This is a genomic window from Sporosarcina sp. ACRSL, assembly GCF_022346605.1.
Taxonomy (GTDB): domain Bacteria; phylum Bacillota; class Bacilli; order Bacillales_A; family Planococcaceae; genus Sporosarcina.
In genome coordinates, this window is record NZ_JAKRNT010000006.1 from 115,343 (window position 1) to 229,177 (window position 113,835).

Sequence of the window (113,835 nt, forward strand, 5' to 3'; positions counted from 1 at the left end):
TAGAGGACTTACGCAAAAGAAAGGACGCGGCCGACATGAATCTTCCGGTTACCATATTGACGAAGAAGCTTCCTCACGAATCGCCTAATATCAATGTCTATTACCCAGTCGTCACTCAAATGAACAATGCAATGATTCAACGGAAAATAAACAGCGCTATCATCCAGACACTGAATGCACTCCTTGTCGAACAAAATTTTTACGCTAAGGAGCTCGTTGAACTGCTAGCCAACTTTGAAATTAAAAACAATCAACGAGGTATTCTAAGTTTAACTCTAATCGTCTATTCTTTCACGGGCGGTGCCCATGGTTTGACGGTGATCAAGTCGCTTACGTTTGACGTGCATACCGGCAAGCAGTATGAATTGAAGGATTTATTCAAACCGGGAAGTGATTATGTAACTGTATTGTCCGATATTATCCGAAGAGATATTGAAAAGTGGAACGTACAATTATTGGACACGCCCTTCAAAGGAATCCGAAGCGACCAAGGCTTCTATATTGCGGACACGTCTATTGTCATCTACTTCCAGCTATATGAAATCACTCCTTACGCATGGGGATTCCCTTACTTCCCAATACCGATATTGGATTTGGCCGACATGATCGCTCCTAAAGGACCACTAGAACGAATGATGTCATTTTACATAAACAAAAGCGCAAGGCGCTCGTGACTGGTGCTCGTAACGCTGCGCTTTTACTCGCAAAAGCCGTTCTACGTGACGGCAAGTGCAAAGATGTGCTCGTAACGCTGCGCTTTTACTCGCAAAAGCCGTTCTACGTGACGGCAAGTGCAAAGATGTGCTCGTAACGCTGCGCTTTTACTCGCAAAAGCCGTTCTACGTGACAGCAAGTGCAAAGATGTGCTCGTAACGCTGCGCTTTTACTCGCAAAAGCCGTTCTACGTGACGGCTTTCGCTGCGACAGGCATAAGACAAAGATACGAAGTGACGGTGTTTGCCACGCAGTAGCTTTGCCTTATGTCCCGAGCAAATCGAACTGCGAAGGGTTCGATTTGCCGTATTTCTGCGGTTTTTGCAGAAATTAAGGCATCCTTTAGACGAACAAAGCGCACAGTGCAAATCAACCGCGCGCTTTGTTTTTGTTATTTTTAACTTTGAACAAAATGAAGATGGCGACTAAACCAAGTATGAAAACAACAAATGCCCACCAAGGGAAACTTTGGTCAACTTCATCAGCGCTATCTTGCTGCCCACTTACTTCCTGCCCTTCCCCAATTGCATTCAAATCTTCTGTCGCATAGGCAATTTCGGTCGTCCGGTGGCAGATCGTCGTCGATAATGTATTGCTCACATACATATCGCTCGTTGAGGCATAGACAAGGTATTTTTGCCCTTTCTCGAAAGGAATTCCGCAATCGCCACCGCCGAATCCTGTTGTGATGACCATTTCGGAATCATCCGTACCTTTCCATGCCTTATCCACTTTGAAATGAACCGTTTTGCCTGAACCTCGAATTAGTTTGCCGTTCTCGATAACTTCCACAACTTCACCCGTGAATACTGCATCCGCCTCATTCATTGCATCTTCCGGAGGCGGTGGCATCATGCATGAACAGGCAGATGCGTCTAACGGTTTCCATAGTAGAAATATGACCATCATTATTCCAAAAGGAATAAATAGCTTCATTCTCATCCGAATCCCTACCCTTCTTCTACTCTATCAAGTAGACGTAGAGAAAGGGAATTCGTTTCAACTTTCAGTCAACAAACCGGAACAATGAGCTGAGCTTCGTTATTCTTCGGTGAATTTACAGCGGATGAGACACTATATGCATCCATTTGCCTCTCGTCGAACGGCTGAAGCATATTCCCCAGGAAATCAATATCATTATTCGAAGGATCAAGCCAAGCAGCTTCATCTTCCCTCTTCAAGATGACCGGCATACGATCATGAATCGGCTTCATTAAATCATTCGGTTGGGTTGTGATTGCGGTGCATGTGTGAATAACCTTGCCGTCAGGAGACTTCCAAGATTCCCAAAGCGCCGCGATGCCAAACAGTTCATCAGACTTCAGCCTAATGCGCATCGGAATTTTCTCTCCACCTTTCCGTTGCCATTCGTAAAAGGAATCTGCTGGAAGAATGCAGCGCTGTTTTTGGAAGGCTTTTCTGAAACTTGGCTTTTCCGCCACTGTTTCTGCACGTGCATTGATCATTTTATAACCAATTTTCTCATCCTTCGCCCACGGGGGAATCAACCCCCAGCGAAGATGCCCCATCCGATTTTTCTTGCCGTCGTTAATGATGGCGACAACTTGTTGGGACGGGGCGATGTTGTAACTTGGAATATAATCGCTTTCAGCAAAAGCCGATTCGACATCAAACCGCTCGAGTATTTCATAATAGGGTGCAAATAAAGTAAAACGGCCACACATAGACATCGTCCTTTCATGACTATTTAGATAATGGTACCATTACTACAGAATACATTCATGAAAAGTGTTACGGAAGGATGAGGGAAATGAAACGAACATTAGTCATTAGTGACATCCACGGAGAACTTGACCTCTTCGAAGAGCTTCTGCAAACCGCAAATTATGATCCTACTAACGACCAGCTCATTCTGTTAGGCGATTATATCGACCGGGGGCCCGATTCGAAACGAGTCATTGACAAGGTGATGCAGTTAAAGGATGAAGGGGCTATCGTTTTGAAAGGGAACCATGAAGATATGATGGTGAGAGCATTGACGACAGACGAAGAACGCGTTTGGAAGAATTGGACGAATCGCAATGGCGGAGACGCAACATTGAAAAGCTACGGTTTTTCAGAAGAAGAATTCAAAGTGGAAGAGGATGCGCCGTTTGTCAAACCTAACATCCATTCCGAAACATTGGAGAAACATTTGAACTTCATCCAACACCTCGATTATTATGTAGAAACAGATGATACGATATTCGTCCATGCAGGTGTCCATCCTGAGAAATCAATTGCAGAAACAGACCCATATGAGCTCATCTGGATCCGGGACATTTTCCATAATGGATATGCAGGCGAGAAAACGGTTATTTTTGGCCATACACCGACGAAGATGTTACATGAGGACAAGCAATCATGTTCTGTCTTTTATGGCAAAAACCGAATTATTGGTATTGACGGAGGAGCTGTATATGGCGGTCAATTAAACTGTCTTCAACTCCCTGAAAAGATCGTTTATTCAATTAACGCTGACGACAAAAATAAATCGAAAGAAGGCGAACCACATGACAAGCAAACCGTATAAAGCTTTGGTGACCGACCGCATCTTCTTCGGAGGAGTGGATGCCATCGATGAGTTGCTAGCGAATGAAAAGATCGATATCATCTATGATTTGCGTGCAAAAGTTGACGGGCCATTACCGAGTGAGATAAGCGTTCATCAGCCTCTGCTGGATGATGCTGATGCCCAAGACGAATCTATCCGCGAAGCGGTAACCAAAGTTGTAGAAGCATACAAATCCGGGAAAAACATTTATTTCCATTGCAACACCGGAAGAGGACGCGGTGGCACATTGGCTGCGGCCACATTGCTCGAATTGGGCAAGACGGAGACAGTGGAGGAAGCCGAACTGATGACCGAAGCTATTCGACCCGAAACAAACATAAAACCTCCCTTCAAAGCCGCGTTAAATCGACTGTACTCTAAATAAATAATGTTTTTTAAGGGAAATAATAATAAAGAAGAGTTACCCTCAGCCTGATTGAAAACGCTTGTCAGCCTAGGCGCGAAGTGGAGCGAAGACGCGAATAGAACTAAAGTTCATGAGCGGACGAGCGACACGAGCAACAACGGATGCGAGCGTTTGTCAACAGGCTGAGAGGGCTGGGAAAATCCCACCCTCTGTCATATATTCATTTATCTTTCCTTTTCCTTCTACTCGCCTTCTTCTTCACTTCCTGCTCAATCTTCTCAAACTGCCTGATGTCTGCAGGCCTCACGGTGATCGGTTCCTTCCTCAACAACTTTCCTAAAGAGAAAATAAGCAAAATTAGGAATAGCGTAAACGGCAAGGCTGATACTAGGGAAGCCGACTGCAGCGCCTCTAAACCGCCTGCGAATAGCAACACTGCTGCAATCGCAGACATGAGAAACCCCCAAATCATCTTGACAAGAAGGGGTGGGAATAAGCTCCCTTTCGTTGTCATACTCGCCAAAATATAGGTCGCAGAATCTGCGGAAGTAATTAAGAAAGTAAAAATAAGAACGATAAACAGAAAAGAAACAACACCGGTGAACGGCAATTGCTTAAGCGTCTCGAAAATGGCCGAAGTTACATCCGCATCTACCGATTCCGCAATCTTTGCCCCATTATTCAAGTCGCTATACAGCGCTGTTCCCCCTAAAGTGGCGATCCACATACAGGCGAACAAAGGCGGAATGACCATGACTCCTGCAATGAACTCGCGGATTGTACGCCCTTTTGATACTCGTGCTACGAAAGCTCCGACGAAAGGCGACCACGCAATCGTCCATGCCCAGTAGAAAACCGTCCACTCTCTCACCCATGTTCCGCCCTGATATGGCTGAAGACGCAAACTATATCGAATGAAATTATTTATGTAGTCCCCAATCGCCAATGTGAAGCTTTCCAAAATGAAAACTTTCGGACCGACGACAAAGAAGAAGACGAGCATGGCGAGTGCCATTGCTAAATTGAAATTGCCCAAATACGCAATTCCTTTATTCAAGCCAGAGGATGCCGACAGCATATACGCTATGAAAACTAAAAAAATGATTATGAACTGAATCAAAAACGAGCTTTTTATATTAAAAACATATTCAAGACCGCCACTCATTTGCAATACGCCCATGCCAAGTGACGTCGCAATCCCCATTACCGTTGCAATGACAGCAAATGAATCGATTCCCGTCTTAAGATGCCGATTCGATCCAACCAACGGCTCGAGGGCAGTTGAAATAAGACCGTCCTTCTTTTTGCGGAATTGCAAAAATCCGATGACGAGACCGACGATGCCAAAAATGCCCCATTGTGAGATTCCCCAGTGGAAGAATGAGTAGCCCATTGCAACCCGGGCGGCTTCGTCGGATTGCGGCTCAATTCCATTTAGCGGTGCCGAAAAGAAATGACTCATCGGCTCCGCAACTCCCCAGAATACGAGACCTACACCGAAACCGGTGGAAAACAGCATCCCAATCCATGTGAAGAATGGATAATCAGGGCGCTCGTCATCTCCTCCTAAACGGATTGCCCCAAACTTGCTAATTGCCAAACCGGCCAAGAAAATTACGACGATAAAAACTGCCAACAAATAAAACCAACCAAACTTCTCCGTCGTAAAGCTATATAATCTGTCAGCCACATTCCCGAACGGTCCGGGAATAACCGCTCCGATAATGACTAGCAATAAAATAACGACGGATGAAATCGTGAAAACTGGGTTCTTCCAAAACTTTCTGTCCAAAACAAAATCGACTCCTATAATAAAGTTATAGAGTCTCTATACCCTAAACTATCAAAAGGTAACGCGAAATTTTAATAACACTAGCTTGCTATCTTTTTATTACGACGTTTACCTATAGTTGCTACATATAATACGAGCACTGCAAGTACAAGAAGACTCGACAGCAAATAGACACTCTGATATCCGAGTTGTACCGCAATAATGCCTAAAACATACGACCCTATAGCTATTCCAGTGTCGAACAAAGTGAAAAATGTGGCGGTCGCGTACCCACTTCGTTGATGGGTTGTCGATTGGATAGCAAGCGTCTGCATACTAGGAACAAGCGCTCCATATCCAAGCCCGACAAACGCCCCTGCAATGAGGAATAATCCCGCGGAATTCATGAAAGCTAGGATGAAAAGACCGAGGAAAAACATAAGGAAGCCTGGAATCAAGATGTACGAAGGCCCTTTTTCGTCAAAGATTCTCCCTGTAAATGGCCTTGAAATAAGCATGACTGCTGCAAATACCGCAAAAAAGAAGCTAGCGTATGCAAGTAAGCCTTTTTCTTGGGCATATATCGATAAGTAAGAAAGAACACTTCCATACGAAAAGGCGATCAAACTCGCTAGTATTGCAATTGGCATCGCTTTTTTCTCAAACAGGTCGTTCCACGTAAAACGCTTTGATGATTTCGTTGGTTGCACTTTTTCCATTTTGGGAATAAGCAATGAAACGAGCGCACCAATAATCATTAAAATACTCATCAAGATGAATAAAGCGTCGTATGAAAATGATTGAATGATAAATAGGGCAATGAATGGACCGACGACTACCGCCAAGTTTGTTGACATAACAAAGTAGCCAAGCCCCGCCCCTCGCCTGCGCTCCGGGACAATGTCAGCTGCGAGCGACCCAGCCGCTGTCGTTACAATACTGAACCAAATACCTTGGAAGAATCGTAAAGCAAGCAAGCCCCCGAACGGTGTAATGAAATAATATAGAATGGTACAAATGAGATAGAAAAACAAGCTGAGCAACAACATTTTTCGTTTCCCCGCAATATCAAGCAGCTTGCCAGAAAACGGTCTTACAATAATTGCGGATAGTAGAAAGATCGTCATTAATAGACCTGCTTCTTCGTCCGTCCGGTTCAATGCATCTTTTGCATAGAGCGGCAATGTTGATACAAGGCCGTAAAAAACAATGAAAACAGATAAGTTCGTAAAAAATAAACTAATAAATGACTTCGTCCATATCGGTTCTTTTTGATTCATTCAATCAGCCTCACTAATTTTGTATTTTCACCAATAATGTTAGAAGGAGCTCTTCCTCCTCTTTGGTTAGACCTTTTAAACTCTCCTCTTCAAATTCAATAATCGTCTTTAGAACTTCAGAAAGCTGCTCATTCGCATATCCTGTTAATTTGACATATTTCTCTCTTCGATCTTTTCCTTCGCGCGTTTCAAGCCACCCCATCTGTTCCAATCGATTGACGGTCCTCGTGATTGTCGGTGCTTCTACATTCAAGTATTTCCAAATTTGCGTCAAAGTCATCTCTCCATGTCGATGAATGCAGTGAATAACCGTCCATTGAGCGGCAAATAAGCCATGCTTTTTCAATGCTACGTTCAATTCTTTAATTAATAAACGCGTACTTTGAAACAGCTCATGAAATATTGGATTCAACCTTAACACCTCATTGTTTACTTAGGTAACTATTAAAGTATACGCTCCTTTTCACGATGTGTAAAGGAATGCGAAAGTATAGACAACAAAAAACGCCCACCGTCGTTTCATTCAACGGTGAAGCGTTTATCGTCACGGAGCTGTTGGTGCCGTGATTTTCCGATCTTTCGGTAATGCGAGACCCACAAGTCCGATGAACGGCAGGAAGGAAGCGATAACCATCGTCGGGAAGATGCCGATCGTGTCCATCAGCCTTCCAAGGACGACTGCCCCAATTGCACCCATCCCGAATGCCAAACCTACAGTTAGACCAGCCATCGTTCCGATTTTGCTCGGCACAAGCTCTTGCGAATAGATGACTGTCACTGAGAAGCTCAGCATGATGAAAAATCCGATTAAGAACAACAGGATACCTACCGCCCATAATGGCGCATGTGGAAGCAGTAGACAGAGCGGCAACGGAACTAACAACGATAAGACAATGACATTTTTCCTACCGATTCGATCAGCCATCGGCCCTCCGAAAAATGTGCCTGCTGCCCCGAGCGCCATGAAAAGGAATATGTATAGTTGACCTTGTTCAATTTTTAATCCATAGTCCTCCATCAAGTAAAAGATATAGAAGCTCGTGACATTCGTTACGTAGAAAGAACGGGCAAAAATGATAATCAGCAATAAAGTGAGTGCAATTCCAACTTGTTTTTTAGTCAAATTACCAATTGAAGATAGCAGCACTTTTTTACGATTATTCTCCTTCTCCATCTCCAGCTGTTTTTTATACCATGCGGATATTTTGGATAAAATAAATATCCCGAGCGCCGCCACAGCAATGAAAACAGCTGCCCCCTTTTGACCGAGCGGCACTAATACAAATGCGCTAATTAAAGGCGCCAACGCTTGTCCTGAGTTCCCCCCGACTTGGTAGATCGATTGGGACAACCCTCTTTTCGTCCCCGCCGCCAAGAAGGAAACACGGGATCCTTCCGGATGAAAGACCGCGGATCCAAACCCTAAAATAATGACGGAAATGAGGATCAGCCAATAATTTGGCGCGATTGCTAAACCCGCCATCCCGACAAGCGAAAACGTCATGCCAATCGGAAGTGCATAAGGTCTCGGCTTCCTGTCACTAAAATAGCCGACGACCGGCTGTAGGACGGAAGCGACCATGTTCAATGCAAAATAGATGTAACCAAGCTGAGTAAAACTTAATCCTCTTTCCTTTGCCAACACCGGAAACATCGCTGGTATGACCGCTTGAAGCGTATCGTTCAATAAATGGCAAGCTCCGATGGCAAACATGATCGGATATACCGGGTTAGCTAGATGCTCTGTCTGTTTAACAGATGTCAACGGAATCCCCACGCTTTTTTATAATTTTAAACAATAAGTTTAGTATACAGCAATCTATTGAATGATTGTACGAAACGCGTAAAATCATTCCTTTAAGAAGAGGCCGTTTTAAACCGAAGGAATTCCGGGTAGATTATGTAGAACAAGCAAGTGAAAGGAGCAGCATTTGACAATATGTCTGTAATGACTTTGTTTCCGATAACTCTTCTGTTGCTTACGATGGAATTTGTACTGGCTATCTACAAAACGTCTTCTCCGAAATGGACGGCTGGGCTAGCGTACAGCAACTTAATACTTAACATCGCTTGGACAATCCTTGTCATTGTTTTACTTCTTAATCCGTCACTCATTTTGCCTCACGTAGCCGATGTCCTTGCAGAAGTGTTCCAACGTTCTCCGGATGATATTATTACACAAGTGTATTTTATTGTCATGGGGCTTGGTCTCGCGTCAATTGTCACGACAATCATCGACGGAATTACTGGCTTACGAAAACTGAAGAATGACAAAGACACTGTGAGTGAAACATCACAGGAGTGAAATAATCTACTGCGGAGTAAACGGGCCTTCATTCGAATCGAATGGGCCTTTTCAGCATAGAGCAATGAAAACAATGCTAGCTGCGGCACTTTCCTTTGACGATGAGTTTACTAGAATCAATTCCGGGAAAACAAAGACTGGAAGCACATTAGGATTCGGAGGTGATCTACATGGCAAAGATAGCCGTTGAAAACCCTTTTGACGATGTGAAAATGGCATTGGAGGAACAAGGGCATGAAGTAAAGATGTTTGAAAACGATGAGAATCTGAATGGCTATGATATGGGCGTCGTACGTGCAATCAGCGATGTGAATGTCGATCAATTCGATTTTCCTGTCGTTGGTATTCACGGTATGTCCGTTCAAGATGTCGTAAATGAAGTTGAAAAGCGCTTACAACGTTAAAAAGAGCCCGGAATCCTATGTGGATTCCGGGCTTCTATCCATTTTTAAATCAGAACCATCTGCCGACAATTGGGTAATTGTAAAATTCGCCTTGCAATGATTTCACAATGCCCATAATTGGAACGATGATTGTCATCAGTCCGAAAACGATGATCATCGGAATGCCGATCAAGAAAATGATTAAGATTGCCGAGATAAAAATCAGTGCGCCCATCACTAATTGGAACAATAACGCCTGGATGGACAATCTCTTCACCTCTGCATCATCCACGACTAAATAAATGATGAACGGAACAAGAAACGGTGCAAAAAATGCACTCGCGTGAACAAGTACTTTTAAACCGGTATTTTCCATATCGTGTACCTCCCTTACTTCAATTCTATTGTACTATCTTTTACGGTCATCTACGAAAGAAGTTTCATGTTTCATCCAAGTAATTCAATAAATTTCCGATTAATGCTATCCAAATCAATTTCTTCAATCAACTCATCATTCAGCCTATAGCGTTCCTTCAGCTTCAAAATCCTCTTGACACTCTCATCAATCCGTTCCTCAGAAATGATTCCTGCTTGTACAGCATCTAGCAACGCATTAATTGTTCCGACCTGATTTTCATAATCCCCAGCGATCAACAATAGATCGCTGCCCGCGATAAACGACTGCACCGCAGCATTAGGCACCGTATATTCATTGACAATCGCACCCATTGTCATATCATCTGTAATGACGACACCCTCAAAACCCATTTCCTCGCGCAACAGATCTGTAATGATCTTTTTCGATAATGAAGAGGGATATGCATCATCAAGCTTGGGGAACATAATATGTCCCACCATAATTACATCAGCCTGTTCGTCAATTGCCCGTTGGAAAGGAATTAACTCGGTTTCATGCAGCTCCTCAATCGTCTTTTCAATGACTGGCAACGACAAATGGGAATCTACATGCGTGTCCCCGTGTCCAGGAAAATGTTTAACGACTGAAATGATGCCATGATCTGTCATTCCTTTCATGACAGCAATGCCCAAATCAGCGACAACCTCGGGATTAGACGAAAAAGCACGGTCTCCGATAACAGGATTTTTTGGATTGCTATGGACATCCAAAACGGGCGCATAGTTCATGTTATATCCGAAGGCGTGCAACAGATCCGCAAGATACTCACCTGTTTTATAAGCAAATGTTTCATCACCCGCTAGTCCGACATATTCTGCTGCAGGTAGTTTTTTCATGCTGGAAGGCAGGCGGGAAACCCGGCCCCCTTCTTCATCAACTGACATGAACAATGGAATCTCATAATCTGCATTCGCTTTCTTGCTTTCATTCAATAATTTCAACATTCCTGCTGGATAAGATATATTTTTCCCTAATAAAATGATTCCACCAATGTGATATTGACGAATGAGGCGGTCCAGCTCGTCACCATACGTCTTCCCTTCGAACCCGACGACGAGCAATTGGCCGATCTTTTCTTCTAAAGTCATATTTTCCAACAATTCATCAACACGGGAGAAAGTGATTTCTGGGGTCTCTGTCACATGTGTCCTTTTGCTAAAGGGAGGAGGTTCATTTCCAGTTTCATGTGTAACTGAATTGCAGCCAACCAATAGAAGAAGGGGGCAAATCACGTACCATACGATACGGTGTAGAGCCCGTCTATTTCGAACTAACTCCAAATCCCTTTAGCCTTCTCGATGGAGTCAAGTGAAATACGGCCTTTCAACATCGGAGGGGGACAATGCCTATTATGCTCGGCGATTTTCTCGTTCACTTCATCAACTCGTTTTTGCAATTCGCTTTGTTCGACGCTTGACATAAGCGAATCAATGTCATGAATCATTCCGCTAATTTCATGCTGCAATTTCAGCCAATGCGGTTTATAGCCAGCATCTTTTGCAATGCGCTGAAAATGCTGGAAGGTGTCACCTGAAAAATAATCTTTGGGCAATGGTTTTCCGAAGCCCTTCAAATTCTCCATGCTGCCGCCTTCTTTTTCACGATCTTTTAACATATCGCCGATTAAATCGTTGTATGGAGGTCTTGTATTATCGGACATCATCTTCCCACCCTTTCATCAATCTTCAGCAGATCATTCTTTCCCGACGAATAGTCTAGTTTCATTTGTTCCAATTCCAACTTCATCTTTTCAGTCTCAATGATGAAGTTCTGCTGTTTCAGCTTTTCCAATTCAATTTCTTCCCGTACCATATCCGCTTTGAATTTCATCGTCTTGCGTTTGTAATCAGTAATGATTGCCGTAATTGGCACACACATGACGATTGCGACGATCCCCATTACATATAACATTTGCTCTCACTTATCCTTTCTTTTTTTGCCCGTTGTATTGAAAACTAAGAACATGGCAATTCCGAGTCCTATTCCAACTCCCCAATTATCCAATGCCATCCCGATTCCAATTCCGAACATCATCCCAACGACTATGCTAAACCAGGTACCGCTGAATGCGTCTTTCCTGTTCTTATTCATCATCAGACCGCCTTCCTTTTCCTACTATTACGGTAGAACGGTCGAAAGGTTTCGTCTATTTCAACTTAGTTTGCTGTAAATGTCGCCGGCATGACAACTCCAACGACTTCTCCAGTTGCACAAAGGACATCATCCGCATACACTTCTACATTCACTTTCCATTTCTTCGGGTGGATTTCTTCAATCGTTCCGACCGCCTTCAACAGTTTTCCTTGTGGTGTCGGCTTCAAATAATTCACGTTCAACGAAGCGGTGACGAAACGCGGAACGTCGGCATCATCTCCTGGCTCATGACCATTTTTCCGATACAGAGCAAGTGCACATGATCCTGTTCCATGGCAATCAATAAACGAAGCAATCAACCCACCATATACAAATCCTGGAATCGCCATATGCTTTTCCGATGGTTTATAATATGTAACCGTTTTTTCTCCATCCCAGCCTGTCCTGAAATGATACCCTTCCTCATTCAGTCGACCACATCCGAAACACCAAGCGAAATCATCAGCATAGAAGTCCTGTATCGCATTTTCAATTTCCACCATTCCACACCCCTGTATTTTCTTTATAGTTTGAATACTATTGTAACATTAATCTTCCATCTCTCTTTGAGGAATTTTTCATTTTTCTCGCATTGCCATTAATTAATCTTCCTCAGGAAACATAGCATGAGTACTATTCCACATAAACAAACGCTGCGTATACTATAGAAACGAATAAAGGAGGAATTGAACATGAAAATACGAGCCGTCCTGCTCCTTGCACTCATTATCGGAGGATTTTACGTAATGCTTGAGACAATTAACGACTTCAATGAAAAAAGCTTCAATGAATTTTTAGAAACGATGAATGCCGATTTCAATTCTCTCACTTTCAATACACCACCCATGAACGGAACGCCAGCTGCAACATGGAATGTAAACGATGATCAACGAGTAGAAGAACTGCTTCAATTTCTGCAAAACTACCATGTAAAGAAATTGAAGCCTGAAGAAGTCGACCCGGATGACAATATAGACGAATTCACGATTCGCTTGACAGATCCGAACGGCAATAGCATGACAATTATTGTTGCGGAAAATCTTATCATCCAAAACGAGCTCCTCTATTATGAAATCGTCGATGGGCCACTCGATGTCGACTGGATGGTCCGCTTTTTCGTCAGTACTAAATTTTAACGCTTTCAAATACGCATAAATCTATTGAATTAAGCATAACTACGATAACTAGAGCATAACTGCGATAACTCGCGCATAACTGGAATTACTCACGCATAAACCGTTCCAGAAACGCAATAATCGTCATAATTGCGCATAACTCACTTCATTTGCGATGCATATTGGTGAATCATCGATCGTATGAGTGGGTTCAAGTTTTCTGGCAGCTGTTGCAATTGGAAGAACCCGACCTCGGATGTTTCAACCCCATCTGCTTTCAGGTCTCCGCCACGAATATCATCCGTTGCATAAACGATTGTCACCGAATAATATTCGTGGCCATTGTTCAAAACGGTATGTGTTTGTGCGCCGGAGACAACAGTGACAAGTGCGAGCTTTCCGATTTCTATCCCTGTCTCCTCAAACACTTCCCTTCTGCCAGCTTCTTCGGCAGATTCCCCTAGCTCCATGAAACCGCCTGGAATTCCCCAACGTCCATCCACTTTCTTTTGCAGCAGTATCTCATTTTTCTCATTGAAAACGCCTACCCCTACACCTGTCAGTAACAATGGACGGTTTCCTACTACTTCTCTAAGCTCCTCGATATATCCCATGACCCAATCCCCTTTTCTACTCTGTTTATAATGAAGCGCAAATTGTAAATGTCCCTGGAAGCCTTTCAGCAATTCCTTCCGGTGCATCTGTTGGAAAAGCCCAATGGACTCCTTTATCTTCTTTCATTTTCCTTATCTTGAAATCAGAATTGACAAGGGCATTGACCACATCGGCAAGCATCCATTGCCTAATTACGTTTTTCTCTAAATTTTGTTGAATTTGGATTGGCAATAGACTTGAATACGCCACGTCAACTTCCGAATACTCTTCTTTAAAATAGTCACCATCCAGAACGGCTACACCGTCTACAATCCGAAGAGTCTTTGAAACAATTGGATGATAGTCTCTTACTATAAAAATTCCGTTCTCTTTTAAGAGACGAGATACCAAGTGAAATAAAGGGTGCAGATCTATGAAATAATGGAGTACTCCCATTTCAAGGATGACAATGTCGAATGGTGAAATGTCATCAACTTGTAGTTCAAGCACATCTTTAACAATATACGTAATGGAAACACCTGCGGCATCCGCCAATTCCATAGCATATCTTTTATTTTCGGATGAAATATCCACCACTGTGACATCCGCTCCAAGAAGCGCAAAACAAACAGCTTTATTTCCTTTTGAGCCGAGTAAATTAAGAACCCTTTTTCCTTTTACCTCTCCGATTTCATCCAAGTAATAGCTGACTTTTTTCAATGGATCCGCTTTTAATTGTTCCGCGTACTCTTGAGGTGAACCATGTCGTAACACCCATGCTTGATATGCATTTTGATTCCACCCTATCTTATTTCTCTCACTCATTTGCTGTTGGTTCATGGGCTTCTCCTTTCAAGCTTTTAACTAATCCATCAGGGTATAAAACTTTTTCCCCTGTTATAAAGTCTTTTCGATCAACCCACTTCGCAAATGACAATTGTCCACCTTCTTGAATTTCGAACCACTCACGGAAGTAATTTTCCTTATTTACAAAGGCGACCTTATACACTTGAATGATCTCATGTCCCGTTTGCCCTTTAATATGAAAGATATTTTCAATACACCCTACATATTTTTCAATTTCTACTGATGCTCGTATTTCTTCGTTAAATTCTCGGATGAGCGCCTCATTCGATTTCTCTCCAAATTCGATTGATCCGCCTATCAGCCGGTAATACGTTCCGTTCCCTTTAGAATGCTCACCTGTAAATTCTTCGACTAATAACTTGCTCCCGGATTGTAAAATACCGCATACTTTTGCTCTCGGAAGTGCCCTCTCCCCATTATTCACGCCTGCACGCCTTGGTAATGATACGGGATCGATGTTTCGATCAATTTCCTCACACCGCCATCATAATAAGGAAGCTCTCGATCCGCTTCGTCCAACTCCTTCCATTGGACATCCAAAATTCCGTCCCTGTCCTGGATTTCCACTTCTCCATCAATTACTTCCGCCAAAAACGTAAAAAACAGCACGTGATTATTTTCCTTTTGCCGAAATGCTTCGTTCACCGCAAGCAAACTACCGATTTTAACAGTCAGGCCGGTTTCCTCCCAAACTTCACGCTGCGCTGCCTGTTCCAACGTCTCTCCTTTTTCCACTCCCCCACCTGGCAACGTCCAATTATTATATTTCTTATTCTTCACCATAAGAACTTTTCCCTTTTTTAGGATTGCTGCGTATACAACATCGACACGATTCATTTATTGAGTACCCCCATTTCATATATACTTAGAATCATAGCTTAAGACGGGAGGGATGGACAATGGAATTCAGAAATATCGATGAACAAATCATCCAACAATACAAGGAGGATGAAACGCTGATGGTTCGCCTATTTGTACAATGGTGCTCAAATCACCGGCTGGATCCTCATGCACTTTATAAAAAAGCATATCCTGAACAATTAGCAAACGCTGTTTTGCAGGAAGTTATCGATAATGATGAAGGCATAGACGATCTTCATATCGATCACGAAACAATGCTCGACGTCCTTCAGCTTTTTGGCAATGAAGACCTCGCTTTTGTTATTGCAGATGAAATAGAAAAGATGCCTAAAAAATAAGATTGCAAAAATGCCTATTCATTTTTACTTTTCTATAAGTTTGCTATATACTATAATTTAGTTCGATATCCGTAATAAAAGGGAGAGATGAGAATGGTGAAAAGTTTACCACCACGTTCGGAAGTGAACGTTGAAGAAACATGGAATTTGGAAGACCTTTTCAAAACCGAAGATGATTACAATGCAGCAATTGAACAGCTTGTAAGCGAAGTCGCTTCCTTCGAAGAGCGCTTCAAAGGGAACATCACTGATGAAAAAGCAATCATCGAAGCTTTGGATGGATATGCTTCCATCATGGCCAAAATGGTACCGGTTGGAACGTATACAAGTCTATCGCACAGCGTGGACCAAACGAATGATGAAGCACAAATGCGCGCAAGCAAATATGGCTCGATTGCTGCCAAGCTCGGAAGCCAGCTTTCGTTCTTCACTAGCGAACTTTCCGAAGTATCAAGCGAGCTATTGGAAAGCGCAATGAACCAATCCGAGGAGTATAAAAACTATTTGGAAGAATTGATTCGTCAAAAGCCGTATAAGCTTCATCCTGAAGTGGAAAAGACATTGGCCGCATTCTCATCTGTCTTGAACGCGCCGTACGGTTTGTATAATACAACAAAATTAGTCGATATGAATTTCGGTGATTTTGAAGTTGACGGCGAAAACTATCCGTTAAGCTATACGACATTCGAAGGCGGATGGGAATCCGAAACAGATACGAAAAAGAGAAGAGCCGCATATGATGCTTTCCATGCTAAGTTAAGGGAGTATCAGCATACGACTGCAAAAACATACGATATGCATTTGCAAAAGGAAAAAACAACTTCTGACTTGAGAGGACATAAATCAGTATTTGATTACTTGCTTTTCAACCAGGAAGTCGACCGTTCCATGTATGACCGCCAAATCGATTTAATTATGAAACATCTTGCACCGCATATGCGCAAATATGCTAAACTTCTTCAAAAGGTTCACGGACTCGATGAGATGACATTCTCTGACTTGAAAATATCATTAGATCCGAACTACGAGCCAAAAATTACAATTGAAGAATCGAAGAAATATATTGAGGATGCGCTTTCCATCATGGGTGACGATTACATGAATATGATCGGTCGTTCCTATAAAGAACGATGGACGGATTTTGCACAAAACGCAGGTAAATCAACAGGAGCTTTCTGTTCGAGCCCTTATGGCGTCCATCCTTATATTTTGATTTCCTGGACAGGCAGTATGGAAGATGTCTTCGTATTGGCGCATGAGCTTGGTCATGCTGGGCACTTCTACAATGCTCATCAGCATCAGAACATCTTCAACTCAAGACCTTCTATGTACTTCATCGAAGCACCTTCAACGATGAATGAAATGTTGATGGCGAACCATTTGCTTTCTAACTCGGATGATCCGAAGTTCAAACGTTGGGTCATCTCCTCCATCGTAGCACGTACGTACTACCATAACTTCGTCACGCACTTATTGGAAGCTGCGTATCAACGAAAAGTGTACGAGCGCATCGATGCAGGCGGCAGTGTGAATGCGAACGTGTTGAACAGCTTGAAGCGCGGCGTTCTTGAAGAGTTCTGGGGAGACGACGTGAAGATCAATGAAGGTGCTGAATTGACATGGATGCGTCAGCCGCATTACTATATGGGCTTGTATCCGTACACATACAGTGCTGGATTGACAATTTCCACACAAGTTTCGAAACGGATTTTGGAAGAAGGGCAACCCGCTGTTGAGGATTGGCTGAAAGTGTTGCAAGCAGGAGGAACGAAGTCCCCTGCAGAGCTTTCCAAAATGGCGGGAGTCGATATTACAACGGAACAGCCATTACTTGATACGATTGCGTATATCGGCGAATTGATCGATCAGCTTGTTGCGTTGACGGAAGAAATTGAAGCTGCACAAGTGAACTAACGTTTATAATAGCTGTCCCCACGAAACGAGGGGACAGCTTTTTTAGTGAAACATTGTCATTCACCTTCCCATCCGATATGATAATTACAACTATCAAACCTGTACTAGTTTCCATACTTTTTTTGAAATGAGGGATTTTTTTGGTTTCCACACAATCCAATTGGTATGTACGATTCGGATGCCTTGCTCCGATTATCGGGATCTTTTCGCTGTTTTACTTTATTAATCGGGATGCATTCCTGCCAGGCTTTGTTTTCTTCGGTCTTTTCTTCGGGTTTGCTGTCATATTCTTAATTTTATCGACCCGTGCAGAGGAAAAAGTGAAAGCAAAGCAACTTGAACATCTAGAAACGTATAAACCTACAAATTCAAGATTTGAAGAATCACATTCATTTGTTTCGGACGATCTTATGTCGAAAATCGCAATTGATGAAAAAAATAGACGACTCTATTTTTGGGAACCCACACCACTCGTTGATGGGACGCGTGTTAAAAAAGCATTTCTTAAAATGCCATATGTGCTATCCGATTATTCTTACGATCAATTATTAGCTTACGAAATTTACGAAAACGGCATTCGTAAACAAACCTTTGTAAAAGTGGCGGAAGGAACAGAGGATCGGATTGAAGCCCTTGGACAATCCGTTGAACCGATTATTGATAAAAAAATGTCACTCACAAGAAAGACGATACTCCGAAAAATTGCTACGATTGAAATGAAAATTATCTTGGACAATGAGGAAAAGCCTGTACAAATTATCCGTTTTTATTCCAGCCTCGATAAACGACTGAAAAAGGACTCCCCAGACTATATTGCAATACAACGAAAAGTGGACCAGTGGGTTTCCCTATTGACGTTCATACTAGAACTAGATAATAAGCGGATTTATTGAAGCTGCTGCCCGTTTTTTGTGGGCGGCAGCTTTTTCCTTTTCAATCAAAAATCATGTTGTGATTCCTCTTAAACATATAGTAGAATGAAAGTAATATGTAGTCAGACGAGTCTAAAAACTATGAAAACGAGGTCATTCCATGCTGATTTCAAATCGTGTACGAAACATGCCACCCCATTTCTTTTCTACGTTAGTCAAAAAAGCGGACGCAGCCAAAGCTGCCGGGAAGGATATTATCAATTTGGGAAGAGGCAACCCAGACCAACCTACGCCCGCTCATATTATTAAAGCTTTACAGCAGGCTGCGGAGCGTCCAGAAACACATGGGTACTCACCATTCAACGGAATTCCTGAATTTCGGAAAGCCATTTCAGAATTTTATAAGCGGGAATATGACGTTGATGTGGACCCTGAAACGGAAGTCGCCATTTTAGGTGGCTCGAAAACCGGACTTGTAGAGGTGCCGCTCGCGATGATGAATGAAGGCGATCTGCTCTTGCTGCCAGACCCCGGGTATCCCGATTATTTATCAGGAGTGAGTCTCGCCAATATCGCTTATGAAACGATGCCGCTCCTAAAGGAAAATGAGTTTTTGCCCGATTTCAATGCTTTGTCTGATGAAGTAAAACAGAAGGCGAAAATCATGTATTTGAACTACCCGAACAATCCGACAAGCGCCGTTGCGTCCGTTCCATTTTTTGAAGAAGCAATTTCGTTTGCCAAGGAGAATGATATTTTCATCTTACATGATATGGCATATGGAGGAATCGGTTTCGAAGGCGAAAAGCCGGTCAGCTTCTTGCAAGCAGATGGCGCCAAAGAGATTGGAATTGAGATGTACACGTTATCGAAAACATACAATATGGCCGGCTGGAGGGTCGCCTTTGCCGTCGGAAATCGCCATATGATCGAAGCAATTAATAAGCTTCAACACTACCTATTCATCAGTCTATTTCCGGCAGTCCAACACGCCGCCATTGCAGCATTGACGGAAGATCAAGCATGCGTGCGCAATTTGACGGCATTATATGAAGGGCGCAGAAATGCCCTCATTGCAGAATGTAAACGAATCGGTTGGGACGTTGAAGCCCCGAAAGCATCTTTCTTCGCCTGGTTGCCAGTTCCGGAAGGTTATACGAGTGAATCGTTTGCGGATATCCTGCTTGAACAAAGTGGCGTCGTCGTCGCACCAGGCCACGGCTTTGGCACGTACGGAGAAGGTTATGTGCGAGTCGGTCTGCTTGCCAGCGAAGAACGAATCGTCGAGGCTGTTCAGAGAATTGAAAAGTTGGGGATCTTTTCAGTGAGTAAGGTTTAAATAGAAAGGGCCGCCAGTTGATACTAACGGGTTCGGTTGATGGGGAAAAAATGACTATCCACAAAGGAATTGCATAGTTAATCGTCAATATTTAGAGATAGAATTAAAGATAGAAAAGGCAACTGATTTTGTACCAGTTGCCTTTTTGTTAATTCCATATTTCGGATGCACTATTGATTAATTACTTAATAATATTTGTGTAATACCACCAACTACAGTAAATCATAGTGCCCACAACTACTGCACTAATCATAAATACCAATCCAATAAACAATCTTTCTTTCCATCTTCTGTCCACAGTTATCCACCAATCCTCCTATGGTGTATTTCTTGTACTTCTGCGAACTCAGTATGCTAATTCATACTAAAATGGGGGCGATTTGACATTTGCTTTTATCAGTCGAACCCGTTATAAAAATATGAGTGTTTTCTTGCTGTATTTTATTACTTAAACTGAATTTCGTCTACCAGATGAGAAGTGCTGAATTCTCTGGCGGCAGTTAGTCCGAAAATAAACTAGTTGAATATTCAATCCCGTCTTCACCTATAAATTTTCTTGGTGCAACCTTATTCAGAGTATAAGTGAATTCTGTCTCTCCTGTTACTTTAATCGTATAAGCATCCTTGTTCTTTAATACACTGTATTTTTTATACTCTCCGGGAATTAGTTTCGTATCAGTGATTGTAATATACTTTTTTAAATCTTCTTCGGAAAAATTATTACCAAATGTAGAATGCGTAAATAAATCTTCGATTAGCAGCGTTCCTCTATTGAAAATAATCGTGTATTGTGTATTGCTATTTGTGCTTGTTTGTTGTACGTAAAATTCATCCCAGTCAGATGTAACGTTATTTTTGTTACTTTGTAAAAAGATAAATACCAAAATTAAAATCAGTATTATACCACCAAGCAACATAAGCAACGTTTTTTTCGACATTTTTATCCACCCCCATTTTAATATTTTGACTTATCTGTTATACGCACTTCAAAGCAAATAGATTCATACATGCCGAATTTTCAAAGATTTTTTAACATGAATCACTAATTCCCTGAAAAAAGATTAAGTTATTTCCAAAACAAGCGATATCACATCAGCAACTGTTTTAACAAGTGAATTAACAACGGCCAGTAAATTTATGGGCTCTTGTTAATTCTTGTAATAATTTATTCGTCTGTGTAAATCATCCAAGTGTTGATTAAACAACAAAAACGGAGACACCAATTCATATGCGAATTGTGTCCCCGAGTGCTATGTTTGTTTATGTTTTCTTTCCATCATCTAATTCGTTAAGTGGATGAGACGGCCTTTTTTTGTGAGAGGTACGTACTTTGAGCGCCGATCCAACTTGAGCGCGAGGCTCGCTTCTTTGAGTGCGGGACTCAAAACTTTGAGGCCGATCTACCTTCTTTGAGAGCGGGACTCGAGGCTTTGGATGTGGAACTAGCTTCTTTGGACGCGCAACCACTCACTTTGGACGCGCCATCTTTGTCTTATTTCTCAAAACCGATATGGATTGAATCGGCGATATGTTTATAGCCAATTTCCTGATAGATTTTATTCGACGTCGGGTTCATCATATCTGTATAGAGCACGCAAAATTTATAGTCCTTCAAAAGCTCCTTCGAACCATGGGCAACCATCGTCCGAGCATACCCCTTCTTCCTCTCCTCTTTCGGCGTAAAGACGAAGGAGACAGTGACGCCATTTTCAGTAGGTCTCGCCTTCTTCATCATCGATACGACTTTCCCTTCGTTTTCCCATAGGAATATTTCCTGTGCTTCAATGAATGACGCTACCTTTTCTTTTATCAATTCCGGTGCTGTCTTGCCGATATTCGTGTCTTCCTCGAACAATGCAAACCAATTTTCAATGAGGGGAGCATCTGCTTTGGTTGCGAAGCGCCAGTTTCCTGGGCTCATTTCAAGACTCTCTTCTATTTTATCCAATCGATAAAGTCCTTGATCCATTAGCAATTTTTGTGTCTCTCCTGTTATTTGCTCCCAAGCTTTCGCAAAAGAAAGCGCCCATTTCTTCACACTGATGACAGACGGAACGGCAATCAAATTTCCACGTAATTCCCGTATGATGAAATCAATCAGTTCTTCTGCCCTGCTTTCATCTACAATAATTAGATTCAATGGATGCGGTGGTGTCATTTGCAAAAGTACGAGGACTTCTTCTCCTTCCATCACGGCAGCCATGAAAGGATTTTCATATTTTTTCGCTTTGATCGCTTGCAGTACACCATAGAAAAGACTATATACATCCTCTTTTTTTGCGATAATCGGTTCAGCCACCTTAGCAAATCGCTCGGCATCCTCGAATTGAACAAACTTCATTCTTATCTCCCCATTTCTTTTCAGAGCATTATATATGTAAATAAATGAATTGTCACGTTTTTTCGAAAGAAACGAAAAGGATATGCATCCAACCTGCATATCCTTGTACTATGTAATCTACTATTTTATTTCACCAAAGCATTGGTTTTTGCACCATGAGCCAAAGCATGATGAGCATTAACCCAATATAGATCCATGATGTCCTCGTCAAGATGGTCAAGATTTCCGCTTTATTACTATCGGGCAGATGGTACCTTCTAAGCACTCTCGTAAACCCGGTTGAAAGAAATACACCGGAAAGCAGCAAGATTGCAAGTGTTGCAATCACCCACGAAGTGAACCAAGGCCAAGGCCCAATGAGCAACAGCAATGCCCCCGAGATGACAAGCAGATGACCGGCATGCATGACCAGTCGGATAATAACATTGATAACCGTTAAATATGCTTTCTCGGTTAGAGGATCGGCGTTCCGCAGCCTTTTGATTGTCGGCATCAATAAAAATAATGGGCCGATGGAAAGGACTGCGGAGACGACGTGGACAAAAACGAATGTCCCATACATATATTTCATGCCATCTTACTTTTCAACGGAGCTGAATTCGTGAACCCACACGCTCATTGTCGGAAGCCAAGGCATTTTCGGATGCAGTGCAAGAATTGATTGCTTGTACTCTTCCAAGTTTGCATATCCTTCCTGTTTTGCATGTGCGTCAGTCATTTCACCGAGTGTTTGCTTATAAAGCTTATCTATTTTGAACTCTTTCCCGTTCAATACCATGATCTCATCCGGGTATGCGTAAACGCCATTTCGTCTCGTCGCTGTTTTTTCACCTTTTAATACTTTCTCGACATCTGCTGGAATGGTGACGAGCCGTTCAATCGAACAAGACTTCTCTGGTAATTCATTCATCTTTCATCGCTCCTCTTCTGAAGTTACTTCCATCATAACGATTCTCTATCCATTATTCTAGATTTTCACTAGTAATTTCACGTTTCAGCCACAACTGTCCTTATTTCACATCAAACGTAAATTCTTCGTGCTCATGCAGCCCGTCTGCATTTTCCACATGGACTTTGACAAGATACGTACCTGCCTTTTCAAATGGATAAACAGCGATATATTCGGCTTGCTCAATTTCTTCAGCATCAATCCAAAGATGTTTTTCTCCAAGGACTTCGCTTGAAACTTCATAACGGATCTTCGCTTCTACGAGAGGCTCACCGTCGATTTCCAAATGGGTCATCATTTCTGTTTCTTCACCTGTCGTTGCATTTTCCGGTTTCACGAAATGGAGCGCAAAACCGTCAACATGTCCGTGGTCGTGACCGTTGCTCTGTTCCGCTTCTTCTACTTGTGCACCTTCGCCGATCGTCACTTGTTTCACTGGCATCGTATGTAAGTTTTTCGCGTCGACATGAACTTGGATATTGAAAATGCCGTCGTGATCAAATGTTGTTTCCGCTGTATACGTGCCATCCTTTTCATTGACAGAGTCAATCATGACCGAATCGTCCTTCTTTCCTTCCTCCCACACTTCATAGACGACTTTATCCGCGTCCGTCACTTTTTCATCCCCGTAGGTGACAAGAGCTTCCATTTTTACGGTTTCGCCGACTTCGGCCTGTTCAGTAACGGTCAATTCAACTTCCAAAGGGAGCACTTCGACCGTCGAGCCATCGTCAACCTTCTTTCCGCAAGCAGCTAACAATAATAAACCAATCATAAGACCAAGCATTCTATATCTTTTTTTCATCATTAAACCTCCAAACTTTCTTCGTTAGACTTCCAGGAATTCCACAATATGATATTATCGAGTAAATACGAACTAACGGTGAAGTGAACAGTTTCATAAGTATTTCACAACAACCAAGTATATTATAAGTGATAACATCTGCGAAATGAGGATTTTACATGAAGCCATTTTCGATATTAATTATAGATGATGAACCGCAAATGAGAAAATTAGTGCGCACCTTTCTTGAGAAGGATGGATATACCGTCGAAGAGGCGACGGATGGCATGGATGCTTTGTCCAAAGTGTACAAGCTCCAGCCCCATCTATGTATTGTTGATGTCATGATGCCTTATATGAATGGATTCGAATTTGCGAAGGAATTGAAACGGACGACCAACATTCCACTCATCTTTTTATCCGCAAGAGGCGAGGAATGGGATAAAGTCGAAGGACTTAAAATTGGTGGCGACGATTATATCGTAAAGCCATTCATGCCTGGTGAACTGCTTGCAAGGGTGGAATCGGTTCTTAGAAGATCGTACCAATACCAACTGACTTCCCAAGTGTTGACAGTCGGCCCTCTCGTCATCGATCATTTTGCACATACTGTCACATTGAGTAACAAACCGCTATCTTTGACGTTGAAAGAATTCGGAATCCTTGAAACGCTTGCAAAAAACCGGGGCCGCGTTTACACGAGGGAACAACTATTAAATATCGTATGGGGGGAAAACCACCAAAGCACCGACAGAACAGTCGATACGCATATTAAAACATTGCGTTTGAAAATGGGGGAAGCGGGCAGCATGATCGAAACGGTTTGGGGCATCGGTTATAAGCTTGAGGTGAAATGATGAGGAAGCTCACATTGAGCAAAAAGATTTTAGTCGTCCTCTTATCAAGTCTCGCTTTCACAATCCTTTTTTCGTTTTTCTTCATTCATTTCCTTTATTCAAAGCTGTACCTTGCGAGCATTGAGGAGTCAATTGTCTATCAAGGGAAGCGGACGGCATCCCATTATCATTATGGCGAATTGAGCGATGAAATTATTGAAAAGATCCAATGGTATAACGTCGTATCCGAATATGAAGTGATCGTTGTCGATCAATTGGATGACCTGTCGTCATATTTCCCTTATAAGATCAATTATGAAAACCTTGTGGACAATGAAGATCGGGAAAGCTTGGACAAAGGTGCTTACATTATGAAAAAGGGATATGTCGAGGAGCTCGACCGAGAAATTATAGGTGCCATTTTCCCAATAAAAGGCGAAACAGGACTTATCGGTTTCATATACATATACGTCCCTCTTGCAGCGATACAAGACGTTTTCCGAGAGAGTATTCCCATTTTGCTCATCGTAGGAATCTTATTCTTTTTCATCCTGTTTCTCCTTCTCAATCGTACCTGGCAATCACTGTTTGGGCCGATGCAGGAACTCCAACGGCTTTCAACAGAAGTATCAAAAGGAAACTACGGAACACGGATTGAAACTGATCGGGAAGATGAAATTGGCCAATTGGCGAAGGCTTTCAATTCGATGAGTCTTTCTTTAGAAGAACAGGAAAAAAGGAAGAAGGAATTCACATCCAATCTCGTTCACGAACTGAGGACACCTTTGACGTATATCGGAGGGTATACGCATGCATTGAAGGAAAAGATCTATTCATCCCCTGAAGAAGCGAGAGGCTATTTGACAACAATCGAGAAAGAAACTGTGCGTTTGAATAAGCTGATCAATGATCTCGTCGAACTGAATCATCTTCAGGAGGATTTGTATGTGCTTGTCGAAGAACCGATTGTCATTGCACAAATCATATGGGACACGCTTGATTTATTCCACATCCACATGTCTGAAAAAGAATTGGAACTAAAGACGGATATTGAGGAAGACCTTATTTTGATCGGCGATTCGAAACGGATTCAACAAGTCTTCTACAACATTATCGACAACGCCGTCAAATATTCTGTCGACAAAGGGAAGTTACACATACAATTGAAATCCACCGGAGATTATATTGAATTTAAAGTGACAAATGAAGGGATCGTCATTCCAGAGAATGATCTTGACAGGATTGGAGAACGGTTTTTCCGAGCTGATAAAGCAAGGAACCGGACGACAGGAGGAACAGGACTCGGTCTCTCGATCGTCAAAGAGATCATCCGCCTGCATGAAGGCGTGTTTTCCATTCAAAGCGACACTACCGGAACGACTGTGACAATCCGATTCGTGAATAAAATGAAAGAAGGGATGAATAATGAAAACGAGTAAACTGTTAGCTGTGCTGATCATTGCTTCGCTTTTATTGTTCGCTTGCGGCCAAACGAAGCCAACTGACCGCCAAGTCACCTCTTTCTCCTTCACCGACCAGGACGGAAAAACGTTCGGTACCGATCAGTTAGCCGGAAAGGTATGGATTGCAGATTTTATTTTCACGAATTGCCTTACAGTATGTACGCCGATGTCCAATAAAATGGCAGAACTGCAGACGACATTCAAGGAACATGGGATTGAAGTTGAATTCGTGACGTTCACCGTCGATCCGGAAACCGACACGCCCGAAGTTTTAAAAGACTACATTGGACAATTTACAGATGATGAATCAAACTGGCATTTATTGACGGGCTATTCACAAGATACAATCGAAGAATTAGCCATCAATCAGTTTCGTACGATTGTCCAAAAACCGGATTCCTCCGGTCAGGTTATTCACGGAACGATTTTCTTTGTCATAGACCAACAAGGCTATATCGTAGATGAATTTAATTATATGGAGGAGTCAGTTGAAGAGCAGATCCTCGATGAAGTCGCCCGCCTTGTAAAATGATAGCGGATTGTTTGGCGATGAAGCGTAAAACTGGTAGCATGTAGGCAACAAGTTTTTCACGGGAGGAATCCGCTTGAAAGAATCGATCTCATCTTTAACCTACTACACAATCGAGCGGTCAATCGATTGGTTCGAACAGAAGCATCATCAAACATTTCGCACCCTTCTGTTATACGAGGAATCGATTGCCTCGTCAGACCAAACTTTTTCATTGAACGATGTACATGACGTATCCTATCGCCCATTTTCAAATGGCACCGGACTTTTTTATCTTCATACGAACCGTGGGGTTTTTACTTTCGGTGTGAATGAAAATCCGAATGAATTCATCAATTCCTATAAGCGTTTAAAAGGGGATCCTTTCGCTTTTTGATACGTTTGATGCATAGGCTCCTTAGTTTAATTTGTCCTTTTAGAGGTATAGATAAGACAAATACAACTAGGAGGTAATGTCAAATGGTCTTGAAAAAAATCGTTGAAAATGCCGTGCAGGCTAAAAAAGAAATCGATGAATTGACAGCACAAGGATATACGCATGACGATATCTATATATTCGCCCATGATAAAAAAAGGGCTGAGAATATAACGGATGCGCTTGACACAGAAACCGTCGGCATGAAGGAGCAAGGATTCCTTGACAGCATGAAAAACATGTTTACGTCACGTGGCGACGAGCTCCGCAGCAAAATGGAAGCGGCGGGATTAACAGCAGAAGATGCTGCTGACGCAGAAAAAGAGCTCGATCATGGAAAACTTGTGTTAATTGTAAAGAAATAATAATAATGAATTGTGGCTGATCCCTTCCTACAGGGACAGCCCTTTTTCATCCTTTTGCACCTACATTCAACACTTCCCCCTCTTTTTCCGTTATGATATGTACTGAAAGTGGGTGCAATTCGATGGATAATAAATTATGGAAAATAGGTTTTTTCACCGGCCTGACTTCCTTCGTACTTCTCATTTTAGGAATTCGGACCATCTTAGGGACTGAATTGGTATTTAAAAATTACTTGGCATTCGGCGTATTCGGCTTGATTGTCGGCATCCTTGCATCTTCTATGCTTTTTTATAATTTGAAGATTGCCTTTAGGATTTTCATGACAGCTCTCGTTTTAGGGTTTGCCGAGTTTTTTAGAAGTTTTCTCATGGACAAGGATGGATTTGGAGACTTAGCGGGCATTTTGTCGTTATTCATCATTACGACTTTCGGGTTTGGCATCGCAATCATCGTCCAATTTATCGTCATCGGCGTTCGGAAAATAAAAGAAAAAGACTGATGGAAAGGCCGTCTCTCTTCAATGGAGGGCGGTCTTTTTAAGATTCATTGAATATTAACATTCTAACTTGCTATAGTGAAAAGGGGAGAAACTTTTCGAAAGGGGATGGATGAAGTGAAAAGAAGAACTGCAGAACCTTATAAGATTAAAAGTGTTGAGACACTTTCAATGCTTACTTATGTGGAACGCAAACAGTCTCTTGAACGCGCCGGATACAATACGTTTTTAATTGACTCCGATGACGTGTACATTGATTTGTTAACGGATAGCGGGACGACAGCAATGAGTGATGCGCAATGGGGAGCGCTCATGACCGGTGACGAAGCCTATGCAGGAAGCAAGAGCTGGAAGCGATTGGAGCAAGCTGTACGGGATGTATACGGCTATCGCTACGTATTGCCGACGCATCAAGGTCGGGGTGCCGAAAATATTTTATCGCAGTTGAAAATTAAAGAAGGCGATTATGTACCAGGCAATATGTACTTCACGACGACGCGTGCACATCAAGAAATGAATGGTGCTACATTTGTCGACATCATCATCGACGAAGCGCATGACCCGACGATCGACCTCCCATTTAAAGGGAATGTAGACTTGGATAAGGTGCGTGAGTTGATTGAACGAGTCGGTGCTGAAAAGATCCCTTACGTCTGTCTTGCGGTCACGGTGAATCTTGCAGGCGGTCAGCCTGTCAGCATGCAAAATATGAAAGAAGTCTATGAACTGTGCAAGTCACATAATATCGACGTCATGCTCGATGCGACGCGTTGTGTTGAAAACGCTTACTTTATTAAAGAGCGTGAGGAAGGTTATGCCGACCGCACTGTTGCGGACATATTGAAGGAAATGATGTCCTATTCCGACGGTTGTACGATGAGCGGCAAGAAGGATTGCCTTGTCAATATCGGCGGGTTTCTCGCAATGAATGACGAAGACCTTTATATACGGTCTCGCGAGCTCGTGGTCGTGTACGAAGGAATGCCTTCCTATGGCGGAATGGCTGGCCGGGATATGGAAGCGATGGCGATTGGTATTCGCGAGGCGGTCGATGACCATTATATCGAGCACCGGATCGGTCAAGTGAGGTATCTCGGACAACAGCTGATTGATGCAGGAATTCCGATTGTCCAACCGATCGGTGGCCATGCAGTATTCTTGGACGCCCGGGCTTTCTTGCCCCATTTGAGGCAGGAGGAATTTCCGGCACAGGCGCTTGCTGCTGCTCTTTATTTGGATTCCGGCGTTCGGAGCATGGAACGTGGCATCGTATCGGCAGGACGGAATAATAAGACGGGCGAGCACAATCGCCCTAATCTTGAATTAGTGCGTCTGACGATTCCACGTCGGGTATATACGAATAATCATATGGATGTCGTCGTCGATTCAATTTTGGCGTTATATGAGAAAAGGGATGCCATTTGCGGATTGCGCATGGTTTACGAGCCGCCGACACTCCGCTTCTTCAACGCCCGCTTCGCACCACTCTCGGAAAACGGAGAGTTGATTGGTGAAGAGAATAGGAAGTTTAACGTGTGAAATAAAGGAGCCCTTGTATGGTCATCGAGAAAAAAACGCTCAGTTTGAGCGTTTTTTTGATTTATATTTACTATAATTCTATTAATTATTAATTGGTAATTCTACTTTCTCTAGGAGTATTACCGCAGCTTTGTTTTCCTCGAATCCAATCTCTAGGTTGATCATATTTTCTTTATCAAAATAGCCAATTATGTCTAATCCACTTTCAACTCTTTCATAAAAGTCCTCACCATATGCTTGAATAACATCTTCTTTTGTATCGCTCACTGTAATTCCTTTTGCCGTTTGATAATTATTGTTGAAATAATAGCGAAACACTTTATCCTCCATAATCCCAAACTCGATTCCTTCATAAATTAGATATTTTGAGGTTGGATTGGTTTCAATATTAACTTTTACTGGTTTGCCAAAAGTCCCTGTAACATCATTTGTAGTTGAGTTTATTTTGATTGAGCTTACATTTTCCTCTGAGAGATTAATGCTCTCCGTACTATTATAGAAATCCGTTTTACTCTTAGCGAAGGGATCACATCCTATTACAAATAAAAGCATAAATAGACTAAAAATTAGTGTTCCAAATTTCGTTTTACTCTTCAATTTAAAACTCCACCTTAATACTTATTACTATATTATTTAACGAAAATGGTTTGTAAAGGTTCGAAATTACACTTAACAACTAAACCACCCTCAGTATTAGCACGTAAATTGATGTAGAAACAAAAAAGGAGACATAAATTCATATGTGAATTATGTCTCCTTACTGGCATGCGTTTTTCGTATTTATTTCGCTGTTTTTTCTTTCTTGATTTGCTTGCTTCGTAATTGTCCGCAAGCTGCGTCAATGTCTGACCCTTGTTCCCAGCGGACGCCACAGTTAATGCCGCGTTTCTTCAATGCTTCATAAAACGACTTGATCGCTTCAGGTTTGCTTCGTTGGTATTGTCCATGCTCATCAACTGGGTTGTACGGAATGAGGTTCACGTAAGACAAATGCCGTTTGTTATGAAGCAGCTTTGCCAATTGCTCGGCTTCTGCGATGTGATCGTTTACGTCATCCAATAGGATGTATTCGAAAGTGATCCGACGGTTTGTCGTTTCCAAATAGTAATCGATTGCATCCATCAGCTTTTCGATCGGGTACGCTTTGTTAATTTTCATAATGCTCGTCCGAAGATCATTGTTCGGTGCATGAAGGGATACCGCCAAGTTGATTTGGATATTTTCTTCAGCAAACTCACGGATTTTCGGTGTCAAGCCACTTGTAGACACAGTGATGTGTCGAGCGCCGATCGATAAGCCTTTCTGGTCATTGACGACACGCAGGAAGTTCATCAAATTCGTATAGTTGTCGAACGGTTCCCCAATACCCATGACGACGATATGGCTAACACGTTCCCCTGCGCCGACTTCGTCTAGATGCTCTTGCACTTTCATAATTTGTCCAACGATTTCTCCGGCATCCAAATCCCTGTTTTTCCGCAATAAACCGCTGGCGCAGAAACTGCATCCAATATTGCACCCGACTTGTGTCGTTACACATACCGAGTAGCCATAAGGAAATTTCATCAAAACAGTTTCAATCAAGTTGCCGTCTTGCATCTTAAACAGGAATTTAATCGTTCCATCATTCGAAACTTGCTTCACCGACTGTTCAAGCGTCTGTATTACAAAATTCTCCTCCAATAATTGAAGGCATTCTTTATTTATATTCGACATATCTGCAAAGTTGTTGACGCGCTTTTTGTAAAGCCAGTCCCAAACTTGTGCAGCACGGAATTTCTTTTGTCCATTATCGACTAGCCAATTTGTCAATTGATCCAATGTTAAGCCGTAAATTGATTTTTTCATGTCAATTCCTCACTTCTAACTTTTGCATTCAGTCAGTATACCATAAAAACAGCAAAAAAAGAAGAAAAAAGCTGTATCAAATAAGTACAGCTTTCATTATTTTGGCTCGTTTGCACGATTTTTATCCTGTTTTATTTTCATGACAAGAACGAAAGTATTCAATACTGCTAATACAGTGAACAAAATGGCAACAGCTGTTCGCCCTTTTGTGAAAAAGTCAATTGCAAAATAGCCCAATAAGATGATCAATGCGATATCGATAAATTTCGGGGTAGTCATCTGGATGCCTTCCTCCTTAACGTTAAACGTCCATTTGACACCAGTATAGCAGTTCCGTACCCAGCATTGCCATTGAATATTCAAATTCAGTTTTCGCCAGCTAGTATCCATTCTAGTTTCTTTAATAGACTGTCCATCTGTTCATCCGTACCAATTGTAATACGGAAATAGTTATCGATGCCGGATTGATTGAAATGGCGTACAAGAATGCCTTCGTCCTTCAATTTCGTATATAAATCTACAGCTCGCATGTTTGAATGGGAAGCAAAGACAAAATTCGTTTGAGACGGCAAAACATTAAATCCTAATTCTTTCAACGCTTCTGTGAGACGTTCTCGGGTTTCCTTAATTTTCAAGACTGTTTCGTCAAAGTATTTTTGATCCTTGAAAGCCGCAGTCGCCCCGGCAATTGCAAGCCTGTCAATCGTATAGGAGTTGAATGAATCTTTAATTCTTATAAGCGCTTCGATCAATGCAGGGTGACCAATCGCATAGCCAACACGCATACCCGCAAGTGATCTGGATTTTGATGTCGTTTGGACGACAAGAAGATTTTCATGCGACTTGACCAATTGAACTGCGGACTCAGGTGCAAAATCGATATAGGCTTCATCGATGATGACGACAGTATCTGGGTTGTTCACGACGACGGACTCGACCCATGATAGGTCCATATATAGGCTTGTCGGTGCATTTGGATTTGGCAAGATGACGCCTCCATCAGCTCCGAAGAAAGGCTTTGCGGGCAATGTAAAGTCTTCATTCACTTCAATCGTCTCATATGGAATGTTAAACAGTTTAGCATACACTGGGTAGAAGCTATATGTAATCGCCGGGAAGCGGATCGGTTTACCAGGATTGAAAAAGGCCATGAATGAAAATGCGAGGACTTCATCCGACCCGTTTCCGACGAAGACCTGTTCCGCAGAGATGCCATTCGTTTCCGCGATGACACGCCGCAATTCGTCCACTGTAGGAGAAGGATACAACCGGAGCTGCCCTTCCAGTTGCTTCAATATGGCTTCCTTCACTAGTGGACTTGGGGGGTACGGATTTTCATTCGTATTCAATTTGATAATATCCCGATCATTTAATTGTTCACCTGGCACATACGGTTCCGTCCGCTTCACCATTTCACTCCAAAATTTACTCATTCCGCAACACTTCCTTCTTCGGCCTTCTTTCCCGAAGGATGGACTTCACGTCATCGACCGACACGTCGAGCAGTTCCATGAGGACAAGCGTATGATACGTCAAGTCGGCAATTTCATTCGTCAGTTCATCCTTATCCCGGTTTTTAGCGCCGATGACAACCTCTGTCGATTCTTCTCCAATCTTTTTCAACACTTTGTCGACCCCTTCACGAAAGAGGTACGAAGTATAAGAGCCTTCAACCGGATTTGCACGGCGCTCCTTTATTTCATCGACGACTTCATGCACGACTGAGCGTACTGAACTCTCTTTTTCGAATTGGGTCGAATAAAAGCATGTCGTTTCTCCCGTATGGCACGCGGGGCCAAGCGGCGTTACTTGAAGGAGTATTGTATCTTGATCGCAATCGATGGAGAGCCGTTTAACAATTTGACGATTGCCGGAAGTTGCGCCTTTATTCCACAGTTCCTGCCTGGAACGACTATAAAACCAAGCCTCTTCCGTTTCAATCGTCTTTTGGATCGCCTCGCGATTCATATAGGCGAGCATGAGAACTTCACCTGTCCGCTCATCTTGGACGATGGCGGGAATTAAACCGTTTTGATCAAATAAAAGTGCTTCAATTTCCATTTGCATTACGCATCATTCCTCACAACTTGTTTTTCCAGATACGTCTTCAATTCCGCAATATCGATTTCTTCGAAATGGAATACCGAAGCGGCAAGGGCGGCACTTGCCTTCCCTGCTGTCAATACTTCCACGAAATGCTCGGGCTTGCCTGCTCCCCCGCTTGCAATGATCGGAATACTGACTGCCTCCGCAATCGCTTTGTTGAGGTCGATATCATAACCATCCTTTACGCCGTCTTCGTCAATGCTGTTGACGACAAGTTCACCTGCGCCTAATCGCTCACCTTGTTTAGCCCATTCGATCGCATCTAGTCCAGTTTCTTCCATGCCGCCTTTTGCGAAGACAGACCATTTATCAGGACCCGTTTTCTTAACGTCCATTGAAAGGATGATCCGCTCGGAGCCAAATTTCTCGGCCGCTTCTTTGATCAAATCAGGATTTTTTAAAGCAGCGCTGTTAATGGAAACTTTATCCCCACCGATGCTGAAAATTTTCTCAATGTCATCAGTTGTCCGAATGCCTCCCCCGACGATGAAAGGAATCGGAACTTCCTTTGCAATTTCTTCTATTAAATCAAGGAACATATCCCTGTTTTTCGTAGAGGCGGATATATCATAAAAGACGAGTTCGTCCGCACCGTCTGCTACATATTTTTTTGCAAGCGTAAGCGGATCCGCAATTTCAGCGACATCCAAAAACTTCTTCCCTTTTACAACTTTCCGGTTATCGACGTCCATGCAAGGAATGATTCGGTTTTTCATCGTTTAGCCTCCAATACAGTTTCCAAAGTGAGAGTCCCTTCATACAACGCTTTTCCGATGATGGCTCCGTATAGCCCCATCTCTCTCAGTTTTCGAACATCCTCTTCGGTCGAGACACCGCCGGAAGCGATAATGTCCATATCGGCTGCACGATTCATCACATATAATTCATCAAAATTCGGCCCTTGCATCATGCCATCTTTTTGAATATCGGTGTAGACGACCGTTTGAACTCCTATTTCCTCAAGCTTACGTAACAATTTGACCGCTTTGACATCTGACGTTTCCGTCCAACCGTCCGTTGCGACAAATCCATTGCGTGCATCGATTGATACTGCAATTTTTTCACCGTATTTGGCGACAGCATCCTTTAGAAAATCCGGATCTTGAACGGCGGCTGTCCCGATAATGACTCTGCTAACGCCATTTGCAATATGCGAATCAATCGTTTCCATCGATCGTATCCCCCCGCCGACTTGCACAGGGACATTGACTGCCTTCGCAATTTCAGCGATCGCTTCCTTGTTTAATGAATCACCGGTTTTCGCGCCATCCAAATCGACGACATGTATATACTCGGCACCTTGCCTTTCCCATTCCACTGCCACGTCCGAAGGCGAGTCATTGTAAACCGTTTCCTGATCATAATCGCCTTGGATTAGACGGACGCATTTGCCTCCCCGGATATCAATTGCTGGAAATAAAATCATTGTGGACTCCCCCTTATAAAATACCCTTCGTTGAGGGAACCCCCTCAATTTCCGGATTTATCGTACTCGCAATACGCAATGCCCTGCCAAAGCTTTTAAAAATGGATTCGATAATATGATGACTGTTTTTACCGTATTGCAAATTGATATGCAACGTCACATTGGCATGTCTCGTAAAAGCGTGGAAAAACTCCTCTACCAATTCGGTATCGAAATCTCCTACTTTATCTTTCAATCCTTCAACATTATAGACTAGAAAGGAGCGTCCACTAATATCGAGTGATACGGTGGACAACGCTTCATCCATCGGCGTCGAAACAAGCGAATACCGTTCAATGCCTTCCTTGTTCCCGATAGCAGTATTAAAAGCCTGACCAAGCACAATTCCGATATCCTCGACGGTATGATGCTGATCGACAGCTAGATCGCCATCGCAAGCCACCTTTAAGTCAAATCTTCCGTGATTCGCGAACAACGTCAACATATGATCGAGAAAACCGACACCCGTCCGTATGTCCGTTTTGCCTGTTCCATCGATTGAAAACTCCAAGTCGATCGATGTTTCTGCAGTGCTCCTCGAAATTCTTTCACTTCTCACTCCGCTTCCTCCTTCCGAAGCCGGATCGATTCAGCATGACCCGTCAATCGCTCCGCTTCCGCCAGTACAATAATGTCATCCGCGACATCTTTTAATGCTTCCTCTGTATATTGAATGATGCTCGATCTTTTCAAAAAATCGTAAACACCTAATGGAGACGAAAATGCAGCTGTTCCGCTTGTTGGCAACGTATGATTCGGTCCCGCCATATAATCGCCCAATGCTTCTGGAGAATACGGGCCAATAAAAATGGCGCCTGCATTCCGGATGAACGGCAATTGAGCCATCGGATTTTCCACCATAATTTGCAAATGCTCAGGTGCAATTCCGTTTACGACATCAAGTGCGTCGGTTAGTGATCCAACTACGACAATCCTACCGAAATCGTTGATGGAACGGCTTGCAACATCCTTTCGTTCCATTTCGGACAACCTTTTTTCAACTTCCGCCACAAGCTGTCCAGCAAACAGCTCGCTTGTCGTCACACAGATGGCTGCCGCCCTCTCGTCATGCTCCGCTTGGGATAATAAATCGACTGCAACATAGGCAGGGTTTGCGGTTTCATCCGCCAATACACAAATTTCACTTGGACCCGCAATCATATCGATGGCCACGTCACCGAATACCCATTTCTTCGCCCTTGCAACGTATGCATTGCCTGGACCTGTTATTTTCATCACTTTACGAATTGTTTCCGTCCCGTAAGCCATCGCCGCGATCGCCTGTGCGCCGCCCATTTTATAGACGACGTCTACGCCTGTTTCTTTAGCAGCCACCAATACGTACGGGTTCACTTTCCCGTCTTGCTGAGGCGGAGTTGAGATTGCAATATGTCCGACACCGGCAATTTTTGCAGGAATGACATTCATCAAAACCGTCGACGGATACGCAGCCTTGCCTCCCGGTACGTAGATGCCGACCTTTTCAATCGGGGTCACTTGTTGTCCAAGCAATATGCCTTTCTCTTGTCGTATAAACCAAGAACGTTCCTTCTGTTCATTGTGGAAGTCTGTAATTCTTTGTTTCGCCTTCAGAAGAGACGCTATAAAAGACTGTGAAACGAGCGAATACGCTTCATCAAATTCATCATCCGTGACGATAAGGTTTTCCAACTTCGCGCCATCGAACCGCTCGGTATACGTATGTATGGCAGCATCTCCGTTCAAACGAACATCGTTGATGATCGACAACACTTTTCGATCAAACTCTAGGTCTCCGTTCTGCTCTTCCCGCTTCTGATTTTCTTTCGCGAATTCCGCTGCAGTGACGATTTTCATGAATACACCTCCAACCCTTTTTTGACATCGGAAATGAAATCTTGGATCCGCTCTGTTTTAATGGCATAACTTGCTTTATTTACAATCAATCTTGCACTTACTTCCGTGATTGTCTCAAGAACAACTAAACCATTCTCTTTCAGTGTTGTGCCCGTCTCAACGATATCGACAATGCAATCTGCTAAACCGATGAGCGGCGCAAGTTCAACCGACCCGTTCAGTTTGATGATGTCAGTACGAATCCCCTTTTGATCAAAATGAGATTTTGCGATGTTCGGATATTTGGAGGCAACTTTTAACTGGGTTCGTGCACCAAGCTCGGTGTCAGGAAATCCTGCTATGGCCACTTTGCATTTTCCGATGCCAAGATCCAATAACTCATAAACGTCCTTAGGATCCTCGAGCAGCACATCTTTGCCGATCACCCCGATATCAGCTGCCCCTTGTTCCACGTATGTTGGCACATCGACTGCCTTCACGAAAATGAGCTTAATCGATTTCGTTTCATCCATGAAAATCAGTTTTCTGCTCTTGTGGTCATAATCGGAAAAAAGGATCCCCGCTTCCGTCAGTAACGTAATTGCCTGATTTGCAATTCTTCCTTTAGCCATCGCGACAGTCAAAATCTCCATTCGGCATCCTCCTTTTATTCCTTAATTGGCCCCTTGATTTAACGCTCAAACAATCTCTGATTATCTGAAGCCTTCAATAATGTTTCAATTTCACACGCGAATCCGACTGCAGGAAGATCGGCTCCGAATTCATGACCTAATCGATCATAGCGTCCGCCCATTAATACCGGCTTGCCGAAACGTCCTACATACCCTTGAAACAGGATGCCCGAGTAATAATCCATCCGGTTGATCAATCCAAAATCGAGGACGATATCGTCTTCAAATCCATACGACGCTAACCCTCGGCAAACTTCTGCGATATAAGAAAGGGTTTCTTGCATGCGGGGCGTTGAAGAAACCTGCTCTGCCCGCTTTAACACCTCTCTCGGTTTTCCGTACAAATTAGGAATTTGCGAAATCGCATGTTTCATGTCCGAAGGGGCTTCTACATTTTCGAGGAAAAGGGCAATTTCCACACTGTTCTTTGCCTGTATTAATGCTTTCAGCTGATCGAGCTCGTTTTCGGTTAGTGGAAGTTGACCAATCATTTCATCAAAAAAGGCTGAATGTCCAATTTCAATTTTGATGTTATCGAACTCCAAGTCCTTCATCGTCTGTAGTGCCAAACTAATCGTTTCCGCATCAGCTTCAGGTGATTTTTCGGTAAAATATTCGATGCCCGCTTGTGTCCGTTCTATTTTTTCCGAAGGATCGGATGACCGGCGAAACACTTCCTGTATATAATAAAAGCGGTGTTCACTTGTCAGTTTGCGGTGTGCGTGAGACAATTCCTGTGTGATGGGAATGGTTACATCGGGTCTCAGGACGAAAACCTCTCCCGACGGATCAATCACTTTCACCATTTCCTTACGGTTAACAGAGCTCGTCACTTTCGAATAGAGGTCATACCGTTCGAAAGCCGGTGTTTTTATCCGTTGGAATCCATATGTAGAGAATCGTTTGCTTAATGAACGAACCGTTTGTTCAAATTGTTCAACTTCTTTCAAATCGAGATTCATGCCACACCACCTCTTTTTCACTTCATCACTTTACTATGTTAAAGTTATAACGTACTATATATCTATATTTATTGTTTGTCAACTGATAGGAGGAATTTTTTAAATGTTTGATTACCATATGCATAGTTCGTTTTCGGGAGATTGCACCGTCGATATGGAGGAAATGGTGAAAGGAGCGATTGCTAAAGGCGTATCAGAAATTTGTTTTACAGAACATATTGATTATGATTATCCGGATGATTCGATAGAATTTGATTTTGATAAACAGAAATATGACGAGCGAATTATAGAGTTGAGAAGGAAATACGAAGGGCAGATCCGAATCAAAAAAGGCGTAGAAATCGGTGTGCAGCCGCATTTATTGGAAAGATATGATGGGATGCTTAAAGAGGAGTCATTTGATTTTATTATTTGTTCGATGCATACCGTCGACCGGAAAGGGTTGCATTACGGAGACCTGTTCAAGGGGAGTACAGTCGAGGAAGCGTCTTTGAAGTATTACAATGAATTGCTTCATTGCGTGAAAAACTTTACGAACTATTCCATTTTAGGACATGTTGATTTGATCAAACGGTATGCGCCTGAAGTGCTCGAGAATGATTTCCATGATGTATTACGTGAAATCTTTAACGTGATCATTCCCGCTGGAAAGGGGATCGAGTTGAATACGTCAGGAGTTCGTTATGGGCTGCCGAACGGGTTGCCGAGTGATGATGTATTGAAGTTGTATAAGGAATGTGGCGGGGAGATTATTACGTTAGGATCTGATGCGCATAAACCGGAACAGATCGCTTTTGATTTCAAGGAATCGCTTGAGCTGTTGCAGTCCATCGGCTTTCGATACATTGCAACGTTTGAAGGACTGAAACCGACTTTCCATTCGATTGATAGACTTTGATTTGAGGAGGAAGAGGCTTGCTTTGAGCGCGGGATGGGTCGCTTTGGGCGCGGAAACCCTCGCATTGGACGCGAGACCGCTTGCTTTGGACGCGGGACCACTCGCTTTGGACGCGGAACAACTCGCTTTGGACGCGGAACAACTCGGTTTGGGCGTGGAACCACTCACTTCGAGCGCGAGACCGCTCACTTCGAGCGCGAGACCGCTCACTTCGGGCGCGGGACCTCTCACTTCGGGCGCGGGACCTCTCACTTCGGGCGCGGGACCTCTCACTTCGAGCGCGGGACCTCTCACTTCGAGCGCGAGACCGCTCACTTCGGGCGCGGGGCCACTCACTTCGAGCGCGGGACCGCTCACTTCGGGCGCGGGACCACTTGCTTTGGACGCTTAAGAAATCAATTCAAACAAAAAAGGGATTGCTCCAGAGTTTCTGGACATCCCTTTTTGCATTCGTATCACTTTCCAACAACTACAGTCTTAATCAAAGCGAGTCTTTCCCTTACGTTGTGTTTCCCTTCCACTGACTTTGGTGTCTTAGCTGGCAATGCGTCTGTCTTAAGGTCGAAACTGTCTACAATCATCCTTGCTCGTGCCAGATGGAAATCACTCGTGATGATTGTGACGGCATTGACATCCTCTGGCAGTAACTTCTTCGAATACAGGAGATTCTCGTATGTCGATGTCGACTCGGTTTCGAGCAGCAGTCGATCCTCATCGACACCGTGCTCCGCTAAATATCGTCGCATCGCCTCACCTTCTGCAATGTCTTCGTCTGGGCCTTGACCACCTGATAGAATGAATTTCACGTGAGGGTGTGCTTCCGCATAGGAGAGTGCCTCTTCCAATCGATAACGCAAAGTTAGTGACGGTGTCTCCCCGTTCACTTTTGCCCCGAGGATAATGGCATATTCATTCGTGCCATCCGCTACAGGTTTTTGTCCATCCGCCATCCATTTACCTAACAACAGCCACGTTCCGATTCCGAATAAAATCGCTGCAATCCCGATTGTTATCCCCAACTTCTTAGTTTTCTTCACTTGATCACCTATTCAAGTTCGTATTAGTATATGAGGGGTCTGTTGTAAAAATGGCTGATTCTTTCAAGATAACCGTTCCACAACAATTCCTCGTTCTTTCAACAAGGACGTGTAAAATGGATCGTCGCCAATTGAATAGACGCGGTCGCATACATTCGTAATTTCATCCATGTCATGCGATGTATATAAAATCATTTTTCCTTCCTTTTTGGCCAAGTCACGCAAATAATTGCCGATTTCCGTTTTTGATTTCAAATCGATGCCGACCGTAGGCTCATCCAATAAAAGAAAAATTGGGTCATGCAATAGGCTGATCGCTATATTAAGTTTGCGCTTCATCCCGCCGGATAGTGAATGGACAGGTTCCTTCCACTGTGTCAACTGCATCTCGAGACAAAGGTTTCTACACTCTTCCAGCGATCGTCTTTTCCAAGAAAGCCTTTCGAAAAAACGCATATTCTCCTCAACTGTGTACTCATCCCAAATTGCAATGTCTTGGGGGACGTAACCGATTTTCTGTCGAATCTGCTTAAGATCATCCTCATATCGCTTACCATGTAAACGCAATTCGCCTGCGGAAGGTTGCAAGACAGTTGCCAATATTTGCAGTAATGTTGATTTTCCTGCACCGTTTTCTCCGACGAGTCCGACAATTTCTCCTTCTTTCATTTGAAATGAAACATGATGCAACACCATTTTTCGTCTATATCGTTTTTGAACTTCTTTTACTTCAAGCAAATTGCTTTCCCCCCTTCACTCTCCATATAACGAGCACGACTAGTAATGCGAATAACCAAACGATTGGAATTGTCATGGTCAATAACGAACGGACTGGACTGATGAATTCAATCCACTGTAGTTGTCTCGACAAAGCATCCAACGGCACGACAGCCCCTCCAGTCACGGTTAATAAAAGTGAAACGGCTATTCCCGTTATGTAGTACATGAATAGATGACGATAGACAATCGCGAGTAAAAATGCGAATAGATTCAACGTCATCCTAAAGACAAGCATCGGGAGTATGAAAGACAAGGAAATCGAATCGTGTAAAACAAAGTGGAAGACAAACAAGGCAATCCCGTCCGACAAGATTGTCAGTAATGAGTACAATGCTAACATCCGAAGTGCGTAGCTTTTAAACGAAGTTGACGTATATAGCCATCTCACTTTCATCGATGGACGGCTTTCCTTAATCATCCAGTCGAAAATGAAAAAGGCTGCAATCATTGTAAAAAACGCCCAAACCGCTCTACTATTCAATAATTCCATCGGTTTCTCATCTGACTGCGCTGTTTGTTTTCCGTATGAAAAACTTGTGTGGAGTAGGCTCTCATTCCTTTGCTTCTCCTCGCTTCTTTGGATGATCTCATCATAGTTCCATTCATCTTCCATGCCGTATTCTTGATAAAGATGCCGGATGACCATTGCCGCTTTCGCTCTTGAAATATCTTGCTGGGCTAGTGACATGACGGTTTCAGAAATGGCAGGATAGGCAAAGGAGCGATTGGAGGAGTAAGCTTCAATCAAGCCATTCCTTCTATTTGCCAAAACAGATTCTTCGTACCCTTCCCGTATGACGAACACACTGTCTAGCTCGTGTTGTTTTAACTTATGAAGTGCATCATCCAGTTCCAAGTAATGGACTGCCAACATGTCGTTTTTCTCTATCTCTTCCGCCAATTTTGCTGCCAGGGCAGATTGCTCTTCTACAATAAGTGCAATCGGCACTTTCGACTCCTCCTGCAATAAGCCGAATGTCTTCATGACGACAACGGTTAAGAAAATCGGAGCGAGAAGCCAGCAAATGACACTTTTCCATTCCTTTTTCAACCGGAATAATTGAGCAGGCATTCGAATCATCTGTTCCACCTCGCTTTCCAACCGAGCGACATCGATAATGCAAGGATTAGGGCGAACGCATAGATCGCTAGCGACGTGTAATTCGCATAATTACGACCTTCCAGCACAAGGTCCATCATCCACCCGAGAGCAATCAGTGAAAATAAATAAGAAAAGAAAATTTGCATTTCTTGTGGAAAATAAAACGTCGGAATCAAAGCACCACTCACGAGGATCGTGACGAAGACAAATAGGCATTGCAATAACAACCCGATCTTCTTTGACTGTATCCAGACGTCAATTAATGCAATAGAACAAAGTAGAATGAAAGCGTAAAGGAAGGCGAACAATCCAAAACGGATGAAGTCCACCGTGTAAAATTCGATTCCCAGTAATTTTATGAGTAAGATAAAAGGTACCCCGGCGAGAATCGAACTGACTAATAGTGAGACGAGTATCCTTGCCGCTACTCTCTGTCCAATTGTTACGCCGAACAGCATCATCCGGGCACCCATTGATTTCGATTCATCATTATGTAGGACGATGTAAAAGGACAGCAGCCAAACGGAAAGGACGATGAACCATGCCGAGACAACAAAGTAGTTCAGTGGTGAAGAGGTAGCCGAATTGTTCAATAGCTCTTCATCTAGCAGCCTATCTTTTCCTAGCGTATAAAGTGTAAAATCGATAAATTGGTCAAACATCATTTCCATCCGCTCATCGCGAGTCATCGGCGTCTCTTTTGCATAATCATTGATGACTAAAATATTTGCTTGGGCAGCCGCAATGTATCTAGCTAAACTATCCACAAGTTGTTTCGCGATGAAGCTGTCAATTGGTCTCGATGGATTTCCAATCATCGGAATGGTCACCGATTCCCCTTCGTAAAGGTCATCCGTGAACTTTTCCGGCAATGAAAACGACGTGCTAATTTCATTCCGTTCCATGAGTCGTTCTGCTTCTTCTTTTGTCGCTGGAATGATTTGTATAAATTGTTGCCCATTTGCTGTTTCCGTCAACAATTTGCTGATCAGCTTTGACTCGGTTGTTTGGTCTTCATCGACTAATGCGACACGGATCGGGGCGTTTTCGTCTGGCACGATTAAACCTGCCGCAAGTCCAACTAACAATCCGATGAGAACAAGCGGGAATAGAAAAAGAAGAAGAAGGGTCGCCCGCTTCTTCTTCAGCTGTTTCAAGTGTTCAATCGTAAAAAATAGTATCTTTCGTATTGACTGCAAACAGTCCACTTCCAATCATCAGAAGTTCTCAAGCTCTCTTTGGAGATCGCCCATTAGTTCAGTGACCCATTTCTCGAACTCCTCGGCCAATTCATTTCCAAGGTCATCTAATTCCCGACTGCTCATATTTCCGACATCGACGAGCTTTTCGGACTCACTTGGCATTTCCACTTTTTTCACGATTTTCCCTTCCTTTTTCAAGCGAAGATATATATCGGATGAAGATATAGCACCTGAAGGATCAATAATTGTAAAATCATTGTCCGATTTCATTGAATCTTTTTCATGTGTCGCTTTTCCACTCCAAACGAGTCTTGGAGAAAAATCATCGTCTGATACGGAGAATTCCCGATTAAATGTACGTTCTTTCCCATCAAGTTCTTCTTTCCCTTTATAGGTAATGACCGTATCTTCCGCGGAGATTGTAATCGTATCATCCGACTTCCCGTCTTTCCACGTCAAGTCTCCTTTGAAATTCAAGACAGCATCTTCTCCACTATGAGGGTCCATCCCTGTGAATGAATAATCCCATTTCTGTCCAGATTTCTCTAATAACTGCACGCCTTCAAATGTAAATGTTGCGATGCTTTCTTCGAATTCACCCATCGACATTGTGAATTCTCGCTTCACAATGCTGTTCGACTTATGCCAGATTGTTGATTTGATTCCATCCGGTATATGCAGACTTTCGATCCCATCAATTGCTTCGTCCAACGAGTCTTCAAAATCCCGTATCATCTCGGTAAGTTGCCGAGCTGAAATATCATCTGTCATAGTCGAAAAAGCAATTTGCTCTTTTAGCAATGCCTTCAACTTTTCATCTGTCCGTGCTTTTTTGAATAAATTCACTAGTAATGTCTTCACTTGTTCTTCCGACAGGTTCATTTCGACTTTTTCAGTGTTGATTTTCTCGCCAAATAGATCAATTTCTTCCTTTTCACTTGTAAACGCTTCTTCAGGCAACTCGTGATAGAGGTACTCCATATATTCTTCTTTCACGTATGTTTGGAATTCTCCAGTCATCGCAAATTGCTCTTCGAATAGATGCGAAAGGCCGAGTTTATCAGGACCTTCATAAAAACTGTCCGTTTCCCTCATCAATTTACCGTAATCCTCATCCATGAAATAGAGCAGTTTATCGGTAAACGGCAATGCGGCCATAAATCTTTCAGGGGTTATATAAAATGTAACGAAGTCCGATGAAATACTTCCGAATGCTCCGCTAAAATTTATTTCCCATTCCTTCTCAACAGGATCTTTCACTTGCTTCATAGAAAGAGTCGTGTTGTTTACAATTCTTTGCAATTCAACCATATCGTAACTAGCGCTAGGGTCATTCCATTCCGCCGAAAGGTCAAAGCTTGTTTCAACCGGCTTCGTTTTTTGTACATCCATCCAGTCTACTTCATTTTTATAACGCTCTTCGAATAGGTCTCCTATTTGTGCAAATGTCTTCGTTTCTGCTAACAAGTACTTCACTTTTGGTGACTTGTTCAATAAAAAGAAGGCAGAAACCGATCCGGCACCTATCAATACGACAACTGTCAACAGAGCAATCAATAGTGCGGGCGATTTTCGTTTCCCTATTGTTTCTTGAACACCATCCACTACATTTCCTCCCTACCTAATCCTTTATAGATTGCTAATCTTATGCATCATACAAAATTTTACTACAAAAAAAGGATAATTGTTCCTTATTTCGTAAATTGAATAGTAATAGCTAGTTAGCAAGTTAGGATTTCAGTCCCATAAACAGGAAAAAGACCTACTGCTTTTTTGCAGAAGGTCTGGATGATCAATTTTTCACTGTTTGTTTTTTATTCACCGTGCTATGCACTTCTGTCGGTAGACCCCATAGTTGGATGAAGCCAACTGCCGCTGATTGATCGAATTCATCATCAGACGTATATGTTGCCAACTTCTCATCATATAACGAGTTGGACGATTTTCTGCCTTCGACGATTGCGTGCCCTTTGAACAATTTGACACGGACGACACCATTGACGTATTGCTGCGTCTCTTTCACAAAAGCTTCCAACGCATTTCGTAAAGGCGAGAACCATAAGCCATTATAGATGAGCTCACTTAGCTTCTGAGAAACGATTGGCTTGAAGTGGGCGACGTCTTTGACGAGTGTGATATCTTCCAATTCTTTATGTGCCTTCAACAATGTAATCGCGCCTGGACATTCGTACACTTCACGGGATTTAATGCCGACGAGACGGTTTTCGACGTGATCAATTCTACCGACGCCATGTTTTCCGGCGATTTCGTTCAATTTCAAAATCAGTTCGCTCAGTGGGTATTTTTTGCCGTCAATGCTCACTGGCACCCCTTTATCAAATTCAATTTCAATAATATCCGGCTGATCCGGAGCTTCTTCAATCGAAACTGTCAATCCGAACGCATCTTCAGGCGGTGCAGCCCAAGGATCTTCAAGGATGCCACATTCATTGCTTCGGCCCCATAAATTTTGGTCGATGGAATAAGGGCTGTCAAGGTCGATCGGAATCGGGATATTCTTCTTTTTCGCATAAGCGATTTCTTCTTCACGCGACCAGCTCCATTCACGGACGGGCGCAATTACTTCAAGCGACGGATCAAGTGCTTTGATGGCCACTTCAAAACGAACTTGGTCATTGCCTTTCCCTGTGCAACCATGCGCAACAGCCGTTGCATTTTCCTTATGCGCCACTTCTACAAGCTTTTTGGAAATCAATGGACGCGACAAAGCGGAGACGAGCGGATATTTATCTTCATAATACGTGCGAGCCTGCAATGCGAGCAATGCATATTCTTGTGCAAACTCTTCTTTTGCATCGATTACATAGCTGTTCACCGCACCGACTTGCAAAGCTTTTTGCTGAATGAACTGCAAGTCTTTCCCTTCACCGACGTCCAGGCAACAAGCGACGACATCGTACCCTTTATCCGTTAACCATTGAACTGCCACTGAGGTATCAAGACCACCTGAATATGCTAAAACGACTTTTTTATTTCCCATTCTTTTCATCCTCCCTTATCTATCGGTATGCATCTTTATTCATTGTAATGTATATTTATAATAACACACATATTTTGAATATCAATAGTTTTGGTTGTAGAAATTTAAAAAGGCATAATAAAACTACCTTACCGATGTATGTAAGGTAGTTTCAGCCTGTTGACAAACGCTCGCATCCGTTGTTGGGGCCTACAGGAAGTAGGTCATGCATCCGTCGCCGCAGGACGCGGCGCCTTTAGGATGCCTTCCTCCGCTCGTCCGCTCATGAACTTTAGTTTATTCGCGTCTTCGCTCCACTTCGCGCGGGCTCGCAGGAGGCGAGTCATGCAACCGTCGCCACAGGACGTGGCGCTCTTAGGTTGCCTTCCTTGACAAGCGTTTTCAATCAGGCTGAGGAGATCCTAATTATCTAGTAATTCCCTAAAATTGAGTGTAGACAAAGTCAAAATTCGACTTTGTCTACACTCTGGTTGTTTTTGTAATTATCGAATACCGTGAGCAACCATTGCATTGGCGACTTTTAGGAATCCTGCGATATTGGCGCCCATGACAAGGTTTCCTGGTTTGCCGAATTGTTCGGCCGCTTCTTTACAGCTTTCATAAATGTTTTTCATCACCGTTTTTAGGCGCATGTCCACTTCTTCTTCCGTCCATGCTAATCTCATGCTGTTTTGCGACATTTCCATTGCGGATACAGCGACTCCTCCTGCATTTGCGGCTTTTGCTGGGGCAAAGAGAATGTTGTTTTCGAGGAAAATATTGATAGCTTCGATATTGCATGGCATATTGGCACCTTCCCCAAGTGCTTTTAATCCATTTGCAATGAGCATATGTGCAGAAACTTCGTCGATTTCATTTTGCGTTGCACATGGAAGAGCGATGTCACAAGGGATGGACCAAATCTTTGTACAATCTTCATGGTATTCGGCGTCGAGATGTTCTTTCGTATATTCCCAAATCCGTTTATTCTCTACTTCCTTCAATCGTTTTACGGTGTTAAGATCGATGCCATTCTTATCGTAAATATATCCTGAGGAATCACTGCAAGCAACGACTTTTGCTCCGAGTTGCTGAGCTTTCTCCATCGCATACGTCGAGACGTTTCCCGATCCAGATACAACGACCGTACTATCTTTGAATGACAGTCCGTTCTCATTCAACATTTCCTCAACAAAATAGACTGTACCGTATCCTGTCGCTTCCTTCCGTCCTAAAGAGCCTCCATGATTCGGATCCTTGCCTGTCAGGACGCCCGCCTCGTAGCCGCCTTTTAAACGGTTATAATGGCCGAACATATAGCCGATTTCCCGTTTTCCGACACCGATATCACCGGCAGGAACGTCAATATCCGGACCGATATATTTGCTTAACTCCGTCATAAAGCTTTGAGTGAAGCGCATGATTTCCCGCTCTGACTTCCCTTTCGGATCAAAGTCGGAGCCACCTTTTCCCGCTCCGATCGGCTGCCCTGTCAGCGCATTTTTAAAAATCTGCTCAAAAGCAAGAAACTTCATGATGCTATTATTCACAGAAGGATGAAAACGGATTCCGCCTTTGTACGGACCTAGATCGCTATTGAATTGTACACGGAACCCTCGATTGACATGGACTTTCCCTTTATCATCCTCCCAAGCGACCCGAAATGAAATGATCCGCTCAGGCTCCGTAATACGCTCAAGGATTCCGTTTCGAATGTATTCAGGATGCTTGGCAAAGACCGGACGTAGCGAATCGAAAATTTCTCTCGTAGCTTGCAAAAATTCCTTTTCATCCGGATTTCTTTTTTTCACAAGCTCATACACTTCATGCACATAATCATTCGCACGGCTTCGGTTGTCTCGGGTATTATCCACTTTTGTCATTTCCCTCATCCTTTCTTGAAACTAGCGAAGAAAACATTGGATGGTGTTAATACTGTAAATGTAAATTAATATTTCAAAATCGTTTCTTCGTTTTATTAAGTATTACTGAAAATATGAATATATACAACTACTTTTTCAGATTACGAAAATTTCATATGCTATAATATGACGGTTTGAGTAATTTTGTCGAATTTAGGAGTACGAAAATAAAATCATTTACACATTTCTGAACATAGATTATTATTAGATATATCCAAATTCTAGTTTTCACGATTTGGAAATCGACTATAAAGAGAAAGAGGAGATGCTTTTTGAAATTCAGCAAAATGTTGCGCGCTGTCATAGGAGCCAATTTAGTAATATTAATGGCTTTCGCATTCCTACCTGCTCTGTTAATCAACCCTGAGATGGACGTTTTCCAAAGCGTAATCAAGTATATTTCAAAGGAATAAGTACAGATTCATCAAAGGAACCATATGTGCTTAGCACATATGGTTCCTTTTTCGTCATCGCTTTCGGATGATGAAATTGTCATGGAGTAGCAGCCAGTTTTGCGGGAATGCTAATCCTAGCTTCCAGTACATGATTCCACGTAAGTTGAATTCCTTTATCAAGTTAAATTTGGCTTGGATGCTCCGTGCATCTTCAAACCAAACATCGTGGCGAACGCCGTTATTATCCCAATAAAGGAAAAATGGTGCTTGGGCAACCGGATCGAATTGGATATTCGCATTTCGCCTGATTGCCAAATTGGTCGCTGATTTTGGACTGAGCGCTCTTGCTGCAACCCCTGTTACAGGCGGATATGGGTACGTCCAATCATAGCCATATAAATTTTGTCCAAGAAAAATCTTTTCAGGCGGAATCTGACTGACTGCGAATTCAACGACCCGACGAACTTGATTGAGAGGGCTTACAGCTTGTGGTTCACTATAGGAATACCCCCATTCATACGTCATTAACGTAACGAAATCGCAAATTTCCCCGTGCGCTTTAAAATCAATCCCGCCATAGATCCCCGTTAGAGCGGGACTATTTTTAGGCGGCAACGCAGAGGATAAGGTCAAGCCTGCCGGATGGAAGCGGTCGCGTGCATTTCGTAGAAACGTATTGTATAATTCCCGGTCTGCCGGTCTAACGAATTCAAAATCGAAATGGACATCTGAGAAACCAATTCTTTTAGCAGTCTGGACAATATTTTGGAGAAGTCGGTTTTGCACAGTTTGATCGGTAAAGAACACGTGGGCCAAATCGCCACTGAACGCGAAGTTCTCCAAGTTTGTGACTGCCATCGCATTTAAAACGCCGGCTCGTGCGGCAATTTCAGGAATATCGTCAGTGGGCGGTGCTTTCAACGATCCATCGCGCTGTGCCTCATAGCTGAACATCGCTAAATACGTCAAATCCTCCTCTACCCTAGTCCGCACTTCCTGGACTTGAGTGTTTATCGTCGCTTCCCTTGTTTCAACGTATAAAAACGTATCGATAATCGTCCTTCTTCTTTGAGGTATATACAACCGTTGACCTACCTGTAACATGCTCGTCGGTGAAATGCCATTGATCCTTGCAAGCTCTTCAACCGTTGTGCCATATAATTGAGCAATGCTATAAAGTGATTGACCCGGCCTGACCAAGTGAAAGCTGCCTGTTATCGGAATGACAAGCGCTTGACCAACAACGATACGGGATGGATCGCTTAATTCATTCGCCGTTGCGATTTCCTCATGTGAAATGCCATACGCTTGACCGATGCTGTATAGGCTTTGTCCTTGTTGCACGACGTGTATTTGCACTTTTATCCACTGCCTTTCATTGACAAAATGTCCTTTAACTTATGCTATTTTCAGGAGTCTGTGATTATGCGTATTTTGAAATTTTTACATGCATATAGCTTCCTGTTGAAGCCATACTACATCTGATTGAAAATCATTGAAGAAAAGGAGGATTACTATTTTGACGCAAAATCAATTCGGTGGTGAAATGCATCAAAATATGCATACAGGGGCAATCCCACAACAGATGAACCACGGGGGACACGAGCTTTTCGATGTTCACGAAGTACTTTCCGGCACAATAGCCACATTGAACCAGGCGATGATTTTACGGCCACATGTAAAGGATCCCGAGTTGCTCGATATTTTGGACAGGCAGTACCGTTTTACCTTGGACGAGTATAATATTACGGTGGAATGCTTTAAAACTGGCAAGGACCCGTCGCATCCGACAGGTAGCTACAAGATGAAGCAAGGAAATGATTTCGTCTACGGCATGAAGCAATCACAACCGAAGAAGCCAATGCAAAATGCAAATGAGATTAATGATGAGATGATTTCAGGCTTCCTTCTCGGTTCCGCAAAAATGAATGCATCTGCTAAAACGATGGCTGCTCTTGAAGTGACGAACCCAGTCGTCAGACGTGTATTGGCGGATTCGGTTCCGAACTGTATTGAAATGGCGTATGAGCTTTCGATTTATCAAAACAAGAACCATTATTACCAAGTACCGCAGCTTGCTCAACAGGATATGCAGGCATTATTGAATGCATATGCTCCTATGCAAGGCCAGCCAGGCATGCCGAATAATACGGTACAATAAAGAAAACTGCCTTGACACAATGTCAGGGCAGTTTTGTTTTAAAAGAACAATGTTGTTATAAATCGTTGATTTTATGTCGGTGCTCGTAACGCTTCGCTTTACTCGCAAAAGCCGTTCTTCGTGACGGCTTTCACTACAGGCGGACGCTTTCCGCGGGCACGGCTTCAGCCAATCGAACAGCGAAGGGTTCGATTTGCCTTAATTTCTGCGTTCTTTGCAGAAATTAAGGCAGCCAATCTTTGTGCTCGTAACGCTGCACTTTTACTCGCAAAAGCCGTTCTTCGTGACGGCAGGTGCAAAGATGTGCTCGTAACGCTTCGCTTTTACTCGCAAAAGCCGTTCTTCGTGACGGCAGGTGCAAAGATGTGCTCGTAACGCTTCGCTTTTACTCGCAAAAGCCGTTCTTCGTTACGGCAAGTGCAAAGATGTGCTCGTAACGCTTCGCTTTTACTCGCAAAAGCCGTTCTTCGTTACGGCTTTCGCAGGAGTCGCCGCCCTCCGCTTCAATCAACAGCATTTCCTGATATAAGAGTAAGCATAACAAACGAGAATAGTTGACCATACATCGACTCTTATAATGATTTATTGACAAAAGATGATGGGATCGGGGATTCGAATTTCATTACTTCTTTTGATACAGGGTGGATGACTGTCAGGGCAGTTGCGTGCAGGCCGAGTCTTTTGATTGGATTGACGGTTGAGCCGTATTTTTTGTCACCGACGACAGGATGACCGATTTCCTCCATATGGACGCGAATTTGATTTTTTCTACCTGTTTCCAATTTGACTTCCAATAACGAATACTTTCGGTTCGATTTTATTTTCCGATAGTGCGTGATGGCTAGTTGGCCCCCATTGTCCGTCGGGTTGGAATAGACTTTAAACGTCCTCGTTTCTTTTAGCCAGGATTTAATCGTGTCCGACTCTTTTTTGACATTCCCTTCAACTAATGCTGTATAGATCCTTTCCTTCACCATTTCATCCCAATTATCCTGTAATGTCTTCTTCACCTGCTCCGATTTCGCGAACAAGAGCACGCCTGATGTATCTCGGTCCAATCGATGGACGATGAAAACTCTCTGTCGCGGATCCTGCCTTTTAACATAAGCGGATACTTCGCTGAATGCGGTCGTCTCATTTTTATCTTTTGCCGCCATCGATAACAGACTGTGTTCCTTATCGATGACGATAATTGCATCATCCTCGTAGATGATTGACAAACCTGTTAACTTGCTTTCATTCAATGCGGCCTTATTTGCGAGGATTTCCACTTTTTGTCCGGGTAGCAGTGGATGGTTATGTTTCGTCACTGTTCGCCCATCCACAGACACTTGTCCTCTCGTCAATATCGACTTCACGGAATTCCGGCTATTCTTTTTCATGTTTTCCAATAAAAACGGCAGCAGTTCCGCTTCTTCATTCACTGAGAACACGAAGGAATCTTCCCTTTTTTTCTTCTGGTTTTTATACATAACTCGTCTCCTCACTCTCTTCGTCAATTATCCATAAATTGCCCTTTGATTTCAAACACTGTATCATTTATGTCAAAAGCTTTTGTCTACAAAAGGGGGATGTATTCATGAAAGTTGCTATATTTGATTTTGACGGGACACTCTATTCGAAAGAAACATTTACATTATTAATGGATCATTTGAAAGAGCATCCGACGTATCGTTCTAAGTATAAGACTTTTTTCCGCGAAATCCTCCCAATATATATCGGATACAAAATGAAAATTGTTCCCGAAGCGAAAATGAGGGAGCGATCGATGCAAATCTATGCGAATGCCTTGAATTCTTTAACTAAAATAGAGCTTGAACAATATTTTGGTGAAATGAAGGACAGCATGCGACAAGCTTTCAACGAGGATGTTGTTTCGAAGGTCAGACAGCACCGTAATGACGATATACATGTCATGCTTGTATCCGGTGCTTACACTCCATTATTACACGCAGTAACGGATGGCATTGAGTTTGATACGGTCATTGGAACGGATATACCGTTTACAGAAGACGGCGCGTTTGACCATCATACTTCGATCTATCATATCCAAGGCAAACGGAAAACCGAGAAGGTCATGGAAACATTAGAAGGAAATCAAATCGACTGGGAACAGAGCTATGCATATGGGGACAGCTATTCGGACCTCCCTGTACTTGAACTCGTCGGAAACCCAGTTGCGGTGAAACCTGACGAACGGTTAAAGAAGGTAGCTGAAGAAAGAAATTGGACGGTTTTATGATAACTCATAGTTCCTAGCGAGAAACACCAAGTAACGGCTCCATTGGGAGTCGTTTTTGATTTGCTTGTTTACGAGTCTTTCGTTTGGGTATAGAAGGGTGGATTAAATCGATGAGATGGTATGAGGTGATTCTATTTGAATTTAATCATTCGTTTGATTGCAACAGGAGTCATAGCTGGATCTGTTTTAACTTTACTAATGAAGCTGGTTTATGAAATCACCGGAAATAAAGCGTATGTACTTCTATATAATACCGATTATATCCCCGTACTGAATAAATGGGAATCGAGCGAAGTATTCGGCATTACATTCCATTATGTTTTTTGCATCGCCAGCGTCATCGGTCTTTATTTCATCCTGCGGGCCTTCCAGTTGGAACGGCGTATGCTCCCCTACTTTTTTACATACACGATTGGAAGCGGCGTTCTCTTTTTCCTGACATCCTTAACAGACAAACCGCCAGCGTGGACGGATACGAAAGCATGGTTTTACTGGACAGTAAGTCACGCAGTGTACAGTTGGATTGTCGGGTTCCTCATCATCCGTTGGATTCATAGGAAAGAAAAGGTTTCTATTTCTACATATGAAATGGAAATTTGAAAAAAGGACTCATTTAAGAGTCCCTTTTTAAATTCATTTTAAAGGCTTTAACAACAATTCCGTCGTTCATTGGTTCTAAATCAAGTTCAGGGATACGTTCAAATCCCATACGTTCATAAAGAGATAACGCTTTTTTCATAAAAGAAGCAGTATGAAGACCGATTTGTGCATTTTTTTCTTCCTTTGAAATGGTAATACAATGTTGAACTAAAGCATTTGCAATCCCTTTTCCGCGAATCGAAGGATCAACCGAAAGCATACGAATTTCTGGAAATTCTTGAACAGTCTCGCTCCAATCGTATGCTTGAATTGATGGTGGGAACAATGCGATACTGCCTACAATTTGACCTTCTAGTTCTGTTACGTATATTTTCGCATTATTTTTCAAATCATTATCAGAGATCAGGGTGTTTTTTAATACTTCCCAGTGTTCTTTTGAAACGAGTTGTTCATATTCCTTGTAACTTTTCAATCTAAGATCCCTAACAGTTTCTATTTCTTCAAGTTTCATTTCTCTAATTTTCAATAAATCCATCTCCTTCAAACGACATCATATTATATATATACCATTCAAAAACTTATTACGTATAGTTATTGACTTTAAACCTATATAAAAACCAAGCACTCCAAACGAATTTAGGCCGTTTGAAATACTTGGTTCACTTTTTTGTATTTTAAATGCGTTTTCCAAAGATCGCTTTTAACAATGGAGGGGTAACGATTGTTGTTACAATGATGACAATAATCATTGAAGTGTAATATTCAGCAGGCAATAGCCCGCTCTCTAATCCCATGACAGCTAATATTAACGCTACTTCTCCTCTTGATATCATTCCTGCACCAATGCCCATTGATGACTTTGTATTGAAGCCCGAGACACGAGCTCCAATTCCTGCACCTATAAACTTGGTTATAACGGCAATGACAGAGAAAACAATTAGGAATCCTATTTGATCGCCGATTCCCTCGAAAGATACAGCTAACCCGATACTAACGAAGAAAAACGGAACGAATATCCCATATGCAATCGGTTCAACTTTATGTTCAATTTCATCCTTGAATTTTGTTTGGGCAATGGCAATCCCGGCAAAGAATGTCCCAATAATCCCGGCAATTCCAAGATACTCTGCAAAATAAGCAAAGCTAAAACAAATGATTAAGCCCGCACTTAATGTTCCTTCTGTAACTTGGAATTTAGAAAACAGTTGAATAAATTTAGGAATGAACCATTTCGCAGCTAAAATGATGATAATAAAGAAGAAGATTTTCTTCCCAATTAGTAACGCGATGCTAACATCTGTTCCAACAAAGAAACTCATAGCAACTGCAATTAAAATAACGACAATAATATCGTCCAAAACAGCTGCACCTAGTAATGTTGAACCCTCTTTACTATTGAGCCAACCTAGTTCTCGTAATACTTGAACAGAAATGCTCACAGAAGTGGCTGATAACAATAAACCTACAAAGATCGATTCACCAACTGAAAAACCATAGTATTGCGACGCTAGGTAACCGCCTATAATTGGAGCTATAATTCCCCCTAAAGCTACTAGAATAGCCGCTTTCTTATTTCTGTTTAAATCTTGTAAATCAGTCTCCAGACCCGCTAGAAACATTAAGAGCAAGACTCCTATTTGGCTAAAAATTGTTACAATCTCCGTATCTTGAACCCACCCAAGCAATGCCGGTCCTAAAATAATCCCGACTAAAATCTTACCTAAAACAGATGGTTGTCCTAAACGAACACTTACATGACCCGCTATTTTTGTTGCGAGTAAAATGATAGCAATTTGTAAAATAAACATGATTCCCCTCCTGAAAAAATGGATTATAAACGAAAAAACACATGGCGGTGCCAGCTTTGACTGACTCCACCATGTGTTACGTTTATAATTTAATTGTTAAAATTACTATAGCAGTTCTTATACAGTTTTGCAAATATACTTTCCCAATACCCCCTAAATCTATCCTGTCCCTTTTGTAGAACAAGAAAAAAGAGCCGTCTAAGCAGCTCAACGATCTTCAAGTAAGCGTCCATTACTTTAGTACATTTAATAGATATTTCCAAATTCATCACAGTGGAATTCAATTGTAAATGCTTTTTCAGAAGTTATATTATTCAAATGGAAGAGCCCTTCAATGTAGATACTATATGTTCGTCCGCCGTCTAGTAAAGTAGCTTGCTGCAATGTTTGTTCCCATGTACCATTACCGGGAGTAAGTTTTGTTGAAATCGCATCCACGTTGCTAAACAATTGACGATTTTTATCCGCATTATACTGTGTATCAAAGATCGCTGTAACCTCAATTCCCCTTACTATATCAGGGAAATAGAGATAAGTGGCTTTAGTTGTTTCGCCATTTGGATGGGTGACAGCAGGCTTTAAATCAGTAGATACGGCAGCAAGTACTTCGCGTTCCGTTGCTAAAAAACTTTCCACCATCGATTCAACCATTTTTTCATATTCCGCCGGTTCTACCCAATCTTTCAACTCCTCAATGGGTGGAACGCCAAGCGTAAGACCTGTCTTCTTTTCCATTACTTTCTCCACTATTTTAATATATTGCTGATAATACTGTTGTTTCTGTTCCTCGGTAATCGGTGTCAGCCCTTCATTTCTATCAAATGGAATTTCTTTTTCCTCTGCAAGAGGTGCCTGCCCAGTAATCATCGTGGGCGTGATCAATTCTTTCTCCCCTATTAATGAAAAGACAAATAAACAGCTTGCCACTAGCAGCGCTAAACTGGCTACAGCAGGAAAAAAGGGGTTCTTCTTTTTTGTATGCATCGAAAGTCGTTCGTTGATTTTTCGTAGCACATTTTGTTGTTGCTGTGTCGTATCACCGATTTTCATTTGCAATTGCCGTTTAATTTCATTCACTTTTCAGCACCTCCCATTGTTGAGTCGCTAACTTTTTTCTCAAACGCTCTTTCGCCATTTTCAATCGATATTTAATTGTACTTTCTGATGTATCTATGATCTTCGCGATTTCACGGATGGTTAATTCTTCAAAATAATATAGAATGATGACCTCTCTAAATTGAATCGGCAATCTTAAAACTGCATCAGCCACAATCAATTGTTCGTCTTGCATAATGAGTTGATTTTTCAGCCGAATCTTTCCTGGGAAAAGATTGGTCAGTGTATGCGTCCTGTATCGCCAGCTTTTCAAATAATCTTTGCATCGATTTATGGCCATTCGCGTTAAGTACGTTCGCAAGCTGGATTGCGCTTGAAATTGCTCCGACTTTATCCAATAGTTGATAAACACATCTTGTACAATATCTTCTGCTGCATTCCAATCTTTCACATATAGATAACTGAGCTGAAGCAAATAATCATTATGTTCATGAATGATCGCTCGAAATCTTACATCCTCCAGTTGCACAATAGGTACCCTCCTTTCTACTTATTAGACGATTCCCAAAACACAAAAGTCTAAAATAGTCACATGAAATTACAATTCTTTATAGATTCGGAAAAGGGTTTATTAAATAAAGTACCCCGCTCTAAATTGAACGAGGTACTTATATAAAAGAATTTTGGGGTGCTTAGACACTTAGTAATATAGTACTTTATCCGTTAAATCGTTAATACTTTTTATCGCATCATTCAAAAGTTCCGTTGATCTAAGATGAAAGCCTTCTCGGCTATACGTTGTTATAGGTACTACAAAGCTTGTTGCCTATTTGTCTTGTAGATTCAAAAAAATAACCTAACGTCTTTAGGCATTTCTTCTACCGTAATAACTTTTAACTTTTTAGTTCCAGGAGAAGTCATAATTACATATGATTTTGCATTGTACTCGAAAGCCGTGAACTGCCCCACTCTATTTCACTTATTGAGAATATGCAATTTTATCCACTTCCTTTTATTGTATATTACTTCCATAGTACTTGCTAGTTACTTTGAAATGAAAATAACAGTGGTATTCATCACTTTGAATACTGTCATACCAGGATGGAATAGCGAATAGGATTGATATAGTCCTGGGAAAAGAGTGCAAATCACATTTCCCTATTGGAAACTACTTGAAATGGACAAGTTAGTATGTTATTTAAAAATGCGGATTTTCCATTCAAAGGGGGAAACAAATGACGGGCTACTACCAACAAACTGCGGATGAAGTCATGAAGTTGTTGGACGTTACAGCAAAAGGCTTACATGACGATGAGGTTCAAACAAGACAAGCTTTACACGGTTACAATGAATTGATGGAAGGAAAAAGGACAAGTATCTTTGCTGTTTTTTTAAGTCAGTTCACTGATTTGTTAGTCATTATTCTACTCATTGCCGCTTCTGTTTCTTTTTTGCTGGGTGAGGTCGAAAGCACGGTAGTTATTCTGCTTGTTGTCCTGTTAAATGCTATTCTTGGGACTGTTCAGCACGCGAAGGCGGAACAGTCATTGGAGAATTTAAAGGCTTTATCCTCCCCTATCGCAAAAGTGATGCGGAACAATCAAATTATCGAGATTGATTCTGTTGATATCGTCGTCGGAGATCTTCTTTATTTAGAGACCGGTGACTTTATAAGTGCCGATGGAAGAGTCATTGAAAGCTACAATTTGCATATTAATGAAAGTTCTCTAACCGGTGAGTCATTGGCTGTAGCTAAAAGTAATGCGCCCATTGACGAATCGCATAAACTGATTGCCGACCAAAAAAATATGGTATTTGCCGGAAGCTTTGTCACGAAGGGACGCGGCCTCATCGCTGTGACAGCAATCGGGATGGAAACCGAAATCGGAAAAATCGCGAATCTGCTGGATACTGCAAAAGAGAAGAAAACCCCTTTGCAAGTAAGCTTAGATCAATTTGGAGAAAAATTAGCACTTGGAATTACTATGATTTGCTTAGCCATTTTCTCAATTGACCTTATTCGCGGGCGCGAATTGGTCGAATCTTTTATGTTTGCCGTTTCACTAGCGGTCGCAGCCATTCCAGAAGCATTGAGTTCAATTGTGACGATCGTGCTCGCCTTCGGAACCCGAAAAATGGCGAAGGAAAACGCGATTATCCGAAAACTATATGCTGTTGAAAGTCTGGGCAGCGTATCAGTTATTTGTTCCGATAAAACAGGAACCTTGACTGAGAATAAAATGAAAGTTCAACATCTGTATGTCGACCAAAAAGTCATTTCGCACAATGAACTACAAACGAACAACCCAATTGAGAAGAAACTTCTTATACAAGCTTTATTATGCAACGACGCTTTGAATCAGGGCGATAAGGAAATTGGCGATGCTACAGAATTAGCCCTCGTCAAATTAGGGAGACAGTTTCTGTTTGATGAATTACTCGTCCGAAAGCACTTTCCGAGAGTTGCGGAACTTCCGTTTGATTCCGATAGAAAGCTGATGAGTACGGTGAATCAAATCGATGGACAAACAATCATGATTACAAAAGGGGCCGTAGATACACTCCTTCCAAAAACCGTGAAAATCGAGACGTCTAAAGGCATTCAGACAATGACAGACCGACAGCGAAGAGAAATCGAAGAAGTTAATCGACATTTTTCTCAAAACGGTTTACGGGTATTAGCAATTGCCTTCAAAGATATGGATAGCAAACGAACGATCGATGTTTATGATGAAAGAGGGTTGACGTTTGTAGGCTTACTGGCGATGATGGACCCTCCAAGAAATGAGTCGCAGGCAGCTGTTGAGAGCTGCAAAAGAGCCGGAATTAATCCTGTCATGATTACGGGGGATCATAAAATAACAGCAATGGCGATCGCCAAACAAATTGGGTTTTTAGAAGATTCTTCCGAAGCAATCGAAGGACATGAAATAGAAAAACTTACGGACGAGCAATTACAAGAACAAGTTCAAAACTATTCCGTCTATGCCCGTGTTACCCCCGAGCATAAAATCCGAATTGTGAACGCGTGGCAGGAAAAAGGACATGTCGTTGCGATGACTGGGGACGGTGTAAATGATGGACCTGCCTTGAGGAAAGCTGATATCGGTGTTGCAATGGGAATCACAGGAACAGAAGTCGCGAAGGATGCTTCCTCTATGGTTTTAACGGATGACAATTTTTCAACGATTGTTAAAGCGATTGCGAACGGAAGAAGCATATACACAAATATAAAAAATGCTATTCTTTTTTTATTGTCGGGAAATGCTGGAGCCATTTTTGTCGTGCTCTATGCAACGATATTCGGATTACCCGTCCCCTTTGCGCCGGTCCATCTTTTATTCATCAACTTGTTAACCGACAGCCTACCCGCAATCGCCATCGGTTTAGAGCCGCATAACCCAAAAGTGATGAGGGACAAGCCAAGAAATATCCATGCACATTTACTTACTAAAACGTTTACGGCTCGCATTGTCATCGAAGGTCTCTTAATTGCTATCTCTACGGTTATCGCTTTTCTCACGGGATTAAAGACAGGTGATCCACTTACCGCAAGCACAATGGCGTTTGCAACCTTATGTCTGGCTCGTTTAGTACATGGTTTCAATTCAAGATCGAAAGCTTCCATCTTTGCAATCGGGGTATTTTCAAATAAGTATTCATGGATTGCATTTTTCATCGGGGTCATTTGTTTGCATGTTGTTCTGCTGCTGCCCTCATTATCGGGCATGTTTAAAGTTGCCACATTAAGCAGTTCACAATTTATGCTTATTTATAGTTTGGCAATTTTGCCGTTCCTTGTGATTCAGTGGTTTAAACTACTATTGGTGAGAAATAATAATTGAGAGTTGAGGAGGAATTGTGGTTTGAAGTAATATTCGGGGGCATTTTTCTTTTTCTGCCCCCAAATTGGAATTGCAATAATCTATTACTTTTCCTCAGTCCGTTGATCAATATGGAGCGTCCCGTCTGTGAGGATTTCGGCGTAATACACTTGTTCCACATTACTGAAACCGCTTTTCTTCAGTTGTTCATACACCCATTCCTCAGTCAGTTTTAGATCAGTCAAGTTTTGCTTAATTAATTTTCCATCTATAATGATTGCTGTCGGTATATACTTTGGCTCGTTGCCTGGTGCCTTCACATCTTTTCGCGTTGCGGTTTCTTTACTTGCTTTTTTCAGGACACTTAATTGACCGTTCGTTTCAAGAATTGCATAATTTACGTCGTCAACTGCGAAAATACTTTGCTCGCGTAGTAACATGTTCAAATCGTTCAACGTTAGACGCGCCTTCTTCATTCCTTGTTCACTTATTTTTCCACTTTGAATAACAATCACGGGCTGGTCATCGAATAATATTCTCGCTTTCATCGACTTCACAGTTAAAAAATTCACAAATATTGTTAATAGAGCCCACCAAATTAAAGAAACCATACCATTTAGAAAAGGAGTTTCCGATTGAGCGGAGATTTCAGCTGCAATCGAGCCAATTGTAATCCCTGTAACGTAATGGAAAAATGTAAGCTGCGAAATCTGTTTTTTCCCCATTAGTCGGGCAAGTATCATAAGAGTAATAAAAGCAAACGTTGTTCTAAGTATCATTTCCCAAAAATGCACATCTTTAATTGCATCCGAGATCATCTTTGTACACACCTCCATTAACGCTAGTGTGTGATAGAACTATGACAATATACGGGGAAAAAATAAAAGCAAAGCAGGAATTTCCCTGCTTTGCTTTTGATTTCTATTTATTCCCATTCGTACGGTGTTTCCTGGTAAACATAATAATTCAACCAGTTCGAGAAAAGAAGATGTGTATGGGAGCGCCATGTGTTCAATGGCTCTTTTTTCGGGTCATTATCTGGGAAGTAGTTTTCCGGCATCTCGATATCAATCCCTTTTTTCAAGTCCCGTTCGTATTCTTCACCAAGCGTGCATGCATCATATTCCAGGTGGCCTGTAATCATAATATGTTTTCGATCTCTCGATAGGATGATAAATGCACCAGCTTCTTCGGAAACGGCTAATAATTGAAGGCGCGGATCTTGTTCGATTTCCTCAATTGAAACAGATGTATAACGTGAATGAGGTGCATTAAATTGATCATTGAAGCCTCTTGCCAATTCAACAGTTGGATCATTCAAAACATGACTATATACTCCTGAAAGCTTTTTTGACAGCTCAAATTTATTAATGCCGTAATGGTGATAGAGAGCGGCTTGCGCTCCCCAACAAATATGTAAGACGGAAGTGACATTCGTTTTAGACCAGTCCATGATCTGCTTCAACTCATCCCAATAAATTACATCCTCGAACTTTAAATGCTCAATCGGAGCCCCGGTGATGATCAAACCATCAAAGCGGCGGTGCTTAATATGCTCAAATGTTGTGTAAAACGAATCCAGATGATTTTTACTTACATTTTTCGATTCATAAGTTGCGGTGTTCAAGAACGTCACGTTCACTTGCAATGGCGTATTACCAAGCAGCCGTAATAATTGCAGCTCCGTCTTTTCCTTTTCAGGCATTAAATTAAGGATAAGGATATTTAACGGACGTATATCTTGGGTTGTTGCCCGCCCTTCATCCATCACAAAAATCTTTTCTTCTCTCAACAATTCCCGCGCCGGTAATTGTTCAGGTATATTGATTGGCATTTTGTCTCCCCCTTATAAAAATAAAAACCTCGCTCCAAAAGATAGGAACGAGGATTTACATCGGCTTCTCCGTTCTTATCTCTCAAGACATGACATCTTGTTGGAGGTAGCACCTTCCTGCAATGCAGAGGTTGCTGAAGCTTCATCGGGCCAATTCCCTCAGCTTCTCTTGATAAGAATTATTCAATTGAAACTATTATATCATCATTATTGGAATTGTATACTGATTTCTTGTCATTGGCGGACTTTCGCTTTTGAAAATCCGAGACCGAGTATTTCCGATGCATTGAGGAAAATGACAAAGGACGATGGTTCGGCGGCTTGCAATAATTTCTTTAAATAGACCGCTTCGGACTGTTCGACTACGCAAAGAATCATCGTCTTTTCATTGTTTGAATAGCCCCCCGTCGATTGAACTTTCGTCAATCCACGGTCGATTTCGTTCTGGATAATCGATTGAATTTTTTCTTCGTGCTCCGTAATGATAAGAACAAGCTTAGTCGGCGACGTTTGCAATTGGACGAAATCAATCACCTTGCTCGTTACGTAAATCGACATGAGCGCGTATAGCGCTAGCTCGAAATTGAAAACAAAAGCGGAAGTAACGACAACGATCCCGTCGACGATTAATTGGGAAAAACCGCTTGAAATACGTGTATATTTTTTCAGAAGTTGGGCAATTAAAGCTGTGCCGCCTGTCGACCCATTCCCCCTATACACGATTCCCAGTCCGATACCGAGCATAATGCCGCCATAGATCGAACTGAGAAACGGATTATCTACGGATAACTGAAGACCGCTTGTCAAATAGATTACGAATGGGACAAAAAAAGTACCGACAATCGTCTTAGCGCTAAACTCCTTCCCTACGAGCAACAGCCCCAGTAGGATGAGCGGGATATTAATAAGCCATTGTACATATGCCGGGCTATAACCAAATAATTCGTACAAAATCGTACTGACGCCTGAAATGCCTCCTGCCGCGATACGCGCCGGCAAGAAAAATATATTGTATGCTAGTCCGACCAGTGCAGCTCCAAAAATAATTTGTATATAATCGAAAACTACGGGTTTCTTTTGGATGAATGACATGGATGATTCCCTCCTCTTTCTTCAAGGACTTACCTATTCTATCAGAAAAAATCGTTGTCAGAAACGTTTTAAAGACTGGATAAGAGGAATAGAGAGAATAGGAGACCAGAAGAAAGTATACACATTTTTTTGTATTTTTCTAATTTACTGGTATAATTGTAGTTACATGTATAACAAAACATAATGTCAGGGAGGATAATATGCGTAGTTTAGGTATTGTCAGAAAAGTCGACCATCTAGGCCGGATTGTGATCCCTAAGGAACTGAGAAATACATTGAAGCTGGAAAAAGGCGCTCCAATGGAGATTTTCGTGGATGATGATATGATCATCCTGCGAAAGTATGTAGTCGATGCAGCTTGCATCGTAACTGGAGAAATCACTCCTGAAAACACTAGACTTTCAAACGGCATGTATATAAGCCCTAAAGGTGCAGAAATCTTGAAAGAAGAAATTGAAGCTAAAAAGACTTGGAATTGAATTGGATTGAACTAAATTAAACAGGTGTAGGCGAAGGGCAACTTGGGGCGTTGCCCTTTTCATAACGCAAAGAAAGTCCAATTGAAATCGGAGGAAATGAAATGGATGTATTTGCACATAGGGGTGCATCGGGAAATTATCCGGAAAACACAATAGCTGCATTCAACGAGGCAGCACGGCTTCCCGTTTTTGGTGTAGAATTCGATGTACATATGACAGCGGATGGCGAACTCGTCGTTATCCATGACGAATCAATTGACCGGACATCGAACGGAACAGGGTATGTGAAAGACCTGTCCTTAGCAGAATTAAGAAAATATGATTTCGGCAGTTGGTTCTCTTCCGATTTCCAAGGAGAAATGATTCCAACGCTGGCTGATGTCCTCGATGTTTTCGAATTTACAAATCACAAGCTGAATATCGAGTTGAAATCGGATATTTTCCCTTACGTTGGTATGGTTGAAAAAGTGCTCGCTTTGATTACGGAAAGACAAATCGCATCCCGCGTCATCATTTCTTCGTTTGATCACGCCGCTATCGAATCTGTAAAATTATACCACCCCGAAATTGAGACGGCCGCATTATTCATGGAAGTGATCGTCCACCCGTTGGACTATATCCGCAGAATACCAGCGGATGCCCTGCATATCTTCTTCCCTGCAGCAATCCGCCCATCGATCGCCGAAGTGATCAATAGCGGCATGCCCGTCCGAACCTTTACAGTCAATGATGTAACACACGCAAACATATTAAAACAAGCAGGGGTACAGGCAATTTTCACAGACTACCCGGAAAAAATGTTAACTTTTTTAGACTCCATATAAAAAGAGATATCGCCGATCCCTTATTAGGATGGCGATATCTCTTTTCTTTATGCACTCAAACCGTCTATGAATGCCTCGATTTCTTCCTTCGTCTTCCGGTCCTTGCTGACAAAACGACCGACTTCTTCCCCACCATTAAATGCAATAAAGCTCGGAATTCCAAATACATCCAGTTGTTGGCAAATATCAATGAACTCATCACGATCGACGTAAATAAATTGATATTCCGGATAATCCGCCTCAATTGCAGGCAAGAACGGTTCAATCACTCTGCAATCCGGGCACCAATCCGCAGAAAACATGAACATTGTCCGTTCTTCATTTTTCAATTGCTCAAACTGTTCAACCGATTGAAGTTTTTCCATTGTCTCGCTCCCCTTCTTTTTTTATCTCCTAAAGTATATCACTCCAAAAAGAATCCACCATATGATGACGAATTAAAATTTAAAACAAAAAATCATGAATTGAACGTTTCGGGGCACTCTAAACATTCAACAAAGGAGGTTTCCTCATTGCGTATCTATAATATAGTTGCTCCTATATGTCTCATCATCAGTTTTTGCCTCGCTCCCCAAATTGCCTCTGCATCCAACGAACGAAGTGAAAAGGAGATTGTCGAGGAGCGAATGGGTTTTTATTTGCAGTTCTCCAATGAATTAGTTCCATGGTATCACCTTGCTGCAATTGACCAATTTGAACGGAATATCCAGCAAGTTCGTAATGATCTTAAGAAAACCGACGGACCGATTTCCATCCAATTCCCTGTTGACCATTGGTTTGGTGCATTCAACCCAGATCCTTCCGACAGTTCCCCGGCAACCATAGCGATTTTTGGCGGATATGGGACCGATGGCAATAACGACGGGATTGCAGATCTATATGACCCGATGGATGTTCTAATGACCATGTCTTCCCATTTAGCTATGTACGGACCGGATGAGAATGATTTTAAAGCTGCATTATGGCATTATTATAAGCGGGAAGCGACCGTCAATCAAATTATGACAATCGCCAAGTTATTCAAGCACTTTGAAACGATCGAGCTGGATAAGCATATATTTCCCATCCCTAAAGGACATCATTATTCGTACCGTGGTACTTGGGGTTCAAAACGCGGATGGGGTGGACGCCGCATCCATGAGGGGACAGATATTTTTGCAGGATATGGCGTACCGGTCGTCGCCACTTCCTACGGCGTAATTGAAGTGCTGGGTTGGAATGAATACGGCGGCTGGCGCGTCGGTATACGCGATAATCATAACACCTATCATTATTTTGCTCACTTGGCTTATTTTGATAAAGGCATTAAAGAAGGCGATATTGTTGAGCCAGGAACACTTCTTGGCTACGTCGGCAGTACTGGCTATGGAAAAGAAGGGACTTCCGGGAAATTCCCTCCTCATCTCCATTATGGTTTATATAAATACAATGGCAAAACGGAGTGGTCATTCGATCCTTACCCTGCCCTCCGCAATTGGGAAAGGCAAAAATAAGAGAAGGCTGTCTTGTTTTAAGACAGCCTTCCTTTTTTAAATTTCTATATCCAATGTTTTGAAGAGGAATGAATATACATCAGTTTGTTCTTCGATAATCTTGACGGTCGGCTTACCGAGTCCGTGTCCTGCATTTTTTTCCACACGAAGTAAAATTGGGTTATCGCCTTTATAGGCCGTTTGTAAAGTGGCTGCAAATTTCATCGCATGCGCTGGAACGACACGATCGTCCGTATCTGCCGTCGTAATTAATGTAGGTGGATACTCGACGCCTTCCCTCACATTATGCAGCGGTGAATACTTGACCATATAAGCGAAATCTTCCGCATTTTTTTCAGCATTTCCGTAATCCGTCACCCAAAAGCGTCCGACCGTAAATTTATGGTAACGGAGCATATCTATAACCGGCACTTGACAAATGGCGGCACCGAATAAATCTGGTCGTTGCGTGATGCTTGCCCCGACGAGCAAACCACCATTGCTGCCCCCCATAATTGCAAGCTTTTTCGACTTCGTATATCCTTCAGCGATTAGCCATTCTCCTGCCGCAGCGAAATCATCGAACACATTTTGTTTACGTTCAAGCGTTCCCGCCTTGTACCACTCTTCCCCAAATTCTCCTCCACCTCTTAAGTTGGCAACGGCATAGACACCGCCTTCTTCAATCCACATGCGTACTGCAGGCGAGAAAGATGGTGTCAAACTAACATTAAATCCGCCATATCCGTATAACAGCACCGGATTTTCTCCATTTAAAACTAAGCCCTTTTTATAGGTCAAGAACATCGGGATGTTCGTACCGTCTATAGATGGATAAAAAACTTGTGTTGTTTCGAACCCTTCTGTATTGAATTGATTTCCTTGCTGAAATACCCCAGTCAATTCGCCATGTTCAAAGTCATAACTGGCAACGACACTTGGCGCCAAATAGGAAGTGTACCCGATCAGCATCCAAGCTTCCTCTTTCTTTCCTGTTAAACCGGTCAGGGAAATGTATCCTGGCAAATCGACGTCTCTTACATGGTCGCCTTCTAAATTGTAAATCTTCAAGACATTATGTGCATTATGCAGATAGCAAACGACGAGTTGACGGTTTACGATTTTTCCGAATGATAGGACATCCTCTTTCTCCGGAATAATATCGACCCAGTTATCTTTTGTCGGGTTATCGATATCGACGGCGATGATTCTTTCGCGAGGTGCGTCCACATTCGTTACGAAATAAAATGTGCGCCCTTCATTTCCGATATAGGAATACTCCCCATCCCAGTTATCGAATAGATGGACAAATTCTCCGTCTTCAACAAGATCTTTAAAATAGATCCGACTTTTATTTTCTGTTCCTTTCCAAACGTTCAAGATCAGATAGCGGTAATCGTCCGACATAATGGGATTAAAGGAGAATTCCTTGTTGTCCGGATCTTCATAAACTAGCACATCTTTCTCTTGGGAAGTACCGACCTCATGCCAGTACACTTTATTGTAAAAGCTTTGTTCTTCAGGCTGAACTGTGGAGGGATCCGGAAAACGGTTATAATAAAAACCTGTCCCTTCTTCATTCCATGCAATGCTTGAGAACTTGCAAAATTGGATTAGGTCTTCTTCATCTTTACCAGATTCCAAGTTTCGCACTTTTATTTCTTGCCAGTCGCTTCCATTGAATGAAATCCCATACGCCAATCTCTTACCATCTTTTGAGAATGCCAGGTTCGTAATCGCCGCTGTTCCTTCGTCGTTCATCGTATTTGGGTCTAAAATAACCTCCAACTCTTCTGATTGAAGGTCTTTCGTACGATAAAAAACAGCCTGGTTTTGGAGTCCGTCATTTTTATGGAAATAGTAATAATCTCCTTCTTTTCGAGGGACGGTATACTTCGGGTAATTCCACGTTTTGGTTAGCTTCTGTTTCATCTTTTCCCGATGTGGGAATGTCGCGATGAATTTTTGCGTTTGACTGTTTTGTTCATCCACCCACTGTTGAACTTCCGGGTTTTCCGGTTGTTCTAGCCATCTGTATGGATCACGGATGTCGGTCCCATGGAAATTTTCAACTACTTCTTCTTTTCTTGTAAATAACACCATTCATACTCCCCCTTTTCTATCTAACAATTGCCATTTTACCACATTCTTCTGAAAAGTGGGCATAAAGAAAGCAGCTGATTATTATCAGCTGCTTCAGCCTGTTGACAAACGCTCGCATCCGTTGTTGGGGCCTACAGGAGGTAGGTCATGCATCCGTTGCCGCAGGACGCGGCGCTCTTAGGATGCCTTCTTCCGCTCGTCCGCTCAGGAACTTTAGTTCTATTCGCGTCTTCGCTCCACTTCGCGCGGGCTCGCAGGATGCGAGTCATGCAACCGTTGCCACAGGACGTGGCGCTTTGAGGTTGCCTTCCTTGACAAGCGTTTTCAATCAGGCTGAGAAAAACCTATTTATCATGTTTTTCCCTAAAATCATTTATTGAATGTTGCACCATGTAACGGAGGGGGGATAACCCAGCCTTTTTCTTTGTTAAGACGGAGTAATCTCATTCCAAACAAAAGTCGGTCTGCATGAAATTTACTGAACATCATTGCAATGTCTTCTCGGAGGCATTGACCAATTACCTGACTGCATGAAACAAGACCTTGGCCGACGTTGATGGAAACAGCTGCACTGATTTCCGGATCCATATAACGCGCGCCAACTGGAATCTCTTCCGCATTTGCTTTTGCACGATCAGGCAAAGACGGAGGAGGCGTCACGCCGTTCTCCTTAAGCACTCTTTCGACTGCTTCATTCTCTTCCTTCATCATGTCAACCGCGTCTTTCAGAAGTGCTTTCAGATCCTCGTCACCAGCATGATTGATGAAACCTTCATAGCCGCTGATTAATCCTTTGTTCGCACCTGCGTATGCCCAACAACCGATGACTTCACCATAGTGCATTGGCTCTTCTTTCGGATTACCATTTAAAATGCCCAATTTTTCTCCCTCTTTTCTTAAACTTATCCATAGATGATTATGGTACTGCAATTATGATGTGAAAACCGTGGTATTTTATACATACATTTGAGGCTATAAATTTTATTTGACATTTTTCAAAAGTTTGATAAGATACTTCAAAACATAAACTTTTTTAAATGAATCATCATACAGCAATTATTTTTCACGAACATTTTTATAATGCAATAAATAAATCGTTCGCATTCGGAATCAAATCAATATCCTCGTATGTGTTTCGATGGATATTTTTAAAAATTATACGAATAATAGATTGACATTCAGAATTATCGTGTTATGATTGTCAATAATTAAATAACTCGATTAATGATTTGGACGGAGACAGGCTTTGCCAATCGGAATCCATAGAGAGCTGATGGTTGGTGAGAATCAGCGTTTTCGACGCAAGGCAGCACTCCTGAATCGATGAACTGAAACTTTTGAGTAGGTTCATCCGGCACATGCCCGTTATGCATGCAATGAAGGCTGTCTATAGACAGCGAAAAAGGGTGGCACCGCGTAGCTGAAAGCTTTTCGCCCCTTGCATATGTTTGCAAGGGACGGAAGGCTTTTTTGTTTGTATTCACATCAATTTATCCAAGGAGGAAAATGACATGTTACAAGATCAACAATTCTTACGGATTCCAGGACCATCACCCATTCCACCAAGTGTACAAAGAGCTATGGCGCAACCGATGATCGGGCACCGTGGAAGCGAGACTTCTGAATTGCTTCGCTCTATTACACCCCGACTGAAAAAAGTGTTCGGCACTGAACAAGATGTAATGATCGTCGCCGGAAGTGGGACTGCCGGATTGGAAGCGGCCGTCATCAATGCCGTTATGCCAAAGGAAGAGGTACTTGTCATCGTCACGGGTGCTTTTGGAGCGCGCTTCGCACAAATATGTGAAGCGTATGGAATTCGCGTACACAACTATGAAGTTGAATGGGGAAAAGCTTTTGATCCCCTTGAAATCCAACAGCATCTTCGTAGTTTGCCAAAAGTGCGAGCCGTTTTTGCAACATTTTGTGAAACATCAACAGGTGTCATTAATCCAATTCATGAACTCGCTGCTGCGGTCCATGAAGTATCCGATGCACTTATTATCGTCGATGGCGTTTCATGTGTCGGCGGTGTCGAAACTAAAATGGATGATTGGGGCATTGACATAATGGTGTCAGGCTCACAAAAGGCGTTCATGCTACCTGCAGGATTGATGTTCGTTGCAGTAAGCGAGCGGGCATGGGACGTCATTGACGCTAACCCGAACCGTGGCTTCTATTTAAATTTGTCGAAGTACAGGGATAACCTAGAAAAGGACACGACTCCTTTCACCCCTGCCCTTTCCTTACTTTTTGGGCTTGACCAAGTGCTGACGATGATGGAAAAGGAAGGACTCGAAAATGTCTATCACCGTCATACGCTTATGAAAGAGATGACCCGTGCTGCTTTCCATGCTCTCGATATTCCTTTATTGACGAATGATACCGATGCATCCGGCACAGTAACTGCTATCCAACCGAAAGATTTCGATGCAGAGGAATTCCGTAAAATGATTAAAAAGGAATTTAATCTATCTGTTGCCGGCGGACAGGAACGTTTAAAGGGGAAGATTTACCGGATTGGGCATATGGGTTATTGTTCCCCCGCGGACGTTTTACAAACGATCGGCATGATGGAGCTAGGATTGATGAAAATCGGAAAAAATATTGAACTTGGCAAAGGTGTCGCGGCAGCTCAACGAATTTATTTAGAAAAGGGGCAGAATTGACGATGACGTACCATATATTGATTGCAGATCCATTAAGCGAGGAAGGAATCCATCCGCTCAGGCAAGCGGAAGGTTTGGAAATCACCATTGCGACCGACATGCCAAAAGAAGAACTTCTTGATAGGATTGATGAGTTCGATGCACTGCTCGTTCGCAGCCAAACACAAGTGACGCGAGAAGTGATTGAAGCCGCTAGCAAGTTGAAAATAATTGGTCGTGCTGGCGTCGGAGTCGACAATATCGACCTGGATGCCGCAACGGAACATGGAATTATCGTCGTCAATGCGCCTGACGGCAATACAAACTCTGCGGCAGAACATACAATTGCAATGTTGACAGCGTTAGCTCGAAAAATTCCACAAGCATTCAACTCATTGAAAGACGGTAAATGGGATCGAAAATCATTTATCGGTGTCGAGTTGAAAAACAAGACACTCGGCGTTATCGGTTTAGGACGAATTGGTGCTGAAGTGGCTGCCCGAGCGAAAGGACAACGAATGAACGTTATTGCGTATGATCCATTTTTAACAGAGGAAAAGGCACAAAAGTTGGGAATCGGATTTGGTACGGTGGAAGATGTATTAATAGAGGCTGATTTTATTACGATCCACACTCCTTTATTAAAAGAAACTCGTCATTTATTGAACGAAGATGCTTTCGCGAAAATGAAAGATGGCGTACAAATCATTAACTGTGCTAGAGGTGGGATTATAGACGAGTATGCGCTTTACGAGGCGATTTTGTCAGGTAAAGTAGCAGGCGCTGCACTTGACGTATTTGAAACGGAACCGTTTGTTGATCATCCATTGTTAACATTGCCTCAAGTGATTGCGACCCCTCATCTAGGGGCGAGCACAGTCGAAGCGCAGGAAAGCGTTGCCGTCGATGTCAGCATGGACGTTGTGAATTTCTTCAAAGGAGAAGCAGTCCGTAATCCTGTCAATCTACCTTCTGTTTCGAAGGAAGTATTGGCAAAAATCGCACCATTTTTCGATTTGGCGGAAAAACTCGGCGTCTTCTTATCTCGCATGACAGATGAAGCAATTGAAGAAGTGAATGTCAAATATGCAGGGGAACTCGCCAATTACGATGTGCGCCCACTAACCCGTAATACGGTGAAGGGTATTCTGAAACGAAACCTTGGAACCCACGTAAATGACGTCAATGCAATCTATTTAGCAGAACGGTTCGATATTAAAGTGAATGAACATAAGACAACGACGAGCAAAGGTTTCCTCCATTTGATGACTGTGGAAATCGTCACTGCACGTGCTACACATTATGTGGCGGGCACTTTGCTGAACGGCCTCGGAGCACGCATCGTCAAGGTCGATGATTATGCGGTCGATGTCGTGCCTGCGGGTCATCTACTGTTCATCAAGCATAAAGACCAACCCGGAGCTATCGGTCGTGTTGGAACGTTACTCGCACGGAAAAACATCAATATCGCTACGATGCAAGTCGGACGTTCGACCGTCGGAGGTGATGCGATCATGATGTTGACGATCGATAATCGTGTCGACCAGAAGGAAATCGAGGACTTGACCGAGCTTGCAGATATTTACGAAGTGAAAGCGATTGATCTTTGAAACATTGATGGAGCCTTTGTTGAATAAAGGAGCCTTTGTGCGAATAAAGGAGCCCTTGTCTAAAAGAGGTGAGTCCCTACAACGGGAACTCACCTTTTTCACGTTAACTCTTCCAAGATCGGCAAGAGTTCCGTCAAATGCTTTATTTCATACGTTGGTTGGATGTCTGGAATTGGTGGTTTGCCTTCACGGTTTATCCAAACCGAACGGATTCCAACTTTTGACGAACCTAGAATATCGGTTAGCAAATTATCGCCGACCATTAACGCTTCATATGCGGATGTCCCAGTTTCCTCTAGCACATGCTCGAAAATGGAAGGATCCGGCTTCCCTTTACCGAATGTACCCGAAACGACGATCAAATCGAAATAAGGGGCAATTTGCGGAGTGATTTCTAATTTCGTTTGCTGCAGCGATGGTGAACCATTCGTCAATAAAACAAGCCGAAACTCGTCTTTCAACTTGTCGAGGACGGAGAATGTATCTTTGTAAACGAATGGCGCTTTTTTTCGTTCTTCAATGAACCGTGCTGCAAGTGTCAAACCGAGTTCAGTATTATCGATGCCTACTTTTTCTAACCCTTTCGTCCACGCGTCTCGTTGATAATTTGGAATGATTTTCTTCATTGCCTGATACGCTTCGCCTGGGTCGTCGAATGTTCCCCATAAGCCTTCGAAAGGGTTAATGCCGATCATTTGAGTGAATTCGTATGTATGATAGGAAGCGTACAGTTCTGCAGCCGCTTCACGAACAGCTGCTTCCAATTCCGATGCATTTACATTTTGCAAGCTCGCCGCAAATTGACAAGTCTTTTCAAATGCTGTCGCAATGCTTTTTTGATCCCATAGAAGTGTGTCGTCCAAGTCAAAAATGATTGTACGGATTATCATCATCTCCCTTTTGATTGATTATACACAAAAAAATGCTCCAAATGGAATTGGAGCGGTCTGGGGCCCTTTCATCATGTTTCATAGTATGGAATTTAGGCTACAATAGGAGACGACATCGTAAGGAGGAGGCGCTAGTATGCACCATTATTTCATTGGAATAAAAGCCCCAGATTCAGTTGAAGGACTTGTTATGCAATACAGAGAAAAATATGGATTGTCGAATGCTTATAAAGTCATTCCGCATATGGAAGATTTGCATATTACATTACTGTTTATCGGGGCATTGTCCGAACAGAAAGTTGAACCCTTGCAGGAAACCCTATCCTCCCTTGCTGAGAAGCATCGTGAATTCCTCTTGAATGTTGATGGTCTTTCATTTTTCGGTTCTCCGAAAGGTCCTCGCGTCGTCTATTTGTCTGTCCAACCATCAAAAGAGCTCGACGCTTTGCAAAAAGCGGTTGCGGCAATTGGAGTTAACCAATTGAAGATGGAACCCGATCATCGTTTTACTCCTCATATTACGATTGCAAAAAAGCGCAAAATAGATGGTGAATTGCATATTCAAAAAGAGACAAGCACACCTATCCAATTTCACGTCGATCGATTTTCGCTTTTTAGGATTCACCCATCAAAAACACCAAAATATGAAGCGGTTGAAAGCTTTTCATTACAAAAGCCTTCCGAATAACTTCGAGAAGGCTTTCTAATCATGTCTTATTAATGCGAAACCAACCTTTATATGTAAACCAGCCGATCATCGCAATCCCTATAATCATCATAACGACAAGGACGATTGGATAGCCGTACCGCCAATGAAGCTCAGGCATACGATCAAAATTCATCCCATACACACCTGCAATGAACGTCAGCGGAATAAATATGGATGAAATGATCGTCAACGTCATCATAACACTGTTCATTTGATTGGAATTGATGGATAGTTGACTATCCCTAATATCCGATGTCAACTGGCGATTGGAGTCGATCATTTCAGCTAATCGCAAGAGGTGGTCGTAAATATCCGAGAAATACGTATGCTCTTGAGGAATGAAATCTAATCTTTCCGATTCGAGCATCCTGTACAACAGCTCCCTCATTGGAAAGATTGTCCTCCTTAACCGTAATAGATCTCCACGTACTTCAAATACGTAATCCATTGATAAGTGGACGGTTGTCGGTGATAGTTTTTCCTCGATTTCGTCCAAATGGTCTTCGATATTATAAAGGATCGGAAAGTATTGATCGACGATTTTATCAAAAACTTCATACATGACCAAGATATTTCCACGTTCCCACTTTGTAGGGTCTTGCATAATCAATTCTCTTGCCTTTTCGATTTCCTGCAAGTGGGTGTAATGAAATGTGACGATATAATGTTCTCCTAAAAAAAGATTCAGTTCTTCCGCATTTAAATCTTCCTGACAGATGGAATGCAAGGCGAAAAATGTGTAACCGTCATAATGATCAAGTTTCGGACGTTGGAGGCGTCCATAACAATCTTCCAATGCTAATGGATGAAACTTGAATAACGATTGAAGCAATGATGCTTCTTCTGCGTCCGGCTGATCAAAATCAACCCAGTACCATCGCAACGCAAGCTCGAAGATTTGATTAACCGGGAAGTCGTAAATGAATTCATCGTCCGTTGTCAACCCCATAGTCCGGATCATGCTTCCACCTTCTTTTCGTTCGTAATGAACTTCCCTTAATCGGGAATCCGCTGAATGTCCTCTACGTATCCTAACCATTTTGCCTTCATAAACTACATCCCCAATATCAAAAAACCGAATGCAGTTTTCCATGCAAATTTTTCTATGTTTACTTTACTATCAATAAGCACAGTGTATATATGTACAACAAAGAAGGAGTGATATTTTTTATGGACATGCAAGACAAGATACAAAAAGAACTGGCGAAGATTGATGGCGAAGATAAAAATCAAATACTCGAGAACTTCAACCGCTTCAAACAATTTCTTTCCGAAAAAGTAGAACTAGGCGAAAAAATGGGACTAAGTGAAGAGAAGCTTGTAAAAACTGTAGAGATCGTTGCAAGCTATCTCGCCAACCACGAAGAACCTCGTAATCGCGAAGAAAAAGTGTTAATGGAGCTTTGGAAATCAGGTTCTGAAGAAGAGCAACGCTTTCTTTCGAAACTGCTTTTGAAAATGGTGAAACGAGCTTAATTTAAATATGAACTTTGAATGGGAGGGATTGCTTTGGATAGTCAACGAGCGCGTGAGATTGTAAAGTCACCGGATGAGATCATGGTCAGTTATAATGGAGTTTCTGTATGGATTGATAAAGTCCACGATGACGACCGCACCGCGACAGTTCATTTGCGACAAGCAATGGAGGAAAGGTCGGAAGTTGCGATTTCTGAATTGAAGGAGCACGCACAATGAATGAAGCTGTCCGGCTATTAACCGGACAGCTCCTTATTTTGCTATGACGACTTCCACCCCATAAGACGTTATGGAATCTATTTTATCTTGTGTCGTCTCTTCATCTGTAATGATGACGTCGAGTTTTTCGACGGGGTACATCCTGCTGAACATATCTATTCCGAACTTCGAATGTTCAATAAGCGTGACGAGCTTTTTTGAATTGTCATAGATTGTCTTATGGAAGACAGCCACTTCAGGAGTTGCTGTGCTTAGTCCTTTTTCCGACAATCCCCCTGCTGTTGCAAAGCATACATCGATTGTAAATTGCCGTGCCAATTCATTGGCAATAGCGTCAGTTATATTCCCAGAACTCTTCACAAGCCCCCCAATGAGATACGTTTGAATGTTTTCCACTTCACGCAAATGATAGGCAATTTCTACCGAGTTGGTCACAACTGTGAATCGTATGTTTCGTGGCAAATACTTCAGCATGACAAAATGTGTTGATGCACCTCCGATAAAAACGGTTTGACCTTCTTGAATATAGGTGCTTGCTTCTTTTGCAATCGCGTTTTGATAAACGCTGCCATCTCCATAACGTATTGAAGGCGATGGAGGCAACATCCTTACATTGCCAATCGGAATGGCACCCCCATGCGTCCTTTTCAACAATCCCTGCTCCTCCATAATCGAAAGATCACGTCGGATGGAATCAATCGACAAACCGAATTCATCGGCAAGGTCTTTCGCTAGAATGCGGCCATCCTTTTCAAGTGTTTCTAAAATTTTTCCCCTTCGTTCTTCTGTAAACATTGTTCCTTCCTCCCTTTTTTATTCTACAAGAGTACGTTTGCCTTTTTGTTCACGTTTCACCCCGCTTTCCATCTATATTATGCAGTTATATTCCTATTATTTCATGTTTATTCTGTTTTGTCGATGATTTTATTCATTTTTGTTCAAGTTTGTTCCTTTTATCACCCAAAAAATAAAACCCTCTACCGTCGTAGAAGGTTTTCACTGTAATTAACCGACATTCTCTACAATAATTTGTAATATTAAAGCGACTGTCACAACCCGTAATATTGGCTTCACGAACTTCGGTTTCAGTTTTTCCGCAATACGCACCCCTGTCTGCGCTCCGGTAATCGAACCTAACATCAACATTAACGTAAGTGGCCAGATGATTTTTCCAGCTGCTATATAAGTGACTGCCGCTCCAAAACAACTTGAAAATGTTGCAAGACGCACATAACCGACGGCCCGGATATAGGCGACTTTCAAATGACCAAATAAGTAAAGCATTAGCGTTCCTTGCCCTGGTCCGAAAAGACCGTCGTATATTCCAATTCCATATAATCCAGGCACACTCAGTTTGCCGAATTTCAATTTCTCCTGTCCGCCGAAATCCCCTTTTCCGAAAAACGATGTAATGAAAGCAAAAGTTAAAAGTAGTATTGCTAAAATATAGAGATTGTCCGCTGAAAGCATTGTCGCAATGAGCCCGCCACTGATGCCCCCTATTAGGCTTACTGGAATAATCCAAAAGGATTCACGCAACGATATTTGTTTGTGTTTCAAAAGGACAAGAAAGCTTGAAAATGAGCTGACTGTGTTCGATACTTTGTTCGCACCAATTGCGGAGTGGATTGGCACCCCGAGTAGCAGCATCGCAGGAAGACTGATCAATCCGCCGCCCCCCGCCAACGTACCGATTGTCGTTGCGATTACCCCAATGAAAAAGAGTGAAATATATTCCATCATGAACACCCCCTGTGTATAACTCTATTATACTCCTCGGTTGTTCATTAGGAAATTCGATAGTTATTATGTAAAGAGATAATTTTTTCTTATCAAAAACCTATTTCATATTGTTCTCCATCTTCATTGACGACCTTCAACTTGCCGTTTTTACGTTCTAGACCGATTAAGATATATGGATTAATCTTGTCGCTATCCGCTTCTACTTCCCTCACTGTGATGATTGTTTCATCATCCAATATTTCAACGTCTACCGCTTCCAGTTCGAGTTTATTCGTTCCAGTTGAAACAACAACCATCAAATTTCCTTCGGCTATGTTAATGCTTTTAAACCCTTTCCGGTCCGGCTTTTCATTTTGCAAGTAATTGACGTGCTGTCTCACTGCTGGCTCTTTATCGATGTCTTTCTCGTTCCCCACCCAATATACTTTGCCGCATCCACTCAAAATCATTGTGAGGGCTAGTAAGATCAATACCTTTTTCAAATCCATTTCGCCCCTTTTCATTAGTGATCTAGTAACTTTTTTTCTAATTCGATCCGATGGATTCCGTCATCATCAGTAAACGTGTTTGTTATATCAAATCCATGTTTTATATTTAGGATCAACATGTTTCTCCATTTATTTCGAGTCTTTGTTTCAATCGTTTTATATCTAGCTTCCTTTACAAGTCGATGTTGCAACTCCATTAGCTTGGAGGCAATCCCTTTTCCCCTGTGTTCCTCGTGAACAGCTCCATACCAACTGTAATACCGATCCACGGAGAGACTGTATCCAATCTTGTAGCCTACTACTTTATTCTCTTCAATGGCAACAATAAAAAGGATATTCGGTCGCAATCTCACCTTCTTCGATAATTCATCTGAGTTGGCAAAAATCTGATTATGTAAATGCAAAATTCCATCCATTGTCTGTTCATCAGGCAAACCCCAAAAGTAATGAACGTTCGGCATAGTCATATCCTCCCTTTCTACTATTATACTATGAATTTAAATAATTCATATCCTAAGATCCATGTATCATATTGTCCCACTATTCATACATTAAACAAAAGATTCTGAATCAATGAAGGAGGGAATGAAATGGACAAGATTTTAGAAACGATTGTCAGCTGGTTATGGGGATGGCCTCTTATCTTCACAGTACTGTTTGTCGGGGTTTACTTTACAATCGGAAGCAAGTTCTTTCAGATCGGTTATTTGCCACATATTTTCAAAGCTACGTTCGGGAAGCTTTTTTCAAAAAAGGACAAGGTTGAAAGTGACAAAGGCGTTTTAACGCCTTTTCAGGCAGTGAGCACCGCAATTGGGGGCAGTGTCGGAGTTGGTAATATCGGCGGGGTGGCGACTGCAATTGCGGTTGGAGGACCGGGTGCTGTTTTTTGGATGTGGATTACTGCTCTTTTAGGCATGATGACGAAGACTGTCGAAGTCACGTTAGCTGTCCATTACCGTAGTACTGATGAAAAAGGTAATCCGTATGGCGGGCCTACGTACTATATGGAAAAAGGATTAGGCGAAGAAATGAAGTTTAAGTTTTGGAAAATCCCTGCGATTCTCTTCGGATTCGGTATTTTCACGACGTTTTTCATTACACTTCAGAACTACACGGTTTCCGAAGCGGTCAGCTCAACATTCAACATTGGTATGATTCCTTCTTCGCTAATTTACGTTACTCTTATTTACGTCATCATTTACGGGGGCATCAAAAGGATTGGCGAGATTGCGACGAAGCTCATCCCTTTCATGTGCATTTTTTATGTGGTAGCTTCCCTGTTCATTATCTTCAAGAATTACTCAGAAATCATTCCTGTTTTTGCTCTTATTTTTGACAGTGCATTTACAGGAATGGCGGCTGTCGGAGGATTTACCGGTGCTGTCATTGCTCAAGTAATCCGGATGGGTGTCGCCCGGGCAGTGTATAGCAATGAAGCAGGTTGGGGTACTTCCCCGATGATCCACTCGACGGCAAAAACGAATCATCCGATTAAGCAAGGAATGTGGGGAGCTGTCGAAGTATTCGTTGATACGATCATCGTTTGTTCGATGACTGCATTCACGATCATTATTACCGGCGTTTGGTCATCTGGACTCGATGGCGCCTCATTGACATTATCCGCGTTTGAAGTCGGCATCGGTGAAGTCGGCAGATATATTATTGCCTTGTCGGTCTTCTTATTCGGCTTGACGACTACGACTGGCTGGTACACGTATTATGAAATTATTTTGCGCCACCTGTTCGGCGGAGAGAAGAAGGTCGACGTGAAAAACAAGACGATTTTCTTCTACAAATGGTTATATCCGATACCAGGCTTATTAATGGTCGTTTACGCTGTTTACTATGACCTACCAGGAAAAGCTGTCTGGTATTTCGCAGATATTACGACGGCCATCCCAACGTTCATCAATTTGATTGTCATTATGGTGTTAAGTAAGAAGTTCTTTGAGCTGCTGCGGGATTATAAGGCAAGGCATTTGAATATCGGAACGATTGATTCGCATTTTAATGTGTTTTATGAGGATAAGCTAAAAAAATGATGGTAAAAGAGAGTCCCGTATTGCTGGGGGACTCTCTTTTATTCAGGTCAAAATATCTATCTTCTTTTCACGCTTAATTAGGTAATAAATAAAAATGATACATACGATAACCATGCCCCCGTAAGAAAAAGGGGTTAACCACTTAGGAATCCAAATTAGAATCATATTTGGCAATAAACGATTCAGACCGAAAATCAGAAATCCTACAACGAACGGGATTTGGATGCCGATTAAGGACACCATATTCGGGACAACATTTGAAAAGCTCATGGAAAGCGTGACGAATATGAATCCGATCAAGTAAATCGCTGCGACACATAGCATGATGAATTGGAAGAATGTCGGATCGTACCAAGACTCATTAGCTATAAAAGTGTTGATGCGAACTTTAAAAAACATGGAAGTATTATTCAACGAATACAAGCCCAAATATACGGTCAATAATCCAGTAATAATAATGAATGTAGCGGTGTATCCGGCCAAGAGTTTCGTTTTGAAAAGATTCCTCCCCTTTTTCGATGTATATTGCAACTGAAGGAGCCCTCTTGAACGATCCCTCAAAATTGTTGGCGAAATGACTAACACAACGCTGAACAGGATAGCAATCCCGACATTTGTAATATATGATTTGAAGTTTCGGATAACGATTTCCGTATATACTCCGAATTTTTCTTCTGCAATCAATTCGTTTAATCGGTCTCTCTGGTTATCAGTAAGTACTTCAGGAATACTTTTTCTGAAGTTATAAAACTCAATCAACCTTTCACGCTCTTGCAAGTCCCAAAAGAGTTCAGTTTTCTTTCCGAAAAAAACGTCATCTCGGAGGGCACTTGCCTCTTGGGATGGATTCCCCCAATCATATGCCTGGAATAATTCATATGTATCTAAACCAGCAGCAACGAATTCCTCCCTTGATTGCATATACCGAGTTGCTTCGTCCACTATTTCGTCGTACACCTTTTTGAAGTCAATAAACTCGTCATCATCCATAGTAACGCCGTATTTCTCTAACCCGATATTATACGAATAAATCCCACTGCCGTTGGGGAAGTATTCGATATAAAATTCAATCAATAAAAAATAAACTAAGCTATTGATAAACAACAGCAATAGCATCGTTTTCCACGTGAAGATTTTCTTTACTTCATTCAATAAAATCCTCATTGCTGCACCTCCTCACGAAATATCGATCTTAATAAAACGTTTATACGACATGTAACAAACTACAATCGTAATCACCGTCCAACAGCTAACTGTCATCCATTCGAAGTTTTCAAATAGGATTAATCCGCTGCTTCCCATGAACGAGGAACTAACTGCTAATAGTAATGTCGGTAAAGTATACGCAGAGACGAATAACAGGTTTGCGGATTTCGGCATGAAGCTAGGTAACAGCCACAAAAGTACGAATAGGGCAGCAACAAGAAAGAAAGTAATATAACTGTTTTTCACCGTGACGGATAATGCAAAGGTCAGACCCGAAAATAGCAATAGGACGACAAAAACGAGTGCAATTACACCTATTAAAAAGGTTCCTACAGATAGATCCCACCAAGCGATATATGGGAAATTATATTCCCAGTTGAATGCACTGCTAATTGACGTTTGCCAGACATGCGAGTAATCAAAAACAGTGAAAAACGTTCCGAGTGTTATCGCGAATAGGAAGACTACAATAACTGCTGCAATAGCTAAAGCAGACAAAAGCTTATTTTTCATAAGTTTTCTGCCACGTTTTGTGGAGTATGCAACTAGGTGTGTCTTGTTTTCAAACTCATACGTCGTAATCAATGCAGTTGTCAAGATGATCAATAGAAGCGATTCGATAATGATTTGCAGGAAGATCGTCTTGAAGAGAAAGGTATGCATGTAATATGCTTTACCTGCAAAAAACCATTGCTTATGTTCCCCATTGCTAACCATTTCCTTGAATCGTTCAAAGAACTTCTCGTTTTCATTCAGAAATGTTTCGGCAGCCTTGCCACTAAGACCATACTTCTCAATTTCTCCTGCAGCTAATTTTCGTATGTCAATTCCTTCATAGCTTTCATCGATTGACTTTGCCATGTTCAAATACATTTCTTTTAATTGCAACCGGTGAATGAACTCCCATTGTTCATCGCTATATTTCTCTTGATTCTCAAAGCTTAATCCGTCAAGAAATTCATAGACGCTCGTAAACTCGGACGCTGTCATCCTATTTAGTTCCGCTACGTCAAGTTGTACGTTACTATTGAATTCGTCCAAAGAATCATCTGTTATTTTCAATCCGTACGTTTCAATAATTTCATTGATAATCTTTAACTCTGCTTTGTGGTCGGATGAACTGATGATGACAAATAGATTAAATGCGGAAAAAACCACGAGTAGTCCAATTAAAATAGGAGATGTCAATGCTTTCTTACATTCATGGAGGATAATACTCATCATACTTCCCCTTCGATTTCATCGCGGTATTCGTAAAGGAATACATCTTCCAACTGTGGTGCCACTGGCTTCCATCCAGCTTCCGGCACTCCTTTATGGATGAATCGGACGATCATTTTGCCGTACTCCTGCTTTTCAGAAAGGAGGACATATTTCTTCCGGAATGCTTCCAACAGATCAAAATCGATTGTTGTTTCAAACACATTCCCTCTTAACGTCGAACAAATATCCTCAACCGAATCCTTATAAAGCAGCTGCTTGTTTTTGATCATTATGATTTCATTCGCAATTGATTCAATATCCGATACGATATGGGTAGATATAATGACGAGTCTATCGCGGGCAAGTTCAGTGAGTAAATGACGGAATCGCGCCCTTTCTTTCGGATCAAGACCTGCTGTCGGCTCGTCCAAAATGAGTATTTTCGGGTCGTTCAGCAATGCTTGTGCTATGCCGACACGCTGGATCATCCCACCTGAAAATTTCTTCATTTTTTTATTTACAACATCACCTAAAGCTACCTTTTCCAAAAGGTCATCAATTTTTTTGAGGGCCTCTTTTTTCCCAATCCCTTTCAATGCCGCCAAATACAACATATATTGCTTAGGCGAATAATTTTTGTAATAGCCGAACTGCTGTGGCAAAAAGCCTAACAGTTCACGGTACTGCTCATCCATATCGATGATGTTTTTTCCGTTATAATAGATTTCCCCTTCGCTCGGAGCAATCAATGTCGCCAACATTTTAATCAGCGTCGTTTTCCCTGCGCCATTCGGAGCAAGTAATCCATATAGACCCGTGTTAAATTCCAAATTGATCTGTTGCAATGCGGTAAAATCTCCATAACGCTTGCTGACATCTTTCACGACTAACATATTAAAATACCCCCTCCGACTGCTTGAATACGATGAGCTTTTTCAAGTAGTTCATAAATATTATTAGGCAACCGAGTAGAACAACCGCATATACGATTACTGGCATATGAAGAAGCATATCGTTGTACAACTCGTTATTCACTGACTTTAAAAACGTGTTCCCCATGACCCATACTGCTATTGTTATCATTACAATCCCTTTTGTCCTTCGGTTCATAAGGGCGAATAAAAGAATAATCGAAAACAGTAACAGGGACGTGCTAGAAAGCATGAATGCACGGATAAAATGGATTCCTTCATATTTCATGGCAAGGAAAGCAATTCCCAGTGTATTGAGGAACATCGTTGAAATACTAAACGCAAGCATCCGGAATGCAATGACTTGATAAACATTGTATTTACAAGCCATTTCCACATCGTACGTCGCATTTTGTGTTTTATTTACGTACGTGTAGATTGATAAAGCAAGGAACAGAATGGGTGAAAAAAGAAAAATATAAGTATAGAGATCTTGTATTTCAGCATGATTTGGTACGATGAGAAACAGGCTGTATAATCCGATGGCGATACTTAAAATGAAGCTAAGTTCCAATCGATCCGAAAACAGATGCCTCCATCCGACTTGTTGCACCATTGATCGTAAATAGGATGAAAAAGATTCTCTTTTCACTAAACCTCGAGAGACAATTTGACTAATCTGTGCCTCGATGGTGCTCTCATCTGGCATCGGAATTTTAAATTGATCTTTCTTCAAGTTTCTCTACCTCCATTTCTTTACGAATCCATTTCAGTGCGGCATAATATCTTGTTTTCACCGTAGATATCGGAATCGCTTCAATGGCCGCAATTTCCTTTAGCGTGTATTCACCGAATAACTTCAAGCGGATAACTTGCTGTGAATGTGCATCAAGCTGATTGACTAATGAATTGACACGCTCGAATTGCTCCTTGTGTACTAGAGCAATTTCCAAATTGTATTCATCCTCGAATTCCTGCTGGATATCCTCTAACGGCTGCGTAAATTGTGCATATCGGTAATGCCTGGAGCGGAAATAGTCGACAATTCGATTTGAGGCAATCCTGTACAGCCAAGTCCGAAACGAAGCTTTTTTGACATCGTAGGCATAAATCGTTTGCAAGACGGCAATGAATAGCTCTTGCGTTAAATCCAATGATAGCTCCTCGTCCAGTGTTTGTTTGTAATGAAAAGCATACATTTCCTTATAATATTTCGACACCAGTGCACTCGCAGCGGACTCACTGGCATTTTTCTTTATCTGTTTGATCAAGCGAAGATCATTCTCCATTTATTCATCACATGCTTTCCAATATCATTGCCCTATAAGTATATTCGTAATTTGTACGGAAAAGGTTTTACCTTTTTTACAGAAATCTAAAAAGGATTCCCTTTTAGAGAATCCTTTCATTTATTTATGCGTTTTTCTTGAAGTTAATGAGCTTAATTTGAGATTTATGCGCATTTGTTCGGCTTTATGCGTGTATATGTTCATTTATGGGCTTTTCGGATGATTTATGCGCTTTTGGACGGTTTTATGCGTATTTTGTCATTATCAATGGTGATAGCGAGTCGGATAGCAGATGCAGTTCATGCATCGGCCTCGTCATCGCGACATATAACAACTTTCGATCGATTGGATGGTCCCGGAATGGTTCGTCGAAAGCAGCGATGATGACGGCATCGAATTCCAGGCCTTTCGATAGATGGCTTGGTACGATTAATAGACAGTCGCCATTAATATCAGAGTTCTCGCCTAGTAATTGGACAGGCAGCCCCGATTGGTCTAGCCGCTTGTAAAGCACCTCTGATTCTTTTCGAGTTTTACATATTAAAGCAATCGATTTATGTCCTCTGCTAAGTATTTCCTCATAAATTTCATTCACCTTAGACGTATCAAGGCTTGGCATTTCATAAAATTCAGGCTCCCTGCCGTGCCGGACGACCGGTTCCACGAGAGGCAGATCTTCTTCCATCTGCTCAAGAACCTTATTCGCGAGTTGCATAATTTCGATTGTTGTCCGGTAACTTTTTTGCAAGGTCGTATACGTGGCCCGCGGAAACATTTCCCGTACTGGTTCCCATGATGTCAATGCACGGTAGCTATAGATCCCTTGCGCAAGGTCCCCGACCATCGTAAACATATCTGTTTCCAGCCCGTCCTGCAATGCAGCAAGCTGGAATTCGCTGTAATCTTGCACCTCGTCAATAAAGACGACGCGCATTTTCCACTCATCCGCCACACCTTTCAACTTGGCATGTAGAAAGTAAAGCGCAGCCAAGTCTTCTGTCTCCCAAACTTCTTTTTGGTGCGCGGCAAAAAAAGCATCCCTTTCCGATTCAGACCAGTGGCATGCCAACTCTATATGTAATTGTGGATTTATAAGCCAATCCCTGTACAGTTTTTTTATATTGAACTTTTTAAATCTGCGCATATAGACTGAAACGGTCTTTTTTCCTTCCTTTTCAATAGAAGGAAGCCGTTCATCTCGTTCATCCATGATCCTTGTGATGCGCGCCTTACGTTTTTCATCGTCTCGAATACCGTACAATGCTTTGTCGAGGGCTTCTTCATATTTATCGGATAGGAGCTTATACAGCTGTTTGCGTTTCCGATTCACTTCACTTTGCATAATAAGTTTAATACGCTCTATTCTTTTCTCAAGAGGCATATACTTGAAGTCTTCAAGGAACAATTTCTTCAGGCGCGATGCCTTCATGATCCGATATTTTTCGATATAGACGTCTTCAAAGAGGGCTGCTGTTTCTTGTTCGAGCTTGTCCACGTATCGTTGCATGATTTCTCGATAACGAAGCGTCCCTTTCAAGCGTGCAATGAAAAGTTGTTCTTCATCTACGGATTTAGTTGCCGTTAACAGCTCCAGCTTTTTATTCGGATCAGTTAATTTGAGCTTCAATCCTGTTGCGTTCAGTACATATTCAGCGAAAGTCGTTTGACAAATACGCCCGACGCCTAACTCGGGCAGCACGTCGCCGATATATTCCATGAATAATTTGCTTGGAGCTAGAATCATCAGTTTCTCTGAAGGGAAATCCGTTCCCATCGTATAAAGGAAATAGGAGATGCGGTGAAGTGCAATCGTCGTTTTACCACTACCCGCGGCACCCTGAACAATAATCGGTTGCTTCAAGTTCGCACGGATAATTTCGTTTTGTTCCGCCTGAATCGTTGAAACGATTTCGGTCAGCCGAACGTCCGCTTTCCCTGCCAAAGCTTCTTGAAGCAATTCATCATTCGTTGTTAAATCAATATCAAGGATGTCCAGCAGTTCTCCCTCTTCGATTTTGTATTGCCGTTTCGAAAAGAGGTGCCCACTTATTTCTTCGTCCCGCACTTTGTACGTCAAGTCTCCCAATCTGCCATCATAGTAAACATTCGCTACAGGCGAGCGCCAATCTACGATGATCGGTTCTTGGGTTTCCTGGTGGAAGACAGACGTTTTTCCGATATAGAGGAATTCATCCTTCTCTCCGTCCGTCTGGAAATGGATACGGGCGAAATAAGGTTTTTGCTGAACCGCTTCGAGTCCTTCCCTCTGAGAGCGAGCCATTTCAAAAAATCGGGTGTTTGTTAAAATATTGATGTAGCTCAAACTGGAATCCAAATAATCCAAGTCGGCCATCGCATGCCGAATTTCATCTTGCGAGGATTGCACATCACGCATCGACTCTTCAAGGAGCTTCTGCATGTAGTGCTTCGTGTAGTCAAGGCGCTGCAATTCAAACTCAAAATCGGGATGTTTCTGCATATACAGTCCTCCGTTTTGCGTATTTTTGCGTCCTATTATGAGATGTTGGGGTTAATTGAGACAGAAATTGATTGTACCATTATGGAATGTTTTAGGCAATACCATTTATTCAGAATCATCGAGAATTGTCGTCAAATTTGATAAAAATACCGTACAAGTCACTTTACGACTTGTACGGTTTCCTACATTCAATCTTTCTTTGCATATTTCACTTTCCACGAATCATCGACCTGTTCCAATCCGATACCGACCCATCCATCCGCAAGTAAAGATTGCTGCTCCATAACATCAGACATGTCGACAGTAATACCGATTGTCGAAGGCTTGTCCGATGCAGCCAGATCTTTTATAAATGTGTAGCGCAAAACATGGCCGTATTTCTTTTCTACCGAAACAATATGCATGCCCAATGCGAATTTATCTTTCAAGCTTGCGATATTAAACGGGGCGACCGTCGCGCATACGTAACGGTACCGATTTTTGTCGACGTTTTCCATGAGAAGCTGCCCAAGCAATTGCTGCAATTTGTTTCCTCGATAATCTGGGTCGACATTCGTCACTTCTGAATACAAAACGGTTGGCAATTCGGTTTCTGGCAAACCGGCATCTCTTCCTAAATGATGCTCGTCGATTTCCGGTTCGAGCATCGCCCTGAAAGCGATAAGTCGGTTGCCGTAGAAAGCTCCGATCATTGTGCCATTACCTTTCAGAATGTAGCGAAATTCTTCTTCGGAAAGTGGCTGTAGAAAGGAGGCGACTTCTAGCGACCCAATCACTTTCTCTTGCAACTCGATAATCGGACCTAGTTCGTTTACCGTCAAGTTTCGTATTGTCACTTTTTGACCATTCCGCAAGATGATGTCTTGTTTCATCCAAGCACCTTCTCCGAGTACACAGTCAATTTATTCAAGATAGCTTCATCCACATCAACTCCGAGTCCCGCCTTATCCGTCAAGCGAATGAAAGGAATGTCATATTTCAAGTTTCCGATGTCTTCACTAAATTTCAATGGTCCTGTCAATTCCACACTCGTTATGATCCGTTTGGAAAAAGCGACATGGAATCCCGCTGCCGAACCGACGGACGATTCGACCATCGAGCCGATCTGACATTCGATTCCTGCCATTTCCGCCATATGGGCTAACTTCATGGCCGGATAAATGCCGCCACATTTCATCAATTTAATATTCACTTTGTCTGCAGCCCGCTTGGCGATAATCTCACGCATATCACGGAATCCGCACAGCCCTTCGTCAATCATGACAGGCACAGAAGTTTTCGATTTGATTTCCACCATTGCATCGATGTCATCCGCTTTGACCGGTTGCTCAAGCCAATCGAGTGAACTATGTTCAAGTTTTCGTAACGCTTGCAACGTCGTTGAGCTGTTCACCCAACCTTGATTGACATCGATTCGAATGGCGATCGATTCACCTACCCGTTCTCGGACAGCTTGGATTCGTTTCACATCTTCCGAAACGTCTGTGCCAACTTTCATTTTCAATGAACGGTAGCCTTCTTGAACGCGTTGTTCGGCTTCATCTGCCATATGTGCAGGCGTCCCAATGCTGAGTACGTGCGTAATCGGAAATTCATCGTGATATTTTCCGCCTAACAGATCATAAACGGGAACGTCCAACGCTTTTCCGATCAAATCATAGCAAGCGATATCTAAAGCTGCCTTGGCAGCGGGCACTCCATAAATTTCAGCATCCATGCGCGCATGGATCTTTTCCATTTGACCAGGATCCATGCCGATCAGTTTTGGTGCGAGCGTGTTTTTCAAAATGGCATATGTACTTTCCCAGCTTTCACCGGTAACATGCTCGTCCGCTACTGCCTCCCCGTATCCGACATGACCCATGTCGGTTGTCAGTTTAACGATGATGGAAGGAATCGTATCATAACTCGCATAACTGACGATAAACGGGTCATGTAAAGGCAAGTGGATCGCATGAATTTCGATTTCTGTAATTTTCATTTGTTTCTTCCTTTCACAATGGCAACTATCTTTCATTATTGTAACATCGGAGGGATTATGGTGAAAGAATGGACTTTGGAGTGGAACAACCCTTGCTAACATAAACAAAAACGGCGGGATATGCTCCCGACGTTTTACTAGAAAATTATTCACTCTTCATGACTGATTTGCCATTCGATGCCGAATTGGTCTTTCAATTGGCCATACGCTTTGCTCCAGAACGTTTCCTGTAACTCCATCGTCACGGTCCCGCCTTGCTTCAGTTTATCGAACACAGTTTTGATGAGCTCAATGTCCTTGTTGACGAAAGCTAGACTGACATTATTCCCTTCGATGAAAGGATGACCAGGAAATGTATCGGAAAACATAACTCTGCTTCCATCAATATTCAATCTTGTATGCAAAACCAAATCCTTTGCTTCCTCAGGCAACTGATAATCCGGACTTTGCGGAGCCTCTCCGAATGTCATGATCTGAGGTTTTTCTGTATTGAACACCTCTGCGTAAAACTCGGCTGCCTGCCTGCAATTCCCGTTAAAGTTGAGATATACATCTACTGCCATCTAATAACCCCTTTTCCAATATTCATTTCATTCATTCAATTCAGTTTACCATGTACAAGCGATCTTGCAAACTTAAAATGGGAACAGAATTGGAATTGCAATCATCATGACAACGAGCATGATGAATTGCAATGGCACTCCGATTTTCACAAAATCCTTGAATTGATAGCCGCCTGCCGTCATGACGAGCGCATTTGTCGGTGATGCGACCGGTGTGGAGAATGCCATGCTAGCTGCTACTGCTACTGCGATCAGGAATGGATACGGGCTGACGCCGATGCTGAGGGCCGCGCTTAATCCGATAGGAGCAAACAGGACAGCCGTAGCGGTATTGCTTATGAATTGCCCGAATGTCATCGTCAACAAGAAGATGCCACCAAGTACCCCGATAGGACCGAGCCCGCCAAGCAATTGGATAATCCCTTCTGACAGCAACACCATCCCTCCCGTATTTTCAAGCGCTGTCGCCATCGGAAGCATCGCCCCGATGAGAACGATGCTTTCCCAGTTGATTTGCCCGTATGCGTCGTCCATATTCCTGACGCACCCAGTCAAAATCATCAATGCTGCGCCGATCAACACCGAGATGACAGCTGGAAATACTTCGAACACCATAAGAAGAACCATTAGAATCATGATGGCCCCAGCAATCGAAGCTTTTCCACTTGCGGCAGCCATGCTCGCATGCTCTTTCGGTTGCCCGATGACGACAACGTTCCTCGTATCCTTTGAAAGCAATTCGATCGATTCCCAAGAACCTTGTACGAGAAGGGCATCCCCAAAACGGAGGCTTTGCTTCGACATATCTTTTACGACAAACTCCCCTTGGCGGTTAATCCCTAAAATATTCAAGTTATACTTCTCGCGAAAGTTGATCGTACGCAACGTTTCCTTAATGAGATTCGAATGTGGGGTCAGGAGTACTTCCGCAATTCCTAACTCCTTCGATACGAGCTCATCCGCCTCCGACGTCCCTTCTTCGATCAATAACCCATATGCTTCAACGAACTTTTTCACGTTTTCGGCAGACCCTTGTATGTAAAGACGATCCTTCGGTTGAACAACACTATTCGGTCCTGCCATTTCCTTATAGGTCATCGGCAATAAATTTAATCCTTCGGTCGATTTCCTGCTTATTTTCAAAATGCATAAATGATACGTTGCCGGAATCTTTAATTGCGCGAGCCGCTTCCCGATCAATTCCGACCCTTCCGGAACTTTCACTCGGAACAGACTTCCACCAAGTTGATAATCGATTGCTAGTTGCTTCGTCGATAACTTTTGAACTTGATTCGCATTGGAACCGGACTTTCCTTTTGGCAGTAATGAATTACGGACTGCGAATAAGTAAATAATGCCAACGACCCCACCGATGATGCCGATCGGGGTGATTTGGAAAAAGCCAAGTTTTTCATAACCATTGTCGACAAGCATTTGGCTAATGATTAAGTTAGGCGGTGAAGCGATTAACGTGAGCAATCCGGAAAAGCTCGCCATATAGGAAAGAGGTATTAAGTATTTTGAAGGGCTGCTATTAATGCTGATTGCAATGCTGATAACAATCGGCAGCATAAGAGCCACTGTCCCCGTATTGCTCATGAATGCGCCGACTGATGCAACAATGAGTAACAACAGAATGAACAGCCTTTTCTCGCTGTCACCCGAATAGCGCAATAGTAATGTACCCGCCATTTGGGCAAGCCCTGTCCGTAAAATTCCTGCCCCGATTACAAAAAGGGCGGCAATCATAATGACGACAGAGTTAGAAAATCCGGAAAGCGCTTCGACAGGTGTCAGAATTCCCGTCAATACGAAGGCGAGCAAGGCGAGAATCGCAACGAGGTCCGCGCGCAGTTTATTCGTCATGAATAAAACGACGGTGATTCCTAAAATGATAAACGTAAGAGTAAGTTCCAAAGCAACCGGGTCCCTTCATCTAATGTTATTTTCATTGTAATATAGAAAGGAAAAAAGCGCCTTATGATTAGGCACTTTTACGTGAACATTCGTGAACCTTTCAATTGTTTGCTCACTTCATTCATCTCCTTATTAATTGTAAGATAGGGCCTTCCGTCATCCCATCGAATTCTCACTGGTACATTGTATGTAGCTGTTAGCAGATCACCCGTCAATACTTCCTTTTTCTTTCCCGAAGCGACAATTTCTCCTTCTTTTAAAAGAAGCACATGTGTAATGTCCTCGACCAATTCCTCTACATGGTGTGTCACATAGATGAGATGGCAATTATTTTTCGTTACCGCTTCTAATGTATGTAAAAATTGCTCCCTCGATAGTATGTCAAGGCCTGAACACGGTTCATCCATAATGAGCATTCGTGGTTTATTCATGAGGGCCCGAGTAATTAAGATCCGTCGTTTCTCGCCTTCGGAAAGTAAATTGAATGGCTTGCCCTTTAAATAGTATAGCCGGAAGTCATGCAACAGTTCATCCGCTCGTTCCCAATCGGCTACAGATGGTTGCTCATACAGGCCGAAACTTGCAAATTTCCCACTTATAATGACTCTCTCGACTGTATCATGCTGGAACGTTTGAGCGAATCGCTCTAGCGAACTGCTAACAAAACCAATTTCTTTTCGTAATTCCGGTAAATTCGTTTCTCCAAATCGATTTCCAAGAACGTGAACCTCTCCTTCAGTAGGAAACTGATGAGCGGAAATAATATTTAGAAGCGATGTTTTACCGGAGCCATTTAACCCCAATATTGCCCAATGCTCATTCTGTTTGATTGTCCAATTAATACTTTTAAGAATTTCTTTTTGGCCTCTTCGAAATAAAACATTTTTCATGTCAATCACATTTTGCATAGTTCTACCACTCCGTTTAACTTATTAGAAAAACGGCAGATCATTTTTGATCCGCCGCTTCATTTATTCTTCCACCGGCGAAAATTGCACAAGAGAAATTCCAGTAACCTTGAGCTTTTGCCCCACTGTTAACTTCAAACGAGTTTTTGAACCAGTTTGAGTGCCTCCAATTACTTCATAAAGGTGAGGTTCTTTCCCTTTTTCGTGAATTTCCAAATATCCTAACCCGTACTCGCTCCCGACTATATAATCACCAGCTTCGATATCCAACCCGACTTCCCAAATACCCGGTGTCAGGTTAGTAGCAAGCTGTGTCGGCACCGGTGTGAAACTCACATGATCATATCCACCGTCAGCAAAAACAGTATACGTTTCTACAATATCGACTGTTAAACTACCGACTCCCGCAAAGCCAACAATATCCCGTATGATTAGTTCCCCATTTTCATCGTAAATGAAAATGTTCCCCGTTGGATATCCCGTAATCGAATAGCGACCCGGTTGAAGAGTAACCTTGACGCCTTCCCTCGTAAATACCCCACTCTCTACCTGTTCTGCATGTACATTACTTCGATCCACTTGCGCAAAAATTGCTGGATTCACCTGTCCGATTAAATCATCCCTCTCGGAACCGATGATTTCAAAATTCTTTTCATATGGTGCAACTTTAACAAACTTCGATTGTTGTAAAGGATGACAGCCCGTAAGTAATAATAGAAAGGAAGCGATTAGTAGAGAAGTGCCCATTTTACTGCCGTTCAATTCAAACCATTTCTGCATTGTTTTTTTCATATTACTCCACCGTTCCTCGTTTTCTCCCATGAAATCGCAATCAGCTTATCCATTTATTTCTAATGCGACTTCTCTTTTTCGGATGTATAGCAGTTTATTCCTAACGTAAAGAACCGCTACGGCTAACAAGTTAAGCCCGACTAGCCAACTATACGAATGTCTGAAATCCAATTTTTCATTCCTAAATTCCATAGCAGCATCTCCATTCAAGATAGAGCCGATATCGATAAATTTCAATGGATACAGCCAATTAACTTTCATACCTGCAACACTTATGAGATCAGGCAATAGTAAAATGACAATCATCGTCAAAATTGTTGCGTACAAATTCTTCGTCATGACATTGATTAGTACAAATACTAGCAAAAGGAATAACGCGATGAGTGTAAATGAAATGAACATGTAAGTGATATACCGAGTAGTCGACACTGCAATAAAATCCATATCTTGATAGATAAGAACTGGAGACATGAAATTTCCCCATTCCGTTTTTCGGGACACATAGGTTCCACCAATGAGAAAGCCGATTCCGAGAAACATCATAACTTGGACTAAATGGATGCCCACTTTAGCGCTTACCTTTTGCATGAAGGATGCTGGGAATCCGACGACTACCGAGCGATGTAGTTGGTCATTCAACAGGATGCTGCTGGCCATCAGTAAGACGAAAAGACAAAATAGCAGACCGCTGATCATGTTCAAGGTGACTGGTAAATAATTGCTTGCTACAAATGGATCGGGAACAAGCGGTAAATCATGTTCCTGATAATACCGTAAAATCGCCATTTCTTTCTGAATTTCTTCTCTCGGAATGACGTAATTTGGATGGATTCCTTTGTTCCCCAACTCGTGTAATTCAAGACGTAGTGCATTCAACTTGAGACCGTCTTCAATATACTTATCATAATCATCTTTCTTCCATAAATAATACCTTTGCATATTGATCAAAGAAGCTTGTTGTGTCAAATTATTGTAAGTCGCTTCCCCTTCTGCCGTCTCTCTCAACTCTTCGGGAAAGGCATTGAATACTGTGTGGAAGCGCTGCGCTTCCTCGTTTTTCAGCTTGTGAATATCTTTGATGTCAGTTTGACTGTAATGAGTATAGTACAACAGGAAAAACAGGATAAGACCAATTCCAAGCAACCAATTTTTCCGATTATGGAGCAATAGTTTTGTTTCAAATAGTAAATACTTCCAAAACATAATCGTATCCTTCCTCGTTACATATTTTTACGCATAATAGAAACGACGTTTATTGATGATCTTTGACAGAATGAAGATGACAAGTTCAATGACAGCTAGCGTGACGAGCAACACGATAATTCCTTTCGCATAGGTAATCGTTTCTGTGTTCAAAAGAAAGTTCTTTTCTCCATCTACAATTTTCCCAAAATCAAAATACGTTTGAGGGAAGAAGCTAATATCTATTCCGAATAGTTCTCTCTCTGTCCTTGATACGAAAATGCGATCTGAAAAGAGGATAAAACTGCTGAATAAAAGAACGAGCCATTCATTTTTAAACAAAAGACCAAAAATGACATTCAATCGGACGAAAAGGAAGATTAAGAGAGGAACGACTATTAATGTTTTCCCTAAGAAAACAGCAATTGAAATTACATCATAATCCTCCATTGTAAAGGTCTGTTGTGCAATCATAATCGGCACATGTAAATTGAAATAGCCAAAACCGAATTGAAGGCTCATCACGATAACCCCTACGACTATTATTCCTAACACAACGAGCAATGAATAGAAGAAAACAGATAGGGATTTAAGATTCAATTGGCGATACCAGGATATCGGAATTCCTTGTAGAACTGACCGATTGTTGCGATCCCTCGATAAAACATCAGAGCTGAAAAAGATGGCACAAAATAAAATGAATAGAATCCCATTTGATTGCAGGAACTTTTGTAATGCTTGCAATCCTGTTTTTTCATACATTAAACCGTATGTAATAGGGTAATCATTTGTTAAGTAATCCTCGTATCGCATCATTGTTTGTTTATATAAATGGGCCCGATCCTTCCCCGGAAACGGAGATAGAGTGAAAAGATTTTCATCGGACGTATAATCATATTCATTATCTAAGAGAAAATAGTTCCGTAAATAAAGAAAACGGTAATAGTTCTTGTCCTCATAAGCTGTAAGCATAGCTTGGTTCAGTTTGTAAGAATTTGCATTCATAGCATAGACAGGCATACCCGTCATTTGTATAACCCCTGTATTTCCCTTTTCCTCCCTTAATTTCTGTTCTAGTTCGAGATCCGTTAAATAATTTCGAACCTCATCAGGATAATAGGTTTCTTTTGTTTCTTCGTTTGGCAATAGAATCAGACAATAACTGAGCAGCAAGACACTGATGAATAAAATGAAAGGAATGTTACGTCTGCTTCTAAATGTAATTTGAAATTCGTGTTTCAAATAATTTCGATTCATCCCAGCTTCCCCTTTTGAACATATATTGAATCCGTTATAAACGACCACTACTACTTAAACGACGAGTCTCACACATTTTTCGAATAAAATTTATCATAGTATTCTACCGTTCCCAATGGACCGACTGTCATTTCTTTTTCGTTATAATCAAGCATCCGTTCAATCCACTTTGTCTGTTCCGCTTCGCTCATTCCCTTTAACGGTATGCATAATAAGTGTTTTGCTATATAGATGTATCCAACTGGAAGAGTCACTTTTTCTTTCAACGATTCGTATTGTTCGGGAGTTACTTCTATTTTAAGGAACATATCATTCTCACCAGTAAATCTATGTTCGTGCACAAACTTCCCATCTTTCAAAAATAGGACTCTATCTGCATACAAATCTAAGTTTGAAAGTAAATGGGATGCAACAAAGATGAGCTTATCCTTCTTCATTTCCATTAAGCATTCGGAAATCAATGCAACATTGTCCACATCAAGTCCATTCATCACTTCATCCATTAGCATGACAGGCGTATCAGCAGCCATCATCATTGCAAAACATAGACGCTGCCGCATTCCTAATGAATAGGTCCGAACTTTCCTTTTAACATAGTTGCCCATTTGAAGACGCTCAATGACTTGCGGGACACGCTTTGTTGTCCCCTTCCACATATTTGCATATAATTTCAAATGATCTACCCCGGATAATTCCTCGAAGAGATCTTTTTGTTCAGGGAAAGTACACAACAGTTTGTGAATCAACAGCTCTTCTTTTTCATTTCGGTACGCATATTTACCGTCAAATTCAACATGCCCCGAATTTGGTTTCACAAAGTTGGCCATCACATTGAACATTGTCGATTTTCCTGTTCCGTTTGGAGCAGCCACACCGATGATTTCTCCTATATTCGCCGTTAAATTCAGATTATCGAGCACGGCTCGATCGTTATACGTAATTGACACATTTGACAATTTCAACATTATATCTTCCGCCTTTCAGCTGATGATTTTCTGCCTACTTCGTAAGTTAGAGAACTCTAGTAATCCAGATACATATTTTTTCAATTTTTTGGGGTTTCTTCAACTATAGTGGTATATTACAAATATTTCAATAGTATGAACGGTTTTTATACTTGCAATAAACGGAATTCAATTTATGCAATAGCAAAGACTCTTCGGAATGTTTAGAATGGGGATATACATACTTAGGGAGATGGACATTATGGAGTTGTTATTCATCATTTTTCCGGTTTTCTTCATTTTTGCAGTCGGATTCATTGGACAAAAGCTGATTGGGTTCAATATTAAATCCATTTCAACGACTGCTCTTTACTTAATGTCTCCCTTTCTAGCTTTCCGGACTTTTTACGGAAATCCTCTTACGTGGGACTATTTTTATATCGTTTTATTCAATTTGCTGCTATTTCTTTTTCTATTTTTACTTGTGTGGAGTACAGCACGGATAATGGGGGCAACGCGATCGGAACGGTCTGCGATGATTTTAGGCGGAGTATTTATGAATAGCGGAAATTACGGGGCACCAGTCGTTCTATTCGCGTTAGGGGCTATTGGATTTGACTACGCCGTCATTATTATGGTGTTCCATGCACTTATCATGAATACGTTCGGTATTTTTATTGCTTCTATAGGCAGCGATGAACGGGCAACATGGCAGGATGCATTGCATCGCGTTGTTCGAATGCCCCTCATCTACGCGGCAGCCCTTGGCATTTGCCTGCAATTTTTTGCGTTCCAATTACCAGACCCTTTAATGGAAGGAATCAGTTTAGTAGCAGATGCCTCGATCCCTACCGTTATGCTCGTTTTGGGAATGCAGTTAGCTGCGATGACGAAAAAGAAAGTGGCATACCGCTATGTTACCGCCGTCACACTCATTCGCATGGTCGCATCACCTGCAATCGCCATGCTCATTTTAGTCTTCTTACCTGTTAACGACTTACTTCGTATGGTCCTGATCATCCAAGCATCGATGCCGGCTGCCGCAAATACGACACTGTTCGCTTTACAGTTCGGAACGGAACCTGACCTCGTTTCTTTCACGACGTTTGTAACAACGTTGATCAGCATTGTGACAATTCCGGTGATTTTATTGCTACTGGGAGTGTAGGATAGTTGCGGTTATGCGTGGATTTTATGATTTATGCGTGAATGGCGGCGTTATGCGTGAATGGAATGATTTATGCGTCATTCTGAGCAGTTATGCGTAATTCTTGGCATTTATGCGCATTTGGAGGAGTTTATGCACATTCATGAGTTTCTTCCATTAAAAAAGGGCTGTTTTCGACAGCCCTTCAATTTCTAACTTATGCTGTTTTCAATTCTAATCTCTTGGAAAGTATTGATAATCCATAATTGACAACAAAATACATAATCGAGATTAAGATAAAGATTGGAATCACTTCGTTTGGATGGTGCGCTTGTATGATTCTAGCGTTATGAAGCAATTCAGGAAGCGCTATGACAACTGCAAGAGATGTATCTTTGAGAAGTGAGATGAACTGACTGACAATATTCGGCACCATTCTACGTAGAGCCTGTGGCAATATGATGAACCTCATGGCCTGTATGTACGTTAGTCCGGACGTACGAGCCGCTTCCATCTGCCCTTTATCAATCGAGATCAAGCCACCCCTTACAATTTCAGCCAACATCGCAGATTCAAAAATAGTCAGTGCCACAATGGCTGAAACTGTAATACTAAGGTTAATGCCCATTTCGGGAAGCGCAAGGTATGTGAATAGAATGATAAGAAGAAGAGGCAAGTTTCGGATTGACTCAACTAATACAGCTAATACATGTGAAATCACGGGTATTTTCGCAAATCGTAATGTACCAACAGCTCCTCCAATAATAAAGCTTAAAACGATTGAAACGAGCGCAACCTTCAAAGTGACGTAAAAACCTTCCATCAAGAACGAAAGATTATCGGGAGAGAATGCACCTGCAAAATCCATTATAACACCTCCTTAATTGCTGCTCGCAAGGCGTTTTTCAAGTTGCCCTACGCCAATACTTAACGGAATGGTAATGATTAAATAAAATACAGCAGCGAAAATATACACATCAAAAACGACGTACGTCTTAGACGAAATCAAATCTGCTTGATACATAAGCTCTGCGCCCGCAATGAGGGCTAAAATAGAAGAGTTCTTCACTAGATTGATGAACTGGTTGCCGATTGGCGGTATGACAATTTTTATCGCTTGGGGTAAAATGATCATCCGCATCGTTTGAATATACGTTAAGCCTGATGACCTTGCCGCTTCCGTCTGCCCTTTCGGAACAGCTAAAATGCCTGAACGGATCGCTTCCCCAATAAATGCAGACGTATAAATCGACAATGCAATCGTCCCTGCAGTAAATCCATTCAGTCTAAGACCTAAGGCATCAGTCCCGAAATAAAAGAAGAACGCAATAACGAGCAAAGGGATGTTTCGGAAGAATTCAACGTAGGCAGTCCCAAACCAACGAAGAGGTGCAATTGGTGTAATTCGCATGACTGCGATAACCGCACCGATAAAAAAGCTAGCAATAAGAGCAATGAAACTTATCATTAATGTGGCTTTGAAACCATCCCAATACATATCAAAATAGTCGACGAGAATAGAGAAGTTCAATTCCGTTTCCACCTCACTTAACTTAATCAGGATGAGCATGAAATGCTCATCCTGATCGATGAAATTATTCGGTAAACTTCTACATTGTCAATGTAGAAGCACGTTATTATTTCAAAATTCCTTCAAACCAGCTGTTATAAATTTCATCGAACTCTCCGCTCGATTTAAGTGTTTCCAACCCGTTGTTAAGTGCATCCAACAGTTCTTTTTCGCCTTTTTTAACAGCGATTCCATAAGGCTCTTCTGTGAATTTCTCACCGACTAATTCATAATTGCTATCTGAAGCAGCCATACCTGCTAGGATGGAGTCATCAGTCGTTAACGCTTCACCTTTTCCAGCTTTAAGCGCTGTAAATGCTTCCGCATAGTTTTCAAACTCTAGTACAGGTGCATCCGGTGCTAGAGAGCGAATATTGTCAGTAGACGTTGATCCTTTAACAGCAAGTACAGTTGTGTCTTTATTCAGATCATCAAGGCCTTGAACCGGGCTACCTTTTTTCACAAGAAGGGATTGACCCGCATTGAAATAAATATCGGTGAAATCAACTTCCTTTTTACGCTCTTCCGTTACAGTCATCGTTGCAATAATCGCATCGATATCGCCTTTGTTCAATAGTGGAATTCTTGTCTTCGATGTAACTTCCTTGAATTCGATTTTTGTTTCATCACCAAGGATTTCTTTCGCTAATGCCTTTGCAACGTCGATATCAAACCCTTCAACTTCTCCAGTCGTTGGATTTTTCAATCCGAATAAGCTCGTGTCATATTTAACACCAAAAACGATTTTGTCACGCTCTTTAATTCTTTCAAGTACATTGTCCCCGCCTTTTTCACCACTACTAGCATTTTTATTATCCGATCCGGATCCACATGCTGCCAATATCATGACTGACATGAGCGCCATTACTGTTAGTAATAGAAACCTTTTTGTTTTAAACATACTTAACTCTCCCCTTTTGTTTTTTAATGATTTAATATACGGCTGAGAAAGACCTTTGCCCGTTCCTCTTTAGGTTCTGCAAAGAATTCAGCCGGTGTAGCTTCTTCTAAGATTTTGCCTTGGTCGATAAAGACGATACGATCTCCCACTTCTTTTGCGAATCCCATTTCGTGTGTAACGACTACCATCGTCATGCCTTCCTTGGCAAGCGCTTTCATAACGTCCAAAACTTCGCCGACCATTTCAGGATCGAGAGCAGATGTAGGCTCGTCAAAAAGCATGATTTCAGGCTTCATTGCCAGTCCCCTAGCAATTGCAACACGTTGTTGCTGTCCGCCTGATAACTGCGAAGGATAGGAAGATGCCTTGTCAGGAATTCCGACCTTATCCAAATAATATTCCGCCGTCTTTTTCGCCTCTTCCTTCGATACTCCAAGGACGTTAATTGGCGCGAGCGTAATATTTTCAAGAACTGTTTTGTGAGGGTATAAATTGAAATGTTGAAATACCATTCCAATATTCCGTCTCACTTTGTTAATATCCGTTTTCTTGTCATTGAGTTTAATGTCATTAATCATCAATGTCCCATCAGTAATCGTCTCAAGCTTATTTATACATCTAAGCAATGTACTCTTCCCCGATCCAGATGGCCCGATGATGACAACTACTTCGCCCGTTTGAATTGTAAGATTAATATCTTTAAGAACATGGAAATCTCCATAATATTTATTTACATTCTCAAATGAAATCATGTCGTACCCCTTTCCGCTTCTTGATAGACTCTCATAATCTGATTATATTGAGAGTTGCTCTATTTCTGAAACTTATGTATGCATGTCATTATATCCACAGAAACTCTAAATGTCTACCAATTTATTTTATATTTGTTCGAATACTCATCCATTCGAACTAATTGAAACTCTATAATAATTGCATAAAATGGAGTCCAATAGGTGAATAGCAAATATGTACGAGTTCAATCCACCTATAAGTCTTGTAATAAAAACTTAATTAATCTTACAGACTATTTTAACATAAAAAGTTATTCAAATGCCAATGATTGTTGTAAATCTTCCGTAATTTGCAAGCGATTACAAAAACAAAAAGAGAGAATGAATACTTCCTCTCTCTGCTGTATTGTTATTCAAACTCTTTCTTCTTTACATCCAAATAGGTGATCCCCGCTTCATCCAAATCCCTTTTTCTATGGGCAAGACGTGATGCAGCACACGATGCAATGCTTGCGACGAGATCATCGAGGAACGTATGAACACCTCTGCCTTTTTTTGTATCGAGCTCGTTGATAATTCCGATTTTATTTTTATCGAGATGGCCGAATGTTGTGACCGCTATGGAACCGTATGTGAAAACGGCCCCTAAGGCGATTGTTTCATCTACGCCAAACAGCCCTTCGTCCGATGTAACAATCTGTTGCAGCGGAGCGGATAATTTCCCTTGTTCTGCAAGCTCATCTAACTCGATTCCGACGAGTATAGCATGCTGGAGTTCCCTCTTCCGCAACACTCTTTCCACTGAATCAACACATTCGGCGAGGTCGAGTGCTTCGTTATAAGGGGCTTGCATTTCGTAAACGATTTTTGCGACGTCTTCCAACGTGACGCCTCTTCGTAATAATGCCTCTTTCGTTGCTTTCGTTACAACATCAGAATGGACAATATTTTTTCCAGTGAACATTTCTGATTACCTCCTCTTTCTATCCTTCGCCCGTCACGTATAATATGTCAGCAACCGACAGGATGTTTATTTAAATTTTTCGATTGTTTCCAGTAGCATGAAACAGGCTATTCAAGCATTATACCCGCTCATGCGCTTATGTTACAATCTTCTTACATGATACAACAGGGAGGACCAACGGAATGGAATACGGAAAAATTGAAGAGATTACTTTTTATAGCAAGGCACTCGATGAGGAGATGCAACTTCTCATCCATCTACCCCATCAGTATTCGCCACTTTACAAGTATTCAGTACTGATCGCTTCCGATGGCAAGGATTATTTTCAATACGGGCGGATTGGTCGTGTCGTGGACGAATTAGTTCACGATGGTGACATAAATAATATGATTGTTGTTGGCATACCATATAAAAGCGTTACGGAACGTAGACGGATGTATCATCCGGAAGGTGACCGCCATGAAGACTATATCCGTTTTCTTGCGCATGAGCTTGTCCCTTACATCGATGAGAATTATCCTACGTACCAAGTTGGCGCCGGCAGAGGATTAATCGGTGATTCGCTGGCAGCGACAATTTCATTGCTAACTGCACTTAAATATCCGAATTGCTTCGGCAAGGTAATCCTCCATTCCCCATATGTCGATGATTATGTGTTAGAGAAAGTGGAGGCTGTAAAAGATCCGTCCTCTTTTTCCATTTACCACGTCATTGGCGAAGAAGAAACGGAAGTTAAAACGACTCAGGATGGCACTCAGGATTTCCTTACACCGAACAGGGAATTAAACAAGTTGATCAAAAGAAAAGGGTTTTCGTACTTCTATGAAGAATTCAAGGGGAACCATACATGGAAGTATTGGCAACAAGATGTTCGAAGGGCCATTCAGAAATCCTTTGAGGACGATTAATACCAAATAGTACAAAGAGTAAATCATTCTGCTATAATTGTTTACAAGATGTATGCAAACATTTCACGAGGAGGTCTTTTATCATGAAGTATGGAATTGTAGCTTTCCCTTCAAAGAAACTTCAAGACTTAGCTAATGGCTACAGGAAACGGTATGATCCACATTATGCGCTCATCACACCTCACATGACGATCAAAGATGTGTTTGAGGCAGATGATAAGGAAATCGAGCAAGTTGCGGATGCCATTCGGGAAGTTGCACGTAAGCACAACCCTTTCGAATTGAAAGTTGAAAAAGTAAGCACGTTTGCACCAATCACGAATACGATTTTCTTTAAAGTGACACCTAATGATGAAATCCTTGAACTCCATAAAGACCTGAACGAAAACTTTTTCGGTGAAACACCGGAATATTCTTTTGTCCCGCATATTACGATCGCCCAAAAACTAACTTCCGGTGAACATGACGATATCATCGGTCAAATTAAAATGTTCGGTGTAGACCATACTGAAACAATTGATCGCATCCATTTGCTCTATCAACTTGAGAACGGGTCTTGGACAGTATATGAAACTTTCCGGCTCGATGAGGACAACTGAAGATTGATTGAAGTAAAGATTGCCCGTTCTGATCGTGAACGGGAAGATGCGTTCGAAGTGCGGAAAAAAGTTTTTGTGGATGAGCAAGGGGTACCCATGAGCCTGGAAATAGATGAATTCGATAAGACTGCTGCCCATTTCATCGTTTACGATGGGCAAAAGCCAATCGGAGCAGGCCGCATCCGGGAAATTGATAAAGGGATCGGTAAAGTGGAGCGCGTATGTGTTGTAAAGGAATTGCGCGGGAAGCATCTCGGCAATTTGATCATGCATGAACTTGAAAAACATGCAAAATCTGTTGGAATGACAAAAATCGTTTTGAATGCGCAAGCATATGCGATTCCATTTTATGAAAAGCTCGGGTATATCGTTACATCGCCCGAGTTCATGGATGCGGATATTCCGCACCGTGAGATGGAAAAGGTAATTATTTCATGAAGCTAAAAAAGAGCAGATCTGCTAAACCGATGACGGTTGCAGATCTGCTCTTTGTGTTCTTTCATTTTTAAACGTATTCATTCACCGCGAGTCCTTTACCGACAACATGTGCAATCGTCGGCGACAAGTTGGCAGGATTCGGATAGATGAATCCTTTGTACGGAGGACGAGAGTTGGATAGAATCGGTTTCTCATCGTCCGTGATTTGCTCTTGTTCTTTACTGAGCGCATCCTCGAATTTATCATTAAGATCCGGATCCATTTTCACTTTTTCCACCCGATCGATAAATGCAAAGTTGCTACGTACTGCATTCATGCGATACGCGTAAATATCGCCTTGCATCGGCTGTACCGGTAAAATATAACCCATTTCCCGCACCCCTTTCCACTCATTCATCATTTACCTTTATCCCTTGTCATAACTTATGAAACATTTATATGAGCCATTCCCGGAAAATAATAGGTTTCTACTAGTTTTTATGAGAATGAGATAGGGTAAATGGATTGCTTTGAATGGGACTAATGGTATTTGAGGATAGGCTAAAATTAACCCATCATGCGCTGTATGTCGTTGAAGTTTACAGATCTGCCGTTGTTGATGATTGATTTTACAAGCTCATCTTCCATATGCTGCGGGACTTCTTTATTTGCGAGACGCCCTACTTTTCTAACGATTTTACGCACTTGTCGCTCGTCACTAAAATCTGCATATTGGATTGCGTTGGCCAATGCGAATACTTCTTCCATCGGAACGCCCGTTTTCGATTCAATTTTTTTGAAAAACGAATCATTCATACTGTCTTCCCTCCTCCTTAGACAACAAAGCTACTTCCAACAATGATCAGCAAGATGAAGAGAACAACAATCAATACGAAAGTGGAACCGCCATAGTATCCTTTTCCGTATCCGCCGTATCCGCAGTATCCACCATATCCGCCATAAGGATAGCCTCCACCGAACATAAAAAATCCCTCCTTCCCTTCCGTCTATCCTATGCAGATAGCGGAGAGAAGAAGGGGGCGTTTGACCCTATAATTTAAACGGTACCCTTCGGTTTAAAAATAAATGATGCAATGAAGCCGAATAGGATGGCAGCGCTAATTCCCGAGCTTGTTACTTCAAACATACCGGTTAGAACGCCGATAAGTCCATGTTTTTCAGCTTCCGCCAACGCACCGTGTGTCAATGCATTGCCGAAAGACGTGATCGGAATCGTTGCACCTGTTCCTGCAAAATCGATCAATGGTTCATAAAGACCAAATCCATCCAACACGGAGCCTGCTACGACAAGGATGCAGAGCGTATGTGCAGGTGTAAGCTTAGCGACATCAAACATCAGCTGGCCAATGACACAAATTAGCCCGCCGACTATGAAAGCGGTAATGTAAATTGAAAACAATCGGACCACTCATTTCATTGTTAGTTCGACCGCGTGCGCGATGCACGGGATCGTTTCTCCCTGCTGGTACGACAATGGGGAAAGCAATGCCCCCGTCGCAATAAGGAGGACTTTTTTATATTCCTTGTCCATCATTTTCTTATAAACTTCCGAAAAATAGACGGCTGCTGAGCATCCAGCGCCGCTTGCACCTGACATGAAATCAGGATTGTTTCCGTAAAACTCCATCCCTGCATCACTGAAATTTTCCATATTGCTAATACCTTGGTTTTTAACGAGCTCTTGAAAAATGGAAAAGCCGACTTTGGCCAGATCTCCCGTCATAATTAAATCATAGTCGCTTGGAGAGGTTCCATGACCTTCCAAATGCCTTTTCAACGTATCAGCAGCAGCGGGTGCCATGGCAGCTCCCATATGTAATGGATCTGTCATTCCCATATCGATCGCTTTGCCGATTGTTCCCCTTTCAATAGAAGGAACTCCTGCTTGGAATGGTGTTACTGCAGCTGCACCAGCAGCGGTTACAGTCCATTGTGCTGTGTCGCCTTTTTGTGCACCATATTCAATCGGATACCGGAACTGCCTTTCAATGGCGTTATGCTGGCTTGAAGCACCCGCAATTGCGAGCTTCGACATTCCCGCTTCCGTCAAAAGTGCTGCTAGAAGCAAAGAAGAGACCGACGTTGCGCAAGCGGAAAACATACCGATATACGGAATACCAACAGTTGTCGCAAAAAAATTGGAAGGCGTCATTTGATTGACAAGATCTCCAGTCAATAAAAAATCGGCATCCGCCGGTATTTTATCGACCTTACTCAACGCAATCATGCACGCATCTTCCATCATTTTTGAATGACCTTGCTCATTTGTATCCTTACCGCAGCGTTCGTCCTCATACATTTTATCGAAACCAGCGTGAAAAGGACTTTTCTTTTCAAGCGGCCCTGCGGTTACGCCCGTAGCTACGATAGAAGGGGTCGAAGGGAATGTCAACAGGCCTTTCATTACCATGAAACGACTCCCACTTTCACCAATATTGTTTTGACGAGTGCTACGAGGAAGGCTGAAAACACGCCATACACGATGACGGAACCCGCCAATTTAAATATATTACCTCCAACTCCTAGAACATAGCCCTCTGATCTATGTTCAATCGCCGCCGATACGACAGCGTTGCCAAATCCGGTTATGGGAACTGCTGCGCCTGCACCGCCAACTTGTCCAATCTTTTTATAAGCGCCAAATCCAGTGAGCAGCATGGCGATAAAGATCATCGTCGCCACTGTCGGATTATTTGCCGTTCGCTCAGTGAAATCGAAGAAGGTCATATAGAAGAGAGCGATGAACTGGGCGATCAGACAAATGGTACCGCCTACAAGGAATGCTTTCAGGCAATTTTTAAGCAAGTTTGGCTTAGGGGTGATTCCTTTCTCCAGCTTTGCATATTTTTTTTTGTCCATTATGTCTCTTCCTTCGCTAGTTTTATCAAATGATCGATTTTTTTCTTCAATCCCTTTTCATCATTTTTCAAAATTAGTTTATTCGTTTCCGTTAAAATCTTGCTGTCAGCAGATACAAAGACAGTGAGTTCTGGGTATGCCTTCTTCAACTTCTTTTCAACTTCTTTGGCAATATCCCTCTTATTGAATCTAGAAAAGGTTTTGACACGGATCCCTACGAGCAAATGGTCTTCATAAAAGAGGGCAGCTGCGCCTTTAAGGCGATCATCTCCCTTTAGTAGCTCTTCTGCCTTGGTTGCGTCTTCCCCTGTTCGATTCTCGAATTTGTATTCATTTGGAATACAACCGGACAGTAGAAGGAGCACACAAATCAGTATTAGTAATTGACGAATATCTACCATCCCCTTTTTTTAACAGTATGGCATGCGCAGTTGTTTTTTATTCATAACATGATGTTTGCCCTAGCCCTATGCATTCATCCGCATAACTTATAGGGAGTTGAGAAAAGGAGGTGGAATGAATGGGATGTGGAAGAAATGAAGATGTCAGGGATGAGCGGCGCCAGGATAATTGCATTTGCGAGGTCGTCCGCGCTATTAAACGTGTACAGGAAATCCGCGAAGATATCGATTGCGACGACTGCAGAACTGACTGTTTCCTGACTCCGCTCGGTAGCCTTGTAAGCCCTTCGCGACAACGGGCCAATACGCGTGTCTTCATGCTATTGGACGAAAAAGGTAATCCATTCAAAGCAATGTTCAGAAGAATAAGAAGAAGAGAGTTCGAAGAGGATGAAAACAGAACAGCCTCCGAGAAAGACCGTAGAGAAAGTGTAACATGTTTCTCGATTTTCTTCAGGGTTCAAAACGTTTTCGACAACTGCTGTGCAACACTCCAAGTTCTTGAGCCGCTTGATCGTAGAGGCCGAAGAGTCGATTTGTTCAAAGGAGGCAAATTGGATCTTGACGCAGTTTGCCAAGTCGAAAACTTCCGAGCGACAGGCTCTTGCGTAACAGTTGACTTGAAATGCTTCTGTGGAATCCAATGCGTGAAGGACGTTTTCATCGATTGTGACGAAGATTGACCGCAAAACCTGTGATGCTACTCTGCCCGATCGGTAACCGGTCGGGCAGTTTTTCGTTTTAATATGGCCATTTCTCAACTACATATAAAACAGGACGAACCGTCAACCGGTTCGCCCTGACAGAGTTTATAGGAAAAACATGATATAAAGGGATTTCCTCAGCCTGATTGAAAACGCTTGTCAGCCTAGGCGCGAAGTGGAGCGAAGACGCGAATAGAACTAAAGTTCATGAGCGGACAAGCGACACGAGCAACAACGGATGCGAGCGTTTGTCAACAGGCTGAGAGGACGAACCGTCAACCGGTTCGCCCTGTTTTAACTTTTAGTATCAAATGGCTGCCCGCGCCATAAGACATCTTCTATCTTCGAAATTTCAACTTCAGTAATCAAGTCACCAGCTTCAATCCAGACGATGTCGTTCTCCACTTTTTGAATGGTCCCTTTCACAGATTCGCCTTCAATGACGAATTGAAGAGGCTTATATACTTGCTTTTGGAATGGCGCGCTCAAATAGCTTATCTTTTCCAAAATGGCGGGGTTGACAACGTGGCTTACAGCTTGGACGGATGGCGTAACGTCGATTTTCTCCCGTACTAATTCTTCTTTCGGGACGAAGACAGACGTGCTTTCTTCCTCAAAGGTGACCACTTTCACAAAGATGGGAGGCCCCTGCACAAATAGTAACGGTTCATTGTAGGAAATGTTGATTCCCCCTTTTTTCCGTAGTATATGCGCCTATCGGGAATGAAGTTCTTTTGCACATTCCAATACAATGAGTCGTTCAGAGATTACCGATGAACATTGTCGCCAATCCAAGATAGATGATGATGCTAATGACGTCGTTCAGCGTCGTGATAAAAGGACCGGATGCGACAGCCGGATCGATATTCATCCGGTGCATGAACAGCGGAATAAACGAACCTGAAATCGTTGCAACAAATATGGAAACGAGAATGGCTGCGCCGACGAGCAAGGCAATGATGAATTCTTGCTTCCAAATGAAAATAAGACCGACCACAAAAATCGCGCAAATGAGCCCGGTTATTAAGCCGGTACCCGCTTCTCGCAACAGCAGCCTAAATTTGCTTTCGTCCTCGACATCCCGAGTCGCAATTCCGCGGACTGCAACCGCCAGCGCTTGTGTTCCGCTATTTCCGGCGGTTCCCGCAATTAACGGTATGAAAGCTGCGAGCAAAGCGACTCGCGATATTGTTTCGGTGAATAAATCAATCAAATTTGCCGTTAACATGCCGAGCACTAATAGGATGATGAGCCATGGAATCCTTTTCTTCGCTGCTGAAAACGACGTTTTGTCAAAGGAGTCCATATTCGATACGGCAGCAAGTTTTGAATAGTCATCAGATGCTTCTTCATCAAGAACGTCGATAATATCATCGACTGTAATAATTCCTAACATATGCTGTTGGAAATCGACGACCGGCACTGCGAGCAAATTATAGTCCTGGGTCGTCCGTGCAACATCTTCTTGGTCATCCGAGACGAGCACACTGACGACACGCTCGTTCATAATCGATTTGATCAATGTGTCTTCATCCGTAATGATCAAATCCCGGAGCGAAACGACGCCCGTCAAACGATTATCCTCATCGACGACGAAAACATAATAAATCGTCTCTGCTGATGGGGCTTCATTTCGTAAAATCGTCATTGCAGAGCGTACTGTGGAATATTGCGGAATCGAAACGTATTCAGTCGTCATAATCGAACCAGCTGTGTACTCTTCGTAATGTAAGAGGGATTTGATCTGTGCAGCCGCCTCTTTATTCATTAACGTCAAATAACTAGCGATTTGCGCCTTATCGAGTTCTTTCAGGACATCTACCGCATTATCGACGAACATGTGGGAGATCATGTCCGCGGCATAAGTCGTGTCCATCTCCTGAAGGAACTGTCTATATTCATGTTCTTCTATTTCACTTGTCTCGAATATTTCCGCCAACTCTTGTGGGGAAAGGAAAAAATACATCGTTTTACGATGATCTTCGCTCACTTTCTCATAAAAAACAGCTCGATCGTACGGGTGAAGCATTAAATACTCATCACGGAACGTTTTAATATCTTGTTGTTCTAATGAATTTATCAGTTTTTCTTCGTCGATAATAATTTCATCGCGAATTTCATCATTTACAGACATGGCTGCACCTTCCTTTCCACTCCGACATACATGAATTCATTCCTAAAGGTATAATAATAAAACAATCGCTAAAAGGAGAATCGATATGAAACTGGATATTATTGGTGATATTCATGGATGCTACGACGAATTGATGTCACTTATTGAGAAGCTTGGGTATTCATTCACATCCGGGTTGCCGTTTCATAAAGACGAGAGGCAGCTCGCATTTGTTGGCGATGCGATGGACAGGGGTCCTGCATCGGTGAAAACACTTGAATTCATGTTCAAGCTACAAGACAATGATAGACTCATCTATTCCCCTGGCAACCATTGCAACAAACTATATCGGCTCTCGAAAGGGAGAAATGTTCAACAAAAAAACGGTCTTGAGACGACAATGGCGGAAGTGAACGCCTTTTCACCGAAAGATAAATTACGCTTTTTGGATCGATATCGACAATTCTACGAAGCTTTACCTTTATACGAAAATCTGGACGACGGAAAACTGATTATCGCACATGCCGGAATCCGTGAACAGATGATAGGAGAACCATTTTCAAAAAAAATACAGTCATTTGTCCTTTACGGAGATACGACCGGCGAAACACTTCCCGATGGCCGTCCCGTCAGAAGGGATTGGGCGAAGAAATATCGCGGAGACGCTTGGATTGTCTATGGACATACCCCGGTTACCGAAGCGAGGTTCGTCAACCGAACAGTTAATGTCGATACGGGATGCGTGTTCGGTGGCAAACTGACCGCAGTCCGTTATCCTGAAATGGAAATCGTCTCCGTTCCTTCAATGCAGCCTCACATTCCGGAGAAATTCACTCATTTTGACTAACCTTTGTGATGAATCAACCCTTCCATGTCAAGAGGCAAGCGACTCGTAAACGTCACGTGCTCATTCGTCAACGGATGACGAAAGCCGATTGATGCACAATGCAACGCCTGTCTTCCGATGAGTCGTAGACTGCCGCCATATAAGTCATCACCGACGAGTGGGTGTCCAAGCCATTGCATATGGACACGGATTTGATGCGTCCGTCCTGTGTGCAGCGTCAACGATACAGACGTATATGGCTCCCCATTCAGCTCAAACCGGTCGAGCACTTGAACATCGGTTCTTGCATACTGTCCATCCTTCCTGACCGTCCTTTCGATGATGCTACCGTCCTTCCGACCAATTGGTTGTTCGATCGTGAAGATGTCTTTTTCTACTTCTACATATCCTTCCACGATTGCGATATAACGGCGATCAAACCCGATCGATTGCATCTGTTCACTGAGCAGATGATGAATATGACGATTTTTTGCTATACAAACGAGGCCTGAAGTATCAGTATCTAGCCTTGTAACGACGTGTACCGTCGCAGGGACTTGCTCGTTTTGAAACTTCCCGGCGACAAAATTGGCGACCGTTCCGTCCGGATGGTCGCGCGATGGTATCGTTCCTTGACCGGCTGGCTTGTCGATGATCAAGATCGAGTCGTCCTCGTAGGCAATTGCCAAATTGCCTGTTTGAGGGACAAGACCAACACTTGGCACCTCCAGCGGAAATTCGACAATGACGGCATCCCCTCTCGTCAATATATGCCGCACAGTCCGTTCCTCTCCGTTCACGAGCAGCCTTCCTCCATCAAATTTTACCGCTGTCAATGTTCGTTTAGAGATTCCGTGGCCGTGTAGGAATTCTCTCAGAAGAACCCGATCTTGCTCGACAGTGAATGCAAGAGTGAATCGATTCGTATTCATCATTGTGTCACTTGTCATTGGCTATGAACGAATCGTGGACACGCGTCCAGAACGGGAACGGACGGAATCTGCCGAAACGTACCTTTTCATCTGCCACCTTATATTCTATCGACTTCACATCTTTATGCAGAAGCTGCAAATGATCGATTGTCACCATGAAGTCGGGCCCTTTGACCGGTGTCAGCACACAGCTATGATGTGCCGGAAGGACAAGCGGGGAACCGACCGTCCGGAACACACGATTATTGATGGAAGCCATTTCGGTCAACTGAATCGCATGCAACGACGGATGAATAATCGCGCCACCGAGAGCTTTATTATAAGCGGTAGAGCCGGATGGCGTAGACATGCATAGTCCGTCCCCGCGGAATCTTTCGAAATGCACACCATTCAATTCCACGTCCATGACTAACGTCACTTCTGGGGATTTGACCGTCGATTCATTGAGCGCAAGATATTTCGCTGACTGTTTAGAATCACGATAGTTGATCGTCACTTCAAGAAGAGGGTATTCGATAACGGTATATTCCATTCGGGCAATTGACAGGACAAGCTTTTCGAGCTCTGCAGGCTTCCAGTCAGCATAAAAACCTAGATGTCCCGTGTGGATGCCGATGAAGGCGGTATCCTTCAAGCGATGGATATATTTATGGAATGCTTGCAGTAACGTACCGTCTCCCCCTACCGATAAAACGATGTCGGGTTCATCTTCGTCAAAGACAAGTCCGAAGTCCATCAAATAGTCTTTCGCTTCGTCCATTAACTGATTCGATAACGAATCACCTCTCGACTGGATCGCGAATTTCATCATCAACTCCCCTTTTCCGTTTCATTTTTGCCATAGTCCCGATCGGCGGTCTCCTTGAAAGCGGTGAAATACTTCTGGGCATCATGGATTTCATCTCGGATCAATGACATTTCTTCATCTAACCTAAAAGCGGCTTCGGCGGCCCGTTCCAATCGATGTCTAATTTCGTCCGGCAATTCGCTTTGATATTTGTAATTCAAGGAGTGTTCGATGGAAGCCCAGAAATTCATTGCCAACGTACGGATCTGAATTTCTGCGAGAATCGTCTTTTCTCCATGAATGGTCTGTACCGGATACTCGATAATCACATGGAATGACCGGTATCCACTCGGCTTCTTATGGGAAATATAATCCCGTTCCTCGATCACTTTCATATCTGTGCGATTCCGCAATGTATCGACAACCTTGCCGATATCATCGACGAATTGGCACATGATACGCACTCCTGCAATATCCGGCAATTCCTCTGCCAACTCGGCAGACGGTTTAAATGGGATACCTTTTTCAAGCGTCTTATCATAAATGCTAGCGAGCGGTTTCACCCGTCCTGTGACAAATTCCACAGGCATATGGACACCTTCTATTTCATATTGCGCACGAAGTCCTTTCAATTTCACCTTCAATTCGGCAACGGCCTGTTTATACGGCTCCAGAAATTGCTTCCACTCTTTCATGAGTAGCCCTCCAAACTTATTCGTTAATGTTTTGGAGGAAGGCCTCGAATTCCTGCTCCACCGCAGTCGTGAAAGCCTCTCCATAATTATCGTTTCCTTCAATATTATAGACGAGCATTGTCAGCTCCTCTACAAAACCTGGCAACGGAATTGTTTCATCGTTCCATAAAAGCGACGGATCGTTGCCAGTTTGCAATGCCTTCTGCATATACGGCCATATCACTTTCGGGAAATGTATGTATGCGTAACCTTCTTCAATGTCCATTAAATAGACGAAAGATAGTTCATCGGAATCGGTTATCATTTTCTTTGCAGGAGTTCCATTAGGACGCGCATCTTCCGCTCCTAATATGAACAAAATTTCGTTGTCTTTCTCTTGTCCCTCTATTACTTGGTTCTGAATTCGCATTGGTCTTCTTCCTTTCAATATTCATACGTTCAGTCTATCATATGAAAGCCTCCGTTGCAGTCTGTAGCATGCGTTTTTATGTTGGAATTGATATACTTGAATCATAAGGGTCTGATGAGAGTCCCAAAGAAAGGAAGTAACAAAATGGA

At 42.4% G+C, this 113,835-nt stretch carries 133 protein-coding genes, 1 riboswitch and 1 other annotated feature (1 of these 135 running past the window's edge); of the genes, 43 read left to right on the top strand and 90 right to left on the bottom strand.

What is annotated here, in order from left to right:
* The first annotated feature begins 35 nt into the window (after positions 1-35).
* Genes MHZ92_RS10260 through MHZ92_RS10270 form a run of 3 tightly spaced genes read left to right on the top strand, consistent with a single transcriptional unit; the run spans position 36 to position 971 of the window.
* Positions 36-674 (top strand): DUF3298 and DUF4163 domain-containing protein, encoded by a 639-nt coding sequence (locus MHZ92_RS10260; protein WP_239431598.1) that lies wholly within the window; start codon positions 36-38, stop codon positions 672-674.
* A complete protein-coding gene (locus MHZ92_RS10265) occupies positions 671-811 on the top strand; it encodes a hypothetical protein (RefSeq protein ID WP_239431599.1) in 141 nt (46 codons plus the stop codon). Before MHZ92_RS10260 ends, MHZ92_RS10265 begins: the two co-directional genes overlap by 4 nt.
* Entirely contained in the window at positions 792-971 is a 180-nt protein-coding gene (locus MHZ92_RS10270; protein WP_239431600.1) for a hypothetical protein, read from the top strand. The genes MHZ92_RS10265 and MHZ92_RS10270 overlap by 20 nt, the downstream gene beginning before the upstream one ends.
* Before the next feature lie 112 nt (positions 972-1,083).
* Here the strand turns inward: MHZ92_RS10270 and MHZ92_RS10275 are convergent, their stop codons facing one another.
* Together MHZ92_RS10275 and MHZ92_RS10280 are read right to left on the bottom strand one after the other, a co-directional pair.
* Positions 1,084-1,656: a hypothetical protein gene (locus MHZ92_RS10275; protein ID WP_239431601.1), complete on the bottom strand. Its 573-nt coding sequence runs from the start codon at positions 1,654-1,656 to the stop codon at positions 1,084-1,086.
* 68 nt (positions 1,657-1,724) lie between these two features.
* Positions 1,725-2,399 (bottom strand): SOS response-associated peptidase, encoded by a 675-nt coding sequence (locus tag MHZ92_RS10280; protein WP_239431602.1) that lies wholly within the window; start codon positions 2,397-2,399, stop codon positions 1,725-1,727.
* Between the two features lie 86 nt (positions 2,400-2,485).
* Here MHZ92_RS10280 and MHZ92_RS10285 point away from each other — a divergent pair, with 86 nt between their 5' ends.
* Positions 2,486-3,247, top strand: a complete 762-nt coding sequence (locus MHZ92_RS10285) for a metallophosphoesterase family protein (protein WP_239431603.1) — start codon at positions 2,486-2,488, stop codon at positions 3,245-3,247.
* A complete protein-coding gene (locus MHZ92_RS10290) occupies positions 3,228-3,653 on the top strand; it encodes a protein-tyrosine phosphatase family protein (RefSeq protein WP_239431604.1) in 426 nt (141 codons plus the stop codon). The genes MHZ92_RS10285 and MHZ92_RS10290 overlap by 20 nt, the downstream gene beginning before the upstream one ends.
* 202 nt (positions 3,654-3,855) lie before the next feature.
* Here the strand turns inward: MHZ92_RS10290 and MHZ92_RS10295 are convergent, their stop codons facing one another.
* The 4 genes from MHZ92_RS10295 to MHZ92_RS10310 all read right to left on the bottom strand — a co-directional run bounded on the left by MHZ92_RS10295 (position 3,856) and on the right by MHZ92_RS10310 (position 8,400).
* Entirely contained in the window at positions 3,856-5,427 is a 1,572-nt protein-coding gene (locus MHZ92_RS10295) for a BCCT family transporter (protein WP_239431605.1), read from the bottom strand.
* Between the two features lie 80 nt (positions 5,428-5,507).
* Positions 5,508-6,686, bottom strand: a complete 1,179-nt coding sequence (locus MHZ92_RS10300; protein WP_239431606.1) for an MFS transporter — start codon at positions 6,684-6,686, stop codon at positions 5,508-5,510.
* A gap of 13 nt (positions 6,687-6,699) precedes the next feature.
* Complete coding sequence (locus MHZ92_RS10305; RefSeq protein ID WP_239431607.1) at positions 6,700-7,098, bottom strand: MarR family winged helix-turn-helix transcriptional regulator; 399 nt, start codon at positions 7,096-7,098, stop codon at positions 6,700-6,702.
* A 132-nt stretch (positions 7,099-7,230) separates the two neighbouring features.
* Complete coding sequence (locus MHZ92_RS10310) at positions 7,231-8,400, bottom strand: MFS transporter (RefSeq protein ID WP_239431757.1); 1,170 nt, start codon at positions 8,398-8,400, stop codon at positions 7,231-7,233.
* Positions 8,401-8,625: 225 nt separating this feature from the next.
* Between MHZ92_RS10310 and MHZ92_RS10315 the strand changes: the two genes are divergently transcribed.
* From MHZ92_RS10315 to MHZ92_RS10320, 3 genes are all read left to right on the top strand, one after another.
* Complete coding sequence (locus MHZ92_RS10315; RefSeq protein ID WP_239431608.1) at positions 8,626-8,991, top strand: hypothetical protein; 366 nt, start codon at positions 8,626-8,628, stop codon at positions 8,989-8,991.
* A 64-nt stretch (positions 8,992-9,055) separates the two neighbouring features.
* On the top strand, positions 9,056-9,181 hold the full coding sequence (locus MHZ92_RS21400) for a hypothetical protein (protein WP_255723479.1): 126 nt from the start codon (positions 9,056-9,058) through the stop codon (positions 9,179-9,181).
* Positions 9,162-9,395 carry a YkuS family protein gene (locus tag MHZ92_RS10320; RefSeq protein WP_239431609.1) on the top strand — a complete coding sequence of 78 codons (234 nt, stop codon included), beginning with the start codon at positions 9,162-9,164 and terminating at the stop codon, positions 9,393-9,395. Before MHZ92_RS21400 ends, MHZ92_RS10320 begins: the two co-directional genes overlap by 20 nt.
* Positions 9,396-9,444: 49 nt before the next feature.
* Here MHZ92_RS10320 and MHZ92_RS10325 read toward each other — a convergent pair whose 3' ends face one another.
* The 6 genes from MHZ92_RS10325 to MHZ92_RS10350 all read right to left on the bottom strand — a co-directional run bounded on the left by MHZ92_RS10325 (position 9,445) and on the right by MHZ92_RS10350 (position 12,428).
* Positions 9,445-9,750: a DUF4870 domain-containing protein gene (locus MHZ92_RS10325; protein WP_239431610.1), complete on the bottom strand. Its 306-nt coding sequence runs from the start codon at positions 9,748-9,750 to the stop codon at positions 9,445-9,447.
* Between the two features lie 71 nt (positions 9,751-9,821).
* Positions 9,822-10,934, bottom strand: a complete 1,113-nt coding sequence (gene nagZ, locus MHZ92_RS10330) for a beta-N-acetylhexosaminidase (RefSeq protein ID WP_239431611.1) — start codon at positions 10,932-10,934, stop codon at positions 9,822-9,824.
* Between the two features lie 128 nt (positions 10,935-11,062).
* A complete protein-coding gene (locus MHZ92_RS10335) occupies positions 11,063-11,452 on the bottom strand; it encodes a DnaJ family domain-containing protein (protein ID WP_239431612.1) in 390 nt (129 codons plus the stop codon).
* A complete protein-coding gene (locus MHZ92_RS10340; RefSeq protein WP_239431613.1) occupies positions 11,452-11,703 on the bottom strand; it encodes a hypothetical protein in 252 nt (83 codons plus the stop codon). The genes MHZ92_RS10335 and MHZ92_RS10340 overlap by 1 nt, the downstream gene beginning before the upstream one ends.
* Before the next feature lie 6 nt (positions 11,704-11,709).
* Positions 11,710-11,883, bottom strand: coding sequence for a hypothetical protein (locus MHZ92_RS10345; protein ID WP_239431614.1), 174 nt, complete (start codon positions 11,881-11,883; stop codon positions 11,710-11,712).
* A 65-nt stretch (positions 11,884-11,948) separates the two neighbouring features.
* The gene (locus tag MHZ92_RS10350) at positions 11,949-12,428 is read right to left on the bottom strand and encodes a PaaI family thioesterase (protein ID WP_239431615.1); all 480 of its coding nucleotides are present in this window, start codon (positions 12,426-12,428) and stop codon (positions 11,949-11,951) included.
* A gap of 189 nt (positions 12,429-12,617) precedes the next feature.
* On the opposite strand from MHZ92_RS10350, the gene MHZ92_RS10355 reads away from it, so the two are divergent.
* Positions 12,618-13,061, top strand: coding sequence for a hypothetical protein (locus MHZ92_RS10355; RefSeq protein WP_239431616.1), 444 nt, complete (start codon positions 12,618-12,620; stop codon positions 13,059-13,061).
* A 140-nt stretch (positions 13,062-13,201) separates the two neighbouring features.
* Here MHZ92_RS10355 and MHZ92_RS10360 read toward each other — a convergent pair whose 3' ends face one another.
* The 4 genes from MHZ92_RS10360 to MHZ92_RS10375 are packed head-to-tail and all read right to left on the bottom strand — an operon-like array spanning position 13,202 to position 15,338.
* Positions 13,202-13,654 (bottom strand): NUDIX hydrolase, encoded by a 453-nt coding sequence (locus tag MHZ92_RS10360; RefSeq protein ID WP_239431617.1) that lies wholly within the window; start codon positions 13,652-13,654, stop codon positions 13,202-13,204.
* A 25-nt stretch (positions 13,655-13,679) separates the two neighbouring features.
* Positions 13,680-14,474, bottom strand: coding sequence for a class I SAM-dependent methyltransferase (locus MHZ92_RS10365; protein WP_239431618.1), 795 nt, complete (start codon positions 14,472-14,474; stop codon positions 13,680-13,682).
* The gene (locus MHZ92_RS10370) at positions 14,452-14,925 is read right to left on the bottom strand and encodes an NUDIX hydrolase (RefSeq protein WP_239431619.1); all 474 of its coding nucleotides are present in this window, start codon (positions 14,923-14,925) and stop codon (positions 14,452-14,454) included. Before MHZ92_RS10370 ends, MHZ92_RS10365 begins: the two co-directional genes overlap by 23 nt.
* The gene (locus MHZ92_RS10375; protein ID WP_239431620.1) at positions 14,922-15,338 is read right to left on the bottom strand and encodes an NUDIX hydrolase; all 417 of its coding nucleotides are present in this window, start codon (positions 15,336-15,338) and stop codon (positions 14,922-14,924) included. Before MHZ92_RS10375 ends, MHZ92_RS10370 begins: the two co-directional genes overlap by 4 nt.
* Positions 15,339-15,400: 62 nt before the next feature.
* Here MHZ92_RS10375 and MHZ92_RS10380 point away from each other — a divergent pair, with 62 nt between their 5' ends.
* The 4 genes from MHZ92_RS10380 (at position 15,401) to MHZ92_RS10395 (ending at position 19,825) form a co-directional block, all read left to right on the top strand.
* Positions 15,401-15,700: a hypothetical protein gene (locus MHZ92_RS10380; protein WP_239431621.1), complete on the top strand. Its 300-nt coding sequence runs from the start codon at positions 15,401-15,403 to the stop codon at positions 15,698-15,700.
* Between the two features lie 93 nt (positions 15,701-15,793).
* Entirely contained in the window at positions 15,794-17,614 is a 1,821-nt protein-coding gene (gene pepF / locus MHZ92_RS10385; protein WP_239431622.1) for an oligoendopeptidase F, read from the top strand.
* 140 nt (positions 17,615-17,754) lie between these two features.
* The gene (locus MHZ92_RS10390; RefSeq protein WP_239431623.1) at positions 17,755-18,507 is read left to right on the top strand and encodes a hypothetical protein; all 753 of its coding nucleotides are present in this window, start codon (positions 17,755-17,757) and stop codon (positions 18,505-18,507) included.
* Between the two features lie 139 nt (positions 18,508-18,646).
* Positions 18,647-19,825 (top strand): pyridoxal phosphate-dependent aminotransferase, encoded by a 1,179-nt coding sequence (locus tag MHZ92_RS10395; protein ID WP_239431624.1) that lies wholly within the window; start codon positions 18,647-18,649, stop codon positions 19,823-19,825.
* Between the two features lie 500 nt (positions 19,826-20,325).
* On the opposite strand, the gene MHZ92_RS10400 is transcribed toward MHZ92_RS10395, so the two are convergent.
* The 5 genes from MHZ92_RS10400 to MHZ92_RS10420 all read right to left on the bottom strand — a co-directional run bounded on the left by MHZ92_RS10400 (position 20,326) and on the right by MHZ92_RS10420 (position 23,920).
* Positions 20,326-20,763 carry a hypothetical protein gene (locus tag MHZ92_RS10400; RefSeq protein ID WP_239431625.1) on the bottom strand — a complete coding sequence of 146 codons (438 nt, stop codon included), beginning with the start codon at positions 20,761-20,763 and terminating at the stop codon, positions 20,326-20,328.
* Between the two features lie 554 nt (positions 20,764-21,317).
* Positions 21,318-22,166 carry a GNAT family N-acetyltransferase gene (locus MHZ92_RS10405; protein WP_239431626.1) on the bottom strand — a complete coding sequence of 283 codons (849 nt, stop codon included), beginning with the start codon at positions 22,164-22,166 and terminating at the stop codon, positions 21,318-21,320.
* Positions 22,167-22,296: 130 nt separating this feature from the next.
* Positions 22,297-22,737, bottom strand: coding sequence for a DUF2269 family protein (locus tag MHZ92_RS10410; RefSeq protein ID WP_239431627.1), 441 nt, complete (start codon positions 22,735-22,737; stop codon positions 22,297-22,299).
* A gap of 6 nt (positions 22,738-22,743) precedes the next feature.
* A complete protein-coding gene (locus MHZ92_RS10415) occupies positions 22,744-23,076 on the bottom strand; it encodes an ASCH domain-containing protein (protein WP_239431628.1) in 333 nt (110 codons plus the stop codon).
* Between the two features lie 100 nt (positions 23,077-23,176).
* Positions 23,177-23,920, bottom strand: a complete 744-nt coding sequence (locus tag MHZ92_RS10420; RefSeq protein WP_239431629.1) for a FixH family protein — start codon at positions 23,918-23,920, stop codon at positions 23,177-23,179.
* Between the two features lie 158 nt (positions 23,921-24,078).
* On the opposite strand from MHZ92_RS10420, the gene MHZ92_RS10425 reads away from it, so the two are divergent.
* From MHZ92_RS10425 to MHZ92_RS10455, 7 genes are all read left to right on the top strand, one after another.
* A complete protein-coding gene (locus tag MHZ92_RS10425; RefSeq protein ID WP_239431630.1) occupies positions 24,079-24,756 on the top strand; it encodes a response regulator transcription factor in 678 nt (225 codons plus the stop codon).
* A 14-nt stretch (positions 24,757-24,770) separates the two neighbouring features.
* Entirely contained in the window at positions 24,771-26,174 is a 1,404-nt protein-coding gene (locus tag MHZ92_RS10430) for a sensor histidine kinase (protein ID WP_239431631.1), read from the top strand.
* Positions 26,161-26,730: an SCO family protein gene (locus MHZ92_RS10435; RefSeq protein ID WP_239431632.1), complete on the top strand. Its 570-nt coding sequence runs from the start codon at positions 26,161-26,163 to the stop codon at positions 26,728-26,730. Before MHZ92_RS10430 ends, MHZ92_RS10435 begins: the two co-directional genes overlap by 14 nt.
* Positions 26,731-26,803: 73 nt before the next feature.
* Positions 26,804-27,103, top strand: a complete 300-nt coding sequence (locus tag MHZ92_RS10440; protein WP_239431633.1) for a hypothetical protein — start codon at positions 26,804-26,806, stop codon at positions 27,101-27,103.
* An 83-nt stretch (positions 27,104-27,186) separates the two neighbouring features.
* A complete protein-coding gene (locus MHZ92_RS10445) occupies positions 27,187-27,507 on the top strand; it encodes a general stress protein (RefSeq protein WP_239431634.1) in 321 nt (106 codons plus the stop codon).
* A gap of 122 nt (positions 27,508-27,629) precedes the next feature.
* Positions 27,630-28,007: a hypothetical protein gene (locus MHZ92_RS10450; protein ID WP_239431635.1), complete on the top strand. Its 378-nt coding sequence runs from the start codon at positions 27,630-27,632 to the stop codon at positions 28,005-28,007.
* A 114-nt stretch (positions 28,008-28,121) separates the two neighbouring features.
* Positions 28,122-29,543 (top strand): tyrosine phenol-lyase, encoded by a 1,422-nt coding sequence (locus MHZ92_RS10455; protein WP_239431636.1) that lies wholly within the window; start codon positions 28,122-28,124, stop codon positions 29,541-29,543.
* A gap of 81 nt (positions 29,544-29,624) precedes the next feature.
* Here MHZ92_RS10455 and MHZ92_RS10460 read toward each other — a convergent pair whose 3' ends face one another.
* The 11 genes from MHZ92_RS10460 to hisZ all read right to left on the bottom strand — a co-directional run bounded on the left by MHZ92_RS10460 (position 29,625) and on the right by hisZ (position 38,431).
* The gene (locus tag MHZ92_RS10460; protein WP_239431637.1) at positions 29,625-30,140 is read right to left on the bottom strand and encodes a hypothetical protein; all 516 of its coding nucleotides are present in this window, start codon (positions 30,138-30,140) and stop codon (positions 29,625-29,627) included.
* 183 nt (positions 30,141-30,323) lie between these two features.
* A complete protein-coding gene (gene rlmN / locus MHZ92_RS10465) occupies positions 30,324-31,391 on the bottom strand; it encodes a 23S rRNA (adenine(2503)-C(2))-methyltransferase RlmN (protein ID WP_239431638.1) in 1,068 nt (355 codons plus the stop codon).
* Between the two features lie 96 nt (positions 31,392-31,487).
* Positions 31,488-31,670, bottom strand: coding sequence for a hypothetical protein (locus MHZ92_RS10470; protein ID WP_239431639.1), 183 nt, complete (start codon positions 31,668-31,670; stop codon positions 31,488-31,490).
* Positions 31,671-31,756: 86 nt separating this feature from the next.
* Positions 31,757-32,824, bottom strand: coding sequence for a histidinol-phosphate transaminase (hisC, locus tag MHZ92_RS10475; RefSeq protein ID WP_239431640.1), 1,068 nt, complete (start codon positions 32,822-32,824; stop codon positions 31,757-31,759).
* Positions 32,817-33,458 carry a bifunctional phosphoribosyl-AMP cyclohydrolase/phosphoribosyl-ATP diphosphatase HisIE gene (gene hisIE / locus MHZ92_RS10480; RefSeq protein ID WP_239431641.1) on the bottom strand — a complete coding sequence of 214 codons (642 nt, stop codon included), beginning with the start codon at positions 33,456-33,458 and terminating at the stop codon, positions 32,817-32,819. Before hisIE ends, hisC begins: the two co-directional genes overlap by 8 nt.
* Positions 33,458-34,213 (bottom strand): imidazole glycerol phosphate synthase subunit HisF, encoded by a 756-nt coding sequence (hisF, locus tag MHZ92_RS10485; RefSeq protein WP_239431642.1) that lies wholly within the window; start codon positions 34,211-34,213, stop codon positions 33,458-33,460. The genes hisIE and hisF overlap by 1 nt, the downstream gene beginning before the upstream one ends.
* Positions 34,210-34,923, bottom strand: a complete 714-nt coding sequence (gene hisA, locus MHZ92_RS10490) for a 1-(5-phosphoribosyl)-5-[(5-phosphoribosylamino)methylideneamino]imidazole-4-carboxamide isomerase (protein WP_239431643.1) — start codon at positions 34,921-34,923, stop codon at positions 34,210-34,212. Before hisA ends, hisF begins: the two co-directional genes overlap by 4 nt.
* Positions 34,924-34,936: 13 nt before the next feature.
* Positions 34,937-35,521 carry an imidazoleglycerol-phosphate dehydratase HisB gene (hisB, locus tag MHZ92_RS10495; RefSeq protein ID WP_239431644.1) on the bottom strand — a complete coding sequence of 195 codons (585 nt, stop codon included), beginning with the start codon at positions 35,519-35,521 and terminating at the stop codon, positions 34,937-34,939.
* Entirely contained in the window at positions 35,518-36,798 is a 1,281-nt protein-coding gene (gene hisD, locus MHZ92_RS10500; RefSeq protein ID WP_239431645.1) for a histidinol dehydrogenase, read from the bottom strand. Before hisD ends, hisB begins: the two co-directional genes overlap by 4 nt.
* Positions 36,795-37,430, bottom strand: a complete 636-nt coding sequence (gene hisG / locus MHZ92_RS10505; RefSeq protein ID WP_239431646.1) for an ATP phosphoribosyltransferase — start codon at positions 37,428-37,430, stop codon at positions 36,795-36,797. The genes hisD and hisG overlap by 4 nt, the downstream gene beginning before the upstream one ends.
* Before the next feature lie 38 nt (positions 37,431-37,468).
* Positions 37,469-38,431: an ATP phosphoribosyltransferase regulatory subunit gene (gene hisZ / locus MHZ92_RS10510; protein ID WP_239431647.1), complete on the bottom strand. Its 963-nt coding sequence runs from the start codon at positions 38,429-38,431 to the stop codon at positions 37,469-37,471.
* Positions 38,432-38,534: 103 nt separating this feature from the next.
* Between hisZ and MHZ92_RS10515 the strand changes: the two genes are divergently transcribed.
* Positions 38,535-39,329, top strand: a complete 795-nt coding sequence (locus tag MHZ92_RS10515; RefSeq protein WP_239431648.1) for a histidinol-phosphatase HisJ family protein — start codon at positions 38,535-38,537, stop codon at positions 39,327-39,329.
* Positions 39,330-39,351: 22 nt separating this feature from the next.
* Positions 39,352-39,720 carry a hypothetical protein gene (locus MHZ92_RS10520; protein WP_239431649.1) on the top strand — a complete coding sequence of 123 codons (369 nt, stop codon included), beginning with the start codon at positions 39,352-39,354 and terminating at the stop codon, positions 39,718-39,720.
* 64 nt (positions 39,721-39,784) lie between these two features.
* On the opposite strand, the gene MHZ92_RS10525 is transcribed toward MHZ92_RS10520, so the two are convergent.
* From MHZ92_RS10525 to MHZ92_RS10560, 8 genes are all read right to left on the bottom strand, one after another.
* Positions 39,785-40,366, bottom strand: a complete 582-nt coding sequence (locus MHZ92_RS10525) for a YdcF family protein (RefSeq protein ID WP_239431650.1) — start codon at positions 40,364-40,366, stop codon at positions 39,785-39,787.
* A 63-nt stretch (positions 40,367-40,429) separates the two neighbouring features.
* The gene (locus MHZ92_RS10530; protein ID WP_239431651.1) at positions 40,430-41,104 is read right to left on the bottom strand and encodes an ABC transporter ATP-binding protein; all 675 of its coding nucleotides are present in this window, start codon (positions 41,102-41,104) and stop codon (positions 40,430-40,432) included.
* Complete coding sequence (locus MHZ92_RS10535; RefSeq protein WP_239431652.1) at positions 41,097-42,227, bottom strand: ABC transporter permease; 1,131 nt, start codon at positions 42,225-42,227, stop codon at positions 41,097-41,099. The genes MHZ92_RS10530 and MHZ92_RS10535 overlap by 8 nt, the downstream gene beginning before the upstream one ends.
* Positions 42,224-43,447: an ABC transporter permease gene (locus MHZ92_RS10540; protein WP_239431653.1), complete on the bottom strand. Its 1,224-nt coding sequence runs from the start codon at positions 43,445-43,447 to the stop codon at positions 42,224-42,226. Before MHZ92_RS10540 ends, MHZ92_RS10535 begins: the two co-directional genes overlap by 4 nt.
* An 18-nt stretch (positions 43,448-43,465) precedes the next feature.
* Positions 43,466-45,055 carry a DUF6583 family protein gene (locus MHZ92_RS10545; RefSeq protein WP_239431654.1) on the bottom strand — a complete coding sequence of 530 codons (1,590 nt, stop codon included), beginning with the start codon at positions 45,053-45,055 and terminating at the stop codon, positions 43,466-43,468.
* Positions 45,056-45,242: 187 nt separating this feature from the next.
* Positions 45,243-46,451 (bottom strand): argininosuccinate synthase, encoded by a 1,209-nt coding sequence (locus tag MHZ92_RS10550; protein WP_239431655.1) that lies wholly within the window; start codon positions 46,449-46,451, stop codon positions 45,243-45,245.
* A gap of 482 nt (positions 46,452-46,933) precedes the next feature.
* The gene (gdhA, locus tag MHZ92_RS10555) at positions 46,934-48,313 is read right to left on the bottom strand and encodes an NADP-specific glutamate dehydrogenase (protein WP_239431656.1); all 1,380 of its coding nucleotides are present in this window, start codon (positions 48,311-48,313) and stop codon (positions 46,934-46,936) included.
* Positions 48,314-48,819: 506 nt separating this feature from the next.
* The gene (locus MHZ92_RS10560; RefSeq protein ID WP_370644686.1) at positions 48,820-50,091 is read right to left on the bottom strand and encodes a LysM peptidoglycan-binding domain-containing protein; all 1,272 of its coding nucleotides are present in this window, start codon (positions 50,089-50,091) and stop codon (positions 48,820-48,822) included.
* A gap of 175 nt (positions 50,092-50,266) precedes the next feature.
* On the opposite strand from MHZ92_RS10560, the gene MHZ92_RS10565 reads away from it, so the two are divergent.
* Both MHZ92_RS10565 and MHZ92_RS10570 read left to right on the top strand, forming a co-directional pair.
* Positions 50,267-50,908, top strand: a complete 642-nt coding sequence (locus tag MHZ92_RS10565; RefSeq protein ID WP_239431658.1) for a spore coat protein — start codon at positions 50,267-50,269, stop codon at positions 50,906-50,908.
* Positions 50,909-51,028: 120 nt separating this feature from the next.
* A complete protein-coding gene (locus MHZ92_RS10570) occupies positions 51,029-51,283 on the top strand; it encodes a hypothetical protein (protein ID WP_239431659.1) in 255 nt (84 codons plus the stop codon).
* Positions 51,284-51,480: 197 nt separating this feature from the next.
* On the opposite strand, the gene MHZ92_RS10575 is transcribed toward MHZ92_RS10570, so the two are convergent.
* Complete coding sequence (locus MHZ92_RS10575) at positions 51,481-52,380, bottom strand: RluA family pseudouridine synthase (protein ID WP_239431660.1); 900 nt, start codon at positions 52,378-52,380, stop codon at positions 51,481-51,483.
* Between the two features lie 107 nt (positions 52,381-52,487).
* Between MHZ92_RS10575 and MHZ92_RS10580 the strand changes: the two genes are divergently transcribed.
* Both MHZ92_RS10580 and MHZ92_RS10585 read left to right on the top strand, forming a co-directional pair.
* On the top strand, positions 52,488-53,150 hold the full coding sequence (locus tag MHZ92_RS10580) for an HAD family hydrolase (protein ID WP_239431661.1): 663 nt from the start codon (positions 52,488-52,490) through the stop codon (positions 53,148-53,150).
* A gap of 135 nt (positions 53,151-53,285) precedes the next feature.
* Entirely contained in the window at positions 53,286-53,750 is a 465-nt protein-coding gene (locus tag MHZ92_RS10585; RefSeq protein ID WP_239431662.1) for a hypothetical protein, read from the top strand.
* Positions 53,751-53,763: 13 nt separating this feature from the next.
* On the opposite strand, the gene MHZ92_RS10590 is transcribed toward MHZ92_RS10585, so the two are convergent.
* The 4 genes from MHZ92_RS10590 to MHZ92_RS10605 all read right to left on the bottom strand — a co-directional run bounded on the left by MHZ92_RS10590 (position 53,764) and on the right by MHZ92_RS10605 (position 57,143).
* The gene (locus tag MHZ92_RS10590; RefSeq protein WP_239431663.1) at positions 53,764-54,261 is read right to left on the bottom strand and encodes a GNAT family N-acetyltransferase; all 498 of its coding nucleotides are present in this window, start codon (positions 54,259-54,261) and stop codon (positions 53,764-53,766) included.
* A 163-nt stretch (positions 54,262-54,424) separates the two neighbouring features.
* Positions 54,425-55,558: a cation:proton antiporter gene (locus MHZ92_RS10595; RefSeq protein WP_239431664.1), complete on the bottom strand. Its 1,134-nt coding sequence runs from the start codon at positions 55,556-55,558 to the stop codon at positions 54,425-54,427.
* Positions 55,559-55,804: 246 nt separating this feature from the next.
* Positions 55,805-56,635 carry a hypothetical protein gene (locus MHZ92_RS10600; RefSeq protein WP_239431665.1) on the bottom strand — a complete coding sequence of 277 codons (831 nt, stop codon included), beginning with the start codon at positions 56,633-56,635 and terminating at the stop codon, positions 55,805-55,807.
* Complete coding sequence (locus MHZ92_RS10605; protein WP_239431666.1) at positions 56,628-57,143, bottom strand: sigma-70 family RNA polymerase sigma factor; 516 nt, start codon at positions 57,141-57,143, stop codon at positions 56,628-56,630. The genes MHZ92_RS10600 and MHZ92_RS10605 overlap by 8 nt, the downstream gene beginning before the upstream one ends.
* A 706-nt stretch (positions 57,144-57,849) precedes the next feature.
* On the opposite strand from MHZ92_RS10605, the gene MHZ92_RS10610 reads away from it, so the two are divergent.
* Complete coding sequence (locus MHZ92_RS10610) at positions 57,850-60,459, top strand: cation-translocating P-type ATPase (RefSeq protein WP_239431667.1); 2,610 nt, start codon at positions 57,850-57,852, stop codon at positions 60,457-60,459.
* 83 nt (positions 60,460-60,542) lie between these two features.
* Here the strand turns inward: MHZ92_RS10610 and MHZ92_RS10615 are convergent, their stop codons facing one another.
* The 3 genes from MHZ92_RS10615 to MHZ92_RS10625 all read right to left on the bottom strand — a co-directional run bounded on the left by MHZ92_RS10615 (position 60,543) and on the right by MHZ92_RS10625 (position 63,364).
* On the bottom strand, positions 60,543-61,217 hold the full coding sequence (locus MHZ92_RS10615) for a YetF domain-containing protein (RefSeq protein ID WP_370644687.1): 675 nt from the start codon (positions 61,215-61,217) through the stop codon (positions 60,543-60,545).
* A gap of 146 nt (positions 61,218-61,363) precedes the next feature.
* The gene (gene metA, locus MHZ92_RS10620) at positions 61,364-62,272 is read right to left on the bottom strand and encodes a homoserine O-acetyltransferase MetA (protein ID WP_239431669.1); all 909 of its coding nucleotides are present in this window, start codon (positions 62,270-62,272) and stop codon (positions 61,364-61,366) included.
* 72 nt (positions 62,273-62,344) lie between these two features.
* Positions 62,345-62,451: riboswitch (SAM riboswitch) on the bottom strand.
* A gap of 55 nt (positions 62,452-62,506) precedes the next feature.
* A complete protein-coding gene (locus MHZ92_RS10625) occupies positions 62,507-63,364 on the bottom strand; it encodes a YitT family protein (RefSeq protein ID WP_239431670.1) in 858 nt (285 codons plus the stop codon).
* Positions 63,365-63,564: 200 nt separating this feature from the next.
* On the opposite strand from MHZ92_RS10625, the gene MHZ92_RS10630 reads away from it, so the two are divergent.
* Positions 63,565-63,843, top strand: a complete 279-nt coding sequence (locus MHZ92_RS10630) for an AbrB/MazE/SpoVT family DNA-binding domain-containing protein (RefSeq protein WP_239431671.1) — start codon at positions 63,565-63,567, stop codon at positions 63,841-63,843.
* Positions 63,844-63,944: 101 nt separating this feature from the next.
* Entirely contained in the window at positions 63,945-64,667 is a 723-nt protein-coding gene (locus tag MHZ92_RS10635) for a glycerophosphodiester phosphodiesterase (protein ID WP_239431672.1), read from the top strand.
* Between the two features lie 47 nt (positions 64,668-64,714).
* Here MHZ92_RS10635 and MHZ92_RS10640 read toward each other — a convergent pair whose 3' ends face one another.
* Complete coding sequence (locus MHZ92_RS10640) at positions 64,715-65,032, bottom strand: thioredoxin family protein (RefSeq protein ID WP_239431673.1); 318 nt, start codon at positions 65,030-65,032, stop codon at positions 64,715-64,717.
* Between the two features lie 147 nt (positions 65,033-65,179).
* Here MHZ92_RS10640 and MHZ92_RS10645 point away from each other — a divergent pair, with 147 nt between their 5' ends.
* A complete protein-coding gene (locus MHZ92_RS10645) occupies positions 65,180-66,160 on the top strand; it encodes a M23 family metallopeptidase (RefSeq protein ID WP_255723481.1) in 981 nt (326 codons plus the stop codon).
* Between the two features lie 36 nt (positions 66,161-66,196).
* Here the strand turns inward: MHZ92_RS10645 and MHZ92_RS10650 are convergent, their stop codons facing one another.
* Complete coding sequence (locus MHZ92_RS10650) at positions 66,197-68,242, bottom strand: prolyl oligopeptidase family serine peptidase (protein WP_239431674.1); 2,046 nt, start codon at positions 68,240-68,242, stop codon at positions 66,197-66,199.
* 369 nt (positions 68,243-68,611) lie between these two features.
* Positions 68,612-69,121, bottom strand: coding sequence for a DUF3231 family protein (locus tag MHZ92_RS10655; RefSeq protein ID WP_239431675.1), 510 nt, complete (start codon positions 69,119-69,121; stop codon positions 68,612-68,614).
* A 342-nt stretch (positions 69,122-69,463) separates the two neighbouring features.
* Positions 69,464-69,684, top strand: a binding site (T-box leader).
* A 69-nt stretch (positions 69,685-69,753) separates the two neighbouring features.
* Between MHZ92_RS10655 and MHZ92_RS10660 the strand changes: the two genes are divergently transcribed.
* On the top strand, positions 69,754-70,911 hold the full coding sequence (locus MHZ92_RS10660; protein ID WP_239431676.1) for a pyridoxal-phosphate-dependent aminotransferase family protein: 1,158 nt from the start codon (positions 69,754-69,756) through the stop codon (positions 70,909-70,911).
* A 2-nt stretch (positions 70,912-70,913) separates the two neighbouring features.
* Complete coding sequence (serA, locus tag MHZ92_RS10665) at positions 70,914-72,500, top strand: phosphoglycerate dehydrogenase (protein ID WP_239431677.1); 1,587 nt, start codon at positions 70,914-70,916, stop codon at positions 72,498-72,500.
* 98 nt (positions 72,501-72,598) lie between these two features.
* Here the strand turns inward: serA and MHZ92_RS10670 are convergent, their stop codons facing one another.
* On the bottom strand, positions 72,599-73,390 hold the full coding sequence (locus MHZ92_RS10670) for an HAD family hydrolase (RefSeq protein ID WP_239431759.1): 792 nt from the start codon (positions 73,388-73,390) through the stop codon (positions 72,599-72,601).
* Between the two features lie 136 nt (positions 73,391-73,526).
* On the opposite strand from MHZ92_RS10670, the gene thpR reads away from it, so the two are divergent.
* The gene (gene thpR, locus MHZ92_RS10675) at positions 73,527-74,078 is read left to right on the top strand and encodes an RNA 2',3'-cyclic phosphodiesterase (RefSeq protein ID WP_239431678.1); all 552 of its coding nucleotides are present in this window, start codon (positions 73,527-73,529) and stop codon (positions 74,076-74,078) included.
* A 19-nt stretch (positions 74,079-74,097) separates the two neighbouring features.
* Here the strand turns inward: thpR and corA are convergent, their stop codons facing one another.
* Positions 74,098-75,060: a magnesium/cobalt transporter CorA gene (gene corA, locus MHZ92_RS10680; protein ID WP_239431760.1), complete on the bottom strand. Its 963-nt coding sequence runs from the start codon at positions 75,058-75,060 to the stop codon at positions 74,098-74,100.
* Positions 75,061-75,239: 179 nt separating this feature from the next.
* On the opposite strand from corA, the gene MHZ92_RS10685 reads away from it, so the two are divergent.
* Both MHZ92_RS10685 and MHZ92_RS10690 read left to right on the top strand, forming a co-directional pair.
* The gene (locus tag MHZ92_RS10685; protein ID WP_239431679.1) at positions 75,240-75,575 is read left to right on the top strand and encodes a DUF3243 domain-containing protein; all 336 of its coding nucleotides are present in this window, start codon (positions 75,240-75,242) and stop codon (positions 75,573-75,575) included.
* 33 nt (positions 75,576-75,608) lie between these two features.
* Positions 75,609-75,794 (top strand): H-type small acid-soluble spore protein, encoded by a 186-nt coding sequence (locus tag MHZ92_RS10690; protein WP_239431680.1) that lies wholly within the window; start codon positions 75,609-75,611, stop codon positions 75,792-75,794.
* 33 nt (positions 75,795-75,827) lie between these two features.
* On the opposite strand, the gene MHZ92_RS10695 is transcribed toward MHZ92_RS10690, so the two are convergent.
* The 4 genes from MHZ92_RS10695 to MHZ92_RS10710 form a co-directional block, all read right to left on the bottom strand.
* The gene (locus MHZ92_RS10695) at positions 75,828-76,589 is read right to left on the bottom strand and encodes a DeoR/GlpR family DNA-binding transcription regulator (protein ID WP_239431681.1); all 762 of its coding nucleotides are present in this window, start codon (positions 76,587-76,589) and stop codon (positions 75,828-75,830) included.
* A gap of 210 nt (positions 76,590-76,799) precedes the next feature.
* Positions 76,800-77,534, bottom strand: a complete 735-nt coding sequence (locus MHZ92_RS10700; RefSeq protein WP_239431682.1) for a sulfite exporter TauE/SafE family protein — start codon at positions 77,532-77,534, stop codon at positions 76,800-76,802.
* 92 nt (positions 77,535-77,626) lie between these two features.
* On the bottom strand, positions 77,627-78,019 hold the full coding sequence (locus MHZ92_RS10705) for a hypothetical protein (RefSeq protein ID WP_239431683.1): 393 nt from the start codon (positions 78,017-78,019) through the stop codon (positions 77,627-77,629).
* A 20-nt stretch (positions 78,020-78,039) separates the two neighbouring features.
* Entirely contained in the window at positions 78,040-78,486 is a 447-nt protein-coding gene (locus MHZ92_RS10710; RefSeq protein WP_239431684.1) for a GNAT family N-acetyltransferase, read from the bottom strand.
* 129 nt (positions 78,487-78,615) lie between these two features.
* Between MHZ92_RS10710 and MHZ92_RS10715 the strand changes: the two genes are divergently transcribed.
* Complete coding sequence (locus tag MHZ92_RS10715; RefSeq protein WP_239431685.1) at positions 78,616-80,070, top strand: alanine/glycine:cation symporter family protein; 1,455 nt, start codon at positions 78,616-78,618, stop codon at positions 80,068-80,070.
* A gap of 42 nt (positions 80,071-80,112) precedes the next feature.
* On the opposite strand, the gene MHZ92_RS10720 is transcribed toward MHZ92_RS10715, so the two are convergent.
* From MHZ92_RS10720 to MHZ92_RS10790, 15 genes are all read right to left on the bottom strand, one after another.
* Complete coding sequence (locus tag MHZ92_RS10720; protein WP_239431686.1) at positions 80,113-81,234, bottom strand: hypothetical protein; 1,122 nt, start codon at positions 81,232-81,234, stop codon at positions 80,113-80,115.
* Between the two features lie 12 nt (positions 81,235-81,246).
* Positions 81,247-82,497, bottom strand: coding sequence for a hypothetical protein (locus MHZ92_RS10725; protein WP_239431687.1), 1,251 nt, complete (start codon positions 82,495-82,497; stop codon positions 81,247-81,249).
* A complete protein-coding gene (locus MHZ92_RS10730; RefSeq protein WP_239431688.1) occupies positions 82,497-83,372 on the bottom strand; it encodes an ABC transporter ATP-binding protein in 876 nt (291 codons plus the stop codon). The genes MHZ92_RS10725 and MHZ92_RS10730 overlap by 1 nt, the downstream gene beginning before the upstream one ends.
* A gap of 1 nt (position 83,373) precedes the next feature.
* Positions 83,374-84,126, bottom strand: coding sequence for a hypothetical protein (locus tag MHZ92_RS10735; protein ID WP_239431689.1), 753 nt, complete (start codon positions 84,124-84,126; stop codon positions 83,374-83,376).
* Entirely contained in the window at positions 84,107-84,679 is a 573-nt protein-coding gene (locus tag MHZ92_RS10740; RefSeq protein WP_239431690.1) for an RNA polymerase sigma factor, read from the bottom strand. The genes MHZ92_RS10735 and MHZ92_RS10740 overlap by 20 nt, the downstream gene beginning before the upstream one ends.
* A 244-nt stretch (positions 84,680-84,923) precedes the next feature.
* Positions 84,924-87,158, bottom strand: coding sequence for an RNA polymerase recycling motor HelD (gene helD, locus MHZ92_RS10745; protein ID WP_239431691.1), 2,235 nt, complete (start codon positions 87,156-87,158; stop codon positions 84,924-84,926).
* 188 nt (positions 87,159-87,346) lie between these two features.
* The gene (locus MHZ92_RS10750) at positions 87,347-88,030 is read right to left on the bottom strand and encodes a GNAT family N-acetyltransferase (RefSeq protein WP_239431692.1); all 684 of its coding nucleotides are present in this window, start codon (positions 88,028-88,030) and stop codon (positions 87,347-87,349) included.
* Entirely contained in the window at positions 88,027-89,139 is a 1,113-nt protein-coding gene (locus MHZ92_RS10755; protein WP_239431693.1) for a mandelate racemase/muconate lactonizing enzyme family protein, read from the bottom strand. The genes MHZ92_RS10750 and MHZ92_RS10755 overlap by 4 nt, the downstream gene beginning before the upstream one ends.
* A gap of 149 nt (positions 89,140-89,288) precedes the next feature.
* Positions 89,289-89,702 (bottom strand): VOC family protein, encoded by a 414-nt coding sequence (locus MHZ92_RS10760; protein WP_239431694.1) that lies wholly within the window; start codon positions 89,700-89,702, stop codon positions 89,289-89,291.
* 72 nt (positions 89,703-89,774) lie between these two features.
* The gene (locus MHZ92_RS10765; RefSeq protein ID WP_239431761.1) at positions 89,775-91,568 is read right to left on the bottom strand and encodes an SLC13 family permease; all 1,794 of its coding nucleotides are present in this window, start codon (positions 91,566-91,568) and stop codon (positions 89,775-89,777) included.
* Between the two features lie 128 nt (positions 91,569-91,696).
* Positions 91,697-92,527, bottom strand: coding sequence for an ABC transporter ATP-binding protein (locus MHZ92_RS10770; RefSeq protein ID WP_239431695.1), 831 nt, complete (start codon positions 92,525-92,527; stop codon positions 91,697-91,699).
* A gap of 63 nt (positions 92,528-92,590) precedes the next feature.
* Positions 92,591-93,319 (bottom strand): hypothetical protein, encoded by a 729-nt coding sequence (locus MHZ92_RS10775; RefSeq protein WP_239431696.1) that lies wholly within the window; start codon positions 93,317-93,319, stop codon positions 92,591-92,593.
* Between the two features lie 45 nt (positions 93,320-93,364).
* Complete coding sequence (locus MHZ92_RS10780) at positions 93,365-94,522, bottom strand: hypothetical protein (protein WP_239431697.1); 1,158 nt, start codon at positions 94,520-94,522, stop codon at positions 93,365-93,367.
* A 27-nt stretch (positions 94,523-94,549) separates the two neighbouring features.
* Positions 94,550-95,758, bottom strand: coding sequence for a hypothetical protein (locus MHZ92_RS10785; protein ID WP_239431698.1), 1,209 nt, complete (start codon positions 95,756-95,758; stop codon positions 94,550-94,552).
* 68 nt (positions 95,759-95,826) lie between these two features.
* Entirely contained in the window at positions 95,827-96,723 is an 897-nt protein-coding gene (locus MHZ92_RS10790) for an ATP-binding cassette domain-containing protein (protein ID WP_239431699.1), read from the bottom strand.
* 241 nt (positions 96,724-96,964) lie between these two features.
* Here MHZ92_RS10790 and MHZ92_RS10795 point away from each other — a divergent pair, with 241 nt between their 5' ends.
* A complete protein-coding gene (locus MHZ92_RS10795; protein WP_239431700.1) occupies positions 96,965-97,870 on the top strand; it encodes an AEC family transporter in 906 nt (301 codons plus the stop codon).
* Positions 97,871-98,066: 196 nt separating this feature from the next.
* Here MHZ92_RS10795 and MHZ92_RS10800 read toward each other — a convergent pair whose 3' ends face one another.
* The 5 genes from MHZ92_RS10800 to MHZ92_RS10820 form a co-directional block, all read right to left on the bottom strand.
* Complete coding sequence (locus MHZ92_RS10800) at positions 98,067-98,717, bottom strand: amino acid ABC transporter permease (RefSeq protein ID WP_239431701.1); 651 nt, start codon at positions 98,715-98,717, stop codon at positions 98,067-98,069.
* A 12-nt stretch (positions 98,718-98,729) separates the two neighbouring features.
* Positions 98,730-99,380, bottom strand: a complete 651-nt coding sequence (locus tag MHZ92_RS10805) for an amino acid ABC transporter permease (RefSeq protein ID WP_239431762.1) — start codon at positions 99,378-99,380, stop codon at positions 98,730-98,732.
* A 106-nt stretch (positions 99,381-99,486) separates the two neighbouring features.
* Entirely contained in the window at positions 99,487-100,320 is an 834-nt protein-coding gene (locus MHZ92_RS10810; protein ID WP_239431702.1) for a transporter substrate-binding domain-containing protein, read from the bottom strand.
* Between the two features lie 23 nt (positions 100,321-100,343).
* Positions 100,344-101,072 (bottom strand): amino acid ABC transporter ATP-binding protein, encoded by a 729-nt coding sequence (locus MHZ92_RS10815; RefSeq protein WP_239431703.1) that lies wholly within the window; start codon positions 101,070-101,072, stop codon positions 100,344-100,346.
* 388 nt (positions 101,073-101,460) lie between these two features.
* Positions 101,461-102,015: a phosphatidylglycerophosphatase A family protein gene (locus MHZ92_RS10820; protein ID WP_239431704.1), complete on the bottom strand. Its 555-nt coding sequence runs from the start codon at positions 102,013-102,015 to the stop codon at positions 101,461-101,463.
* Positions 102,016-102,197: 182 nt separating this feature from the next.
* On the opposite strand from MHZ92_RS10820, the gene MHZ92_RS10825 reads away from it, so the two are divergent.
* The 3 genes from MHZ92_RS10825 to MHZ92_RS10835 all read left to right on the top strand — a co-directional run bounded on the left by MHZ92_RS10825 (position 102,198) and on the right by MHZ92_RS10835 (position 103,960).
* Positions 102,198-102,923, top strand: coding sequence for an alpha/beta hydrolase (locus MHZ92_RS10825; protein ID WP_239431705.1), 726 nt, complete (start codon positions 102,198-102,200; stop codon positions 102,921-102,923).
* An 83-nt stretch (positions 102,924-103,006) separates the two neighbouring features.
* The gene (locus tag MHZ92_RS10830) at positions 103,007-103,522 is read left to right on the top strand and encodes a YjcG family protein (protein WP_239431706.1); all 516 of its coding nucleotides are present in this window, start codon (positions 103,007-103,009) and stop codon (positions 103,520-103,522) included.
* 3 nt (positions 103,523-103,525) lie between these two features.
* Positions 103,526-103,960, top strand: coding sequence for a GNAT family N-acetyltransferase (locus MHZ92_RS10835; RefSeq protein WP_239431707.1), 435 nt, complete (start codon positions 103,526-103,528; stop codon positions 103,958-103,960).
* A 67-nt stretch (positions 103,961-104,027) separates the two neighbouring features.
* Here the strand turns inward: MHZ92_RS10835 and MHZ92_RS10840 are convergent, their stop codons facing one another.
* The 7 genes from MHZ92_RS10840 to MHZ92_RS10870 form a co-directional block, all read right to left on the bottom strand.
* Positions 104,028-104,330: a hypothetical protein gene (locus tag MHZ92_RS10840; RefSeq protein ID WP_239431708.1), complete on the bottom strand. Its 303-nt coding sequence runs from the start codon at positions 104,328-104,330 to the stop codon at positions 104,028-104,030.
* 176 nt (positions 104,331-104,506) lie between these two features.
* Positions 104,507-104,755 carry a stage VI sporulation protein F gene (locus tag MHZ92_RS10845; RefSeq protein ID WP_239431709.1) on the bottom strand — a complete coding sequence of 83 codons (249 nt, stop codon included), beginning with the start codon at positions 104,753-104,755 and terminating at the stop codon, positions 104,507-104,509.
* A gap of 17 nt (positions 104,756-104,772) precedes the next feature.
* Positions 104,773-104,922: a YjcZ family sporulation protein gene (locus MHZ92_RS10850; protein WP_239431710.1), complete on the bottom strand. Its 150-nt coding sequence runs from the start codon at positions 104,920-104,922 to the stop codon at positions 104,773-104,775.
* A gap of 74 nt (positions 104,923-104,996) precedes the next feature.
* The gene (gene spoVAE, locus MHZ92_RS10855) at positions 104,997-105,359 is read right to left on the bottom strand and encodes a stage V sporulation protein AE (RefSeq protein ID WP_239431711.1); all 363 of its coding nucleotides are present in this window, start codon (positions 105,357-105,359) and stop codon (positions 104,997-104,999) included.
* A 9-nt stretch (positions 105,360-105,368) separates the two neighbouring features.
* The gene (locus MHZ92_RS10860) at positions 105,369-106,370 is read right to left on the bottom strand and encodes a stage V sporulation protein AD (protein ID WP_239431712.1); all 1,002 of its coding nucleotides are present in this window, start codon (positions 106,368-106,370) and stop codon (positions 105,369-105,371) included.
* On the bottom strand, positions 106,364-106,819 hold the full coding sequence (gene spoVAC / locus MHZ92_RS10865) for a stage V sporulation protein AC (protein ID WP_239431713.1): 456 nt from the start codon (positions 106,817-106,819) through the stop codon (positions 106,364-106,366). Before spoVAC ends, MHZ92_RS10860 begins: the two co-directional genes overlap by 7 nt.
* Positions 106,819-107,220 carry a YhcN/YlaJ family sporulation lipoprotein gene (locus MHZ92_RS10870; protein ID WP_239431714.1) on the bottom strand — a complete coding sequence of 134 codons (402 nt, stop codon included), beginning with the start codon at positions 107,218-107,220 and terminating at the stop codon, positions 106,819-106,821. The genes spoVAC and MHZ92_RS10870 overlap by 1 nt, the downstream gene beginning before the upstream one ends.
* Positions 107,221-107,339: 119 nt before the next feature.
* Between MHZ92_RS10870 and MHZ92_RS10875 the strand changes: the two genes are divergently transcribed.
* Positions 107,340-107,903 carry a CotY/CotZ family spore coat protein gene (locus MHZ92_RS10875; protein ID WP_239431715.1) on the top strand — a complete coding sequence of 188 codons (564 nt, stop codon included), beginning with the start codon at positions 107,340-107,342 and terminating at the stop codon, positions 107,901-107,903.
* A gap of 315 nt (positions 107,904-108,218) precedes the next feature.
* Here MHZ92_RS10875 and MHZ92_RS10880 read toward each other — a convergent pair whose 3' ends face one another.
* Together MHZ92_RS10880 and mgtE are read right to left on the bottom strand one after the other, a co-directional pair.
* Positions 108,219-108,557, bottom strand: a complete 339-nt coding sequence (locus tag MHZ92_RS10880; protein WP_239431716.1) for a hypothetical protein — start codon at positions 108,555-108,557, stop codon at positions 108,219-108,221.
* A gap of 127 nt (positions 108,558-108,684) precedes the next feature.
* Positions 108,685-110,058: a magnesium transporter gene (mgtE, locus tag MHZ92_RS10885; RefSeq protein WP_239431717.1), complete on the bottom strand. Its 1,374-nt coding sequence runs from the start codon at positions 110,056-110,058 to the stop codon at positions 108,685-108,687.
* An 85-nt stretch (positions 110,059-110,143) separates the two neighbouring features.
* Between mgtE and prpE the strand changes: the two genes are divergently transcribed.
* Positions 110,144-110,884 carry a bis(5'-nucleosyl)-tetraphosphatase PrpE gene (gene prpE / locus MHZ92_RS10890; protein WP_239431718.1) on the top strand — a complete coding sequence of 247 codons (741 nt, stop codon included), beginning with the start codon at positions 110,144-110,146 and terminating at the stop codon, positions 110,882-110,884.
* Here the strand turns inward: prpE and MHZ92_RS10895 are convergent.
* From MHZ92_RS10895 to MHZ92_RS10910, 4 genes are read right to left on the bottom strand one after another with little or no spacing between them, the layout of a single operon-like run.
* Complete coding sequence (locus MHZ92_RS10895) at positions 110,881-111,813, bottom strand: RluA family pseudouridine synthase (protein WP_239431719.1); 933 nt, start codon at positions 111,811-111,813, stop codon at positions 110,881-110,883. The two genes, prpE and MHZ92_RS10895, sit on opposite strands and share 4 nt — an antisense overlap.
* Positions 111,803-112,603, bottom strand: a complete 801-nt coding sequence (locus MHZ92_RS10900; RefSeq protein WP_239431720.1) for an NAD kinase — start codon at positions 112,601-112,603, stop codon at positions 111,803-111,805. Before MHZ92_RS10900 ends, MHZ92_RS10895 begins: the two co-directional genes overlap by 11 nt.
* Before the next feature lie 2 nt (positions 112,604-112,605).
* Complete coding sequence (locus tag MHZ92_RS10905; protein WP_239431721.1) at positions 112,606-113,277, bottom strand: GTP pyrophosphokinase; 672 nt, start codon at positions 113,275-113,277, stop codon at positions 112,606-112,608.
* A gap of 16 nt (positions 113,278-113,293) precedes the next feature.
* Complete coding sequence (locus MHZ92_RS10910; protein ID WP_239431722.1) at positions 113,294-113,686, bottom strand: hypothetical protein; 393 nt, start codon at positions 113,684-113,686, stop codon at positions 113,294-113,296.
* A gap of 144 nt (positions 113,687-113,830) precedes the next feature.
* Between MHZ92_RS10910 and MHZ92_RS10915 the strand changes: the two genes are divergently transcribed.
* Positions 113,831-113,835, top strand: partial view of a lytic transglycosylase domain-containing protein gene (locus MHZ92_RS10915; RefSeq protein WP_239431723.1) — the beginning only. The gene runs 691 nt beyond the window's last position; only the first 5 of its 696 coding nucleotides appear in the window; its start codon is at positions 113,831-113,833; the stop codon falls past the right edge of the window.

Coding starts and splice junctions, on each gene's coding strand:
- MHZ92_RS10260 (WP_239431598.1), top strand. CDS start 36: ATGAATCTTCCGGTTACCATATTGACGAAGAAGCTTCCTCACGAATCG.
- MHZ92_RS10275 (WP_239431601.1), bottom strand. CDS start 1,656: ATGAGAATGAAGCTATTTATTCCTTTTGGAATAATGATGGTCATATTT.
- MHZ92_RS10280 (WP_239431602.1), bottom strand. CDS start 2,399: ATGTGTGGCCGTTTTACTTTATTTGCACCCTATTATGAAATACTCGAG.
- MHZ92_RS10285 (WP_239431603.1), top strand. CDS start 2,486: ATGAAACGAACATTAGTCATTAGTGACATCCACGGAGAACTTGACCTC.
- MHZ92_RS10290 (WP_239431604.1), top strand. CDS start 3,228: ATGACAAGCAAACCGTATAAAGCTTTGGTGACCGACCGCATCTTCTTC.
- MHZ92_RS10300 (WP_239431606.1), bottom strand. CDS start 6,686: ATGAATCAAAAAGAACCGATATGGACGAAGTCATTTATTAGTTTATTT.
- MHZ92_RS10310 (WP_239431757.1), bottom strand. CDS start 8,400: ATGTTTGCCATCGGAGCTTGCCATTTATTGAACGATACGCTTCAAGCG.
- MHZ92_RS10315 (WP_239431608.1), top strand. CDS start 8,626: ATGTCTGTAATGACTTTGTTTCCGATAACTCTTCTGTTGCTTACGATG.
- MHZ92_RS21400 (WP_255723479.1), top strand. CDS start 9,056: ATGAAAACAATGCTAGCTGCGGCACTTTCCTTTGACGATGAGTTTACT.
- MHZ92_RS10320 (WP_239431609.1), top strand. CDS start 9,162: ATGGCAAAGATAGCCGTTGAAAACCCTTTTGACGATGTGAAAATGGCA.
- MHZ92_RS10325 (WP_239431610.1), bottom strand. CDS start 9,750: ATGGAAAATACCGGTTTAAAAGTACTTGTTCACGCGAGTGCATTTTTT.
- MHZ92_RS10335 (WP_239431612.1), bottom strand. CDS start 11,452: ATGTCCGATAATACAAGACCTCCATACAACGATTTAATCGGCGATATG.
- MHZ92_RS10340 (WP_239431613.1), bottom strand. CDS start 11,703: ATGTTATATGTAATGGGGATCGTCGCAATCGTCATGTGTGTGCCAATT.
- MHZ92_RS10345 (WP_239431614.1), bottom strand. CDS start 11,883: ATGAATAAGAACAGGAAAGACGCATTCAGCGGTACCTGGTTTAGCATA.
- MHZ92_RS10350 (WP_239431615.1), bottom strand. CDS start 12,428: ATGGTGGAAATTGAAAATGCGATACAGGACTTCTATGCTGATGATTTC.
- MHZ92_RS10355 (WP_239431616.1), top strand. CDS start 12,618: ATGAAAATACGAGCCGTCCTGCTCCTTGCACTCATTATCGGAGGATTT.
- MHZ92_RS10360 (WP_239431617.1), bottom strand. CDS start 13,654: ATGGGATATATCGAGGAGCTTAGAGAAGTAGTAGGAAACCGTCCATTG.
- MHZ92_RS10365 (WP_239431618.1), bottom strand. CDS start 14,474: ATGAACCAACAGCAAATGAGTGAGAGAAATAAGATAGGGTGGAATCAA.
- MHZ92_RS10375 (WP_239431620.1), bottom strand. CDS start 15,338: ATGAATCGTGTCGATGTTGTATACGCAGCAATCCTAAAAAAGGGAAAA.
- MHZ92_RS10380 (WP_239431621.1), top strand. CDS start 15,401: ATGGAATTCAGAAATATCGATGAACAAATCATCCAACAATACAAGGAG.
- pepF (WP_239431622.1), top strand. CDS start 15,794: ATGGTGAAAAGTTTACCACCACGTTCGGAAGTGAACGTTGAAGAAACA.
- MHZ92_RS10395 (WP_239431624.1), top strand. CDS start 18,647: ATGCTGATTTCAAATCGTGTACGAAACATGCCACCCCATTTCTTTTCT.
- MHZ92_RS10400 (WP_239431625.1), bottom strand. CDS start 20,763: ATGTCGAAAAAAACGTTGCTTATGTTGCTTGGTGGTATAATACTGATT.
- MHZ92_RS10405 (WP_239431626.1), bottom strand. CDS start 22,166: ATGAAGTTTGTTCAATTCGAGGATGCCGAGCGATTTGCTAAGGTGGCT.
- MHZ92_RS10410 (WP_239431627.1), bottom strand. CDS start 22,737: ATGAAATATATGTATGGGACATTCGTTTTTGTCCACGTCGTCTCCGCA.
- MHZ92_RS10415 (WP_239431628.1), bottom strand. CDS start 23,076: ATGAATGAATTACCAGAGAAGTCTTGTTCGATTGAACGGCTCGTCACC.
- MHZ92_RS10420 (WP_239431629.1), bottom strand. CDS start 23,920: ATGAAAAAAAGATATAGAATGCTTGGTCTTATGATTGGTTTATTATTG.
- MHZ92_RS10425 (WP_239431630.1), top strand. CDS start 24,079: ATGAAGCCATTTTCGATATTAATTATAGATGATGAACCGCAAATGAGA.
- MHZ92_RS10435 (WP_239431632.1), top strand. CDS start 26,161: ATGAAAACGAGTAAACTGTTAGCTGTGCTGATCATTGCTTCGCTTTTA.
- MHZ92_RS10445 (WP_239431634.1), top strand. CDS start 27,187: ATGGTCTTGAAAAAAATCGTTGAAAATGCCGTGCAGGCTAAAAAAGAA.
- MHZ92_RS10450 (WP_239431635.1), top strand. CDS start 27,630: ATGGATAATAAATTATGGAAAATAGGTTTTTTCACCGGCCTGACTTCC.
- rlmN (WP_239431638.1), bottom strand. CDS start 31,391: ATGAAAAAATCAATTTACGGCTTAACATTGGATCAATTGACAAATTGG.
- MHZ92_RS10470 (WP_239431639.1), bottom strand. CDS start 31,670: ATGACTACCCCGAAATTTATCGATATCGCATTGATCATCTTATTGGGC.
- hisC (WP_239431640.1), bottom strand. CDS start 32,824: ATGAGTAAATTTTGGAGTGAAATGGTGAAGCGGACGGAACCGTATGTG.
- hisIE (WP_239431641.1), bottom strand. CDS start 33,458: ATGCAAATGGAAATTGAAGCACTTTTATTTGATCAAAACGGTTTAATT.
- hisF (WP_239431642.1), bottom strand. CDS start 34,213: ATGAAAAACCGAATCATTCCTTGCATGGACGTCGATAACCGGAAAGTT.
- hisA (WP_239431643.1), bottom strand. CDS start 34,923: ATGATTTTATTTCCAGCAATTGATATCCGGGGAGGCAAATGCGTCCGT.
- hisD (WP_239431645.1), bottom strand. CDS start 36,798: ATGAAAATCGTCACTGCAGCGGAATTCGCGAAAGAAAATCAGAAGCGG.
- hisG (WP_239431646.1), bottom strand. CDS start 37,430: ATGGAGATTTTGACTGTCGCGATGGCTAAAGGAAGAATTGCAAATCAG.
- hisZ (WP_239431647.1), bottom strand. CDS start 38,431: ATGAATCTCGATTTGAAAGAAGTTGAACAATTTGAACAAACGGTTCGT.
- MHZ92_RS10515 (WP_239431648.1), top strand. CDS start 38,535: ATGTTTGATTACCATATGCATAGTTCGTTTTCGGGAGATTGCACCGTC.
- MHZ92_RS10535 (WP_239431652.1), bottom strand. CDS start 42,227: ATGATTCGAATGCCTGCTCAATTATTCCGGTTGAAAAAGGAATGGAAA.
- MHZ92_RS10550 (WP_239431655.1), bottom strand. CDS start 46,451: ATGGGAAATAAAAAAGTCGTTTTAGCATATTCAGGTGGTCTTGATACC.
- gdhA (WP_239431656.1), bottom strand. CDS start 48,313: ATGACAAAAGTGGATAATACCCGAGACAACCGAAGCCGTGCGAATGAT.
- MHZ92_RS10575 (WP_239431660.1), bottom strand. CDS start 52,380: ATGTATAAAAACCAGAAGAAAAAAAGGGAAGATTCCTTCGTGTTCTCA.
- MHZ92_RS10580 (WP_239431661.1), top strand. CDS start 52,488: ATGAAAGTTGCTATATTTGATTTTGACGGGACACTCTATTCGAAAGAA.
- MHZ92_RS10590 (WP_239431663.1), bottom strand. CDS start 54,261: ATGAAACTTGAAGAAATAGAAACTGTTAGGGATCTTAGATTGAAAAGT.
- MHZ92_RS10595 (WP_239431664.1), bottom strand. CDS start 55,558: ATGTTTATTTTACAAATTGCTATCATTTTACTCGCAACAAAAATAGCG.
- MHZ92_RS10610 (WP_239431667.1), top strand. CDS start 57,850: ATGACGGGCTACTACCAACAAACTGCGGATGAAGTCATGAAGTTGTTG.
- MHZ92_RS10615 (WP_370644687.1), bottom strand. CDS start 61,217: ATGATACTTAGAACAACGTTTGCTTTTATTACTCTTATGATACTTGCC.
- metA (WP_239431669.1), bottom strand. CDS start 62,272: ATGCCAATCAATATACCTGAACAATTACCGGCGCGGGAATTGTTGAGA.
- MHZ92_RS10625 (WP_239431670.1), bottom strand. CDS start 63,364: ATGTCATTCATCCAAAAGAAACCCGTAGTTTTCGATTATATACAAATT.
- MHZ92_RS10630 (WP_239431671.1), top strand. CDS start 63,565: ATGCGTAGTTTAGGTATTGTCAGAAAAGTCGACCATCTAGGCCGGATT.
- MHZ92_RS10635 (WP_239431672.1), top strand. CDS start 63,945: ATGGATGTATTTGCACATAGGGGTGCATCGGGAAATTATCCGGAAAAC.
- MHZ92_RS10640 (WP_239431673.1), bottom strand. CDS start 65,032: ATGGAAAAACTTCAATCGGTTGAACAGTTTGAGCAATTGAAAAATGAA.
- MHZ92_RS10650 (WP_239431674.1), bottom strand. CDS start 68,242: ATGGTGTTATTTACAAGAAAAGAAGAAGTAGTTGAAAATTTCCATGGG.
- MHZ92_RS10660 (WP_239431676.1), top strand. CDS start 69,754: ATGTTACAAGATCAACAATTCTTACGGATTCCAGGACCATCACCCATT.
- serA (WP_239431677.1), top strand. CDS start 70,914: ATGACGTACCATATATTGATTGCAGATCCATTAAGCGAGGAAGGAATC.
- MHZ92_RS10670 (WP_239431759.1), bottom strand. CDS start 73,390: ATGATAATCCGTACAATCATTTTTGACTTGGACGACACACTTCTATGG.
- thpR (WP_239431678.1), top strand. CDS start 73,527: ATGCACCATTATTTCATTGGAATAAAAGCCCCAGATTCAGTTGAAGGA.
- corA (WP_239431760.1), bottom strand. CDS start 75,060: ATGATCCGGACTATGGGGTTGACAACGGACGATGAATTCATTTACGAC.
- MHZ92_RS10685 (WP_239431679.1), top strand. CDS start 75,240: ATGTACAACAAAGAAGGAGTGATATTTTTTATGGACATGCAAGACAAG.
- MHZ92_RS10695 (WP_239431681.1), bottom strand. CDS start 76,589: ATGTTTACAGAAGAACGAAGGGGAAAAATTTTAGAAACACTTGAAAAG.
- MHZ92_RS10700 (WP_239431682.1), bottom strand. CDS start 77,534: ATGGAATATATTTCACTCTTTTTCATTGGGGTAATCGCAACGACAATC.
- MHZ92_RS10710 (WP_239431684.1), bottom strand. CDS start 78,486: ATGCCGAACGTTCATTACTTTTGGGGTTTGCCTGATGAACAGACAATG.
- MHZ92_RS10715 (WP_239431685.1), top strand. CDS start 78,616: ATGGACAAGATTTTAGAAACGATTGTCAGCTGGTTATGGGGATGGCCT.
- MHZ92_RS10720 (WP_239431686.1), bottom strand. CDS start 81,234: ATGAGGATTTTATTGAATGAAGTAAAGAAAATCTTCACGTGGAAAACG.
- MHZ92_RS10725 (WP_239431687.1), bottom strand. CDS start 82,497: ATGAGTATTATCCTCCATGAATGTAAGAAAGCATTGACATCTCCTATT.
- MHZ92_RS10730 (WP_239431688.1), bottom strand. CDS start 83,372: ATGTTAGTCGTGAAAGATGTCAGCAAGCGTTATGGAGATTTTACCGCA.
- MHZ92_RS10740 (WP_239431690.1), bottom strand. CDS start 84,679: ATGGAGAATGATCTTCGCTTGATCAAACAGATAAAGAAAAATGCCAGT.
- helD (WP_239431691.1), bottom strand. CDS start 87,158: ATGCAGAAACATCCCGATTTTGAGTTTGAATTGCAGCGCCTTGACTAC.
- MHZ92_RS10750 (WP_239431692.1), bottom strand. CDS start 88,030: ATGAAACAAGACATCATCTTGCGGAATGGTCAAAAAGTGACAATACGA.
- MHZ92_RS10755 (WP_239431693.1), bottom strand. CDS start 89,139: ATGAAAATTACAGAAATCGAAATTCATGCGATCCACTTGCCTTTACAT.
- MHZ92_RS10760 (WP_239431694.1), bottom strand. CDS start 89,702: ATGGCAGTAGATGTATATCTCAACTTTAACGGGAATTGCAGGCAGGCA.
- MHZ92_RS10765 (WP_239431761.1), bottom strand. CDS start 91,568: ATGACGAATAAACTGCGCGCGGACCTCGTTGCGATTCTCGCCTTGCTC.
- MHZ92_RS10770 (WP_239431695.1), bottom strand. CDS start 92,527: ATGCAAAATGTGATTGACATGAAAAATGTTTTATTTCGAAGAGGCCAA.
- MHZ92_RS10775 (WP_239431696.1), bottom strand. CDS start 93,319: ATGAAAAAAACAATGCAGAAATGGTTTGAATTGAACGGCAGTAAAATG.
- MHZ92_RS10780 (WP_239431697.1), bottom strand. CDS start 94,522: ATGTTTTGGAAGTATTTACTATTTGAAACAAAACTATTGCTCCATAAT.
- MHZ92_RS10785 (WP_239431698.1), bottom strand. CDS start 95,758: ATGAATCGAAATTATTTGAAACACGAATTTCAAATTACATTTAGAAGC.
- MHZ92_RS10790 (WP_239431699.1), bottom strand. CDS start 96,723: ATGTTGAAATTGTCAAATGTGTCAATTACGTATAACGATCGAGCCGTG.
- MHZ92_RS10795 (WP_239431700.1), top strand. CDS start 96,965: ATGGAGTTGTTATTCATCATTTTTCCGGTTTTCTTCATTTTTGCAGTC.
- MHZ92_RS10800 (WP_239431701.1), bottom strand. CDS start 98,717: ATGGATTTTGCAGGTGCATTCTCTCCCGATAATCTTTCGTTCTTGATG.
- MHZ92_RS10810 (WP_239431702.1), bottom strand. CDS start 100,320: ATGTTTAAAACAAAAAGGTTTCTATTACTAACAGTAATGGCGCTCATG.
- MHZ92_RS10815 (WP_239431703.1), bottom strand. CDS start 101,072: ATGATTTCATTTGAGAATGTAAATAAATATTATGGAGATTTCCATGTT.
- MHZ92_RS10820 (WP_239431704.1), bottom strand. CDS start 102,015: ATGTTCACTGGAAAAAATATTGTCCATTCTGATGTTGTAACGAAAGCA.
- MHZ92_RS10825 (WP_239431705.1), top strand. CDS start 102,198: ATGGAATACGGAAAAATTGAAGAGATTACTTTTTATAGCAAGGCACTC.
- MHZ92_RS10830 (WP_239431706.1), top strand. CDS start 103,007: ATGAAGTATGGAATTGTAGCTTTCCCTTCAAAGAAACTTCAAGACTTA.
- MHZ92_RS10840 (WP_239431708.1), bottom strand. CDS start 104,330: ATGGGTTATATTTTACCGGTACAGCCGATGCAAGGCGATATTTACGCG.
- MHZ92_RS10845 (WP_239431709.1), bottom strand. CDS start 104,755: ATGAATGATTCGTTTTTCAAAAAAATTGAATCGAAAACGGGCGTTCCG.
- MHZ92_RS10850 (WP_239431710.1), bottom strand. CDS start 104,922: ATGTTCGGTGGAGGCTATCCTTATGGCGGATATGGTGGATACTGCGGA.
- MHZ92_RS10860 (WP_239431712.1), bottom strand. CDS start 106,370: ATGGTAATGAAAGGCCTGTTGACATTCCCTTCGACCCCTTCTATCGTA.
- spoVAC (WP_239431713.1), bottom strand. CDS start 106,819: ATGGACAAAAAAAAATATGCAAAGCTGGAGAAAGGAATCACCCCTAAG.
- MHZ92_RS10870 (WP_239431714.1), bottom strand. CDS start 107,220: ATGGTAGATATTCGTCAATTACTAATACTGATTTGTGTGCTCCTTCTA.
- MHZ92_RS10875 (WP_239431715.1), top strand. CDS start 107,340: ATGGGATGTGGAAGAAATGAAGATGTCAGGGATGAGCGGCGCCAGGAT.
- mgtE (WP_239431717.1), bottom strand. CDS start 110,058: ATGTCTGTAAATGATGAAATTCGCGATGAAATTATTATCGACGAAGAA.
- prpE (WP_239431718.1), top strand. CDS start 110,144: ATGAAACTGGATATTATTGGTGATATTCATGGATGCTACGACGAATTG.
- MHZ92_RS10895 (WP_239431719.1), bottom strand. CDS start 111,813: ATGACAAGTGACACAATGATGAATACGAATCGATTCACTCTTGCATTC.
- MHZ92_RS10900 (WP_239431720.1), bottom strand. CDS start 112,603: ATGAAATTCGCGATCCAGTCGAGAGGTGATTCGTTATCGAATCAGTTA.
- MHZ92_RS10905 (WP_239431721.1), bottom strand. CDS start 113,277: ATGAAAGAGTGGAAGCAATTTCTGGAGCCGTATAAACAGGCCGTTGCC.
- MHZ92_RS10910 (WP_239431722.1), bottom strand. CDS start 113,686: ATGCGAATTCAGAACCAAGTAATAGAGGGACAAGAGAAAGACAACGAA.